The sequence below is a fragment of the Micromonospora sp. NPDC047548 genome (assembly GCF_040642975.1).
Taxonomy (GTDB): domain Bacteria; phylum Actinomycetota; class Actinomycetes; order Mycobacteriales; family Micromonosporaceae; genus Micromonospora.
Genome location: NZ_JBEYTI010000005.1, coordinates 113,674 through 224,777, shown reverse-complemented (window position 1 = coordinate 224,777; position 111,104 = coordinate 113,674). Strand labels below are relative to the sequence as shown.

Below are 111,104 nucleotides of genomic sequence, written 5' to 3'. Positions count from 1 at the left end.
GGAGCCCTTGTCCAGCCCGTACGCCAGGGCGGCCGCGGTCGGCTCGTTGACGATCCGCAGCACGTTGAAGCCGGCGATCTCACCGGCCTCCTTGGTGGCCTGGCGCTGGCTGTCGTTGAAGTAGGCGGGGACGGTGATCACCGCGTCGGTGATCTGCTCGCCCAGGTACGCCTCGGCGTCCCGCTTGAGCTTCATCAGCGTGCGCGCCGAGATCTCCTGCGGGGTGTACTTCTTGCCGTCGATGTCGACGGACCAGTTGGTGCCGATCTCCCGCTTGACCGACCGGATGGTCCGATCGGGATTGGTCACCGCCTGACGCTTGGCGACCTCACCGACGAGCACCTCGCCGTTGCGGGCGAACGCGACGATCGACGGGGTCGTCCGCGAGCCCTCAGCGTTGGCGATGACGGTGGGCTCACCGCCCTCGAGAACGCTGACGCAGGAGTTCGTCGTGCCGAGGTCGATACCGACCGCACGTGCCATCTTCGCTTCCTCGCTTCGTAACGTTGAGCAGGTCACGGGCCTGCCAGGCGGGTCGCCCGCAGCGACCGCACCATAAGTTGAGTGAACTTGACTCAATAGTGCCATGCCCCAGGGAAATCGCAAGTCGAGGTTGAGCCGACCCGACGCAACCTGACCGTCAGTACTGTCCGGTTGTCTTCCCTTGCACTGGTTGTCTTCCCTTGCATGGGTCGGGCACGCTTTAGCGGTGACGACGAACGGCGATCCCGCCACCCGGTCCGGCGCGCCCACCGTCGCCGCCCGCACCGGGTCGCCGGACGTCGCCGAGACGCCGCCCGGCACCACCGCCGACGGCCTCCCGGCCGCGCTGACCGGGCTGCGGGCCGCGATCGGCGCCGCCCGTTTCCCGCTGGCCCTGCCCTCGGCCGAGCCGGCCCGGCGTACCGCCTCGGCGCTGGCCGACCAGCTCGACGACTACCTGCTGCCCCGGCTGGCCCGGCTCGACGCGCCACTGCTGGTGGTGGTCGGCGGCTCCACCGGCGCCGGCAAGTCGACCCTGGTCAACAGCCTGGTGCAGGCCCGGGTGAGCGCCGCTGGGGTGCTCCGCCCGACCACCCGTTCCCCGGTGCTCGTCTGCAACCCGGCCGACTCCACCTGGTTCCGCCAGGGGGAGCTGCTGCCCGGCCTGACCCGCACCACCGAGCCGACCGAGGACCCGCGCACCCTGCACCTGGTCACCGCGCCCGCGCTCCCGGCCGGGCTGGCCTTCCTCGACGCGCCCGACATCGACTCGGTGGTCGACGCCAACCGGGCCCTCGCCGGCCAACTGCTGGCCGCCGCCGACCTCTGGCTCTTCGTCACCACCGCCGCCCGGTACGCCGACGCGGTCCCCTGGGAGCTGCTGCGCAGCGCCCGGGCCCGGGGCGCGGCGATCGCCATGGTGCTCGACCGGGTGCCGCCGGAGGCCGCCGACGAGGTCGCCGCCCACCTGTCGGAGATGCTCGCCGCGCAGGATCTCGGCGCCGCCCCGCTCTTCGTCCTGCCCGAGACCTGGGTCGACGGCCAGGGGCTGCTACCGGACAAGGTCACCGCGCCGCTGAGCGCCTGGTTCGCCCGGCTGGCCGCCGACGCCGAGGCCCGGGCCGCAGTGGTCCGGCAGACGCTGGACGGCGCGCTCGCCTCGCTGCACCCGACCGTCGAGGCGCTGGCCGAGGCCGCCGACGAGCAGGTCGCCGCCGCCGACGCGCTCGACGAGCGGGTACGCGCCGCGTACCGGGGGGCGCAGCGGACCGTGGAGGACGGGCTCGTCGACGGCCGGCTGCTCCGCGGCGAGGTGCTGGCCCGGTGGCAGGAGTTCGTCGGCACCGGCGAGTTCTTCCGCACCCTGGAGGCCCGGGTCGGCCGGCTGCGCGACCGGGTGGTCGCCGCGATGACCGGGCGTCCCGCCACCTCCGCCGCCGAGCTGCGCAACGCCATCGAGTCCCAGCTGGTCACCCTGCTGCGGGGGGTCTCGTCCGAGGCGGCCGAGCACGCGTACACCGCCTGGAAGGCACACCCGGCCGGGGCGGCGCTGCTCGAACCCGGGCTGGCCCACCCCTCCGACGACCTGCCCGAGCGGGCCGAACGACTCGTCCGGGACTGGCAACGCGGCGTGCTCGACCTGGTCCGGGCCGAGGGCGGGGACCGGCGTTTCGTGGCCCGCACGGCCGCCTACGCGGTCAACGCCACCGGCCTCGCCGTCATGATCGCCGTCTTCGCCTCGACCGCGTTCATCCCCACCGGCCTGGAGGTGGCGACCGGGGCCGGCACCACCGTCGCCGCGCAGGCCGTGCTCCAGGCGATCTTCGGCGACCAGGCCGTGCGTACCCTCGCCAACAAGGCCCGGACCGACCTGCTGGAGCGGGTCCGGGCGCTGCTGGACGAGGAGGCGGCGCGCTACCTCACCCGCACCGACGAGGCCCGGCCCGGCGCGGACGCCGGAGCCGAGCTGCGCCGGGCGGCCGGCCGGGTCGAGGTGGCCCGGCACCGCAGCGGCCTGGCCGACGGTGACGGCCCGGGCCTGCCCGCCCCGACCGGCGGCCGCCGGTGACAGGCATCGTCGGCCGAATGCGCGCGGCGTTCCGGGGAGACCAGCGGGTGGACGCCGACGACCTGGTGGCCCGCCTCGACGCGGTACGCCGGTTCCTCCACGCGGTGGACGGCCAGGTGCCGGACTCCCGCCTGGTCACCGCGCACACCCTGGTCGAGCGGGCCGGTACCCGGCTGGCGCTGTCCCGGGACCACACCGTGGTGGCGCTCGCCGGCGCCACCGGCAGCGGCAAGTCCAGCCTGTTCAACGCGCTGGCCCAGCTGGACCTCTCCCCGGTCGGGGTGCGCCGCCCCACCACCGGCGTGGCGCACGGCTGCGTCTGGGGGCCGCTCGACGGCGCCACCCGGCTGCTCGACTGGGTCGGCGTGCTGCCCCGGCACCGGTTCGTCCGCGAGAGCGCGCTGGACGCCGACGACGAGACCGTCCTGCACGGGTTGGTCCTGCTCGACCTGCCCGACTTCGACTCGGTGCAGCGGTCCCACCGGCTGGAGGTGGATCGACTCCTCGGCCTGGTGGACCTGGTGGTCTGGGTGGTCGACCCGCAGAAGTACGCCGACCGGGTGATCCACGCGAGTTACCTGCGCGAGTTCCAGCGGCACCGGGACGTGACCCTGGTCGTGCTCAACCAGGCCGACCGGTTGTCCCCGGCCGAGCTGCCCCGGGTCCTCGACGACCTGCGCCGGCTGCTCGACGCCGACGGGCTGGACGGCGTACCGCTGCTCGCCACCACCGCAGTCGACCAGGCCGGCATGACCGGGCTGCGGGAGGCGCTGGAGCGGGCGGTCGCCGAGCGTCAGGCGGCGCTGCGCCGGCTCTCCGGTGACGTGGACACCGTCGTGGCGGGGCTCGGCGAACTGGTCGACACCGACGTCCCCCGGAACGCGCCGGACGAGGACACCGTCGGGTCACTCGACCGGGCCCTGGCCGGCGCGGCCGGGGTGCCGGCGGTGGCCGGCGCGGTCGAGGGGGCGTACCGGCACCGGGCCGGCGCAACGACCGGCTGGCCGGTCGTGCGGGGCTGGCGCCGGCTGCGGCCGGATCCGCTGCGCCGGCTGCACCTGCCCGGCCCGGCCGTCGAGGCCGACCAGCCGGCGGAGAGCCTGGTCGCCGCGACCTCGGTGCCCGACCCGACCACCGCCCAGCGTTCCGCCCTCGGGCTGGCCATCCGCGCGGTCGCCGACCGCGCCGGCGCCGACCTCCCCGCGCCCTGGCCGGACGCGGTCACCACGGCCGCCCGGTCCCGTCTGGACGACCTGCCGGACGCGCTGGACCACGCGATCGCCGGCACCGACCTGGGCATGAACCGCCGGCCGCTCTGGTGGCGGCTCGTCGGTGGCGTCCAGTGGCTGGTCACCCTGGCCGCGCTGGCCGGGCTCGGCTGGCTGCTGCTCGGCTACGGGCTGCGCGTGCTCGGGCTGCCCGCGCCGGAGTACCCGCGCGTGGGCGAGGTGCCACTGCCGACCCTGCTGCTGCTCGGCGGCCTGCTCGCCGGGCTGTTGGTGGCCGCGGTGACCCGGCCGGTCATCCGCTGGGCCGCCCGCCGGGCCCGGCAGCGGGCCGAGAAACACCTCACCGCCGCGGTCGCCGAGGTCGGCGACCGGTACGTCCGCACCCCGGTGCGGGCCGTCCTCGACCGGTACGGGCAGGCCCGGGACGCGCTGCGCGACGCCGCCCGGTGAGGGCGACCCCCGCGACGGGTGTCCGGGCCGCCTCGGCGGCGTAGGGTCGGACCATGGCCACGCCACAGACCCCCTACGACGCGGTGCTGCACGCCGCACGCGACGTGACGAGGCTGGACACCGCCCTCGATGCCGAGATGCTCGGCGCCGCACTGCTGGGCAGCGTCTACGCGATCGCCGAGACCGACCGGGAGCGGGCCGTCCGGGAGTTCGTCTCCGGCTTCCTCGCCGCCACAGCCCGCCGCCGGACCGCCGCCGCGACCACCATCCGCTCGGTCTTCGCCGCGCTGGTGCCCGACGCCGAGGGCGCGGCGAAGGTCCGTCCCGGCGCGCAGGCCCCGGCCTGGTCCGGCCAGCTCGGCCGGGTCCACCTCACCGGCGCCTGGTCGTACGGCGACGTGTACGGCGACCAGACCTCCTACCTGGCCACCTTCGCCTACGACGACGTGGCCGGCGGCCCCGAGCACGCCCTGGTGGCGCTCGTCGACCACAACATCGGGATCACCAAGGACGTCTTCGTCGGCGGCCCTGCCGAGCGCATCCTCGAACAGGTCCGGCAGATGTGCGCCGCCGACGACCTGACCTGGTTCCGCGAGGAGGACCCGGCCCGGATGCACGGCGAGGTGAGCCGGCACCTGACGATCACCGACGACCTGGGCGACCTGCCCGGCGAGGGTTCGCTCGCCACCGACCGGGCGCTGGTCGGCGCCCGGCTGGCGGTGCTGCCCGGTACGCCGGCCGACACCCTCACCTGGGACGCCGAGCCGCTCACCGCCGAGGAGCGCAGCGAGTTGGTGCGCTCCTTCCTGGCGTCTCCGGAGGCGGCCCGGTTCGGCCTGGACGCCCTGGACGGCGATGCGGAGCTGGCCTCGCTGCACTTCTGCCTCGGCCTGCTCTTCGACCACGCGGCGAGCTTCCCGGACGCCGACCCGCTGCGCTGGAGCCCGGCGGTGGCCGGGCTGTTCCTGCTGGACTGGGTGCACCGCCGGGCCGTGCTGGACATGGACGACGCCGCGATGCTGCCCCGGGTGCTGCGCGCCTGGGCGGCGTACGCGGGGCGGCGGCGCGGGCTGCCGGAGCAGGCCACCACCCGGACCGACGAGGCGATCGAGCAACTGGTTCCCGAGTTCGCCCGGCTCTACAGCACCGGCGAGCGGCGCAGCCCGGCCACCGCGGCGGTGGCGCAGCTGATGGCGGACGGGGTGGACCCGGACGACCCGGCCGCGCTGGACGCCTGGATCGAGGCCAACCGCCAGCGCCTCGGCGACGACACCCCCTGATCGGCTACGCCGCGCTCAGACGAGCGCGGCGTAGACCAGGCCGGCGATCAGACCGCCGACCACGCCCCCGGCGATCACCTGCCCGACGGTGTGGTCCCGCAGCCGGACCCGGGACCAGCCGGCCAGGGCCGGCAGCGGCGCGGCGGCCAGCATCCGGGGGCCGAAGGTCAACGCCAGCACCACCACCGCGCCGGCCGCCACCGCGGTATGGATCGACATCTTCCACCAGTGGCTGACGGTCACCGCCACCACCAGGCCGACCACCCCGGCCGCGATCAGGGCGAGCACCGGCCGGGGGGCGCCGAGCGCCGCGAGCAGCGCCAGGCCGGCGGTGGCGGAGGCCAGGCCGAAGAGAAGGGGTACGCGTCGCTGCTCGCGGACGCCCACGTGGTGGTCGGTGAGGCGTCCGCGCCGCACCCCGCCGAGGATGTACGCGAACGGGATGCCGGTGGCGAAGACCGTGGCGAGCAGCGCCCAGCCCAGCCCGTGCGCGCCGCCGGCGCCGTGCCAGCCGAGCACCACGGTCAGCGGGGTGACCAGCACGGCGGGGGCGGTCACCTCGGTGACCAGCCGAGCCAGCCGGGTCAGGGGTCCGGGTGGTACGACGACCGGGCGGAGCCCACCGTCGTCACCGCCCCCGTCGATCCCGCTCAGCGCCCCGTCCCCGATCCGTCCCGTCCGGCCCCGCCCCGGGCCGGGGTGCGCCGGCGGCGGGCGTTCGGCCCGGTCAGCTGGCGTCGCCCGTCACCGTACCGCCCGGGTCGGGGGCGTCGTGGCTGGTCGGCCCGGGCGTCGGGGCCACGGTCACGGTCGGCCCGGGCGTCGGCTCGGGTGAACCGGTGGGCTCGGCGGTGGCCGTGGGTTCCGCGCTGACGGTGGGCGTCGGGCCCGGCGGCGTGGAGTAGGTGCTGCTCGGCTCGGCGGTCGGGGTGGGTCGCGGGGTCGGCGAGCAGGTCGGCGTGGGACGGGGTGTGGTGGTCGGCGCGGCCGTCCGGCCCGGCACGGGCGGGGTGGTGCGGGCGGGTGGGGGCGGCGGCAGCGGACGCCGGGCCGAGCCGGGACCGGACGCGACCGGTGGCGTCGGCGCGGCCACGGGCAGCGGGGACAGCGGCGGGCCGAGCGAGATCAGGCTGACCGCGCCGGGACCCGGCGCGGGGGTGGTGGCCAGCGGCAGCGCCGGCTGGCCGGTGGCGGGCGGCGGGACCACCACCGGGCCGTCGGAGGGGGTGGGCAGGAACGGGGTGCTGCCGTCGGGGAGCGCGCCGCTGCCGACGGTGGCCGAGCCGGCGCTGAACGCGGCGAGGATCGGCATGGACGCCGTCCCGGCGAGCAGGGCGACGGTGAACAGGTAGCCACGGCCGGGGCCGACCGACCCGAGGGCCCGGTGCGCGCCGATCATCCGGCGGTAGCCGCCACCGCCCCGGTGTTGGCCGAGCATGGGAGCGGGGGGACCGTCACCTGACTCGGACACGCACACTCCCTCGTCGTCGACCGCGGGCTCACCACGCCGGCGGGCTTCCCGAACGGACATGCGGCCCTGAACTCCCAGCCGGCAGCCAGGCCAGCTTGACCCAGTGACGCTCAGTTCACCAACGACCACAGCGTGTCGACACACACGTTTTCCGTCGGCGTGAATCTTCCAAGCGACAAATACGCTGATTCGTCGTGAAGGAGACGGAACGGCACCGGCGCGGAGGCCGTGCTGTGGGGGTGCTCACCTCCTCTGCCATCATTCAGGCACGACGGCAACGCAGCCGGCCTCCGCGCACCCCGCGGCAGGCGCGGTTCGGCGCCGGCGCTCCCGAACCGGGTTCCTCCCCGAATCCGGCTCACCGCCGCGCGGCAACCCTCACCTGGGCTAGGCGCGGCCGCCAGGAACCAGCCCGGCACCGGCCGGGCCGGCGCACGAGTTGCGCGGACGGGCCACCCCCGGCGCCGACGCAGACACGACAGGGAGAGACGGATGGCAAAGGGCGACCCCGGGGTCACCAGCCGCGGCCGGCGGGCCGCACCCCGGTCCAAGCGCACCGCTGCGGCGGGCGAGCCGGAACTCGTACAGCTGCTCACCCCGACCGGTGAGCGGATCGACAGCGCGACCGGCCCGGACGGGACGGAGTACCGCGTCGACTTCACCGACGAGGAATACCGCGGGCTCTACCGCGACCTCGTGCTGGTCCGCAAGCTCGACGCCGAGGCCACCGCGTTGCAGCGCCAGGGCGAGCTGGGCCTCTGGGCCAGCCTGCTCGGCCAGGAGGCCGCACAGGTCGGCTCCGGGCGCGCGCTGCGTACCCAGGACATGGCCTTCCCGACCTACCGGGAGCACGGCGTCCTCTACTGCCGGGGCATCGACCCGATCATGCCGCTCGGCCTGTTCCGCGGCGTCGACCAGGGCGGCTGGGACCCGAACGAGTTCAAGTTCAACATGTACACGATCGTGATCGGGGCGCAGACCCTGCACGCGACCGGGTACGCCATGGGCGTCGCCATGGACGGCAAGACCGGCACCGAGGACGGCGAGGCGGTGATCGCCTACTTCGGCGACGGCGCCACCAGCCAGGGCGACGTCAACGAGGCGTTCGTCTGGGCCAGCGTCTTCACCGCGCCGCTGGTCTTCTTCTGCCAGAACAACCAGTACGCCATCTCCGAGCCGCTGGAGCGGCAGACCCGCGTCCCGCTCTACCAGCGCGCGGGCGGCTTCGGCTTCCCCGGGGTCCGGGTGGACGGCAACGACGTGCTCGCGTCGTACGCGGTGACCCGGCACGCGCTGGACAACGCCCGGCTCGGCCAGGGCCCCAGCCTGATCGAGGCGTACACCTATCGGATGGGGGCGCACACCACCTCCGACGACCCGACCCGGTACCGGGTCGCCAGCGAGGTCGAGGCCTGGCAGGCCAAGGACCCGATCGCCCGGATGAAGGCGTTCCTGACCAACCAGCAGATCGCCGACGCGGACTTCTTCGCCTCGGTCGACGAGCAGGCCCGCACCGAGTCGGTGCACCTGCGCGAGCGGGTGCTCGCCATGCCCAACCCGGAGCCGGTGTCGATGTTCGACCACGTCTACCCCACCGGGTCCCCCGAGCTCGACGAGCAGCGGGCGCAGTTCAGCAAGTACATGGAGTCGTTCGAGGGGAGCGCCCACTGATGGCCACGGAGACGCTCACCCTCGGCAAGGCCCTCAACACCGGTCTGCGCAGGGCCCTGGAGAACGACCCGAAGGTCGTCATCATGGGCGAGGACGTCGGCAAGCTCGGCGGCGTCTTCCGGATCACCGACGGGCTCCAGAAGGACTTCGGCGACCAGCGGGTGATCGACACCCCGCTGGCCGAGTCCGGCATCATCGGCACCGCGGTCGGCCTGGCCATCCGCGGCTTCCGCCCGGTCTGCGAGATCCAGTTCGACGGCTTCGTCTACCCCGCGTACGACCAGATCGTGTCGCAGGTGGCGAAGATGCACTACCGCTCGCAGGGCAAGGTCCGGATTCCGATGGTCATCCGGATCCCCTACGGCGGCGGCATCGGCGCGGTCGAGCACCACTCCGAGTCGCCGGAGGCGTACTTCGCCCACACCGCCGGCCTGAAGGTGGTGACCTGCGCCAACCCGCAGGACGCGTACTCGATGATCCAGCAGGCGATCGCCTCGGACGACCCGATCGTCTTCCTGGAGCCCAAGCGGCGCTACTGGGAGAAGGGCCCGGTCGAGCTGGACGTCCCGCTCGCGGACGCGTACCCGCTGCACTCCGCCCGGGTTGCCCGGGCCGGCACCGACGCCACCGTGCTGGCGTACGGCCCGATGGTGCGGACCTGCCTGGACGCGGCCACCGCCGCCGCCGAGGACGGCCGGGAGCTGGAGGTCATCGACCTGCGCTCGCTCTCCCCGCTGGACCTGACCGCCGCGTACGAGTCGGTGCGACGCACCGGCCGCTGCGTGGTCGTCCACGAGGCCCCGGGCAACCTGGGCCTGGGCTCGGAGATCGCCGCCCGGATCACCGAGGAGTGCTTCTACTCCCTGGAGTCCCCGGTGCTGCGCGTCACCGGCTTCGACACCCCCTACCCGGCCAGCCGGGTGGAGGAGGAGTACCTGCCCGACCTCGACCGGGTGCTCGACGCCGTCGACCGCACCTTCGGCTGGTGAGCGGCATGTCACGGATCAAGGAGTTCAACCTCCCCGACCTGGGCGAGGGCCTGACCGAGGGCGAGATCCTCGCCTGGCTGGTCAAGGTGGGCGACGTGATCGAGCTGAACCAGCCGATCGTCGAGGTGGAGACGGCCAAGGCGGCCGTCGAGATCCCGGCGAAGTGGGCTGGCCAGGTGCAGGCGATCTTCCACCCGGAGGGGAGCACGGTCGAGGTCGGCACGCCGATCATCGCGATCGACACCGACCCGGGCGCGGGGCCGATCGAGCAGTCGACCACGGGTGCGCCGGCGTCGGCGCTGCCCGCCCCGTCGGCGGCCTCGCTGGCCGCGGTCGAGGTGGCCCCGGCCGAGGGCGCGGTCGAACCCGGCCTGATCGGCGGCCCCGCCCCGGGTGGGCGTACCGCGGTGCTGGTCGGCTACGGCCCGCGCACCACGGCGGCGAAGCGGCGGCCGCGCAAGGGCGCCGTCTCCGCGCCGGCCCAGGCCACGCCGGCCCAGGCCACCCCAGCCCAGACCCCGGCCCCGGCCCCGGTTGTGCCCGCGCCGGTGTCGCCGGCCCTGACGGGGAACGGCAACGGGCGGGCCGGCGGGCTGGTGCTGGCCAAGCCGCCGGTGCGCAAGCTCGCCAGGGACCTCGGCGTCGACCTGTCCACGCTGACCGGCTCGGGCCCGCTGGGCTCGATCACCCGTGAGGACGTACAGCGGGCGGCGAGCGCGGCCCCGGCGGCGGCCGAGCCGCTGACGGTGGCGACCCAGGCCACGGCGGCCGCGAGCTTCGGCGCGGACCGCGAGCAGCGCATTCCGGTCAAGGGGGTACGCAAGCTCACCGCCGAGAACATGTCCCGGTCGGCGTTCACCGCCCCGCACGTGACGGAGTTCCTCACCGTCGACGTGACCCGGGCGATGAAGGCGCTGGACCGGCTCCGCGGCCGGCGGGAGTGGCGCGACGTGCGGGTCTCGCCGCTGCTGCTGGTCGCCAAGGCGGTGCTGCTGGCGGTCAAGCGCCACCCGATGGTCAACTCGACCTGGGCCGGCGACGAGATCGTGGTCAAGGACTACGTCAACCTCGGCATCGCGGCGGCCACCGAGCGTGGCCTGATCGTGCCGAACATCAAGGACGCCGGCCGGCTGTCGCTGCGCGAGCTGGCGGACGCGATGACCGGCCTGGTGCAGACGGCGAAGGCCGGCCGCACCTCCCCGGCGGACATGTCCGGCGGCACGTTGACGATCACCAACGTCGGGGTGTTCGGGGTGGACACCGGTACGCCGATCCTGCCCCCGGGCGAGTCGGCGATCCTGGCCTTCGGCGCGGTCCGCGAGATGCCCTGGGTGCACAAGGGCAAGGTGAAGCCGCGGCAGGTCACCACGCTGGGCCTGTCGTTCGACCACCGGATCATCGACGGTGAGCTCGGCTCGAAGTTCCTCCGCGACATCGGGGACTTCCTGGCGGACCCGGAGGCGGCGTTGCTCGCCTGGACCTGACCGTCCACGACACCAGCCACGGCCGGTGTGCCCAGGGTGAACGCCCGGCACACCGGCCGTTGCCATTGCACGAATAAAAACTCAGTTCCAGCCGTGGTTGACCTACGAATCTTAGGCGGGTGTCTCAGCTCACCTAATAATCGATGGAAGTTGGCGGCGTCGTGCGCTTAAATAGAGACACCAGGGGCTGACAACCGAATAGCCGGAGGAGAGACACCATGAGCATGATCGAGCGCATCCGCACCCGCCGCGACGCCAACCGCCGCGCCCGCGCGATCGAGCACGCGCTTCGTTCCGCCAACTCGCCCGCGGTGCGCGAGGAGATCCTCGCGATCGCCCAGCGTCACATCAGCTGACGCGGCACAGACTTTCCTCACCTCCTCCAGATCGATGACCCGCCCGGGCACCCGGGCGGGTCATCGGCGTTACCGGGCCGCTGAGACCGGGATTCCACCTCGACCGGACGCCCGGTACGGTGGGGCACGGTCGCCACGCGCCGACCCGGGACGAGATCGAGCGAAATGAAAGCCGATCGCCACCGTCCGGCGACGCGGAGTGACGGCCGGTGCTCCCCGGATGCCCCGCGCGGTCACCGGATACGGTGCGGGGGAGCCCGCACGGCCGATCCGCCGGCGACACCGGCGAAGCCCGCCGCCCGGACCCGGACGGCATCGGCGGCCGACATGTGATGGAGGAGGCGCAGCCAATGACGTCCGAGGGCCAGCACCGCCCCGGCCAGGAGCCGGACCAGGTGCCGCCGGGCGCCGGTGGACCGGCGCCGTACGGCGACCGACAGATGCAGCAGGACGCCGGGTACGGCGAGCCCGCCGCCCCGGACCTGGGCTGGGCGCCACCACCACCCGCCGGCCGACCGGACCAGTCCGCCCCGGCCTGGGCCGCGCCGCAGGACCAGCCCCCGGCGTGGGGCGCCGCGCAACTGCCGCAGCAGGGCGAGCCGGCGCAGACCGGCCAGTGGGCCCCGCCGGCCACCCCGCCGCAGCCCGCCTGGGCCGCCCAGTCCGAGCAGCCCGCCGCCTGGGCCGCCGCCGCCGTTCCCGGCCAGCCCGCCGGGCCGGGCGAGCCGGCGCAGCCCGCCTGGGCGCAGCCCGAGCAGGCCGCCCCGGCGTGGTCGCCGCCCGAGTCCGGAGCCCGCGGCACCGCCTGGGTGCCGCAGCCGGCCGGGCAGCCGCAGGATGCCTGGTCCACCCCGGCCGACCCGGCCAGCTCGGGTGGGTGGAACGCCGGCGCCGGGCAGCAGGACCAGGCCGCCAACGGCTGGGCCGCCGCGCCGCAGCACGACGAGCCCGCCCACTCCGGCGGGTGGACCACCGCCGCCCAGGACGACCCGGCCCAGTCGGGCGGGTGGAACGCCGGCGGGCAGCAGGAGCAGGCCAACGGCTGGGGTGCCGAGGCGGCGTCGCAACAGGACGATCCCGCCCGCTCCGGCGGCTGGACCGCGGCGTCCCACCAGGACGACGCCCCCCGCTCCGCCGGACGCGCCTCCGTGCCCGTTCCGCAGCAGCCGGAACCGGCCGCGCCCGCCTGGGGCCAGCCCGAGAACGGTGCGCGCGCTGCCGTCCGGGTGCCGCAGGCCGGCACTCCAGCGCCCGACGCGTGGTCCACTGAGGACGACGCCGCGCGCTCCGGCGGCTGGAACGCCCAGCCGGCCCAGGACGACCCCGCCCGCTCCGGCGGGTGGCGCACCGCGCCGCAGGAGGACGACCGGTCGCCGCAGCCCTGGGACGCCGCCGCCGCGCAGACGCCGGCCCGCTGGGACGCCCGCGAGGAGCAGCAGTCCGGCGACGGCTGGGGCGGGGCCGCCCCGGCCCGGGACGACCAGCGGTCGGGCCGGGACTGGCCCGCCGCCGAGGAGCCGGCGCGTACCGGCTCCTGGGGCGGGGCCGCCGTGCCCGGGCAGGACGACCGGCCCGAGGTGGGCGGCTGGACGCCGCCCGAGCAGCCGGCCCGGGCGACCGCATCGGTCGCGGTCCCGGACGGCCCGCCGGCCTGGGGAGCAAACGCCGAGAACCCCCCGCAGTGGGCCGGCGCCGACCGTCCGGCCGTGCCGGACGCCGAGCCGTGGGCGGCCGAGGAGGCCTGGGGCCGTGCTGAGGCCGAGCCCGCGCAGCGGTCGACCGGGGACGCCTGGGAGCCGAAGCGCGCCGACGAAACCCCGATCTACCAGCCGGGGCCGGCCCCCGGCATCTCGCCGGCCAACGCGGTGCCCCTGCCGCCGCAGGAGCAGCGGGTGCCGGGCGCCAGCCTGGCCGCCACGCCGCCGGCCGACTACATCCCGCCGGCCCAGTTCGGCGGGGCCGCCGACCAGTCGGCCTTCGAGCCAGCCGGCCGGGAGGGCGGGCCGCGGGCGTACGAGCCGGAACGGTCGGGCTGGGGTCCGGCCGAGGAGTCGCAGTCTCCGGCCGGACCGGTGGTGCCCGGGCCGCGTACCTCGCCGGAGGCCGACGGGGCTGGGCGCGCCGCCGTGCCGGTGGCCGGCGGCGCGGAGGCCGGTGCCGCCGGTCGGGCGTCGGCGAGCGCGTCGGTGCCGCTGGCCAGCCGGGTGATGCCCCCGACCGACCAGGCTGTGCCGCCGGGAGGCACGGGTGCATCGCAGCCCCGGGTGTACGGCCGGCCGGCCCGCCCGGAGCAGGTGGACGAGCCGGTCGAGGAGTACGACGGCCAGCAGGCCGAGCACGACTCGCCGCCGCGCTTCGACGACCAGCAGCGCTTTGACGACCAGCAGCGCTTCGACGACCAGGACCGGCGGCGCTTCGACGAGCCGGACCGGCCGTCCGGCTTCGGTGCCGAGGCCCCCCCGTCCGCCCCGCCCACCTCGCCCGCCGAGCCGCCGGCGTTCCCGGGCGCCATCCCGGCCTTCGCCGAGCCGGCCAGCAACAACCGGCCGATGAACGGGACCCGCCCGCACGGCCCGGCCGACCGCCCGGCGGAGCCGTTCGGCGGGCCGGCCGCCGGCGGTCCGCCCGCCGGGGCGGTCCCCGGGTACGGCCACCCGGCCCACGATCCGGCCCACGGCGGCACCCCGTCGCCGTTCCCGCCGGCCGGGCAGCCATTCCCGCCAGCCGGGCAGCCATTCCCACCCGCGGGGCAGCCGTTCCCGCCAGCCGGGCAGCCGTTCCCACCCGCGGGGCAGCCGTTCCCGCCAGCCGGGCAGCCTGACCCGGGAGCCTGGCACCAGGAGCCGGAGCAGGAGCAGGGACGCTTCGACGCGTACAAGCCGGACGCGGAGCCGAAGGCCGAGCAGCCGGTGCCGAAGATCCGCAACGGCCGGGTGCTGGCCATGGTGCTGATCGCGGCGGTGCTGATCCTCGCCATTCCGCTCGGCCTGCTCAGCCTGCTCGGCAAGGTCGGCGCCGACGACGAGCCGGCCCCGTTCAACCCGGCCGTCGGCTCCTGCGTCAAGCAGTCGGGCAACGGCGCGAGCGCGGCGGACTGCGGCGAGCAGGGCGCGTTCACGGTGGTCGCCAAGGTCGACGCGAAGGACAAGTGCACCGACCCGACCCAGCCGCACGTCGTGCTGCCGGGCAGCGGCGCCGACCGGGTGCTCTGCCTCAAGCGGGCCGCCAAGTAGCACCTTCCGACGGCGGGGCCACGGTGATCCGTGGCCCCGCCGTCGTACCCGCCCGGTGTGATCGACCGCGCTCGGGGGCACGGCCGGCCGGCGGCCCGGCGTCCGGCAGACTGGGGTGATGAGCGCACGCGTACGGGCCCCTGAGCTGCGCGGTCGGGGCTGGCTGAACACCGGTGGGCGGGAGCTGAAGCTCGCCGACCTCCGAGGCCGCATCACCGTGTTGGATTTCTGGACCTTCTGCTGCATCAACTGCCTGCACGTGCTCGACGAGTTGCGCCCGTTGGAGGAGAAGTACGCCGACGTGCTCGTCGTGATCGGCGTGCACTCGCCCAAGTTCGAGCACGAGAAGGACCCGGACGCGCTGGCCGCCGCCGTCGAGCGGTACGGGGTGCACCACCCGGTGCTGGACGACCCCGAGCTGGACATGTGGGGGCAGTACGCGGCGAAGGCCTGGCCGACCCTGGCCGTGGTCGACCCGGAGGGGTACGTGGTGGCCACCATGGCCGGCGAGGGCCACGCCGAGGGGCTGGCCCGACTCGTCGACGACCTGGTCGCCACGCACACGGCGAAGGGCACCCTGCACCGGGGCGACGGCCCGTACGTCCCGCCGGCGGAGCCGGAGACCACGTTGCGCTTCCCCGGCAAGGCGGTGGTGCTCGACGGTGGCAACCTGCTGGTCTCCGACTCGGCGCGGCACTCCCTGGCGGAACTGGCCCCCGACGGCGAGAAGCTGGTCCGCCGGATCGGCTCCGGCGAGCGGGGCCGGGCCGACGGGCCGGCGGGCACGGCCAGCTTCGCCGAGCCGCAGGGGCTGTGCCTGCTCCCCGCGCACGCCGCCGAGGTGGCCGGCTACGACCTGGTCGTCGCGGACACCGTCAACCACCTGCTGCGCGGCGTACGGCTGGCGACCGGCGACGTGGTGACGGTCGCCGGCACGGGCCGGCAGTGGCGTTCCTCGGTCGACGACCACGCACACGACGCGCGCTCGGTCGACCTCTCCTCCCCCTGGGACCTGGCCTGGTACGACGACCGGGTCGTCATCGCGATGGCCGGCATCCACCAGCTCTGGTGGTTCGACCCGGTCAAGCGGACCACCGGCATGTACGCCGGCACCACGGTGGAGGCGCTGCGCGACGGCCCGCTGGCCGAGGCGTGGATGGCGCAGCCCTCGGGGCTCTCCGTCTCGACTGACGGCAGCCGGCTCTGGGTCGCCGACAGTGAGACCAGCGCGATCCGGTACGTCGAGAACGGCGTCATGGGCACGGCCGTCGGGCAGGGGCTCTTCGACTTCGGCCACGTGGACGGCCCGGCCGACCGGGCGCTGCTCCAGCATCCGCTCGGGGTGTGCGCGCTGCCGGACGGCTCGGTGCTGATCGCCGACACCTACAACGGCGCGGTCCGTCGCTTCGACCCGGAGACCGACCGGGTCTCCACGGTGGCCGACGGCCTCGCCGAGCCGAGCGACCTGGCGCTCACCGCCGAGGGCGACGTGCTGGTGGTCGAGTCCGCGGCGCATCGGCTGACCCGGCTGGCGCCGGGCGCGCTCTCCGCCGCCGGCGCGAGCACGGTGGACGGGCCCCGGCACCGCACCGAGCGGAAGCCGACGGACCTCGCGGCCGGCGAGGTGACCCTGGACGTGATCTTCACACCGGCGCCGGGCCAGAAGCTGGACGAGACGTACGGCCCGTCGACCCGCCTGGTGGTCTCGGCGTCGCCGCCGGAGCTGCTGAGGGAGGGGGCCGGCACCACCACCGAGCTGTCCCGCCGGCTGGTGGTGGACGGTGCGGTGGGCCAGGGTGTGCTCCAGGTGACGGCCCAGGCCGCGACCTGCGACGCGGACGCCGAGCACGCCGCCTGCCACCTGACCCGGCAGGACTGGGGCGTACCGGTGCGGGTGGTCGACGGCGGCGCGGCGCGGCTGCCGCTGGTGTTACGCGGCCTGGACGCCTGACCGGGCGGGGCGGCCCGGCGGCCCGCTCCGGCGCTCATCGGAGCGTGCCGGACCCGACCGGGGTGTTTCGTACCCGGGACGCGATGTCAGACGAAGGGTTTCGGGGTGACGCCCGCGTCAAGCAGCGCGGCCCGCACCAGCGCCGCCGACGCGACCGCGCCCGGGGTGTCGCCGTGCAGGCAGATCGAGCCGACCGGGCACGGGATGACGCTGCCGTCGATCGCGACGACCGTCTGCTCGGTGGCCATCCGCACCGCCCGGGCGGCCACCTCCTCCGGGTCGGTGACCAGCGCGCCGAGTGCGGTGCGCGGCACCAGGGAGCCGTTGGGCAGGTAACCCCGATCGGCGAAGCCCTCGGCGACCACCCGCAGGCCGGCGCCGACCGCGAGCTGGGCGAGCTTCGAACCGGGCGCGCAGAGGACCGGCAGCTGGTCGTCGTACCCGCTGACGGCGGAGACCAGGGCGGCGGCCTGCGACTCCTCGACGGCCGCCGCGTGGTAGAGCGCGCCGTGCGGCTTGAGGTAGCGGACCTGGGTGCGGAACAGCTGGCAGAACGCGTCCAGGGCGCCGAGCTGGTAGGTGACCTCGTCGCGCAGCTCCGTGAAGGAGTATTCGATGCGCCGGCGGCCGAAGCCGGCGAGGTCGCGATAGCCGACCTGGGCGCCGACGGCCACGCCGCGCTCGGCCGCCGCGCCGCAGACCCGCCGCATGGTCGACGGGTCACCGCCGTGGAAGCCGCAGGCGACGTTGGCCGAGGTGATCAGGTCCAGCAGCGCGTCGTCGTCGCCGAGCCGCCAGATGCCGAATCCCTCGCCGAGGTCAGCGTTGAGGTCCATGGAACCTCACCGTAGTCCCTGGCCGGGCTTGCGCGAGCGCGGTCACGTCGTCCACCACCCCGATGACGGGGTACCCGCCGGTGGTGGGGTGGTCGGCCAGGAAGACCAACGGCTGGCCGCCCGCCGGCACCTGCACCGCGCCGAGCACGACGCCCTCGCTGGGCAGTTCCCCGGCCACCGCACGGGGCAGCGGCGCGCCGGCCAGTCGCGCGCCGACCCGGTCGCCCACCGGACTGATCGTGTAGGGGGAGTTGAGAAGCCGGTCGAGCGCGGCCGGGGTGAACCAGTCGGCGCGCGGCCCGGGCCGCAGCGTCAGCCGCAGCTCGCCGGCCGGCGGCCGGCCCACGGTGACGTCCACCGGCGCCGGCGGTCCGGGCCACGGGCCGAGCGGGAGCCGGTCGCCGCCGCGTACCGGGGGTGGGCCGAGGCCGGAGAGGGTGTCGGTGGCGCGGCTGCCGAGCACCGGCTCGACCGCGATCCCGCCGCTGACCGCGAGCCAGTTGCGCAACCCGTCCCGGGGCGATCCGATCCGCAGCACCGCGCCGGCCGGTACCGAGAGCGGCCGGCCCACGTCGCCGGGGCGCGGGCCGACCCGGACGTCCGCGTCGGCCCCGGTGACAGCGACCGTGACTGCCGTGGTCAGCCGCAGCTCGCAGCCGGTCAGGGTGATCTCCAGGCCGGCGGCGGAGGGCGGGTTGCCCACCAGGCGGTTGGCCAGGGCCAGCGCCGCCGGGTCGAGCGCCCCCGACCGGGGTACGCCGAGATGCGCGTACCCGGGTCGGCCGAGGTCCTGGACGGTGGTGAGGGGGCCGGCGCGGCGTACCTCGATCATGCCGCCACCAGCCGGACCCGGGTGCCCGGGGTGAGCCGGGCCGGTGGGTCGGCGTGCACGTCGAACAGGGTCAGGTCGGTGCGCCCGACCAGCAGCCACCCGCCCGGCGAGGCGGTCGGGTAGATCCCCGCGTACGGCCCGGCGAGCGCCACCGACCCGGCCGGCACCCGGGTACGCGGGCTGGGCAGCCGGGGCACGGCCCACTCCGGCGGCAGCCCGGCCAGGTACGCGAACCCGGGCGCGAACCCGCAGAACGCGACCCGGAACCCGGTGTTCCGCAGCCGCCGCACCACCTCGGGCACGCCCACGCCCCAGTGGCGGGCGACGACGGGCAGGTCCTTCCCGTCGTACACGGTGGGGACCTCGACCTGGGCGGCGGCGGCCGTCGGAGCGGCCGCTCGGGGCGTCCAACCGGCGATCCGGGCCGCGGCGGCCGCCGCGTCCGGTACGCCGTCGAGCAGGACTGTCGCCGCGGCCGGGACGATCTCGACGGCGCTCAGCTCGCCGGTGTCGCGGCGGCGCCACAGCTCGGCCCGCCACGCCTCCACCTGGCCGGGGTCGTCACAGTCCAGCAGGAGGGCGTGCCGGCCGACGGGTCGGATCCGCATCCCGCCATACTCCCCGATCGATCCGTAGGCCAGGGCCGGTGGGACTGACAAGACAGTGACCGGCGGCACTACCTGCAAGTAACCTACGGTGCCGTAACCTGTATGCCGTGACCACCTCCGCACCGCTCCGGCTCAAGCCGGTCGACATCGGGAAGCCCCGGATGCGCGGCTGGCTGCACACCTACGCGTTCTTCGTCGCGCTCGTCTGCGGCATCGTCCTCTGCGCCGTCGCGGCCACCCGCCCGGGCTGGGCGCCCCTGGTGAGCTGCCTGATCTACAGCCTGACCGTCTGCGGGCTCTTCGGCACCAGCGCCCTCTACCACCGTCGGGTGTGGTCGGAGCGGGGCTACCAGGTCATGCGCCGGCTGGACCATTCGATGATCTTCGTGTTCATCGCCGGCACCTACACGCCGCTCTGCGCGCTGCTGCTCGACCAACGGATGGCCACCATCATGCTCAGCCTGGTGTGGGGCGGGGCGCTGGCCGGCGTGGCACTGAAGCTGGTCTGGCCGCACGCGCCCCGCTGGGTCTCCGCGCCGCTCTACCTGGCGCTCGGCTGGGTCTCGGTGGTGATGCTGCCGCAGATCCTGCACGAGGGCGGGTTGACCGCGCTGGTCCTGCTCGCGGTCGGCGGCGCGATCTACAGCGTCGGAGCGGTCTTCTACGCGCTGCGCCGGCCGAACCCGTGGCCCACCGTCTTCGGCCACCACGAGTTCTTCCACGCCTGCACCCTGCTCGCGGCGATCTGCCACCACATCGCCATCTACTTCGCGCTCTTCGCCTGAGCCCGGTGAGCCCGCCGGTCCGGTTCCCCGTCTGCCCCGGCCGGACATGATGCGGGGCCCCGCGCCGTTGCGGGGCCCCGACGTCCGCGCATACTGATCAGGCCGGGTAACCGGGGCGGCGCACCTCGCGGTACTCCTCCCGCACCACCCGGTCGTCCTGCACCGGCACGACCCGGTCGGCCACCACCCGGTCCTCGCGTACCGGCGTGGCCACCACCGTACGGCGGCGGCTGTTCCAGAAGTAGAGGGTGGTGAGCAGCCCGGCGAGGCCGGCGACTTACCCAGGCGCTCCGATCGTCAATCAGGCAAGCTGTGCGCATGACCGACGGCAGAGCCGAGGAACGGACACTGGTGCTGCTCCGGCACGCCAAGGCCGAACAACCCGCCGGGGACGCCCCGGACGTCGAACGCCGGTTGACCGCGCGCGGGCACGCCGACGCGGCCGCCGCCGGAGCCTGGCTGGCCCGGCACGGCCTGCTGCCCGAGGTGGTGCTCTGCTCGGCGTCCCGGCGTACCCGCCAGACCTGGCACGACGTGGCGATGGGCATGACGGGCTCCCCGCCGGAAGGAGGGCCGACGGGGTCGTCACCCGTGGTGCGCTACGAGGCGACCGCGTACGAGGCACACCCGCAGGAACTGCTCGCCCTGGTCCGGGCGGCCGAGCCGGCGGCCCGTACGGTGCTGCTGATCGCCCACAATCCCGGCATCTCGCTGCTGGCGGCGCTGCTCGACCCGGAACGGGCTGATCCCGAGGGGCTGCGCACCACCGAGGCGGTGGTGCACCGGACCGCGACGCCCTGGGCGGAGCTGGCACCGGGCGGCGCGGGGATCGTGGACCGGCACACCGCCCGGGGCTGACCCCACCCCTGGGCGATGAGCCGGGCCTGCCGCCCCGTGCTCCCCCGCGCCCCGGGCCGCGCGGCGGCTTCCTGGCGCGGGAGGGACGGATCAGGACGGCGGTGCGGTGGGCGGCGGCGGGTCGGGCGGCGGCGGCATCATCGCGGTCGGATGGGACAGCCGGTTCTCCTCCACGATCAGCGTGCGAGCCCGCTTGCGCCGGTCCTGCCAGAACCAGAGCGTGGTGAGCAGGACGGCCAGTCCGGCCAGGATGAACACCCAGCCGACCGCGCGCAGGTCGATCCACCAGACGTTGGCCCGGATGGCGAAGGTCATGATCGCGCCCAGCGCGATGAGAAAGATTCCACTACCAATGCCCATGTGCGCTGCACTCCCCCGTGCGGTGGCCTCTGGGCGTGCCCTGACGTGGTCCGCGACGGTTACCCGTCAACCGGGCCCCCTACCGATCCGTGCCCCGCGAATCCCGCCCCGGCCCGACCCGTTGCTGCCCCCCGCCCCCGGTTGCGGCGGGTCGCGGTATCCGGCGCCGCGGACACCGCGACATGCCGCAAACCGTGCACGGCAAGCTGGGCGGACACCGCGACACGCCGCAAACCGCGCACGGCAAGGACCGCGGAGACCGCGACACGCCGCGAGCCGGGTTGGGCAAGCGGATCGGGGGAGGACGGCGGCGGCCGGCGAGCATGTACTCGCCGGCCGCCGTCAGGGTCGAACCGGGCTGATCACCCCGGAGGGGATCAGAACGCCTCCTCCGGGAGGTCCATGATCTCCAGGTCGGCGCCCTCGATGATCCGCCGGTCGGCGCCGATACGAGGCAGCACCTCGCGGGCGAAGAACCGGGCGGCGGCCACCTTGCCGGTGTAGAACGCCCGGTCAGCGGCGGAGACCTCGCCGGCCAGGGCGCGCAGGGCCACATCCGCCTGCTTCTGGAGCAGCCAGCCGACGACCAGGTCGCCGATGGCCAGCAGGAAGCGACGGCTGCTCAGGCCGACCTTGTACAGGCTCCGGGCGTCGCCGCCCTGCGCCTCGCCGAGCCAGCCGGTCATCACGCCGAGGATGCTCTGGATCTCGGCGAGCGCCTTGCCCAGCGCCTGCCGCTCCTCCTTGAGCTGGCCGTTGCCGGCCTCGGAGGTGATGAACTCCTGGATCTCGCCGGCGACCGCCAGCAGAGCCTTGCCGTTGTCCCGGACGATCTTCCGGAAGATCAGGTCGAGGCTCTGGATCGCGGTGGTGCCCTCGTACAGGGTGTCGATCTTGGCGTCCCGGACGTACTGCTCCAGGGGGTAGTCCTGGAGGAAGCCGGAGCCGCCGAAGGTCTGCAGCGCCTCGTGGCCCAGCAGCTCGTACGCCCGTTCCGAGCCGACGCCCTTGACCAGCGGGAGGAGCAGGTCGTTGACCCGCTTGGCCAGCTTGGTGGCCTTCTCGTCACCGGCCGCCTCGGCGATGGCGACCTTGTCCTGCCAGCTGGCGGTGTAGCAGACCAGCGCGCGCAGGCCCTCGGCGTACGACTTCTGCAGCAGCAGCGAGCGACGCACGTCCGGGTGGTGGGTGATGGTCACCCGCGGAGCGGTCTTGTCGGCCTGCTGGATGAGGTCGGCGCCCTGCACCCGGTTCTTGGCGTACTCCAGGGCGTTCAGGTAGCCGGTGGAGAGGGTGGCGATCGCCTTGGTGCCGACCATCATCCGGGCGTACTCGATGATCATGAACATCTGCCGGATGCCGTCGTGCTTGTCGCCCAGCAGCCAGCCCTTGGCCGGCACGCCGTGCTCGCCAAAGGTCACCTCGCAGGTGTTGGAGACCTTCAGGCCCATCTTGTGCTCGACGTTGGTGGCGAAGGCGCCGTTGCGCTCGCCCAGCTCGCCGGTGTTCTCGTCGAAGTGGTACTTCGGCACCACGAAGAGCGACAGGCCCTTGGTGCCCGGGCCGCCGACGCCCTCGACGCCGACCGGACGGGCCAGCACGTAGTGGACGATGTTGTCGCTCAGGTCGTGCTCACCGGAGGTGATGAAGCGCTTGACGCCCTCGATGTGCCAGGAGCCGTCCGGCTGCGGGATCGCGCGGGCCCGACCGGCGCCCACGTCCGAGCCGGCGTCCGGCTCGGTGAGCACCATGGTGGAGCCCCACTGCCTGTCGATGAAGATGCGCGCCCACTTCTTCTGCTGCTCGGTGCCCTCGACGTGCAGCACGTGGGCGAACGACGGGCCGGAGGAGTACATCCAGATCGGGGCGTTGGCGCCGAGCACCATCTCGGCGAGCGACCACCAGAGGGCGCGCGGGGCGTTGGTGCCGCCCAGGGCCTCGGGGAGGTCCAGCCGCCAGAACTCGGAGTCCATGAACGCCTGGTAGGACTTCTTGAACGACTCCGGCAGCGGCGCGGTGTGCGTGGCCGGGTCGAAGACCGGCGGGTTGCGGTCGCTGTCCGTGTAGCTGGCCGCGAGGTCCTCGCGGGCCAGGCGGTCGACCTCGGAGAGGAAGCTGCGGGCGGTGTCGACGTCCAGGTCCGTGTACGGCTCCTGGCCGAACGTCCGGTCCGCCCCGAAGACCTCGAACAGGTTGAACTCGAGGTCCCGAAGATTGCTCTTGTAGTGGGTCATGCTCGCTGGCCCCGCTTCCGGACAGGTATTACCGATCAGTAACCACGACTGTATTACTCACCAGTAGCCAGCGACAAGCCGATCTCGGAAGTGACGGCGATTACACACCTGTGGTTCAGCTCTCGTTCGGGCCGCGGGAGGGCGCGCCGGGCGGGCTGATCAGGCCTCGGCCGCACCGACCTCCCAGCTCGGCACGGGCACGGTCGCGCCGCTGCTCGGGCCCGTGTACTCCATCAGGACCAGGGCGATGTCGTCGTCCAGCCGACTGTGCACCCACTCCACCAGCGCGGTCTCCAGCGAGGCGAGCCCGTCGCCGACCGTGCCGTGCCCGAGCAGCCGCCAGGCCCGGTCCGCGGTCGGGAAGAACTCCCCGTCCCGGCGCGCCTCACCCAGCCCGTCGGTGAAGAGCAGCAGCCGGTCGCCGGGCTCCAGCCGTTCCACCCGGGGCCGGACCACCGGCATGAAGCCCAGCGGCGGGGCGGGCGCGGGCGGCTCCAGCGGGATCACCGCGCCCCGGCGCAGCAGCAGCGGCGCCGGGTGGCCGCAGTTGACGATGGTCAGCGTGCCGCCGCGCTCCTCCACCACCGCCGCCGTGACGAAGTCCTCGTCACCCACGTTGCGGGCCACCGCCCGGTCCAGGTCGGCCACCACGGCGCGCAGATCGGCCCGCTCGTACGCGACGTGCCGGTACGACCCCAGCACGATGCTCGCCAGCCGGACCGCGTCCAGCCCCTTGCCCCGGACGTCCCCGATGATCATCCGCACGCCGTACGGGGTGTCGATCGCCTCGTAGAGGTCGCCGCCGATCTCGGCGGTGGCCGTCGAGGAAATGTATCGGGCGGCCACTGCGAGGGTGCCCACCTGCGGGCCGAGCGGCCGCAGCACCGCCTGCTGGGCGACCGACGCCAGTTTGGACAGCTCGGCGATCTGCTCGGCCTGGCGCTGCCGCAGCGCGGCCACCGCCGCCGCGACCCCGCTGGCGAAGGCGATCCCGGCGAGGTTGACCGCGGTGACCAGCGACGCGGTGGGCTCGGCCAGCGCGAAGCTGGCCCCGAGCACCACGGCGACCAGCCCGATCCCGAGCACCACCTGCCAGGAGGCGAACGCCGCGGCAAGAAGGGGGGCGGCCATCATCAGCGCGACGTAGTGCGCCTCCCGGCCGTCGGCCAACTCCACCGCCGAGATGATCGCGAGCAGGCCGAGGGCCGCGCCGACGCCGGCGCGGGATCCGGGACTCAGCGGGCCGCGGCCCGACTGGAAGGCATGCGTTCGTACGAGGGACAGCATGCCTGATGGAGGTGAACCGGTGAATGAACCTGACCCCTCGATTGAGGGTGTTCCGGCCGGCCGGGCGGTCACGACGGGCCGATCGCCGTCAGCCGAGCCCCGTCAGCCGAGGACCTCGTACCTCACCGTCAGCTCACCCAGGCTCACCGAGGCGATGGTCGCGAACGCGGCGCGGGACAGGTCGAGGCAGCGCCCCGCGATGAACGGGCCACGGTCGTTGATGCGGACGGTCACCGACTTGCCGTTGTCCGGGTTGGTGACCCGGACCCGGGTGTTGAACGGCAGGGTCTTGTGCGCGGCGGTCAGCTCGTCCGGGTTGAAGGTCTCGCCGTTGGCGGTCAGCTGGCCCTCGTCATAGAAGGACGCGCCGCAGGAGCCGCTGTCCACCACGGCGCTCTTCGGGGCGGCCTTGCTGGTCGTTGCGCTCGGCTTCGGGGCAGCGGTGCGGGTCTTGGCCCGGGAGGCCGCCTGGGCGGACCGGGTCGCCTTCGGGCTGGCCGTGACGGTCGGCGACGGGCTGGCCGTCGGGGGCGCGCTGGCGCTCGGGCTCGGCGAGGTGGTCGCGCTGGGGCTGACCGCGCCGGGCACGGTGTCGGCGACGACGGGGGTCGCCGCCTCACCCGAGGTGAGCTGCACGGCGCCGACGGTGCCACCGACGGCGAGCACGACGCCCACGGCCGCGGTGGCGGCGATGCCGGCCGGCGAGGAGAACATGCGGGTACGGGAGTGCCTACCAGCCACCTGACCGGTCCTTTCGTCAGCTGAACAAACCAGGTCGGACCGTAACGAGAGAAGCACTTCCGAAGTCAACGTGATCATGGTGGTATGGCCGGAATTGCAGTGATACGTGTAGCCGATCATCCGAGGCCACGGGGGCTGGACGGGCCAGCATCCTCCGGTGGCAGCGGGTGGGCGAGGATGGGCGGATGGCCGATGAGCTGCGCCGGCGGTTGACCGAACTGTTCCGCTGGGTCGACCCGGGTCCGGGCAGCAGCCATCTGGTCAGCGACACCTCCGGCTGGTGGCGCGACCCACAGGTGCTGGCCGCGCTCGGGCCGGCCCTGGTCGCGCCGTTCCGGGACGCCCGGCCGACCGTGGTGGTGGCCCCGGCCGCCACCGGGCTGATGCTCGGCCCGCTCGCCGCCACCGCCCTCGGGGTGGGGTTCGTGCCGGCGCACAAGCCGGGGGACGGGCGGCTGCCGGCCGGGCCGCTGACCTGGGCCCGGAGCGAGCCCGACTTCCGCGGCCGCCAGGTCGACCTGGCCGTGGTGGACCGGCGGCTCGGACCGGACGACCGGGTGCTGGTGGTGGACGACTGGGTCGCCACCGGGGCGCAACTGCGGGCGATCCGGGAGATCTGCGCCACCCGGGGCGCGACCTGGCTCGGGGCCGCCGCCGTGGTACGGGACTGCCCGCCCGAGGTGACCCGGGAACTCCACCTGCACGGGCTGCTCGACGCCGCCCGGCTGCCCGCTTGACCTGAAGCTCGCTTCAAGTCCGACGATCGGCGGATGGACAACGGCATCCTGGACGAGGCGTACCGACGGCTGCACCGCACCGGCCCCGAGTTCGAGGGCTGGCTCTCCAACCACGGACCGATGGCGGTCGAGGCCCTGGTCCGGCACGGCCACGACCGGAGCGTGCACCGGTGGCTGGACGACTACCTGCGCGGGCTCGACGAACTGCCGCGCGGCCAGCGGCGGATCGAGGACTGGCGGGAGGCACTCGGCGACCCGAAACGCGCCGGTGACTGGCTCGCCCACTTCGACCGGGAACTGCGCGAACACCCCTGGCGCGAGGTGCTGGGCACCTGGTGGCCACGGCTGCTGCCCGGCATCGCGGCCGGCGCGACCCACGGCGTCATCCGGGTCGGTCACGCCGTCCGGGCGCTGCGGGAGGACGGATCCAGCCCGGACCGGGTGACCGAGCTGGGCCAGGCTCTCGGCTACTGGGCGGCCCGCTGGCAGCCCGTGCCGGGCGCGGACGCGCCGTCCCGCCCCGACGGCCCGGACGTCGCCACCGCGCTGGCCGGGCTGCCCCGGATCGCGGATCGCACCGGCGGCATCCGGGAACGGCTGGCGCGGCTGAAGGACGTACCCGAATGGGCGCAGGCGGTGGCGGCGCCGCGCCCGGCGCGGACGCCCGCCGACGCGGAACGGGGGCTGATCGCACTGGTCCACCAGGCCACGCTGGACTACCTGCGGTACGGGCACGCGAACGCGGTGATGCTGGTGCACGCGGTGACCGCACCCACCGCGGTGCTGCGCACCCTGCCGGCGCTCGACCCGGCGCTCTGGGCGCCGAGCCTCACCGCGGCCTGGTCGGCCACGGCGGCGGTGACCGCGGTGTACGCCCCACCGCACGGCACGCCGATGCCGGTGGTCACCCCCGGCACCCCGGCGGAGGTCTTCGCCCGGGCCGCCCGGCACGGCGACGCGCACGTGGTCAAGCTGGCCGACGCCGTCCTCGACGCGCACGCCGCGACCGGCGACGAGCGGGTTCTCGCCGCCGCCGGCTACGCCGGTCAGCTGATCTGAACGAACTCCTCCACCGCGGTGCAGACCCGGCCGAGCACCTCGGCCGAGCGGGCCAGCGGACCGGGCACCAGCATCCCGTGGTGGGCGTCCGGGACCTCCAGCACGTGCGGGGTGAGCCGGCGCGCCACGTCGCCGTCCCAGGAGGGGTCGGCGGTGCCGCCGACCAACAGGAACGGCGCGGTGGCCCGACCCAGCGCGTCGACCACCTCGGGCCGGTGCAGCAGCGGGGTCAGCCAGACCGCGGGGAGCCCCCGGTCGGCGGCGAGCGGGGCGGCCAGCGAACCGAGCGACTTGCCGACCAGCAGGTCGGACCGCTCTGCCAGCGCCGGCTCCACCTGCCCGACCACCCACTGGACGGCGGCGGCCGGGCCGTCCCGGTCGGGGGCGAAGCGCTCCGGCGCCTGCCAGATGATCCGGTGCACGTCGAAACCGGCCCGGTCCAACGCCTCACCCACGTACGCGAAGAGCGGGTATCGCGTGTCGTAGCCCCGGCCGGGGATGAGCACCGCGCGCCGGTCCGCCATGGTCGATCTCCTCTCGCCAGCCCTCACCGTAGCGGCCGGCGCCGATTCCCCACGACGGGAAATCGGCGCTGGGTATCCTCGGCAGGATGTGGCCTCGGATCGGTGGACTGCGCACGCTCGCCCTCGGCACGCCAGGACGGGTGCGGACCAACCTCAACACGCTGGTGCTGGCCGGGGTGAAGACGGCGACCGCCACCCTGCTCACCGAGTACGCCGAGGAGGGTGAGGAGCTGGAGCACGTCGGCGAACGGCTGGTCCTGGTGGACGACGCCGACGCGCTCGCCGGGATCGTCGAGGTCACCGGCGTCGAGCTGGTCCGCTTCGCCCACGTCCCGTGGGAGTTCGCCCGCGCCGAGGGGGAGGGCGACCGCTCGATCGAGGAGTGGCGGGAGGGGCACGCCGCCTACTGGGCGCGCGTCGGCACCCCGGTCACCGACGACACCGAGATCGCCTGCATGCGGTTCCGGCTGGTCTCCGCAGGCGACGGCGGCGTCGCCACCGGCGACCTGGGGGTGTGACGGGCCCGGTCAGGCCCCGCGCAGCTCGGGCAGCAGGCGGGTGGCGACGTCCACCAGGACCGCCTCGTCGCCGGCGTACCAGCTGTTGGCCCGGGGCCAGTGCGTGACCACGTCGGTGAAGCCGAGCGCCGCCGCCCGGGCCACCTGCTCGGCGAAGAAGTCGGCGCTGCTCAGCGAGAAGATCGGCGCCGAGTCCAGCGACAGGTAGCGGTCCAGGGTGGCCGGGTCCCGGCCGGTGGCGGCCAGCGTCTGGTCGAGCCGGGCGCAGAGCTGCCCCACCCCGTCCCACCAGCTCGTCAGGTCATCGCCACCGGTGCCGGTGGTGACCCAGCCCTGACCGAAGCGGGCCACCAGCCGCATCGACCGGGGACCGTTCGCGGCCACCACGAACGGCACCCGGGGCTGCTGCACGCAGCCCGGGTTGTTCCGGGCGTCCACCGCGGCGAACCAGTCGCCCCGCCAGGTGGCGCCGTCCTCCCGCAGCACCAGGTCGAGCAGTTCGGTGAACTCGGCGAAGCGGTCCACCCGCTGCCGGGGTGGCAGGGTCTCGCCGCCCAGCACCGCGGAGTCGAAACCGATGCCGCCTGCCCCGAGGCCGAGCAGCACCCGGCCGGCCGAGACGTCGTCGAGGGTGGTCACCTGCCGGGCGAAGGCCGCCGGGTGCCGGAAGTTCGGCGAGGCGACCAGCGTGCCGAGCCGGATCCGGGAGGTCACCGTGGCGGCGGCGGTCAGGGTGGCCATGGAGTCGAACCAGGGGCCGTCGACGAGGTCGCGCCAGCCCAGGTGGTCGTACGTCCAGGCGTGGTCGAAGCCCCACTCGTCCGCCTGGCGCCAGCGGCGCTGCGACTCCGACCAGCGCTGGTCGGGAAGGATCACGATGCCAATCCGCATGATCGCCAGGGTACGGCCCGACGCGGCCCGAGCCACCCGGCGCGGTCTGGTCATACATCGATCATCTGTATATGATCCCTCTCATGGCGGCGATGCGTGAACCGACGTTCCTGATCCTCACCGCGCTCGCCGGCGGTCCCCGGCACGGCTACGGCATCGTCCAGGACGTCGCCGTCCTCTCCGAGCAGCGGGTGACCCTGCTCCCCGGCACCCTCTACACCGCGCTGGACCGACTCACCGCCGAGGGCCTGGTGGAGCCCGACCGGGAGGAGACCGTGGACGGCCGGCGACGCCGCTACTTCCGCCTCACCTCTGACGGGCACGCCGCCCTCGGGGTCGAGGCCACCCGGCTGCGCCAGCTCGCCACCGCCGCCGAGGCCCGGCTGCGCGCGTTCCGCCCCGGCACCGCCTGACCTGCCCACCCGCCCACCCGCCCGGCCAGTTCCGGCCGGGCGGCGGAGGCACACCTCGCACCGCCTGACCCGAAACCGAGCCCCGGAAGGAAGGCCATGGCACCGACCGACGACCCGCTCGCACGCCGCTACCGCCGCCTGCTGCGCTGCTACCCACGCGCCTACCGCCGGGAGCGCGGCGACGAGCTGCTGGCCCTGCTGCTCGACACCGCGCCGCCCGGACAGAGCAGGCCACGGCTCCGGGAGGCCGTCGACCTGATCCGCAACGGGATGCGCTGCCGGCTCGGCCGACCGGCCAGCAGCACCGTCGTCGCCTGGGCGGCGCTGGCCGCGGTCGTCTGCGGGCTCTTCAGCGCGGCACTATCGGCCCGGGTCGCCTGGGAGACCGCCCGACCGCTGCCGGGCCCCGCCGAGACCGGCGAGATCTTCCGGACCGTGCTGCCCGACCATGGACCCGACCATGTCGACATCCCGTCGTCGTTCTTCGGGTACTACACCCAGCCGCTGGGCCTGGACGACCTGGACAACCTGCTCCTCGGCGACGGCGGGGAGTACCAGCAGACCGCCACCGACGCGTGGGCTGCCGGTCCGCCACCCGTCCCGTCCGATCAGACGGTGGCGGTGGCCCAGCGCCGGCTCCGGGAAACGGGCTGGCACCTGGACGGGGTGACGGTGGAGAGCGCCAACGGCTGCGTCGACAAGCTCTGCGCCTCCTCCATGCTGATCACCTACACCACGGTCAACGCCAGGCAGGGCGACACCCTCCTCGCCGTCACGGTCAACTCGAACCCCGAGCCCGAGTCGCCGTACGCGTCGATCGCCCTGCGCCGCACCACGCCGCCACTGGTCCTACCGGCCGCCGTCGGTGGCGGGCTGCTCGGCGCGCTGGCCGGCTGGCTGCTCTTCGGCTGGGCGAGCCGGCGCACCGAGGCACCGCACCCCGCCCGGACGGTGGTGAAGGTCCTCCTCGGCGTGACGCTCCTCCTGTGGTGGCTGCCGGTCCTGGTGTCCGTGCCGGCGCTGGCGAGCCACCACCGGGGCGAACCGCACGCCCAGTGGCATCCGCTCTGGGAGTGGCTCGGCCAGCCGACCCTCTCGCTGTTCTTCCTGGTCGGATCGGTGAGCGCGCTGCTCGGGATCGCCCTGGCCACGCTGCCCCGGCGGGACGCCGACCGGGTGTCGACGCTCGCGAGCGGCTGACCCCTCCGGTCAGCTCGGGGCGAGCTTGGTCATCATCCGGGGCAGGTGCGGGTCGAGGGTGCGGGGGTCCGCCGCCGCCACCTCGGCTGGCGTCCACCACCGGACGGCCCGGAACTCCCCCGGGTCGGGCGTGAGCGGCTGCTCCCGACGGCCCTCCAGCACGTACCAGAGGCTCACGTCGACGTGCCGCTCGTCGGGTGGGCCGACCGTCGGCGTGACGGTGAGGAAGAGCGGGCGTTCCCCCTGGTCCGCCGGGAAGACCGCCGGCACGCCCAACTCCTCGACCACCTCCCGGCGTACGGTCTGCACCGGGTGTTCCCCGGGCTCGACGTGACCGCCGGTGGGCAGCCACCGCCCGGCGTTGCGGTGGTCGACCAGGAGGACGCCGCCGTCGGTGATGTCGCGCAGCAGGAAGTACGCGACCAGGTGCGGCGACGGGGTGCGGGGCTTGGCCCGGCGAAAGACGTCGTCGGTCGCGGCGAGCCAGTCGAGGCACTCCACGCGGTGCGTCGCCTCCAGGTCGTCCAGCGGCGCGATCGACTCGACCAGCGTCCGGATCTCGTCCAGCACCCGCATTCCGCGCATCCTGCCAGTCACCGGTGGTTACGGGATGAGCAGCCCCCAGTAGGTCGCCCAGGGTACGAACAGCAGGCCGGCGACAACGAGCAGGCTGAGTCGGACCTGGTCACCGCGGCTGAGGTCGTGACGGTGACGTCGCCACGACAGTGCGGTGGCGACGGTGGCCACGACGGTGCCGACGGCGAGGGCCTGCAGGCCGAGCCAGGGTGCAGGGCGGCCGATCACCACGGGTCCGACGACGTTTGCGGCGGTGGCCATCACGAAAAAGAGGTACATGAGCGCACCCATCGTGGTCGCCAGGCCGATGGCGGCCAGCCAGCGCGCCGAACGCCGCACCGGCGGGGCGCCACGTCGGCCGCGGATGCGCCGTACGGCGGCGGTCAGCGGGTAGCCGGTGAAGGCCACCAGGAACACGATCAGGATGACGAGTTGGATCCAGGGGGACTCGTACCAGGCGAGCGGTGTGAGCGTGGGGGCGGGTACGTCCTGAGCCGGAGCCTCGGCGTTCGGGCTGGGCAGGGCGTGGGGCAGGTTCTCGATCCAGGAGGTCTCGTAATCGCCGTACGTGGGCGGGAGGCTGTCGAGCCGGTCGAAGCCGCCGTTGGCCGTCAGGTGCAGGTTGTGCCGTACGCCGGGGACGAACCGGATCGTGTAGTGGTTGTTGCCGCCGTTGTCCAGTGCCTGCCGGATGATCTGGCTGCTCTCCCGTGGGAGGGCTTCGCGGTCAAGTTCGCCCCATTGCGCGAGTACTGGCTGATGCACCGCCGGCCAGGCCGGTGTCGGGTCGAAGTTGGCCGCCGGGAACAGGCCCGCGCCGATCGTCATCCGCACCGCGTTGACCTGCATCGTGTGCAGGAACGACCCGGACACGCCGGCGTGCCGGAGGAACTCGCCGTATCCCCATGCCGTCTGGGCGCCGGGGGTGATACCGACCGCGCCGACAGTGATCAGGAATTTCACATCGGTGGAGCGGTGCGCGGCGAGCGGCGCGACATAGGCACCCTCCGACAGTGCCCACAGACCAAGCCGGGCCGGGTCGACATCAGCGCGGGACCGGAGCAGTTGCAGGCCGGCGAGCGCGTCGTCGGCCAGCACCGAGTAGTCACGATGTAGCAGTGAGTAGCCTACGGTCCGCTTGTCGTAGATGAGTGTCACGACGCCGCGCCGTGCGAATGCCTCGGCGTCCGCGTACAGTGCCTGCCGGCCTCGATTGCCCGCTCCCTCAATCAGCACCATCGCTGGCCGGCGCTGTGTCGTCGGCGCCGGTGCCAGGACCGTGCCGTGCAGGACCACGCCGCCGTTGCCGGAGAAGGACACCTCCGTGCTGGTCACGCCGTCCGGGGCAGCGTGTGCGGGAGCGGTCGGAAGGACAAGCACGGCAGCAGCGAGGGCTGCCAGTGCTGCCACGATCCGCGGCAACCACCGGAAACCGCCCGGTCTGCTGGCACCGGATTCGCCGGTTCGACGCGTTGCCCTGATCTGGGCCACCGCATGCTGCATGGGTCCGTCCCTTCAGATCGTCTGGCGCACCCGGCGGGGCGCCATCCACGAAGATCAGGTTCGCCTACTCGCGGGACACGGCCCAGTGCCGTCGCACCTCATGTCGTAGGGGTGCAGGCACCTGGACGGATCGGGGTCCCTGGCTCGTCGACGCCCAGCGGCACGAAACCTAGGGTTGATCTTGTTCGGGGACGCTTGATCTGCCGTGCACGGCACGGCTGGAAGGATCGTGACCATGCGACGGAGGATCGCGCACGGGGCACGGGAGCTCGGGCAACTGCTGGCCGGTGCGGCCATCGGGTTGCCCGCACCGGTCCTACTGTTCCTGATGGCGGTCTCGGTGCCGGCGAGTCTTGCGGCGGGTCTGGGCGTCCTGCTCTTCGTCACCGCCGTATGGCTGACTCGCCGCCTGGCCGATCTGCAGCGCCACCGGGTCGCGGCGGTGCTGGGCGAGCCGGTCACCTCCCCTTACCTGCCGTTGCCCGCGGGCGTACCGGCCCGAGCCCGCACCTTGATCGGCGACCTGGCCACCTGGCGCGACCTGACCTGGCTGGTGTGCCAGTTCGTGCTGAGCGTGATCAGTGTGACGCTGGGACTGGGACTGTGGTTGGCGGCCGCGGAGTTCCTGTCCGCGCCGTTGCTTCGGGCTCTGCTGCCTTCCCAGACCGTCTTCGACCCCGCAGTGCTGGAGATCACCGGCAGGTCCGGTCCGCTCGCGTGGGCGCTGGTGCCGGTCGGCGCCGGGCTGGCTGTGCTGGCCTATCGCACGCCGCGGCATCTCATCGCTGGTCAGGCACGGCTCGCGGCCGTACTGCTCGGGCCCACGTCCGCCGCCAGGTTGTCCGCGCGGGTGGACCAGCTGACCACCACCAGGGCCGCCGCCGTTGATGCCTCCGCCGCCGAACTCCGCCGGGTCGAACGGGATCTGCATGACGGGGCGCAGGTACGCCTCATCGCCGTGACCATGAATCTCGGCATGGCCGAGGACGTCATCGACGCAAATCCGGCCGGTGCCAAGGCGCTGTTGGCCGAGGCGAAGGCCAGCGCGAGCGCGGCCCTGACGGAACTGCGCGACCTGGTGCGCGGCATTCATCCGCCGGTGCTGGCCGACCGGGGGCTGGCGGGGGCGGTGCGAGCTCTGACGCTGACCAGCAACCTCCCGGTCGAGCTGGATCTTCGGCTTGACCGGCGCCTGAGCGCGCCGGTGGAGTCCGCGGCATATTTCGTCATAGCCGAGTCGTTGGCCAACGCGATCCGGCACAGCGGCGCCGGTGGTGTCCAGATCGCCATCGCCGACAGTGGTCCGGCACTGTGCATCAGCGTGCGCGACGACGGACACGGCGGAGCCGATCCGTCCCGCGGCAGCGGACTGCGGGGCATCCAACGTCGGCTGTCCGCCTTCGACGGAACCCTCCGCATCGCCAGCCCGCCGGGCGGGCCTACCGTGCTGGACATGGAGCTGTCGTGCGCGTCCTGATCGCCGAGGATCAACTACTGCTGCGCGACGGGTTGACCCGGATGCTGACCGCGTACGGCTTCGAGGTCGTGGCCGTCGTCGACGACGCCGTGCAACTCGCCGACGCGCTCGTCTCAACCCGGCCCGACGTCGCCGTGCTCGACGTGCGCCTACCACCCACCTTCACCGACGAAGGACTGCGCGCCGCCATCGCCGCCCGCCGCGAGGTGCCCGGCCTGCCCGTCCTGATCCTCTCCCAGTACGTCGAACGGCTGTACGCCCGTGAACTGCTCTCCGACCGCTCCGGGGCGGTCGGATACCTCCTCAAGGACCGGGTCGGTGACGTAAGGCAGTTCATCGACGCGATCCGCCAGGTCGCCACCGGCGGCACGGTGATGGACCCAGAGGTCGTCGCGCAACTGCTGGGCACAATCGCCGGCGGTGATGTCTCGGCCAAAGACCTAGGTCATCCGTCAGACATGTGCTGAGACGGGCCCTGACTCGCCGCAAGCGGCCATAATCTACCAACACGCCACCCCAGAGGCGGATCAGGCCATCGCCCAGGCGATGAGCGACGAAGTGAAGGCGGAGCGCAAGAAGGCCAAGAAGGCGGCGGCCGGCACCTCGGACAAGCCGAAGGCCAAGGGCAAGAAGGCGTGCCTAGTGGCCCGTGGATGGCCCGCCGGGCGCTCGTGGCCGGAGAAGCGTCGAAGGCCCTGGCTGGGACTCGCGTCCTGGCCAGGGCCTCGATCGTGGAGCGGGTGACGGGAATCGAACCCGCACTGTCAGCTTGGGAACCGTACAAGATCCGCTGACAACTGGCGCTGCTGCCAATTCGGCAACCCTTCGGGTGGCCTGGAGTGACCTAGACCGGCCAGGCGTAATGGCCCGCTAATGGCCCGCCAGCCCCAAAGGCAGGGGGGCACCTCCCTAGGCGCCGCCCCCTACACCGCCGCCTCCGGAGGGACGCACCTCTCCCGGCCGCATCCTGTCGTTGAGCTGGGCGAACGCCAGCCAGGCAGGGGAGAGCGGTCAACTTCGGCATGCATTCGGCAGAGAGGGCTTCCCGCACGGCTGGCGCGCTTTCCTGCGGCGACCATGATCCGGTAGGTAGTCTCCGCTCATGATCGCGCCGCCCCTCGCCTCGCGTTAATGGCGACTCCGCGCCGCAGCGGCTGTCGTCGCCGTTCTCGCGGGCTGCCTCGTGGTCCCTGTTGGGTGGGCCGCCGTCAAGCCGGTCGACGCGGACCGGGGTGAGGCGACCCCCGTTGCTGCCGCGAACGCCTACCTTCTGACGGTGTTCAGCGGCTCCGATGGCGAGCCGGGCATCCGCCGCTGCCTGTACCGCGACCGCGAATCGGAACTCTTGGCGGAAGTACGCGCGTGGCGCGCCAAGGTTGCTGCAATGGATTCCGAAATCAGGGTGGAGTCTGGATATTCCATTCGAGAGAGGATTGAGTGATGAAAGTTAGTTCGAAGGTTTTAGGGTTGATTATGGGCGCATTCTTCATTCCATTATCCTTGATTGGATGCGCAGAGAGCGAGGAGTCAAGTGGGGAAACAAAGATTTTCGAAATTGCTAATACCGAAGAAGTTGTCGGCAAGAAGGGCGAAGAAGTGTTGACACTCAGGAAGCATTATATGGTTCTGAATCCACCAAGGGACTTGATAGATTTGAAGGATTTAGTTGAAGGATACGTCAAGGATAATCCAGTCGAAAGTGAGAACGGATTCCTTCATCTGTCTTTCTACAGGGAAAGTGACGACTTGCCAAGGAACTGGCAGCCTGATGAGGGTTACATGAATACGGATCGGCTGGAACATCATAAAAGCGATCTCATTGCATCGATCACTTGGTCAGATATCCAACCCGAAAAAGAATACGATGTTTATGACAAAAGTGAGGAAGGGAAAATCCTGAAGCGGATGCGTTTCATTGAGGATCGGCTTGTTGAGTGAGTGCGCCAGACCGCGGCGCGACGCTGCTGCCAGGTCGGCAGCCCTCTGGGTGGCCTGGAATGACCTAGATCGGCCAGGCGTAATGGCCCGCCAATGAGCCATTCCGGGCAAGGCCATGGTGACGTTACGTAGTGTTGGATCTGTGGCGTGAGGAACTGGCGCGGACCGGCAACCGTCTGGCAGTGGCTGGCGTCGAAGGCACGTGAACACAGTTCTGGACGTGCTGATGTTTCTCGCGGTGGCGCTGCTCGCGTATCTCACGGGGCAACGCTTCCCGCATCTGGGTGGGTGGGTCAGCCGGTGGGGCAGTCGTTATCGCGCGGCCGTGGTTCGACCGTCAGGACCGTGGCGTTGGTGGTCACGGCTGCTGTTCGTGGTAGGTGCGCTCGCCGCCACGGCGCTGGTGTGGCCGATCATCCAGCCGGGAGATCCCGTCGCCGACGAGATGTTGGAGCCGGCTGAGGTCGCCGTGATCGTCCCTGTGGTCCTTGTGTTCCCGGTCGCGTGGGCCCTATTGGGCCGGTCCAGGCCGTATGCCTGGCGCGTCGCTATCGTGCTCGCCGCGTGTGTCGCCGGGTGGTCGCTGTGGACCGTCACGTTCGGCAGTTACGGCACCCCGCCCAACATCGATGACGGACTGCGCTGGTACTTGGTGGGGACAGGCGTCATCGTCGCGTCCGCGACCGCGGTCGAGTCGTGGAAGCGGCGGCAGCGGGACCTGTTGACCATGCGTTGGGCGGCCGGCGCGTTCGTGTGGATGATCGGCGTGGCTGCTGCCTTGGCAATACCGGTCGTCGGCGACCAGCAGGTGCCGCCGCACGACGCGATCCTACCGCTGCCTCCGGCGATGACCGTGGTCCACGAGGAGGCGCGGTGCGCCATGCCCGAGAACTTCGGTTTCGGTCCCCGCTCCTGCAAGCGCCGGTTCACGGTCGCCGCCACCGACGGGTCGAACGTGGGAGAGTTGGCCCGGCGGCTCGGCGACCATCTGCAACGAACCAAGGGCTGGCCGGCCACATGGTACGACTCGTCTACCGCCCATTTCCCATGCCGACGGATTGGCTGGCTCAACCCCTACGAACTCTGCCTCGAACTGCGGCGCGACGAATCGACGTCGACCGTGAAGCTCCAGCTCGCGTACTACAACGGACGAGAACGTGTCGTCTACTGAGCCGTTTTGCGCAGGGTGTTGATCGCTGAGTGTTGTCATGTGGTGCGGGCGTGGTCGAAGTGAAGGAGCACGAGGGCTGCGGCGACGATCTTCCCGATCTGCCAGAGATCCAGGCTGACGTTGCGCAGCGCCTTGAACGTCATCTTCAGCAGGGCGTTGCCTCGCTCGCCGACAGAAACAGCACATGGTCAACTACGTCGGCGAGGCATCCGAGGCGTTCGTGTTCACCGGCGAGAGCGGCCGGAACCTCTGGCGCGGCGACTTCAACAAGCTGGTCAAGTGGTCCGAGGCGGTGGCCGCCGTGGGCGTGCCCGGCCTGCACTTCCACGACCTGCGGCATACCGGCAACACGCTCGCGGCACGGGCACCGGGTGCGAGCCTGCGGGACATCATGGCCCGGATGGGCCACGACAGCCCGCGCGCGGCCTTGTCTACCAGCACGCCAACCGGGAGGCCGACCAAGGGATCGCCGATGCGATCGACAAGGCGGTGAAGGCGGCCCGGCGCAAGCCGAGCAAGCGCAAGCCGAGGTGGGCCGCCGCGGATGGCGGGCCGGCCGTCGAGGCGAGCTAATGGCCCACGGCCTGTTTCATCTCCCCTGACAACGCGGAAGCCCTGGTTGGGACTCTCGTCCTGACCAGGGCTTTCGTGCGTTGGAGCGGGTGACGGGAATCGAACCCGCACTGTCAGCTTGGGAATCGGATTGATCACGGTGGCGCGTGGTCGTGCCACCTGCTGTCGAGCATGGGAGGGACCGGTCGATGTCATGCGACAGGCCGTTGTTGACCCCTGCTGACCGCTCCATCGGGCACAGGTCGGGCACGGCGGCGCGTGGACTTGAACCCCTAAACCGCCAGCCGGTTGGCAGATCCACCGAAAGTGGACCGGTCAGCCCTCTGGCCTGGCTCGACGCTCCTCGGTGTCTCTCGATCTTTCGCATACGTTTTCGGTATCGACTGTGCCGAATCTGTGCCCGATGATCTTTGGACGCCCTCTTACCTCGGACGGGGGATCGTTGGCTTGCGGGCAGCTCTGGGCGCATCGCACGTATGAGTCTGGGTGCTGCCGGAAGAGGCGACGGCAGCTTCGATCGCGTCGCCGGCCGCGCAGATGCGCCGGTCCAAGCGTCGGATCTCGGCGACGACGTCGGCCGCGATCAGTGATTCGGGCATCTTCGGTGTGGCCGGGCTGCCACACTTTGTCCTGTGGTAAGTGAGGACGACGGGGCGTCCGATGACAGGTCAGCGCGGGCACCGCGCGGCGTTCGACCGCTACGCGAGGGGCTCGGCGTAACCAGCGTGGAGCTCTTCTTCGATCTGGTGTTCGTCCTCGCGTTCATCCAGGTCGTTGCGTTGATGGACGACGACTTCACCAGTCACGGCGTGCTGAACGGGATGCTTGTGCTGGCCCTGTTGTGGTCGACGTGGTCCATCTATGCCTGGTTGGGCAACAGCCTCCAAGCTCGGGTCGGGCTGATCCGGATCGCACTGCTGTTTGTGACGGTGGTCACCCTTGTGATGGCGGTAGCGGTCCGACAGGCATTCACCGATTTCCGGGGCGCGGCTATCTCCGGCCCGGTGGTGTTCGTCGCGTGCTTCGTGGTCGTTCGGCTGGTGCATCTGGCGTTGCGTTGGTACGCCATTCCAGGCACGAGGCCGCGCATCGTCCTGCTGATCGCCGCGCCACTGTTTGTCGCCTCCGTCCTTCTGTTCTCCGCCGCCGTCGTGCCGCAGCGACTGTTCCACGACCCGTGGCTGGTCAAGGCAAGCCAGACCGGGCTCTGGATGGTTGCTATCATCATCGACTATGGCCGCGCCCTGGTGATGCGGTCGTGGGGGTGGCAGATCATCTCGGCCCGGCACTGGGCGGAGCGGCATGGCCTCATCGTGCTCGTCGCCCTTGGCGAGTCGCTCATAGCGGTTGGCCTGACCAGCAGCGGCGTGCCGATGACCGGATCGCTCATCGCGGCCCTCGTCTTCGCCATCGTCATCGCCGCCGCATTGGGCTGGACCTATTTCGACGTCGTCGCGATCGCCGCCGAGCGGACGCTGATCCAGAACCCCGTCCAGCGCCGGGTTGCCTACGCCCGCGACGCCTACAGCTATGTGCACCTGCCGATGATCGCCGGCATCATGCTGCTCGCCCTCGGACTGCACAAAGTGGTGACAATCATCAAAGACAATGAGCTGCACCATTCGGCCGTGCAACTGGAGAGCCTGGGCCTCCACGCCCTCTATGGTGGAGCAGCCCTGTTCCTGTTCTCCCACCTCGGCTTCCAACTGCGGATCACGCGCCTGCTCAGACGGGTCATCTGGCCGCGAGTGATTACCGCAGCGCTGCTGGTGGCGCTCATCCCGGCCGCCGGCCAGCTTTCGGCGGTGGTAGCGCTCGGCCTGCTGGCGGCTGTCTGTGTCAGCCTGGTCATCACGGAGGTCCTCGTCGCCGGCGGGCGGCGTAAAGAACTGCGCGAGACCGCTCTAGCCGGGGGCTTTCGGCAAGAGGGCACCTAGACCGGGCCGGCGGGCACGCCCACAAACTGCGCGCTGTTGCCATCCCGTCTGCCGCCGACCCGCCCGTTTGGGGAGCGGGCCGCCGCCCGGTCCGCCACGTCAAGCGGACCTTGACGCATGTACGGACGCTGGCGGGCCGGGCGGTGGTCTGCTCGGCTCGCCCGGGTCGTCGGCTGGCGGGATGGCCCTGCGCAACCACCCACGAACCGCAACGCGCGGACGGAGCCCCCGGCCATCCTGGAGTCGTTGCGCCCCCGCCGGAGGCGCAGTGACCGCGACCCGGCGACCGGCGCGGCCCGCCGCGCGGACCCGGCGTGCTCCTCCCTGCGCCGCGTCGTTCGGGCGCGGCGCGGCCGGCTGCCGGCCCGCGAACCGAAACCACTTTCGGCGCTGCCGTTGCGGCGGCCCCGGGCTTCCCGCTCTCCGCGCCAGCCGCCGGGCGTGTTGCGTGGCCGGCGTGGAGCGACAGCGGAGCGTCGGACGCGCGCCCAGGCGGCGGCGCGTGCGGCCCTTCAGGGCCGCACTTGAAGACGTATAGAAAGTTCTCACCGTTCAGCCGGCAGGCGGCCGACTGCCTGTTGAGCTTGGTAGCGGTCGCGGACGGCAGGCCACTCCGCTTCGATGACGCTGTAGTAGATCGAGTCCCGCACGTAGCCGTCACTGAGGATGCGGTGGTTGCGGAAGACGCCTTCCTGCTTGGCACCTATGCCGAGGATCGAATTCTGGGACCGGACGTTGCGGCTGTCGGTCTTAAAGGCAACGCGGATGGTCCCCATGGTCTCGAAGGCGTGACGCATGAGCAGGAAGACGGATTCACGGGATGCGCCGGTCCGCCAGCTTCCCGGCGTCAGCCAAGCCCACCCAACCTCGACGGCTCGGTCACGCTGGCGAATGTCGATCAGGCTGATGCTTCCGATGACCTCGCCGGTGCTCTGGTCGATCGTGGCGAAGGGAAGTCGGGCACCCTGCGCCTGCTCGTTCTCGGCGTCCCGGATCAGTGCTTCGGCATCCTCGATCCGCTGCGGCGTGGGCTCGTCAAGATACGACCAGATCTCGTCGTGCGAGGCCGCCTTAAGTAGGTCGGCTGCGTGGTGGAGCCCAAGCGGCTCCAGCCGGATGATCGATCCAGTCAGGGTTACAGGCGTGAGATCCATCAGGCTTCCACCTCGTAAAGCAGGACGTGTCGGTCACCCGGCAGAATCACTTGGTAGACCTCGATTGGTAGATCATTCTGGTCGAGCGTCGTGCGGAGTAGCCGACCGACCGGCGTCGCGGGTCCCAGGTGGAGCGCCGTGGCCTCCTCGGCGGTGGGCATGCGCCAAGTGATCTCGTCCTGGTAGCGCGTGGGCGTGTGACCTCGGTCTTCCAGCACCTGATCCGTCCCCTCGACCACGTCGGCAGGATCCATGATCTTGCTGTCCTGCACGATCGCCAAGGGGTAGTAGCTGTCGCCGAGCTGCAACGGCTCGTCGTCGGCGTATTGCACCCGCCGCCTGACGGCTACCAGGTCGCCGGCCTGCAACCCGAGGTGAGCGGCGATCTCGGCATTCGCGGGCACCGTTTCGACGCTGCTGACCTGCTTCGGCCTTTTGCCCTGCGCTTCGATCTGCTGGCCGAACGTGTCGCGCTTCCGCTCGGCCTCCAAGCGCCGCTGGCGAGATCCCGTCAGCGAGGCGTAGTAGCGCATCGGTGGTTCCGCCCTCACAAAGCTTCCCCGCCCTCACGTACATGACCCGGGAAACCTGGCGTAACCCGGACCTGGGCCGCATCGCCCTCGGTGACTACCTCACCGAGTGGATCGGCCACCGCCCGAACCTGCGCCCCCGGACGGTCGACCTTTATCGCTGGCTACACCGGAAGTACATCGCGCCGCGACTCGGCGACTACTTCCTCACCGACCTGACTCCCGGTGCCATCCGGGCCTGGCGTGCTGACCTTCTCACTGATGGTGTCAGCGCCACGATGACGGCCAAGGCGTACCGCCTTCTTCGCGCCGTACTGAACACCGCCGTTGACGACGAACTCATCCGGCGCAATCCCTGCCGCATTCAAGGCGCGGGCATCGAACGGCCGACTGAGCGACCGACCGCCACCGTCGCCCAGGTCTTCCAGCTCGCCGACATCGTGCCCCGACGCCTCCGCGTCCTCATCTTGCTGGCCGCCTTCACGAGCCTCCGCTACGGAGAGCTGGCAGCCCTATGCCGCCGCGACTTCGACCCACGCTGTCGGACCCTGACGGTCCGCGCGACCCTCGTCGAGCGCCAGGACGGCACCCTGACTTTCGGCCCGCCCAAGACTGACACCAGCCTGCGGACCGTCGCCATTCCTGCGGCGATCCGCAGCGACGTATGCGCACACCTGGACGATTTCGTTGACGACGACCAGGACGCGCTCGTCTTCACTGGCGCGACCGGCGCTGCCCTACGCCGCTCCAACTTCCAGCGCACCAGCAACTGGCGGGTATCCGTGTCGGCGGTCGGTTTGCCCGGCTTCCACTTTCACGACCTGCGGCACACCGGGAACACCCTCGCCTCACGGACCGGGGCCAGCCTCGCCGACCTGATGGCCCGGATGGGACACGCCTCGACTCGGGCCGCGATGATCTACCAGCACACGGCCCGGGAGCGCGACGAGCACATCGCCGATGGCCTCAGCGAGCAGATCAAAAAGGGCCGAGATCGGGCACGCAACGGGCACGGCAAGCGCAAGAAGTGATCGGCATGCATGAGGCCCAGGTCGGGAAACGTGTCCTGACCTGGGCCTCGTATGTGGAGCGGGTGACGGGAATCGAACCCGCACTGTCAGCTTGGGAACCGTACAAGATCCGCTGGCAACCGACGCTGCTGCCAGGTCGGCAGCCCTTCGGGTGGCCTGGAGTGACCTTGATCGGCCAGGCGTAATGGCCCGCTAATGGCCCGACCCAGCCGGCGGGCGAGCGCAGGGGGACCTCCCCACGTACGGCAGCCGCCCGATGCGTGTGCCGGGCAACGGGGGGCGGTAGCGCTGGCATGGGCGGCGCACCATGGTTCGATCCGCCCAGGTCGAAGGCAGGATGAGACGAAGCCCGGTCTTCCCGGCGATTTGGCGCAACCTTTTCTGGCCCGCGTGTCGTATGAGGTAGGTCGACCAAGCGTGAGGAAGGAGCCCGATGGCGGAACGGGACAGCTTCGATGAATTCGTCCGTGGATGCTCGTATCGGCTATTTCAAGTGGGTTGTCTGTTGAGCGGGGGCGACACACACCGGGCCGAAGACCTGGTCGCCGAAGCCTTAGCGAGGGTTTATCTTGCCTGGCCCCGAGTGCGGTCCGGTGACACGGATGCATTCGGCTATGCCCGACGGACCCTTGTGAACCTCCATACTGACTGGTGGCGGAGGCTCCGCCGGCGGGAGTTACTGACAGACCGTCTTCCCGAGCGTCAGGATCGCACCGACGCTAGTGCCGATATTGCTCAGCGAGACACAGTAATGCGTTCACTGCGCCGGCTCACTCATCGCGAACGCGCCGTGGTTGTCTTCCGGTATTTCCTTGACCTCACGGAACAGGAAACTGCCGCAGAACTGGGCATCTCCGTTGGCACGGTCAAGAGCACCAATGCCCGAGCTTTGGCCAAATTGAGAGCCTCTCCCGATCTCAAGCAACCAAATCACACGGTCGTCTTACGACCTGAAGTTGCTATCCCAGTCTCAACTAGGAGCCGTGATGTCTGACCTCGACGATTTCCGCAAGGCCATGCGAGCCGAAACCGCCAACTTGTCTCTACACATTACGCCGGATGGGATCCGCCGACGGGCGCGTGGTATTCGCGCGACGCGTCTTGGAACTGCGACTGCGGCAGTGGCCCTCGCGGCTTCTGCTTTGGCGGTGCCTGGTTACATGCTGGTCGGCAACGAGCAGGGTGGTCAACTCCAGGCTGGCAGCCTACCAACCCTCAGCTCGCCGGCCTGCCCAACGCCGTCGCTCGGAGAGGGTGCAAGCCTTCCCAGTTCTACAGTCGAGACTGGAATCAACATTGAAGGGCCGGACCGGAAGCAGTTCACTGTCGTTCTTGCGCTGACCGGCAATCCGGACGACGTTCTATTCACCATTGCGTTTCGCGACAAGCAGACCGGTTATACCGTCCCGTGGGACATGGTCGGAATCTCACGTGGTCCCGGTGAGAGCTTTTCCGCCAAGGGAAAGACTTGGCATTTTCAAACCGGGCAGCTTCCCTTGGAAGCGGGTCGCGTGGTTGACGTCGGCATCTACAGCGGAGTGGCAAGCCGGATAACCGTCGCTTCCGAGGGCCGCAGTTCAGACGCCCACCTTACTCAGGCCGCCGTCAATGACTGGACGTTCTTTTGGGCTGTGCGTAGCGCCAAGCCGCTTCCACCTGAGGCCAACAACGGCCCCAAGGAATACGTAGGCCCTGAACGACTTACAATCACGGCATATGACTCTACTGGCCGAATCAAGCACACTGTGACCGGCGGGTTCCACACCGGTAATCGTGTACAAAACCCGAGAGATAACTCGGGTGAACCCCATGCGACGCCTACCCCCGGAGTTCTTTGCTCCTAGGCGAGACGCGAGATCGAAGCACAAGGATCCTACGCGCCCCCTGATCAGCATTCGCGCTGGTCAGGGGGCGTTTTGGCTGTTCAGGGAGCGGAGAGTGTGGGATTCGAACCACGAGGACGTTGCCGCCCTACCGGTTTTCAAGACCATCCCCGGTATGCCCCTGAGCAGGGCATACGGCCCGCTGCTGTCTTTTTGCGCCGCTCATTTGCCGCCTAGGCCGGGCGCCGGCAGGATTCGAACCTGCGCCCCCGCCTCCGGAGGGATGCGCCTCTCCCGGCCGCATTCTGCCGTTGAGCTGGGCGAACGTCGGCCGAGGTAGGCGAGAGCGGTCAACTTCGGGCACGCATTCGGCACAGAGACTTCCCGCACGGATGGCCGCATCAGTCTCGAAGCGGGGGCCGTGGCCGTGGCAGTTCGTGGAGGTAGCCGCTTCTGTCGCGTAGCCAGTACCGACCTGCGGCGTCGCGGAACTCAAGGCTGACGTCAAGACCGCCCTGCCGCTGGCGTGCAGCGTTGGTCAGCGGTTTCTCAAACCCCTTCAAGGTCAGTCGGACCAAAAGACCTCGACCCGGGAAGCTTCGTTGCGGTCGATCATGCAGCGGAACTCGGTCGCGCCAGCACCCACGCGACCAGCTTCCACCGAGTTAAGCGCGTCCCGCACGGTTGCCTCGTACGCGGCGCCGTCGGTGGGCTGGACCCGCAGCTTGACCTCGTACACGCTGTTCTCGTTGATCGAGTTGTGCGTGTCGGTGACAGTGAGCACGGTGGCGGTGCACGGTCGGCCGTCGCGGATCTCCTCGTCGCTTAGGTGGTCGACGCCGATCAGGCTGCTGATCAGCCAGATACTGCTGCAAATTGCCACCACCAGCACCACCTTAATCAACCAACTGAGATCGCGGCCCTGGTGCCATCGCCACATTGAGTCCCTGCCTTCGCCACACCTTCACGGTCGGCTGACAGCCTAACAGCCATGATCAAGGTGTCCTTCAAGTAACTGAACGCAAGGCGGCCTTACCCGCCAGTTGGCCACGGCCTCAGGATCTACGTCCGGACCGCCAGCGGCGCACAGCCACGCTGGTTCCACCAACGCAACCGCCTGAGCCGCGAATACGCCCTGGTCAACTAACCAATGGCGGCTGCCGTACTAGTACGCAGCCCGGGTTCGTAATAGGCGGTGTGGTGGGAATGCGGCACGCTGAAAGAGCGCCCCCGATCCTCTGTGCGCTAGGTCAACAACGCGGACGGGAGCAAACCCCTGCCTCTCGTAGTAGTGGTGCAGTGCTTCATTCGTTCGCCAGGCGTCGAGTCTGAGCCATCGGCGGCCCTTTGATGCAGCGACCCCGGCCGCCCAATCCAGAAGCGCGCCGCCAATGTTTCTGCCAGACTTAGCGCGGTCTACGGCCATTCGATGGACATATAGCGCCGTGTCGGGCCGATCTTCCGGCTGCCAGAATTCCGGATCGGCGTAGTCGTCGACCGTCACCGTCCCTACTAGCCTGCCGCCATCTTCTGCGATATAGCACTCGCCCTGTTCGATAGAGCGCATGAATCTAGGGCGCATCTTGTCTCGGGTGTTGTTCGCCCACTGATCACTACCCTGATCCATGAGCCATCGCTGTGTAGCCTCGTATAGGTCCAACAACCCGTGCACGTCGCTCGCGGTGGCATGCCGAATTCGTAGCTCATTCATGGTCTTTCGCCGGCATTCCATCCCGCTCGTAAACGATGACGTGCCGGTCGCCCGGCAAGATGTTCACCACGACGCGGACGGGGGTGCCGTCGGGGCAGAGGCCGGTGCAAACATGGCAGGCAACCGGGGTGCCGGGAGCAAGTTCAAGCCGTTGCACTTCATCGGGACTTGGCATCCGAACGTAGATCTCATCCAGCGCCCGCACTTGCGGGTAGCCATGTTCGGCTAGAACTTGATTCGCGCCCCTGGGAATGTCGACGGGACGCATGATCTCCGTATCCTGAACGAAGCGCAGTGGAAAGTAACTGTCATTGGTATTGAATGGCTCACCGTCAAGGTGGCGCACCCGACGGCGAACCACCGCCAATTCTCCCTCTTGAAGCTTCAAGCGCTGCATGACATCCGGTGGCGGGGCCACAATTGCAACGTCAATCGACTGCCAAGGCTCTCGACCATCGGCGGAATGATCCGCCATGAAGCGGTCCATTTCCGGGGTCTTGGGCTGCGGCCGGAACTCTGTCTGCGGGCGATAAAAGAGCGGCTTACGGTGCCTGACAAAGTATCCGCGCGGCGCGCGAGGGACGATCAAGCCTTCGTTTACAAGGGCTGCTAGCGCCTGCCGAACCGTCGCACGAGCCACCCCATACTGGGCCGTCAGGTCGGCCTCTGTGGGTAGCTGAGCATCGACGGCCAAGGTGCCGTCCGCGATCTTGGACCTTAGATCCTGGGCGATCTGAGCCCACACAGACACCCTGCCCTGCCTTGCTGCGGCCATGCCGCCTCCTCTGCGCTCGCGTCTGTCTAGACAGTTTAGGCAGAGCGCTTGACACCTGCATCCGGCGTCTGCCAACCTCCGTGTCAGCACCATTGTCTAGTCAGTACAGACGGACTCGACAAAGCCGGTGGTTGCCGGGGAAGGCAGCGCTCTGCGCTGCGCGCCTACGGACCTCCGCGCGGTCGTTCATTGAGAACTCCACAGCAGAAGCGCCGCGTAGATCCGTCTGCGGCATCCCCGCCTTGAGCCACACGGTGGTCGACCCCGGTAAATCCCGGGCGAGCGGGGCGAGCGGGCTGGGTCTTGGCACGCGGTTTGGGCTTCTGCCTCTTCTTCCTGTTCGTCCCGGGGTGCGGCCTGTCTGGTCGCATCCCGGACCGTCCCCCACTTCATCGACTCCCCCCGGAGGTTTCCCGTGAGGAAGCACCTCGCCCCCGTGACCGCCGAGCCGACCGACGTCGACCTGGCCGCGATCGACACGGAGTGGCCGCTGATCGCGGCCGAGCTGGACCTGTTGGACGCCGAGATCACGATGCTCTACGCCGAGGACCACGGCGGCCCGTCGCCGCTGGACTGGCGGCGACTGCGGCGGGCCGAGGCCCGCGTCACCCGCGCCGCCGCCGACCTCCCCACGCACCCCCGCACCAACCCGCACCGCGCGGCCTGATGTCTCGCATCCGCGCCGCCTACTGGGACCCGGACGGGACGCGGTACGGCATCCCCACCTACTGGTGGCGAGGTGCCCCGCCCGGCTACGCCACCCGCCGCCAACTACGCGCCGCCGGCCTACGCCCCGGCGGTCAACCAATCGCCGCACAGATCCTCTGGCGCGGCGTCGGCGGCACCCGCGCCGCCTACCTCTACCGGGTCGACCTGGCCCGACCCAAGCGCACCGCCACCCCCGCGCAGCTGCGCGCCATCCGGGCCGCGCTGGCCGCCCGCCGGACCTGCCCCACCTGCCGCGTGGTCCGGCCCTACTACATCCCGCGCTCGCTCGGCGAGTGCCTGACCTGTGCCTACCCGCAGGAGGTGGCCGCATGACGCGCCGCTACCCGATCCCCCCGCCCACCGATGACCCCCGCTTCACCTTCGGCCTCGCGCTCGACGTGGCCCGCGTGCTCGCCGAGCACGGCTACCCGCCGATCGCCGAGTCGTACGACGGGTGCGGCGCTGACCTCCTGGCGCTGCAAGAAGCCCTCTTCGGCCTGATCTACGCCCCCACCGACACCCCGGAGGAGCCGTCATGACCGCCCCCACCATCAACGGCACCCGCTACCCGCAGCCCATCGAGGCCCTGTTGCCCACCGCCCGGAACCTGAACCTGCCGGACGGCGAGGCGTTCCCGTCCCGCAACCGGCTGATGCGGGAGTTCCGCATCGGCGCGCCGAAGGCCGGCGAACTGCTCGCCCTGCTCAAGACCGAGCCCGCCGCGCCGCCGGCCGACACCGCCGACCCGGCCGCCACGGACCCGACCCCGGTGCCGGCCGCACCCGAGCCCGCGCCGCCGGCCGAGCCGGACCCGACGCCAGCGCCGGAGATCACGCCGGCCGAGCCGCCCGCCGAGGTCAGCACGGTCGGTCACCCGGACACGCCCACCCCGCCCGCCCCGGCCCGCCCGGCGGTGGTGTGGCCGGTGGTGCTGCTGGCCCTGCCCGCGTTCGTCGCGATCTGGTCCGGGTGGGTCGGCCTCGGCGGACTCACCGGATTCGGCATCGTGCACCCGCTGCCCGGCATCGCGGACGGGTTCAGCATCAACAGCGCGATCACCCTGCCGATCGGCGTGGAGACGTACGGCGCGTACGCCCTCTACGTGTGGCTGTCCGGCCGGGTGCCCGAGCCGGCACGCCGGTTCGCCAAGTGGTCCGCGCTCGGCTCCCTCGTGGTCGGCGCACTCGGCCAGGTCGCCTACCACCTGCTAGAGGCGGCCGGCATCGAGTCCGCCCCGTGGTGGATCACCACCGCCGTCGCCTGCCTGCCCGTCGCGGTGCTCGGCATGGGCGCCGCCCTCGCCCACCTCGTCCGCACCCACGACTAGCGCCGCCCGGCGGCACGGCCCCTGGCCTGCAAACCGATGCCGTGCCGCCGGCCCTCCCATCCGGCACTCACACCCTCAGGAGAGACCTCTGATGTTGTCACCCCTGCGAGCGCTGCTGAAAGCAGCGACCCGCCTGCGGCCCCGCCGCCCCATCTGGCTCGGCACCCCACTGCGAGCCACGATCGCCCCCGCCGCGTGCGGCGGCTACATCCTGCTCATCCGCTACACGCAGGGCACCGAGTGGGTTAGCAGCCTGCCGACCCGCATGGAGGAATACGACCGGCCCGACGAGCGGGAGTTCACCGCCGTCGCCGCCGCCCTCGCCGAGCGCGGTCTGATGCGCACCACGCCATGGCAGATCGACCAGTACGCCCGCCTGTGCGCCCCCATCGCTGTCATTCGCCCCGGGAAGGAGTCCCGATGACCGCCCCGAACAACGAACCCGGCGACCGCTTCGACTGGCAGGCCGCCGAGAACGACCTGACCGATCCCACCACCGGCCCGGATGCCGAGGTGGTGGACCTGGACGACGCCCGCGCCCGCCGGGTGCCGCAGCCCCGCCCGCCGGCCGAGGCCGACGACGACAGCGGCGAGGACGCCGAGAGCATCGACGACGCCCCGGACCGCGAGGGCGGGCCGGTCGACGCCGCCGAGGACATCCCGCCGGACGTGCTGGCCCGGCAGCGTAGCCGCCGGCCGATCCTGGCCGACTGGGCGCGTTCGTGGCGCGGTTTCCGTGCCGCCGTGCGGCACCAGAGCAAGGATGCCGGCTACGTCACCGCCTACCACGGGGTCCGGTTGCCGAAGTACGCGGCGAAAACGGCCGTGTGGGCACCGGTCGGGCTGTTCCGGGGCGTCGGCCGGGCGCTGCACTGGGCCAGCGCCGAGGAAGGTAACTGGCACCTGCGGCAGGCCGCCGCGTCCCGCAACGACGCGGACACGTGGATGAAGCTCGACGCCCGCCGGCAGCGCCAGACGGTCTGGCGGTGGTGGGTGCTCGCCGCGTCGGCCGGCGCGATGGTGGCCGGTGTGATCCTGCTGGCGCTCGGCCCGTCCTGGTGGCGGTGGGTTGCCCTGCTGGCGGTGCTGCCACTGCTCGCGACGCTCGGCCGACCGGCGGACAAGCCGCTCACCGACCGGGTGACCGAGGGCACCCGCTACCGCAAGCTCACCGCCGACCTGGTCCGCCGGTCGCTGACCTCGCTGCAACTGCCAGCCATCAACTCGGCCGTTGCCAAGGACGCGAAGGCGATCAGCTTCCCGGTGGACATCCACCGCGACGGACCCGGCCACCTCGCCGTGGTCGACCTGCCGTACGGGGTGGAGGCATCCGAGGTGGTGGCCCGCCGGGGCAAGCTCGCCTCGGCGATGCGGCTGCCGCTGGATCAGGTGTGGCCCGAGACGGCACCCGGGCACACCGGCCGCCTGGCGCTGTGGGTCGGCTACGAGCCGGCGTCGCAGATGGCCCCGCCGCCCTGGCCGCTGCTGTCGGCCGGGGCGAAGGTGGACCTGTTCAAGGCGTTCCCGTTCGCCACCACCCCGCGACTGGACGCGATCGACGCCGAGATGATGTTCCGGAACTGGCTGTTCGGCGGTCAGCCCGGTAGCGGGAAGACGTTCGCGCTGCGGCTGCTGCTGCTGGCCGCGTCCCTCGATCCGCGCGCCGAGATCCGGGGCTACGAACTCAAGGGCGTTGGTGACTTCGCCGTCCTGGAACCGGTCATGAGCGAGTACGGCAACGGCTTCGACGACGAAACCCTCGCCCGGTGCGCCGGGTTCATCGACTGGCTGTACGAGGAGTGCCGCCGCCGCTCCAAGCGCATCGAGCACTACGCCCGGTTGGGCAAGGCCCCGGAGAACAAGGTCACCCCGGAACTGGCGTCGCTCAAGGGGTCGGGGCTTCACCCCCTCGTCGCCTGGTTCGATGAGCTGCAAGAGCTGATGACCAGCAAGTACGGCAAGGACGCCGGAGAGAAGCTGGAGAAGGTCATCAAGCTCGGCCGCGCGTTGGGCGTGATCATCGCGATCGGTACGCAGATTCCCGACAAGGACAGCCTGCCCACCGGCATCAGCCGCAACGTCAACTCCCGGTACTGCCTGTCCGTGGCCGACCAGACCGCCAACGACATGATCCTCGGCACCTCGGCCTACAAGCAGGGCTTGCGCGCCACGGTGTTCGTGCCGGTCGATGAGGCCGGGTGGGGCATCCTGCGGGGCTTCGGTCCCAAGGCGTCGGCGGTGAAGTCGTACTACGTCAACACCGCCACCGCCGCCCAGGTCGTTACCCGCGCCGTCGCGCTGCGCACGGCCGCCGGCACGCTGCCCGAGCCTGACGAGCAGACCCGCCAGGTCGCGCCGGTCGCGGATGTGCTCGGCGACCTGGCGCGGGTGTGGCCGGGCGACGACAAGGCCGTGTGGAACGAGACGCTGTGCGGTCTGCTGGCCGAGCTGCGGCCCGACGTGTACGGCGGGTGGGAAGCCGCGCAGCTCTCCACCGCGCTCAAGCCCCACCCGCTGGTGAAGGTCGGCGACGTGGGCCGGCGCATCGACGGCAAGCCGACCACCCGGCGCGGCATCAAGCACGCCGACCTCCTCAAGGCGATTGCGGAGCGTGATCGAAAGCGGTCCGCCGGCTGACAACCCGCGAGGGTGCTAGCGCTAGCGGCCCGACCTGCTAGCGCTAGCACCCCCGCTAGCACCCCATCCGAATCATGAGCTGCGGCCTAGCGGATAGCAGCTCACGGCCGTTCACGCCCGAAAACCGGCCCGGGAGGCACTTGTGAACCCCCTGCTCACCCTCGCTATCGCTGTCGTCACGATCGCCGCCCCGGTCACACTCGGTTACGCCGGGCTGTGCTGGGTCAAGCCCTTCACCACCTGCAAGCGGTGCGCCGGCACCGGGCGCACCACCACCCGCGTCCTGCGCCACCCGCGTGCCTGCCGCCGCTGCGACCGGGGCATGCGGCTGCGCACCGGCCGGCGCGTCTTCAACACCTTCCACCGCCTGCGCACCGAGGCGAACCGATGAACCGCCGCGCGGCCGGACACACCGAGTGGTGCGGGCGCGACCACCGCTGCAACCTCGGCGAGCACCGCTCCGAGGAAATCGTGGTCGACCTGCCCGGCCACGGCCGCGCCGTGCTGGTGCGCGTGCGCACCGCCGCCGGCCGCGAGCACGCCGAGGTACGCGTACGCGTCGCACTGGCCGCCGCCGAGCTGCCCGCCCGCCGCCAGTTGGTGGGACTGCTCGGCGACCTGCGCCAGGCCGTCACCGCCGCCGCCATCGCCGCGCGGCCCCGGCCGAGGCGGGCCGCCCGGTGACCGCCGGGCGGTGCGGCCACTGGATCGGCACCGCCGGCCGCTACTGCCACACCACTGGAGGGCTGCGGCCCTACCTGCAAGGGCTGCGCTGCCCGGCGCACACCCCGGCCGCCGTGGCCGGGAAGCCCGAGCCCCCATCGACACCACTGCACGCCCCGACCCTCACCGGAAGGGAGGCACGCTGTGCCTACCGCTGACATGCTCGCCGCCGCCCTCGCGCACGCCGCACGGGGATGGCACGTCTTCCCGCTGCGCCCCGACGACAAGCGGCCCGCGTTTCCCGACCACCCGGCGGACGACTGCACCGGCCGCGACCCGCGCTGCCGCGCCGCCGGCCACCACCTCGGGTGGGAGCCCCGCGCCACCACCGACCCCGACCGCATCCGCCGGGCGTGGTCGACCCGCCCTTACGGCATCGGCCTGGCGTGCGGGCCGTCCCGGCTCGTAGTGGTCGACCTCGACCGGCCCAAGGGCGACGCCGGGCCGGGTGAGCGTGACGGCCTGGCCGTGCTCGCCGACCTAGCCGCCCAGCACGGGGCCGGCATCGACGCCACCTACACCGTCACCACCGGCCGAGGCGGCACCCACCTCTACTACCGGCACCCCGACGACGGGCCAGCACTGCGCAACACCGCTGGCACCCTTGGCCCGATGGTCGACACCCGCGCCCACGGCGGCTACGTGGTCGCCGTCGGCAGCACTGTCGCCGGCCGCCGCTACACCGTCGACCTGAACACCGACCCGGCCCCGCTGCCGGCGTGGCTGGCGGCGCTGCTGGCCCCGGCGCCGCTGCCGCCGCAACGGCCGGTGGTGGTGGAGCTGCCCACCGACCGCGCCGGGGCGTACGTGCGGGCCGCTGTCGGCCGCGAGGTGGAGCGGGTGACCACCGCCGCGCCGGGTGAGCGAAACCGGGCGCTCTACATCGCCGCCGTGGCACTCGGCCAACTCGCGGCCGGTGGCGCGCTCACCGCCGACGATGCCCAAAGCGTGCTGGAACAGGCGGGCGTGACGGCCGGGCTGCGCACCGCCGAGGCGTACCGCACCGTCCGATCCGGGCTGACCGCTGGCGCCCACCGTCCCCGAAAGGTGGCCGCATGAGCGCCGCCCGTCTCCACCTCGTCAGCGACCCCGCCGACACCACCGCAGAGGCGACCGCGGGCGGCCCGCTGTGGGATGTTCCAGTGCCCCTGACCGGCCCCAACGCCGCGCCGCCGCCGTTCCCGGTGGAGGTGTTCCCGCGCTGGCTGGGCGACATGGTGACCGGCGTCGCCCGGTTCACCCAGACCGACCCGGCCATGGCCGGCACCCTCGCCGTCGCCGTGCTCTCGGCGTGCGCGGGTGGCCGGCTGGAAGTCGAGCCGGTAGCCGGATGGCGGGAGCCGGTGAACGTGTTCGCCGCCGTCATCGCTGGCCCCGGCGAGCGCAAGTCACCCGTTCACCGGGCGATGACGCTGCCGCTGTTCACCGCACAGACGACGCTCGGCGAGGCGATGCGGCCGAGGATCGCCGAGGCCGCCGCGCTGCGCGACATCGCCGACCGGCACGCCGAACAAGCCAAAGCACAAGCCGCCAAGGCCACCGACCCCGGCAAGCGCGACGACGCATCCGCCGAGGCCGTGGCCGCCGCCATCGCCGCCGAGGCCATCACCGTTCCCGGCCTGCCCCGGCTGATCGTGGACGACGCCACCCCGGAAGCCCTCATCGGCCTCATGGCCGCCAACGGCGGACGGATGGCGATCATCAGCGATGAAGGCGGCATCTTCGACACCCTCGCCGGCCGATACTCCGGCGCACCCAACCTCGACCCCTACCTCAAAGGGCACGCCGGGCAGCCGATGAGCAACGAACGGCAGACCCGCGAAGGTGCCTCAGTCGACAAGCCCGCGCTGACCGTGTGCGTCATGGCGCAACCCTCCGTGCTGCGCAAGTTCGGCGGCAACGCCGACCTCGCCGGCCGAGGGCTACCTGCCCGGTTCCTGTTCGCCCTGCCCCGATCCCTCGCGGGCTACCGGCTCGTGGACACCGAACCGGTGCCCGAACAGGTCACCACCGGCTACGGCCACCGGGTGCACGACCTGGCCGCCACCCTCGCCGAGTGGGAAGACCCGGCCGTAATCGCCCTCACTCCCGAGGCGGGGCGGGTGCGCCTGGCCGCCGCGCAAGAGGTGGAGGCGCAATTACGCCCCGGCGGCACCCTGCACGACATGCGCGAGTGGGGCAACAAGCTCTCCGGCGCAACCCTCCGGCTGGCCGGACTGCTGCACGTCGCCCACCACCCCGCCGACGCCTGGCGCCGCCCCATCGACGGCGACCGCATGGCCGACGCCGTGAGGCTGGCCGAGTTCTTCGCCGCGCACTACCGGGCCGCGCTCACCACCATCGGCAGCGACGCCGCCATCGAGAACGCCCGGTACGTGCTCGGCGTGCTCACGAACAAGGGCATGGCCACCTTCACCCGCCGCGAGGTGCACCGCCGGGTAGCCCGCAAGCTGCCCAAGTCCGAAGAGGTCACCGCCGTGCTCAACGAGCTGACCGCCCTCGGGTGGGTCCGCCACGGCCCGGACGGCCGCTACGAACTGCACCCCCGCGCGGTGGCGGAGGACCCCGGGAGCGCTGACACGCTGACAATCGCCCCGACCGGCGACGTTTCCGCAGCTCAGGACACCCGCGAAGGTGTCAGCGCCCCGCGTTGACAGGCGCTGACAGGCGCTGACAGCACCCGCCGACAACCCGCCCGGTGTCAGCGCTTTCAGCGCCTGTCAACGCCCCCCGCTGACAGCACCGCACCCCAGCCCACCTGTGGAAACGTCGCTAGAAGTGCGCTGCTGTCAGCGTGTCAGCGCTTCCCACCCCCTCGCCGACGCCCATCGGTACCGGCACGGCCGCCGGCACCCCGGAAACAGCCCGCTGAGAGCCACGCAGACGGTTCGGCCCTACGCCTTACCCCAACCCTCCCCGGATCTTGCGTCTCCGTGGCTCTCAGCGGGCCGTCCTAAGCCGTTCTGCGGCGATGCCTCCCCGTTCGTCCACAAGTGACCCGCGCCGACCGAAAGGCCCTCACCGTGCGAATCAGACTGCACGGCACACCCGCTGAAACAGCCGCAGCGCTCGCCGCCATCGCCCAAATGCTGCACATCCGCGCCATCTCCCAGCCCTACCCCGACCGCCGATCCCCGATGTTCCAGCGCATCTACCTCGACGCCACCCCGAAGGAGGGCATCAATGGCTGAGCGAGTCACCGGCAAGCCCGCGCCAGAGCCTGCACTGCCCACGGAGCTTCTGACCATCGAAGAGGCCGCCGAGCGGATCAAGATGAGCGTGCGCTACCTCCGTCGAGCGGTTGCCGAGCGGCGAATCGCATTCCACCGCCTCGGCCGCTCCATCCGATTCGACCCTGCTGACCTCGCCTCATTCGTGCAGGCGAGCCGAGTCGAACCCATGACTGCCGAGACCGTATGGCGTGGACTGAGGAGCGTTGCCTGATCATGGCGAACAAAGACGGACACCGCAGATTCGGGAGCATCCGCAAGCGGGAATCGGGCCGTTACCAGGCTCGCTACCCCGGCCCGGACGGCAAGATCCGTTCCGCGCCGGAAACGTTCGCCCGCAAGGCCGAGGCCGAACGCTACCTGTCCTTGATCGAGGCGCAAATGGCCCGAGGCGAGTGGATCGACCCCGACCGGGGAAAGATCCGGTTGCAGGACTATGCGGAACGATGGATCACCGAGCGGCCAAACTTGCGGCCCCGCACCGTGCATCTGTACCGGTGGACCCTCGGCAAGCACATCACGCCGTACGTCGGCGGCGTGCCGCTCAACCGGCTCGACACGCCCATGGTCCGCGAGTGGCGGGCGCGCCTGCTTGCCGAGGGTGTGTCGCTGACCATGGCGGCAAAGGCATACCGGCTGCTGCGCGCGATCCTGATGACCGCCGTGAAGGAGGACGAGCTGATCAGGGTGAACCCGTGCCGCGTTGTGGGCGCGGACCAGGAAAAGCCCGCAGAGCGACCGGTCCTCGCCGTCCCGCAGATCTTCGCGTTGGCCGAGCGAATGCCGGAGCGTTTCCGGGCATTGATCCTGGTCACGACGTTCGGGTGTCTGCGGTGGGGCGAGGTGGTGGCCCTGCAACGATGCGACATCGACATGACGGCCGGCACGGTACGGGTACGTCAGGCGTTCGTGGAGCACCGGGGCACCGGTCTGATCCTCGGCCCGCCGAAGTCGCGGGCGGGCGTGCGGACCGTCGCACTGCCGAAGTCCGCCCTACCCGTACTGAAACAGCACATGGCCAACTACGTCGGCGAGGCATCCGAGGCGTTCGTGTTCACCGGCGAGAGCGGCCGAAACCTCTGGCGCGGCAACTTCAACAAGCTGGTCAAGTGGTCCGAGGCCGTGGCCGCCGTGGCCGCGTCCGGCCTGCACTTTCACGACCTGCGACACACCGGCAACACGCTCGCGTCGCGGGCACCGGGTGCGAGCCTGCGGGACATCATGGCCCGGATGGGCCACGACAGCCCACGCGCCGCGCTGATCTACCAGCACGCCAACCGGGAGGCCGATCAAGGTATCGCCGACGCGATCGACAAGGCGGTGAAGGCGGCGCGGCGCAAGCCGAGCAAGCGCAAGCCGAGGCAGGCTCCCGGGGATGGCGAGCCGGCCGCCGAGGCGAGCTAATGGCCCGCTAATGGCCCACGGCCTGTTTCAGCTCCCCTGGCAACGCGAAAGCCCTGGTTGGGACTCTCGTCCTGACCAGGGCTTTCGTGCGTTGGAGCGGGTGACGGGAATCGAACCCGCACTGTCAGCTTGGGAAGCTGATGTTCTGCCATTGAACTACACCCGCAGGCGGCACCACTGTACCTGAGGCCACCGCCGCCGCGCACCCAGGTACCCCCCGGCGCGCCGGGCGTACCCTCCGCCGCAATCGATCTTGAACGCAACGCAACGTATCCACGGGCGGAAAAATTTTCACATCGGCAACACATCACCGTTTTCAAATCTGTCGATCGGTTGTAACGTCACCCCCACGTTTTCGACCACGGTGCGACATACCCCCGTCGCATCGCCAGAAAGAGGTGGGCCCATGGGACTCCGTCCCAACCTGCTGACCCGGCGTGCCGCCGGTGTCGCGTCGACGACCCTCGCGCTGCTGCTCAGCACCGCCGCAGTCGGCGTCGTCCCCGCTGCTTCCGCGTTCTCCGCAGCGCCGACCGAGGCCTGCGCCGAGCCGGCCGACGTCCACTCGGACGCCCGGATCAAGGCCGGTGGGATCGCCAAGCACGAACCCAACGAGCTGACCGCCAAGCAGGTCCGTGAGCGCGAGGCCGACCTCGCCGCGGCGCTGCGCGAGCGGGCGAGCTTCCGCGCCGGCGCCCAGGCCGCCGCCCCGCTGGCCACCGTCAGCATCCCGGTCGTCGTGCACGTCATCCAGCGGGACAGCACCCGGGCCGGCGGCAACATCCCGGACTCGCTGATCAATTCACAGATCAGCGTCCTCAACCAGGCCTACAGCGGCGCCACCGGTGGCGCGGCGACCGCCTTCAGTTTCCAGCTCCAGAAGATCAACCGGGTGACCAACCCGTCCTGGTACCCGATCGTGCAGGGCTCCTCGGCGGAGCGGTCGATGAAGACGTCGCTGCGCGAGGGCGGCAAGAACACCCTGAACATGTACCTGGGCGAGCTGAGCAGCGGCCTGCTCGGCTGGGCGACCTTCCCGCAGAAGAAGCTGAACAGCATGGACGGCGTGGTCGTGCTGAGCGAGTCGCTGCCGGGTGGCACCGCCACCAACTACAACCAGGGCGACACGGGCACCCACGAGATCGGCCACTGGCTGAACCTCTACCACACCTTCCAGGGCGGTTGCGCCGGCTCGGGTGACAGCGTCGACGACACCCCGGCCGAGGCCTCGCCGGCGTTCCAGTGCCCGACCGGGCGGGACACCTGCACCGCAGCGGGCCTGGACCCGATCACCAACTTCATGGACTACACCTACGACTCGTGCATGTACCAGTTCACCGTTGGTCAGGCGAGCCGCATGCTGACCGCGTGGAACGCCTACCGCGCGGCGTAACACCACAGCAGACGCCGGTGCCGGCTCCGTCGCACGACGGGGCCGGCACCGGCGTTTCCGCGTCAGGCGGCGGGGCGGCGGGTGTCGAAACCGTGGCGGCCGTGGCGGGCCGGCCGCCGATCGGGTACGCCCGCGGCGTCCCCGCCACAATGGGCCGCGCCCGGGTCGAGCCAGACCTGGACGCCGGGCCGCCCCTGACCCTCGCCGGACGGCCCGAGCCCACCCTGGTCGTGGCGGGTCAGCATCGCCACGTCGACGCTGAACTCGAAGAGCCGCCAGTCGACCTGCGGCGCCGCCCGCCCGATGCGGGCCACCCGGGCGACCCGGGCCGGGTCGGTGACCAGTTGCGCCCGGCCGGCGACGTACGCCTCGTCGTCGCTCTCCTCCGGCGGGAACGAGTGCAGGGCGTACCGCCCGTCGCGTTCGAGGTCGCGCCGCTTGGGCGAGTCGACGACGAAGCAGAACAGGCCCTCGTCGGTGATCACGGGGCAGACCGGGTGCACCCGGGGCCCACCGTCGGCGCGGACGGTGGCCAGGTAGCCGAAGCCCGGCCCGTACTGCTGCAGGAGAAGGCGGATCCCGTCGGCGAGTCGGGGCTCGTCAGCGGCGAATTCGGACCAGGAAGCCATACGGACATCCTATCGAACACGTGTACGAAAGTGCAGTCCGACACGCAGGTCGCCCGGTCCGCTTCGATATGGTGTGCCGATGCTGCTCTCCGACCGCGACCTGGTCTCCGAGATCAAGACCGGCACGCTCGCGCTGGAGCCCTTCGAGCCCACGCTGGTGCAGCCATCCAGCATCGACGTCCGCCTCGACAAGCTCTTCCGGGTCTTCAACAACCACCTGTACACGCACATCGACCCGGCGATCCAGCAGGACGAGCTCACCTCGATGGTCGAGGTCCCCGAGGGCGAGCCGTTCGTGCTGCATCCCGGCGAGTTCGTGCTCGCCTCCACGCTGGAGGTGATCTCCCTCGGCGACCAGCTCGCCGGCCGCCTCGAGGGAAAGTCGAGCCTGGGCCGGCTCGGCCTGCTCACCCACTCGACCGCCGGCTTCATCGACCCGGGCTTCTCCGGGCACGTGACGCTGGAGCTGTCGAACGTGGCGAACCTGCCGATCACGCTCTGGCCCGGCATGAAGATCGGCCAGCTCTGCATCTTCCGGCTTTCGTCCCCGGCCGAGCACCCGTACGGCTCCGCCGTCTACGGGTCGCGCTACCAGGGCCAGCGCGGGCCGACCCCGAGCCGCTCCTGGCAGCACTGGCGTACCTGGCCCACCCGCTGACCGCCGCGCCGGGCCCCTGGAACCCCGGGGGCCCGGCGCGCGCTCAGCCCGGCCGGCCGTAGCTGTTGACCGGCCCGTCGTCGACCCGCTTCATCTTGATCGGCACTCCCGCCTGGGAGGCGTGGACCACCCAGCCGTCGCCGACGTACATGCCGACGTGGTGCAGGTCGGCGTAGTAGAAGACCAGGTCGCCGGGGCGCAGGTCGGCCCGGCTGACCCGGGCGGTCACCTGGCGCTGCTGGCGGGCGTTGTGCGGCAGCGAGACACCGGCCTTCGCCCACGCCGCGAGCATCAGCCCGGAGCAGTCGTACGAGTTCGGGCCCTCGGCGCCCCAGACGTAGGGCTTGCCGATCTGCGCGCAGGCGAACTTGACCGCGGTCCCGGCCGGGCCGCCGGGGTAGCCGGCCGGGCACGGGGCCGGGCGCAGCGGGCCGCCGCCACCGTTGCCGTACACCTTCAGCCGCAGCTTCTGCAGCCGGTCGATCTCGGCGTTGATCTGCTTCTTCTTCGCGGCCAGCTGGGCCTCGGTGCGGGCGAGCTGGGCGACCATCTCGTCCAGCGGCGCCTTTTTCGCGGCGAGCTGGTCGCGCAGATCCTTGACGGCCTGCACGTCGCGCTGCTGCCGCTCGGCGAACCGGTCGAGCAGTTCGAGCTGGTTGACCAGTTCGCTGGGCGAGCGGCTGCCGAGCAGGGCGTTGACGGCGGAGACGCCCTGCCCCTTGTACGCCTCGGCGGCGAGGCTGCCGAGCTGGTTCATCGCGAGGTCGACCTGGAGTTGCAGCGGTTCGATCCGCTTGGCCAGCGCGGCGGCCTGCCGGCGCTTGGCGGCGAGGTCCTGCCGGGTGGCGTTGTGCTGCTCGATGATCGGTTCGAGGGTGTTCCAGTCCTGGTCGATCTGCCGCTCGATCTCGGTGACCGAGGGTTCGGCATGGGCCGCCGTGGCGCCACCGGTCAGGACGACGGCGGCACCGGCGAGGGCGGCGAGGGCGGTGGTGAAGCGGGACCAGCGTGGGCGCGGCGCAGCCGTCCGCCGGGCGACCTGGGTCGACCGGTGCGACGGTGACCGCGGGGCATGGTGTGCCACCGGGCTCCGTACTCCTTCTTCCGCGACCGCCTACCGGGTTAGCTGACGGGTTCGGGCGGGAAGGGAGCGCCCTACCGCAGTGGCTGCGGATTCACCCCGGCGTACCTGGGTCCCCGGCTCGCCCGGAGGCGACTCGGCGGTGCCGGCCGCTGCCGCCCGGGTTGGACGGATCGTCGGCGGCCGACAAATGACCAGAGTAGAGACGACCGTTATCGATCCGCAACCCGACGTGCCGTGCCGGGTCCGGATACGCGGAACCCCCGGTCGAGGTGACCGGGGGTTCGCGGTGAGGTCGGACGGGTCAGCTCGGTCGTCGGAACCCGGCGACCGGCATGTAGTCGATGCTGGAAACCTGGACCGGCTTGCCGGTCCGGGGCGCGTGGACCATCAGACCGTTGCCGAGGTAGAGACCGACGTGGTGCAGGTCGCTGTAGAAGAACACCAGGTCACCCGGGCGTGCCTCGGAACGCGGGATGGACCTGCCCTCGTTCCACTGGGCGCCGGTGTGGTGGGTCAGATAGATCCCGGCGGCCTTGTAGGCGTACTGGGTGAGGCCGGAGCAGTCGAACGAGCTCGGCCCGTCGGCGCCCCAGACGTACGGTTTACCGGTCTGCTGGCAGGCCACCCGGATGGCGGTCTGCGCGGCGGAGCTCACCACGCCGTTGATGGTCGGGCAGCCAGCTGTCTTGACTGTGGTCTTCGGCATCGCCGCCTGGAGCCGCTTGATCTCGGCGTTGATCTGCGATTTCTTGGCGGCCAGCTCCTTCTCCTGCTTGACCTCCGCGGCGATCAGCGCGTCGAGCTTCTGCTTCTCGCCGTCGTACTTCTGCCGGGTGTCGGTGACGACCTGGAGCTCCTTGCGCTCCCGCGCGGCGAGGCGGTCCAGGATGGTCAGCTGCTCGGTCAGGGTGCCCGGTTTGGCGCTGATCAGCAGCGCGGCGAGGTCCTGCGAGGGGCCCGTCATGTAGTAGCGGGAGGCGAGGTCGCCGACCCGGTTCATGGCCAGCTCGGTCTGCAGGGCCAGCGGCTGGATCTTCTTCTCCAGCTCGGCGGACTTCTTGCGGTTGACCTTCAACTGGGCGCGGACCTTGTTGTACTGCTCGATGGTCGGTTCGAGCTGTTCCCACTGCTTGTCGATCGCCGCCTCGATCTCCTCCGGGGTGGGCGCGGCGTGCGCCGGCACGGCGAGCATCCCGGCGCCGACGGCCACGGCGGCGAACAGTGTGAGCAGGCGGCGGGCGACCCGCCGCAGGCCGACCGGGCGAGCTGGCGGACGACCCTGGGCGTGACGATGGGGGGGCATGGTTGCCACCAGCACCGACTCCTTAGCGACCGACCGCCAGGCGCCTCGCTGAGGGGAAGGCGGAGGCAGACGACCCACAGCGGTCGGTGCCCCACATTAGGGAAGCGGCGGGTCGAATTCAAGGTGGGTCATTGCACCATCACATCTGCGCAACCGCCCGCACACAAAGGGTGCTTGCTCATTTCCCAACTACAGCAGTCAATACGTCGTCCAATGTCACCACGCCGAGGGGCCGGCGACCGTCACTCACCAGCACCATGTGCCGCCGCTCGCGCCGCATCGCCAGCAGCAGATCGGCCAGCGTACGGTCCGGCGGCACCACCGCCAGCGGGCGGTAGACGTCGGCGGGCACCGGGGCCCGGCGGGCCGTCCCGGCGTACCCGAGCACGTCCTTGACATGCACGAAGCCGAGCACCCGCCGGGTCGACCGCTGCACCACCGGGAACCGGGAACGGCCGGTCCGGGTGGCCAGCACCTCCAGCGAAGCCGGTGAGACGTCCTCGGCCACGGTGGTCACCGTCGACCACGATTGCAGGGCGTCGGCCGCGGTACGCCGGTGCAGAGCCAGCGCCCCGGTGATGCGGGCGTGCTCCCCCGCGTCCAGCAACCCCTCGGTGCGCGCCTGCGACACCAGCCCGGCCAACTCCTCGGCGGTGAAGACGGTCTTCACCGCATCGGTCGCCTCGACCCGCCACAGCCACAGCACCTGACGGGCCGCCCACTTCATCGCCACCAGCAGCGGCTTGGTCGCCACGCAGAAGGCCAGCATGGCCGGCCCGAGCCAGAGCGCGGACGGCTCCGGCCCGGCCAGGGTGATGTTCTTCGGCACCATCTCGCCGACCACGGTGTGCAGGAAGACCACCACACCGAGAGCGATCAGGAACGAGACCGGGTGGATCGCCCCGGCCGGCAACCCCAGCGCGTGGAACGCCGGTTCCATCAGGTGAGCCAGGGCCGGCTCGGCGATCGCCCCGAGCCCCAGCGAACAGACGGTGATGCCGAGCTGCGCCCCGGCGATCATCAGCGGGATCTGGTTCATCGCCGACAGCGCCCAGCGGGCCCGCCGGGAGGTCGCCGCGAGCGGTTCGACCACGGTACGGCGGGACGCGATCAGCGCGAACTCGCTGCCCACGAAGAACGTGTTGCCGAGCAGCAACGCCACGGCGACCAGCAGCTCAGTCATCGCCGTCCGGCTCCTCCGGGCGCAGCACCCGGACCTGCTCGATCCGGTGCCGCTCCACCTCGACCACGGTGAACTCGTACCCGGACTCCTCGACCGTCTCGCCGGGCACCGGGATGTGGCCCAGCCGGGCCATCAGGAACCCGGCCAGCGTCTCGTACGGGCCCTCGGGCAGCCGGAAGCCGGTCTGCTCGGCCAGCTCGTCCTCGCGGAGCACGCCGTCGAGCAGGACGGTCCGTTCGCCCCCCGGCACGGTCAGCTCGGCCGTGCCGGCGTCGTCCACGGCGTCGGGGTCGAACTCGTCGGCGATCTCGCCGACCAGCTCCTCGACCAGGTCCTCGACGGTCACCACGCCGTCGGTGCCGCCGTACTCGTCGACCACGATGGCCAGGTCGGCGCCGGCGTCCTTCAGCGCGGCCAGCACGCCGTCGAGGTCCAGGCTCTCCGGCACGTACACCGGTTCGCGGGCCACCGCCGCGACGGTGGTCGAGGCGCGCAGGGCCAGCGGCACCCCGAGCGCGTCCGGCACGCCGGCAACCCCGGTGACCAGGTCGAGGGTCTCCTCGTACACCGGGAAGCGGGTCCGTCCGGTCTGCCGGGACGCCTCCAGCAGCTCGGCCACCGTGGCGGTGGCCCGCAGCGCGACCACGTCGACCCGCGGGGTCATCGCCTCGGCGGCCCGCTTGTCGCCGAAGCGGATGGTGCGGCGCAGCAGCATGGCGGTGTCCGGCGGCAGCGCGCCGGCCCGGGCCGAGATGGCCGCCAACAGCCCCAGTTCCTCCGGGGAGCGGGCGCTGGCCAGCTCCTCCTGCGGCTCGACGCCGAACTGCCGGACCAGCCGGTTCGCCGAGCCGTTCAGCGCCCTGATCAGCCAGCCGAAGGCGCGGGAGAAGCCGTGCATCGGGCCGGCGGTGGCCAGGGCGGCGGGCATCGGCCGGGCCAGCGCGAGGTTCTTCGGCACCAGCTCGCCGAAGAGCATGGAGAGCAGGGTGGCCAGGGCCAGGGCGAGCAGCGGGCTGAACCGTTCCGCCCCGCCCAGCGGCCGCAGCAGCGGGGCGAAGAGCCGGGCCAGCGCCGGCTCGGCGAGGTAGCCGGTGAGCAGCGCGGTGAGCGTGATGCCCAACTGCGCCCCGGAGAGCTGGAAGGACAGCTCGCGCAGCGCCCGGCGTACCGTGGTCGCGGCGGCGTCCCCGGCGTCGGCGCGCCGGTCGATCTCCGCCCGGTCGACGGTGACCAGGGCGAATTCGGCCGCGACGAAGAACGCGTTGCCGGCGGTCAGCAGGACGAGGCCGACCAGGGGCAACAGCGTGCCGAGCAACAGGCCGTCGATGAGCGCGATTGTTCCACGGCCGCGCCCGGCACACGAGTTCGCGCCCAGACGGTCCTGGCGGTCGGCGGTTGGCGTGGACGGCATGGCGACCACTACCGCGGCCACCACGGCCGCCATCGTGACCACCACCGCCTCCTGACCACGACGACGGCGGTGGCACCCGTGGGTGCCACCGCCGTCGTGCGTCCGGCGATCCGGGGGTACGCCTCAGCCGGCGACCGGCTCGGTCTGCTTGTCGCCCTGGGTGGTCTCCGGCTTGACCGAGCGGAGCAGCACGCTGGCCACGTCGATGACCTCGACCTGCTCGCCGGCGCCCTTGCCGTTGACCCCGTCGTTGAGCATCGTCGAGCAAAACGGGCAGCCGACGGCGACCGTCTTCGCCCCGGTGGCCATGGCCTCCTCGACCCGGTCCACGTTGATCCGCTTGCCGATCTTCTCCTCCATCCACATCCGGGCGCCGCCGGCGCCGCAGCAGAAGGAGCGCTCGCTGTTGCGCGGCATCTCGATGAGGGCGCTGTCGCGCCCCGCGCCGGACGGGATGGCCGCGCCACCCTGGCCAGCTCCGGCTTCGCCTGCGATGGCACTGCCCAGCACCTCACGCGGCGCGGCGAAGACCCGGTTGTGCCGGCCCAGGTAGCAGGGGTCGTGGTAGGTGACGCCGCCGTCCACCGGCTGCACCGGGGTCAGCTTGCCGGTCGAGACCAGATGGGCCAGGAGCTGGGTGTGGTGCACGACCTCGAACTCGCCGCCGAGCTGGCCGTACTCGTTGCCCAGCGTGTTGAAGCAGTGCGGGCAGGTGGCGACGATCTTGCGCTTGGCCTTCTCCCGGCCCTCGAACGCCTCGTTGAGGGTCTCGACGTTCTGCTGGGCGAGCATCTGGAAGACGAACTCGTTACCGATCCGGCGGGCCGGGTCGCCCGAGCAGGTCTCGCCCTCACCGAGGATCGCGAACTTCACGCCGGCCTCGTTGAGCAGCGTGGCGACCGCCCGGGTGGTCTTCTTGGCCCGGTCCTCGAACGCGCCGGCACAGCCGACCCAGAACAGGTACTCGAAGTCGTCGACCTCGCCGACCCGCGGCACCTCGAAGTCGAGGCCCTTGGTCCAGTCCTCGCGGGTGTTCTGCGGGGCGCCCCACGGGTTGCCCTTGTTCTCCAGGTTGCGGAGCATGACGCCGGCCTCGGACGGGAAGCTCGACTCGATCAGCACCTGGTAGCGGCGCATGTCGACGATGTGGTCGACGTGCTCGATGTCCACCGGGCACTGCTCGACGCAGGCGCCGCAGGTGGTGCAGGACCAGAGGACGTCCGGGTCGATGACCCCACCGGACTCGGCGGTGCCGATCAGCGGCTTCTCGGCCTCAGCGAGGGCCAGCACGTCGACGTGGGCGAGCTGCGCGGCGGTGGCCTTCTCCTCGCCGGTGAGGTCCTTGCCGCCGCCGGCCAGCAGGTACGGCGCCTTGGCGTACGCGTGGTCGCGGAGGCTGAGCACGAGCAGCTTCGGCGACAGCGGCTTGCCGGTGTTCCAGGCCGGGCACTGCGACTGGCAGCGCCCGCACTCGGTGCAGGTGCTGAAGTCCAGCAGGCCCTTCCAGGTGAACTGCTCGACCTGGGCGACGCCGAACTGGTCGGACTCCGGGTCGGCCTCCTCGAAGTCGAGCGGCTTGCCCCCGCTCATCATCGGCCGCAGGGCGCCGAGGCCGGAGCCGGCGGGCTTGGCCGGCTCGCGCTTGAAGAAGATGTTGAAGAACGCCAGGAAGCGGTGCCACGCGACGCCCATCGTCACGTTCAGCGCGATGACGATCAGCCAGGTCATCGAGATGGCGATCTTGATGAAGGCGGCGATGCTGACGCCGGCGTCCCAGTCGGGCAGCAGCGCGCCGACGGCGTGGCTGACCGGGGTGGCCCAGACGGGGTACTCGAAATGGTCGGTCGCGACCTTGAAGCCCCGGATGACGAAGCCCATGATCAGCACGGAGAGGACCACGGCCTCGACGAAGTAGCCCTGCCACATCGTGGAGCCGGTGAACCGGGAGCGCCCCCCGGGCCGGTTCGGCCGGTTGCGGAGCCGGATCGCGATCAGCACCAGGATGCCGACCGTGCCGAGGATCGCGATCAGCTCGGTGACCAGCCCGTAGACGGTCAGGCCGCCGATCAGCGGCAGGCCACCGGTCGGGGAGACGACCTCGAAGTACGCCTCCAGCACCAGCAGCGACAGCACGATGAAGCCGACCATCACGAACCAGTGCGCCGCACCCACCACGCTCCACTTGAGCATCCGGGTGTGGCCGGCGGTCTCCACCAGCATGGTCTTCGTGCGGGTGCCCTTGTCGGCGAACCGCTCCGGTGCCGGTTGACCCAGCCGGATCACCGCCACCATCTTCATGACCGCGCGCACCGCAAGCCACACCGCCACGGCGGTGATGGCGGCCGCGAGGATCGTGGTGACGATCTGGACGCTGCCCATCGAGTTGGCCTCCCGGTCTGCTGCCTGTCGAGCGGCTCGGCGACCCGGGGACCGGTGTCAGGGCGCGGCCGGCGTCACGCCGCTGCCGCACTCTCGACCGGGCCGGTCGATGACCTCGCTCCACTCGGTCATGCAGTGCAGCCTACGCGCAAGGTTACCCAGCAGTAACGTGAATCTTCTCGCACCCGGCCACGCCGCCCTGCGCACACCATAGGGTGCCCGGCGCCGGGGCGCCGGGCAGGGTTCTGCGAAGGTGATATCGATCTGTTCCCAGCGGCGCCGCCCGGCGCCGCTGGGTTCAGCGCCAGCGGGACAGCAGGATCAGCGAGGCGACCATCGCGCCGAAGCCGACCGCGAGGTTCCAGTAGCCCCACGTGGCGACCGGGTACTCCTGCTCGGAAAGGTAGTAGACCACCAGCCAGCCGATACCACCCACGATCAGCGCGACCGCGGTGGCCGGCAGCCACACGGGGCTAGGCTTGCGCGTCGCCGCCGTCGCCGTCGGACGCACGTCCGTCGGCGGGGTGTACACCTTCTTCTTGCGGACCTGAGACTTGGGCACGACGCTCTCCAGAGGGGTGACGACCTCGTCCGGCCTGACAACCGGGCGCGGGGGCGACGGTCCATGGCCAATAATGTTCGACAGCTAGCGTAGTCCGGACGAGCCGTCCAAGCCACGAATGGGGTCAGGCCGGAGCGCGGAGTGACCGAAAAGAGGGGAACGGCCCCGGGACGCCCGCGCCCGCAGGCGTCGTGGCGGGTATCAACCAGACAAGGCGGAAGGAACGCTCGGTGGAGTACACATCCGGCGCGACGTCCTGGCAAAAGGCCATGCGGCGCGCGGTCGCGGCGCTCCTGCCACGGCGCCGGCGGCAGCGGCGTCCCGGCTGGTCGGTCGGGGTGCCGCTGATCGCCGCCGCGGCCGGGCTGCTCTTCACCACCACCGCCACCACCGCCGGCGGCACCGCGCTGCGGGAGGACCGGCGGCCCCAGCTGACCCAGCTCATCGAGGATCGCCGTGGGCAGGTGGCGGCCAGCGAGCTGCGGGCCGCCCAGCTGCGCGCCGAGGTCGAGAGCCAGACCGCCGCGCTGGCCGACACGGACGCCCCCGTCAAGGCGCAGCGCGACCGGGCCGAGCGCAGCCGGGAGGCCGCCGGGTTCACCGCGCTCTCCGGACCGGGCGTGACCGTCGAGCTCAACGACGCGCCGCGCCGCGCCGACCAGACCCTGCCCAAGGGCGCGACCAACGACGACCTGGTCGTCCACCAGGGCGACGTGCAGGCGGTGGTGAACGCGCTCTGGGCCGGTGGCGCGGAGGCCATGTCAATCATGAATGTCCGGGTGCTGTCCACCAGCGCGGTACGCTGCGTGGGTAACACCCTGCTGCTGCACGGCCGGGTGTACTCCCCACCGTTCAAGATCGTAGCAATCGGCGATCCCGCTGCCCTCCAGCAGGCCCTCGCCGGCTCTGAGGGAGTCGGGTTGTTCAAGCAGGCGGTCGAGCACTACCAGCTGGGCTACAAGGAGACCGTCGCCTCCGTGACCGTGCCGGCCTTCGAGGACTCCACCGCCCTGCGATCGGCGACGGTGCCGCGATGAGTTCCGACGGCCAGGACCCGCGCCACCGCGACCGGAGCGACGACCCGACCGCGGTCATCCCCAAGGTCGACGACTCCGCCCCGCCGGCCCGTCGCAACACCTGGCCCGACCCGGTGCAGCCGCCGCGCTCGTCCGCGAACCGGCCCCCCGCCGACCCCGGCCAACCTCCGGGTCCGGCCCCCCGACCCACGGCCGTGGACCCGGCGCCCGACCGCGCGAACGCCGACCCGACGCGCGGCCGCCCGGCGACCGCCGCCGACCACCAGCCCCGATCCGGGGTACGGCCGCAGCCCGCCACCGAAGCCCCCACCGCCTTTCTTCCCACGGTCGCTGCCCGCCCCACGGACCGCCCGGCCACCGCCCCCGACGCTCGACGGGCCGGCCAGCCCTCCGCCGACGATCGCGCCACCGGCCCCGCCGGCGGCGGGCTGCCCGGTAGTGGGCTGCCCGGTGCCCGCTCGGCTGGCGACGGGCCGGACCGGTCGGCGGACCCGGCGGCCACCATGATCATCCCGGCGGTGGCCGGGCGGCCCGCGCCCCCCCGGCCGGCGCTGGACTCGACGGCGCTGATGGGCGCGGTGCCGCCGGTGCCCGAGCCGGACGGCAGAGCCGACGACGCGCCCGCCGAGCCGCCGCAGCCCCGGCGCGGCGAACGGGTGGTCCAGCTCCGCCCGCACCAGACCGGTGAGGGCTACAAGAGCGTCTACTCCGAGCTGACCCGCCCGTCCCTGGCGTCCCGGCTGCGCACCGGCATCCGGGTCAGCGGCGAGGTGCTGATCACCTTCGGCCTGGTGGTGCTCCTCTTCGCCGGGTACGAGATCTGGGGCAAGTCGGCCATCGTCGACGCCCACCAGGGCGACCTCAGCAGCCAGCTGGCGCAGGAGTGGGGGCCCAGCGGCGACCCCACCGTCGCGCCGTCCGCCGGGCCGACGGCCAAGCCCAAGCCCCCGGTGGATGGCAAGCCGATCGCGGGGCTCTACATCCCCAGGCTCGACAAGAACTGGGTCGTGGTGGAGGGCGTCACCCAGAAGGACATCCGGTACGCCCCGGGCCACTACCCGAAGAGCGCCATGCCGGGGAAGGTGGGCAACTTCTCCGTCGCCGGGCACCGCAACCGGGCCACCTTCTGGCGGCTGGACGAGCTCGACGACGGCGACGCGATCGTCGTCGAGACCAAGACCGACTGGTACGTCTACAAGGTCATCAAGAGCCGGATCGTCCGGCCCGATCAGGTCGAGGTCGTCGCGCCGGCGCCGATCAAGCTGGTGCCGGGAGAGAAGCCGAAGAAGCTGCTCACCCTGACCACCTGCAACCCGAAGTTCGACAACTACCAGCGACTGATCATCCACGCCGAGCTGGACGACAAGGCCAGCATCCCCAAGTCCGAGGGCCGCCCGGCGGCACTGGGAGGCTGACGACCATGTACGCCTGGATCTGGCGCAAGCTGCCGTTCGGCCTGGCCGGCAAGCTCACCGGCTCGCTGCTGCTCCTCGCCGCGACCGTCGCCCTGCTCTGGTACGTGGTCTTCCCCTGGGCCGAACCCCTGGTGACCCCCTTCGACGACGTGCAGGTCACCCAGGACTCGGGAACCCCCGGCGGCGACTCCGGCGTCGAGCAGGACGCCCCGGCCGGCGACGAGCACGAGCTGCCGTACGACACCGAGCAGAACAACACCCCGCCCCCCTCCTCGGACGAGTGAGCCCCATGCGTGTCCTGGTCATCGACAACTACGACTCGTTCGTCTTCAACCTGGTGCAGTACCTCGGCCAGCTCGGCGTCGACTGCGAGGTCCGCCGCAACGACGAGATCGACGTCGCCGAGGTCGGCCGGTTCGGCGCGGCGGGCGTGTTGCTCTCGCCCGGCCCGGGCAGCCCGGACCGCGCCGGCATCTGCCTCGACGTGATCAAGGAGTACGCCGGCAAGCTGCCGATCTTCGGCGTGTGCCTGGGTCATCAGGCGATCGGTGAGGCGTTCGGCGCCACCGTGACCCGCGCCCCGGAGCTGCTGCACGGCAAGACCTCCGAGGTCCGGCACCAGTCCGTCGGGGTGCTCGCCGGCCTGCCGGACCCGTTCACCGCGACCCGCTACCACTCGCTCGCGGTGCTGCCCGAGACGCTCCCCGACGAGCTGGAGGTCACCGGCTGGACCGGTTCCGGGGTGGTGATGGCGATGCGCCACCGGACGCTGCCGATCGAGGGCGTCCAGTTCCACCCGGAGTCGGTGCTCACCGAGGGCGGTCACCTCATGCTGGCCAACTGGCTCGCCACCTGCGGTCACCCCGAGGCGCTGGAGCGGGCTCCGGCGCTCGCCACCGAGGTCGACGCCCGCCGCCGCGCCGCCTTCGCCACCGCCTGAAGCCGCGGTGGTGTCCACACCGGATGGCGCGGCGGACATGGTCACCGACTGACCGCCGGGCTGGAACCACCCGTAGGACGGTCAGCCCGTCAGCGCGTCCGCAACGCCGGGGTCCACGGACGATCTGACGGCGGGCGGCCTGCGTCGGATCGCGTCCCATGCGGCCTTGCCACTGGCGAAGTAGTCCCGAGCCGCTTTCCGCACGAGCAGGGCGGGTCCACAGCCCGAGCAGCGGGCGGTCACTCCGTCGGCATCGATGCCGAGGTGTCGACACAGCGTCACCGCCCGTGACAGGTGGTAGGACTGGGTGACGATCAAGGCCCGCTCGACCCCGTACACCTCGCGCGCCCGGACGCAGCTGTCGTACGTGTCCAGGCCGTACGGGTCGGCCACGACGCGCCGCGGATCGACGCCGAGCCGCTCGGTCAGGTAGGACGTCATCACCGTCGGCTCGTCCCCGGACGTCCCGCCCCCGTCGCCCGACACGAGCACCACCCGGGCCCGCCCGCTGTGCACCAGCTCCGCGGCGGTCTCCAGGCGGCCGGCGAGCCGGGCCCCCGGTTGCCGTCCGTCCGCCGCCACGGCGGTGCCCAGAACGATCACCACGTCGGCGGCCGGCGCTTCCGCTTCGTCGTACGCATGGCCGCGAGCGGCGATCGTCGTCCACAGCCAGGGAAGGCTGGCGAGCAGCAGCACGGCCAGGCCCGCAGCGGCCGCGCGGGGCAGGCGTCGCCGCCACCGGTTCGCCCGGGACGCGGGGCCGGTCACCGTGCCCACGAGCCGCCTCCGGCGAGTGCCCCGACATCCATCCCGTTGGTCCCTCCTGCCAGCCAGCGACCGCCGCCCAGACTAGTGGTGGCGGTCGGGCCGTCTCGCGCGACATTCGGCAGCATTAGGACGCGGATGGACGCTGCCGATCGAGGGCGTCCAGTTCCACCCGGAGGCGCTGGACCGCGCCCCGGAGCTGGCAGCCGAGGTGGACGCGCGGCCGCGGGCGGCCTTCGCCAACGCCTGACTCTCCCCGTCACAAGACGGAAGGCCCGGTCCGCAGACCGGGCCTTCGTCAGTGCTGCGTCCAGCTCATTGGGCGGGGTAACCGTTCGGGGGTGGGGGTAACGGCACGCCGCCACCGGTGCCGGTGCTCGGGGGCGGGCTGGTCGGAGTCCCGGTGGGCGAGGTCGGCTCCTGGGTGGGCTCTGGGATGGACACCTCGATGGTGACCGTCCTGCCCTTGGCCAGGTTGCTGCCCGGGTCCGGGCTCTGCGCGGTGACCCGGCCGGCCTCCGCCGCCGGCATCTCGTCGCCGTCGCGCACCTGCACCCTGTAGCCGGCGCGCTCCAGCTCCTTCCGGGCCTGGTCCTCGGTGAGGCCGATGACCCGCGGCACCTCACGGATGTTGCCCAACGAGACGGTAACCGTGATCTCGGCGCCCTCAGCCACCTTCTCGCCGGAGGGCGGGTTCACCTCGATGACGGTGTCCTTCTCCCGCGGGCTGTCCGCCGTCTTCTTCTTAACGATGAAGCCCTTGCCCTCGAGCGTGGCCTTGACGCTCTCGTAGGTACCACCCACCAGTCCGGTCGGGACCGGCTTGGTGGCCGGACCGCCGCAGATGTTGACCGTCACCTGGCTGTTCTGCTCCAGGCTGCGGCCGGCGGGTGGGTTCTGGTCGGCGACCGTGCCCTTCTTGCAGGTGGGGTTGAAGACCTGGTCGCCCAGCACCGGATTCAGGCCGGCATTCTGGACTTCGGTGAACGCGGTGGCCTGTTCCTTGCCCGCCAGGTCGGGCACCTGGGCCTTCTCCGGGCCGCGGTTCTGCATCAGCAGCGCCGCCACCAGGGCGATCACCGCCAGCACACCGACCGCCGAGAACGCGGCGATCACCCAGGCCGAACTCTTGCGCCGGCCCGGATCGCCGACCCGCGCCGGGACCTGCTGCCGGGTCTGCCCGCCGCCGACCTGCGTCGGGTACCCGCCACCGGCGGCCGGCGCCAGGTGCGCCGTCTCGTCCTGCGGCATGACCGGGGTGGCCAGCACCGGACGGCCGGCAGCGGCCCGGAGCAGGTCGGCCCGCATCTCGCCGGCGCTCTGGTAGCGGTTGAGCGGGTTCTTCGACAGCGCCTTGAGCACGATCGCGTCGACCGCCGGGTTGACGTCCGGGTTGATGTCGCTCGGCGTCGGCGGGGCCTCCCGTACGTGCTGGTAGGCCACGCTCACCGGGCTGTCCCCGACGAACGGCGGGTGCCCGCAGAGCAGCTCGAACAGCACGCAACCGGCGGCGTACACGTCGGAGCGGGCGTCCACGGCCTCACCGCGCGCCTGCTCCGGCGAAAGGTACTGCGCGGTGCCGATGACCGCGCTGGTCTGGGTCATGGTGGTGACGCCGCTGGCCAGCGCCCGGGCGATGCCGAAGTCCATCACCTTGACCTGGCCGGTCTGGGTGAGCATCACGTTGCCCGGCTTGATGTCCCGGTGGATGATCCCGTGCCGGTGGCTGAACTCCAGCGCCGCGCACATGTCGGCGCAGATCTCCAGCGCCCGGCGCGGCTGGAGCCGGCCCTCGACCCCGAGGAGCTCCTTCAGCGTCCGGCCGTTGACGAACTCCATCACGATGAACGGCAGCGTCTCACCGGTCGGCGCGGTCTCCTCGCCGGTGTCGTAGACGGCGACGATCGCCGGGTGGTTCAGCGAGGCGGCGTTCTGCGCCTCCCTGCGGAACCGCATCTGGAAGGTGGCGTCCCGGGCCAGGTCGGTGCGGAGCATCTTGATCGCGACGTCCCGGCCCAGCCGGAGGTCACGACCACGGTGGACCTCCGCCATGCCGCCGTAGCCGAGCAGCTCGCCGACCTGGTACCTGCCACCGAGCAGGCGGGCCTGCGCTGTCATCGCGTTCGTCGTCCTTCGCTCGTCGTCTCGCCGCCACCCGGCCGAAGCCGTTCCACCCGACGGTACGGCGTCTGGGCCAGATCGTCGCGTCCGTACACGCTCACCGCGCCGGACGCCACGCTCAGCGGGCCGGACCCGCCGGGGTCACCGGCGTGCGCGCCCGGCCGCGCCCTGTAGGAAATCACGCCGGAGCAGACCAGGACCAGTACGGCCAGCAGGATGGCCACCGTCACCATCCCTGACCTGGAACGACGCGGAACGGTAGCCGGGACCGGCTGCCGGGCGTACCCGACGGGGCGGTCGGATCGGGTGGGGGCCGGCGGCACGACCGCGGCCCCGCGGGGCGGCACGGGCTGCGCGACCGGCGGCCGGGCCTGCGGCACGGCCGGGGCCGGCGGGCGCTGCGTCGCCACTGGCGGCTGCGGCTGCGGCTGCCGCGCCGTGACCGGCGGGCGGGCCTGGCCGGCGGCCGGCGGCCGGGGTTGCTGGGCCAGCGCGGGCGGGCGGTGCTGCTGACGGGCGGTCGGCACCTGGGCGCGGGCCACCGGGGCGGCCGGCGAGGCCGGCGCCGCCGAGACCGGGCTGGCGTGCCCACCGGCCCGCGCCTGCTGGGACAGCGCGAGCTTCGCCTGCCGGGCCACCGAGGCCAGCGTGGCGGCGCTCGGCCAGCGGGCGGACGGATCCTTGGCCAGGGCCCGCTCCACGATCGCCTTCACCGGCGGCGGGATGTCGCCGGGCAGCGACCGGGGCGTCTCCTGGACGTGCTTCATGGCGATCTCGAGCGGATTGTCCCCCTCGAACGGGCGCCGGCCGGCGAGGCACTGGTACGCCACGACGCCGAGCGCGTACACGTCGGAGGCGGGGGTGGCGACCGCGCCGGTGGCCTGCTCCGGGGAGATGTACGAGGCGGTGCCGAGCACCGAGCCGGCAGCCGTGAGCTGGCCGACCAGGTCGGAGCGGGCGATGCCGAAGTCGGTCAGCACCAGCGTCCCGTTCGGCCGGACCAGCAGGTTGCCCGGCTTCACGTCCCGGTGCACGATGCCCTTCTCGTGGGCGGCGTGCAGCGCGTCGGCCGCCTGCGCGACCAGCGCCATCGTCCGGGCCGGCGTGAGCCGGCCGACCCGGTTCAGCGTCGCCGACAACGCGTCGCCCTCGACGTACTCCATCACCAGGAAGGCGATCTGCTGGTCGCTGCCGAAGTCGTAGACGTCCACCACGCCGGGGTGGTTGATGGTGGCCATGGTCCGCGCCTCGCCCCGGAACCGCTCGGCGAAGCCAGGCTCGTCCAGCAGCGCCGGAAGCAGGCTCTTCACCGCAACCGTACGGCCCAGCACCTGGTCGGTGCCGCGCCAGACGTCGCCCATGCCACCGCTGGCGATCCGCTCGTCGAGGCGGTAGCGGTTGCCGAGCTGGACGCCGGGGTGAAGCATGTCAGCGGCCCCCGGAGTCGGCGATGGCGGCCTGCATGATCTTGCCGGCGATCCGGGCCGCCTCGGCGCTGCCGCCGCTGCCCGCCTCCTCCAGCATTACGCACACCGCGGAGACCGGGGTGCCATTCTTGTCGAGGGCGAAGCCGATGAACCAGCCGTGGTCAGGCGTGTTCGGGCCGGACTGCGCGGTGCCGGTCTTGCCGCCGACGGTGTAGCCGCGGATCTGCGCCTTCTGGCCGCTGCCGTTCTCCACGACGCTGACCATCATCTGCCGCAGGTCGGCGGCGACCGTGCCGTTGACCGGCTGGCGCAGCTCGCGGGGCTTGGCCGTGTAGTAGCTGGTGGTGCGGTCCGGCGCGAGCAGCTGCTTGACCAGGTACGGCCGCATCTGGCTGCCACCGTTGGCGACCGTGCCGGCGATCAGCGCGCCCTCCAGCGGGGTCATCCGTACGTTGTTCTGCCCGATGGAGGACTGGGCCAGCGCGGCGGGGTCCGTGCTGCCGTCCGGGTTCTGCATGTCGCCGGTGCGGCTGGCCGCCACCGGCAGCCCGCCCTCGCCGAGCTGGCCGACGGTGAGGTCGTCCTGCTCGAAGCCGAACTGGCGGGCCTTCTCCTTGAGGGTGTCCGCGCCGAGCTTCACGCCGAGCTGGGCGAAGCCGGTGTTGCACGAATGGGTGACCGCATCCATCAGGGTGACCTGCGACTGGGGGCAGATCGACGGCGCGGCGTTGCGGATCGGTGTGCCCGAGGTCGGCGGGGTCCAGCTCGGCCCGGCCGGGATCTGGGTGTTCTTGCCGACCCCGTTCTCCAAGGCTGCGGCGGCCACCACGATCTTGAAGGTGGAGCCGGGCGGCAGCGTCTCGGAGAGCGCACGGTTCTTCAGCGGGCCGTCCGGGTCCTGCTCCAGCCGGTTGTACGCGGCGGAGGCCTTGTTCGTGTCGTGGTCGGCCAGCGGGCTCGGGTCGAAGCTCGGCATCGAGACGAGCGCCTGCACCGCCCCGGTACGCGGGTCGATGGCGATCGCCGCGCCCTTCTTGACCCCGTTGTTGTTGTTGCGCAGCTGCTCGTACGCGGTGTCCTGGGCACGCTTGGAGATGGTGAGCAGCACGTTGCCACCACCGGTCTTGTCGCCGGTGAACATGTCCTTGATCCGGTTGGCGATCAGCGCGTCGCTGGTGCCGGCAAGGAAATCGTTCTCCACCCGCTCGATGCCGGTGTCCCCGAGGTTGACCGGCTTGTAGCCGAGCACGTGCGCGTACTTCGCCCCGCCCGGATAGGTGCGCAGGTACTTCAGCTTGCCGCTGGTCGCCTTGCTGGTGGCGAGGGCGATGCCGCCAGCCTCGATGTTGCCGCGCGGGCGCTCGTACTCGGCCACCTGGACCCGGCCGTTGTAGTCGCTGGTGCGGTATTCGTCGGCCTTGTAGGCCTGGATCCAGTTGAGGTTCGCGAAGAGCAGACCGAACAGGATCATGACGACGACGCCGACGCGGCGCAGGGGCGCGTTCACGGGCGGATCACCTCCGTGGGGGCACCGTGCAACTGCTCCGGCGGGCCGCCGGCGGGCCGGGCCGCCGGACCGCCGCCCTGGGTCACCGGGCGACGGGCCGCGTCGGAGACCCGCAGCAGCACGGCGATCAGCAGCCAGTTGGCCATCAGCGACGAGCCACCGGCGGAGAGGAACGGCGTGGTCTGGCCGGTCAGCGGGATGAGCTTGCTGATCCCGCCGACGATCACGAAGACCTGGAGCCCGAGGGTGAAGGCGAGACCGCCGGCGAGCAGCTTGCCGAACGAGTCCCGGACGGCGAGCCCGGCCCGCAGGCCCCGCTCGACGATCAGCAGGTAGGTCACCAGCAGCGCGGTGAGCCCGAACAGGCCGATCTCCTCGCCGATGCCGGCGAAGATGAAGTCGTTCTGCACCTCGGGGATCTCCAGCGGCTCGCCGGCGCCCGGCCCGGCGCCGAAGAGCCCGCCGCTGCCCAGCGCCAGCAGGCCCTGGACCAACTGGTAGCCCTTCTCGTATGGGTCGGAGAACGGGTCGAGCCAGATCTCGGCGCGCAGGTGGAAGTTGGCGAACGGCCCGCCGATCGTGCCGCCCAGCACGTACGCCAGGTAGGCGCCGCCGAAGAACAGCAGCAGACCGATGAGCAGCCAGCTCACCCGTTCCGTGGCGATGTAGAGCGTCACCACGAACATGCCGAAGTAGAGCAGCGAGGTGCCCAGGTCCTTCTCGAAGACCAGCACCAGCACGCTCAGCACCCAGACCGCGACCACCGGGCCGAGGTCCCGGCCGCGCGGAAAGTCGATGCCGAGGATGCGCCGGCTCGCCAGCGAGAGCACCTCACGCTTGCGGACCAGGTAGTAGGCGAAGAAGACCAGCAGGGCCAGCTTGGCGAACTCACCCGGCTGGATGCTGAAGCCGCCGACCCGGATCCACAGCTTGGCACCGTAGATCTCCGAGTACCGGGCGGGCAGCACGGCCGGGATCATCACCAGGACGATGCCGGCCAGGCCCAGGGTGTACGCGTACCGGGAGACCGACCGATGGTCCTTCACGATGAAGAGCAGGACCGCGGCGAGGATCACCGAGGCGAGCGTCCAGGCCAGCTGGCGCCCGCCGTTGCCGGCGAAGATGGCCAGCGTCTCCCGCTCAGCCGGCGCCGCCTTGCCCAGGTCGAGCCGGCGCAGGAAGCCGACCCCGATCCCGTTGAGCAGGGCGACCGCCGGCAGCAGGGCCGGATCGGCGAAGGGCGCCAGCCACCGGATGACCAGGTGCATGCCGAGGAAGACCGCGCCCAGCACCGCCGCCGGCATCCAGAAGTCCGGGGTGACCGTGTCGAGCATGTTCGCCTCGACGATCGCCCCGTACGCCGCCACCAGCACCATCGCCAGCAGCAACAGGGAGAGCTCCGCGTTGCGCCGGGACCGGGCCAGGCGTACGCCGGGCTGCTCGCCCGTTGTGGCGGGCGAGGTTGCCGGTGTGGCCGCTGCGGTCACGGATCGATCCTCGGGCTCTCAGCCGACGTTCACTCGGGCGACCGGCAGCTCGCCGGGTCCACGGTCGGCGTGACCGGGTCGGAGGCCGAGGCGTCGGGCGTGGTGGTCGGCGCGGGGGTGACGGTGCCGGCCGGACCGCCGCTGGCGGTCGGGGTGGGCGCGGTCGGGGTGGGCGCGGCCCGGGTGGCCGTCGGCGCGACCGCGGAGGCGCTCACCGCCGCGGTCGGGCTCGGCGGGCAGACCGGCTTGAGGTTGGGGTTGGCCGGGTCGTCGCTGGTCAGCTCGGCCAGCCGGCGGACCGCGTCCGGCTCGCTCTTGGCCTGGATGCCCTGCTTGACCTGCTCCTGCGCCGCGAGGGTGAGGTCGTCCAGCTTGGCCTGGCTCCTCGAGTGCACGCTGGACAGGTTGAGCCCGGCGACCTGGCCGGGCACCCCGCGGAAGACCGCGAGCTGCCCCTGCTCGGTCGCCCCGACGTAGTACTGCCGCTGGGTGTAGCTCCAGCCGGCGAAGAGACCGCCGCCGAGGATGACCAGCAGCGCCACCAGCATCGCGGCGGTACGCAGCGGCCGGCGGCGGGGCCGCTCCGGCTCGTCGTCCCGGTTGGCGGCCGGGTCCTCCGGCACCGGGGGACGCGGCGCGGAGAGCGCCGAGGCGCGGGCCGCCGGGGTGGAGACGTCGGCGGAGGTGGCCATGCCCCGGTCGCGGGAGGCGGCACCGCCGACGATCGGGCTCGCCTCGACGATGTCCTGGTCGGTGGCGTCCGCGATGATCACGGTGATGTTGTCCGGGCCGCCGCCGCGCAGTGCGAGCTGGACCAGCCGCTCGACGCACTGCTGCGGGTCGGTGTACTCCCGCATGCTGTCGGCGATGGTGTCCGCGCTGACCACGCCGGAGAGGCCGTCACTGCAGATCAGGTAGCGGTCACCGGGCAGCACCTGGCGGACGCTGTACTCCGGGTCGATGTCGCGGCCGTCGAGCGCCCGGGTGAGCAGCGAGCGCTGGGGGTGGCTGCTCGCCTCCTCCGCGCTGATCCGCCCCTCGTCCACGAGCATCTGGACGTAGGTGTCGTCCTTGGTGATCTGCGCGAACTCACCGTTGCGCAGGAGATAGGCCCGCGAGTCACCGATGTGGACCATGCCGAGCTTGCTGCCGGAGAAGAGGGTCGCGGTGAGCGTGGTGCCCATCCCCTCCAGCTGCGGATTGGCGTCCACGGTGTCGCGGAGCTGCTGGTTGGCGGTGCCCACGGCCGAGCGCAGCGCGTCGACGAGGGCGTCTCCTGGGACGTCCTCGTCGAGCGGTGCCATGGCACCGATGACAATGTTGCTGGCGACGTCACCGGCGGCCATGCCGCCCATGCCGTCGGCGACGGCGAGGAGCCGCGGCCCGGCGTAGACGGAGTCCTGGTTTCCGTCTCGGATCAGACCGCGGTCGCTGTGGGCCGCATAGCGCAGGGTCAGAGTCATGGCCGTAATTCGAGAGAGGTGCGGCCGATCCGGATCGGCACGCCGAGGGGGACGGGGGTTGGTCCGGTGACCTTAGCGCGATCCAGGTAGGTGCCGTTAGTCGAGCCGAGGTCCTCGACGAACCACTGCCCGTCGCGCGGTACGAGCCGGGCGTGGCGCGCGGAGGCGTAGTCGTCGGTGATGACGAGGGTGGAGTCCTCGGCCCGCCCGATGGTGATCTGCGCCTCGCCGAGGGTGATCCGGGTGCCGGCGAGCTGGCCGGCGGTGACCACCAGCTGGTGCGCGGCCCTGCCCCGCTTCACCTTGGCCGGTTTCGCCCCCTGCCCGGTGGACGCGCCCACCGCGCGTGGCGCGGCCACCAGCCGGCCCGACCGGGCTCCTGCGAAGAGGTCGCGGCGGATGACGCCGACCACCGTGAACACGAAGATCCACAGCAGGATGAGGAACCCGAACCGGGCGACGGTGATGACGAGCTCCGGCAAGGCGGGTCAGCCGTCCACGCGGAAGGTCAGGGTGGTCGTGCCGAGCTGGACCATGTCGCCGGGGTTGAGGGCGACCGCGGAGACGCGCTGGCCGTTGACCATCGTGCCGTTGGTCGACCCGAGGTCGGTCAGCACCACCTGGCCGCCGTCGAAGTCCAGCCGGGCGTGTCGCCGGGAGATGCCGACGTCCGGCAGGCGCAGGTTGGCCTGGTCGCCGCGACCGATCACCGTCGAACCCATCTGGAGAGGGTAGGTACGGCCGTCGCCGGAGACCAGCCGGACATTGCGGGCGCCACCACCGTGGCCCGGCGGCGGGCCGTAGCCGCCACCCTGGTCGTATGACGGGTACGCCGGGGGGCCGGCGTCGTAGCCACCGGGCGCGGAGACCGGGGCGACCTCGCCACCGGTGTAGACCTCGGCGGTGACCCGGAACATGCCGGTGTCCAGCCCCTCGCCGCGCTCGATCTCGACGATCACGTCGCCGTAGACCGTCCACGCCTGCTCGCCGATGAACTCCGCCTGCGACTGGGCCAGCTCCTGGGCCAGCGCGGCGGCGTACGGCGCCAGCCGACTGTGGTCGTACGGCGAGAGATCGATCACGTAGCGGTTGGGCACCAACGTGCGCCCACCAGCCAGGATGGCCTTGTGCGCCTCGGCCTCCCGCTGCATGGCGTTGAGGATCTCCACGGGGTGGACCACCCCTTTGAAGACCTTGGCGAAGGCCCCTTCGACCAGGCCTTCCAGACGCTTCTCGAAGCGTTGCAGCACGCTCACCGGCTCCTCCTCGGGTTCCGAGGACATGATGGTATCCGTCCGGCGCGCATGCAGCTCGCGCGCCGCTCGGCGGCCTCGTGGCGGCCCGTTCGGAAGGGACCCTTCTGACGTGCTAGTCTTTCGTCCGCCACGAACGGTGACCGCTCCACGGAGCGTAACCGGTCGGGGACATGACGGAGGGCACGTAAGATGTCCGGGGCCTGCTGGAGACAGCCGGGCCGGCACGGATTACAGTGTTCGAGGTCAGGCCACGGGGATGTGGCGGAATGGCAGACGCGCACGGTTCAGGTCCGTGTGCCCGAAAGGGCGTGGGGGTTCAACTCCCCCCATCCCCACCGCAGACGAGGGCTCCGCAGCTTGCGGGGCCCTTGCCTCGTTCGGAGGGCGTGCCGGGCGTCACGCTATGCTCCGATGGTTTCCCTGCCTCCTACTGACCAGGAGTGGCGTGTGAGTGTCGCGTTGGTGACCGGGTCGGGCGGTCTGATCGGGTCCGAGGCGGTCCGGCACTTCGCCGGTCTCGGCCTGGACGTGATCGGCATCGACAACGACATGCGGCAGGAGTTCTTCGGCGCCGAGGCGTCGACCGCGTGGAACGTCCGGCGACTCGCCGACGAGCTGGGGTCCGCGTACTCGCACCACAGCATCGACATCCGCGACCGGGACTCGATGGCGAAGCTCTTCGCGCGGTACGGCGCCGACATCGCCGTGGTGATCCACACCGCTGCGCAGCCCTCGCACGACTGGGCGGTCCGCGACCCGTGCACCGACTTCGACGTCAACGCCGGCGGCACCCTCAACGTGCTGCAGAATGTGCGCGAGCACTGCATCGAGGCGCCGGTGATCCACTGCTCGACCAACAAGGTCTACGGCGACCGGCCGAACAGTCTCCCGCTGGTGGAGCTGGAGACCCGGTGGGAGATCGAGCCGGGCCACCCGTACGAGCAGGGCATCCGCGAGGACATGTCGATCGACGCCTGCCTGCACTCGGTCTTCGGCGCCTCGAAGGTCGCCGCCGACGTGATGGTGCAGGAGTACGGCCGCTACTTCGGCATGAAGACCGCCTGCTTCCGGGGTGGCACGCTGACCGGTCCCGCGCACTCCGCGACCGAGCTGCACGGCTTCCTGGGGTACGTGATGCGGGCGAACATGGAGCGCCGCACGTACAAGATCTTCGGCTACCAGGGCAAGCAGGTCCGGGACGCGATCCACAGCTCGGACGTGGTCTCCGCGTTCGAGGCGTTCTTCCGCAACCCCCGCTCGGCAGCCGTCTACAACCTGGGCGGCGGCCGGCACTCCAACACCTCCATGCGGGAGGCGTTCGCGCTGGCCGAGCAGATCACCGGCCGGGAGATGATCACCGAGTACGTCGAGGCGAACCGGATCGGCGACCACAAGTGGTGGATCGGCTCGAACGAGGCGTTCCAGGCCGACTACCCGGGATGGAAGCAGGTCTACGACGTACCGATGATCATGCGGGAGATCTACGAGGCCAACGTCGACAAGTGGGTGCCGCAGGCATGACCGGTGAGGGCAAACGAAACGTCCTCGGCGTCCTGGTCGACGCGACCGACTACGCCTCGGCGAGCGAGCAGGTGGTGGCGGCCGCGCACGAGCGCCGCCCGCTGGCGCTGACCGCGCTGGCCGTGCACGGCGTGATGACCGGGGTGCTCGACCCGGCGCACAACGCCCGGCTCAACTCCTTCGACGTGGTCACCCCGGACGGCCAGCCGGTCCGCTGGGCGCTCAACCTGCTGCACCACGCCGGCCTGTCCGACCGGGTCTACGGCCCTACGCTGACCCTGCACGTGCTGCGCCGCTTCGCCGAGGAGGGGCTGCCGGTCTACCTCTACGGATCCACGGAGGAGACCCTGGCCCGGCTGATCCCGGCGCTGGAGCGGATGTTCCCCGCGCTCAAGATCGCCGGGGTGGAGCCGTCGAAGTTCCGCGACGTCCAGCCGGGCGAGGACGTGGAGATCGCCGACCGGATCCGGGCCAGCGGGGCCCGGCTCGTCCTGGTCGGCCTGGGCTGCCCGCGCCAGGAGGTCTTCGCGTACGCCATGCGACCGCTGCTGGACATGCCGCTGATGGCAGTCGGCGCGGCCTTCGACTACCACGCCGGCCTGCTCCGCAAGCCCCCGCCGTGGATGCAGCGGGCCGGGCTGGAGTGGTTCTGGCGGCTCGGCCTGGAGCCGAAGCGGCTCTGGCGCCGGTACGTCATCCTCAACCCGGCCTACCTGGCCCGCCTCGCCGGCCAGAAGACCGGCCTGTGGAAGGCGCGGCCCCCGGCGCCGGCCACCGAGCGCCCGCCCACCTTCGCCGTCTGACCGCTGGCACGGCTCCACCGTCCACCGTCCGCTGTGTCCGGAACGGATGGTGACCCGACCCCTACGGGGTGGGTGGGGGGTGGAACCGGGGGCGGGCCCGGATTCCCGGCGGGCCGATCTGGGCAAGGCTGAACGCATGGATGACCATCTCATCGTTCTGCTGCCAATCGCCGCGGTCTGGCTGGCCGCCGGCGTCGTGGCGGACCGACTGCCCCGGCTGGACCGGGCCCGCGCACTCCGGCGGCGTACCGGATGGTTGCTCGCCCTGACCCTGACCGGCCTCGGCCTGACGGCGGCGGTGCTGGCGGCCGGCCTGACCAGCGCCGGCGCGACGCCGGTCGACCGGGCCGCCGCCGGCCTCGGCCTGGTCGTCGGCCCGGCGCTCGCCGTCGCGGTCTGCACGGTACGGCGGCTCCGCCGGCTCCGGGCCGGTGCCGGCGCGTTCGCCACCGCGCCGGAGACGCCAGCGCCGCACGGCCTGCGGGCCACCGGGGCGCATCCGCTGATCGGCCTGCCGGTGCAGGTCACCGCCCTGGCCACGCTGCCGCCCGTGCTGTCGGCCGCGGGGCTGGACCTGGCCGCCGATCCCCGCCTGACCGGCCCGGCCGTCACCCTGGGCGGTCTCGCGGTCATCGCGATCGGGGTACGGCTGGCGCTGCGGCACAGCCGGCTCGCCGAGCGGGCGTTACCGGAGGCGACGCCGGCCTCAGCGCGTGCGGCTCGGCCCCTGCACGTATAGCAGCTCCAGGATCGCCCGGGTCGCCTCGAACCAGCGGTCCAGCCACCCGGGCGGCGGCACGCTGCCCTTCGGCGGCAGCTCCATCAGCAGGCCGCGCAGCAGCGGGTGGTCGACCAGCGACTCGCTCGGCTCCAGCGGCCACCCGGCGGGCGGGAACGAGGGCTCGGTCAGCGGGTTCGGGTCGAGCGACGGCAGCGACAGCGGCGGCCCGGCCTGCTCCGGCGCGGCCGACCCGGCGTCCCGCCCGCCGACCTCGGTGTCGGTGGACACGACCTCGGTGAGCACGGTGTCCCGGCGCGCGCCGCGGTACTTGCCGCCGAACCGCTCGGCCTTGCCCGGGCCGTTGGTGAGATTGTCTGAACCGATCGTCGTCATCCGTCTCGCCTGCCTCGCTCGGTTACCGATCCGTGCGGCGGGTTGTCGACCAGCGCCGTATCGAGGGGTTCAACGAGACGGGACGGAAGTGGCGACGGGCCGACCGGGAGATCCCGGCCGGCCCGCTGTCAACGCCACACTGCGTCGATCAGTGCTGGTCGAACCCACCGCTCCGTGCGCCAGCGACGAAGGCGTGCCAGTCTCCTGGAGCAAAGACCAGGGCCGGGCCCGCCTTGTCCTTTGAATCCCGAACGCCGACCGCCCCGGTCACGTACGCCACCTCGACGCAGTTGTCACAGTTCGGCCCGCTCTTCGAGCTCTTGAACCACGACGCCTGCGTCAGGTCCACAGGGAACTCCTTGGTCGCCATTTCCATAGCGGCTCCTCTGCCAGTTTTGCGATGTGAGCTATGGATTCCTCCGGGCGAATGGCCGCTGCCCGGATGTGATCGAAGATGAAGCTGTACCTCTGCAGTTCGTCGCTCTTCTCCAGGAAGAGCCCACCCGTGGCGTTCTCCGCGTACACGACATCGGGATCACTCGGTTCGGGAAAGCTGAGGATGGTGAAGGTGCCATCCATGCCGGCGTGCGCGCCCACCTCGAAGGGCAGGACCTGAAGCGTCACGTTCGGCAGTTCCGCCACTTCCACCAGCCGCTTGAGCTGACCACGCATCACCGCGTCGCCGCCCACCGGCCGGCTCAGCACCGCCTCATCGAGCACCACCCACAAATCGACCGGATCGTCCTGGATCAACAACGACTGACGGCCCAGACGGACACGCACCCGTTGCTGCACCTGGTCGACGGTGAAATCCGGACGGGCCGCCCGGATCATGGCCCCGGCGTACTCCTCGGTCTCCAGCAGGCCCGGGACCACCTGCTGCTCGTACGCGCGGATCGAGCTCGCCGCCGCCTCCAGCCCGACGTAGGCCCCGACCAGCACCGTGCTGTACGGGTGCCACCAGCCCTTCTGCCGGGCCTCCCGGGCGATCTGCACCAGCTCGTCGCTCTCGACGCCCACCACGCCGTAGATCCCCAGCATGTCGCGGACGTCCCGCGGGGTCACCGAGGTGTGGCCGGTCTCGATCCGGGAGATCTTCGAGGCGGAGCACTCCAGCTGCTCGGCGACCGTGTCGATGGTGATCCCGGCCGCCTCGCGCTTGCGGCGGAGTTCCGCGCCCAGCCGCCGACGCCGGATGGTGGGGCTGCGCCGCTCGCTCACCGCGCCACCTCACGCCTCGCCGGGCGGGTCGGCCCGTTCCTCGCGCTCACCCGGTTACCTCCCGGTGACTCACGCCTGCGTCGACACCCGCCGAGGGCGCGACCGACGAACGGCGGGCAATCGTTCGCGGCAGGGGGTGGTGCCGGTCGTCGACCGGCCGCGTCGGGCGAAACCGGCGTCCAGTGTGCCGGTCCGGGGCCGGAGTCATCAAGCGCCTTGTTCACATGTCGTGCCCGGGTATCGGCAAAATTCGACGTGCAACTTGCATGTCGCACGTCACTGATGCACTCTGTCCGTATGGCTCGGGTCACTCACCGTCTACCCACGCTTCCCCGGTCCGTCGACCACACCGGCGACGGGACGACGGTCGGGAACCCCGTTCCAGCTACGACGACGAGACCTGTCCCGGGGTGATGACCCTGCCGCTGCACGCCCGACGGCTGCGGCGGCGGGAGCGGTATCCGGGAGCAGCACCGGTGATGGTCGGGTGGCGGTCCGCCACCAGCGGGTACGGCCCGACCACCACCACCGGTCCACCGGTCCACCGGTCCACGAGGCACTACCCCGGCACAGCCAGAAACCTTCCCCCGATCACCTCCGGTCCGGCGCACCGCCCGGCCATACCCTCCCCAGGAGGCCATGTGCTTCCCCGCTCTGGTGACGTAATGCACGTGACTCGCGCGGCGAGTGTCCAGTTCCTCAGGCCCATCACGTTCCGGGTCATCCGGGTGCTCGACTGGCCCACCTACGACGGTTGGCTCTGGCTCGACGGTTACGAGTTGAACGCGGCGGGGGACGCGGTCAACCGGCGGTCGATCTTCGTGCAGGAGGCCGGTCTCCGGCAGGTCCAGGTGGCGCCCGTGCCGCGCCAGCACAGCGTACGGACCCGGCGGACGGTCAACCGCGCTCCGGTCGCGGTGGGCTGAGCTCCACCATTACGCGGTGGGCTGAGCTCCACCATTACCCGGTCGGCGGGCATGCCGTCGCCATAGACTCGGTACGCCCACCCCGGCGAAGTCACCACCCCGCGCGTCCCGGACCCTGAACCTGGGATGGCCATGGTCAATATGCCCGCCGCGCGGCGGCACCACAGGTCCCGTATCGGTTACGCCTTCGGGCTGCTGGCGCTGGTCGGCGCCGCCACCACTCTCGTGGTGGTGGTGTGCTACCCGGCCGAATCGGCGACCCGGCTGGCCGAGCCGGTTCCCGCCCCCGAGATCACCGTGGTCGAGCAGGGCTCACCGCCTCCCGGCGCCGGTGACCCCGGCTATCCGGCGGAGCTCGCCACACCCGACGACCACTGGTACGGCGATACCGCACCCGGCGCGGGTGGCCCCGACGATCCCCACAGCGGGGCCGGATCCCTGCCCGGAGCCGGCGGTGGCGAGGCCGCCCTGGCCGGCTCGTCCACGGCCGACGCCCGGCAGGCCCTCAGCCAGTCGCTCTTCTACTCCGGGGTGCTCGGCCTGACCATCTCGCTGGCCGGACTGGGCCTGGTCGGGACCCGACGCCGGATGTGGTGAGCCCGCTCAGCCGGTGGCGGTGACCTCGGGTGTCGGCTCGACCGACCCGGTCGACGGGGGTGTCGGCGACGGCGCGACGGCCACCACCAGCGTCACCTCGTCGCCGGCACTGACCAGCTCACCCGACCCCGGGTCGGTCTCGACCACCGTGCCGGGCGGCTGCTCCGCCGACTCCCGCGTCCGGACCCGGTACGACAGGTCGAGCCGGTCCAGGATCCGCCCGGCCGACGCCCGGGGCAGCCCCACCAGGGGCGGCACCGGAATCCGGGCCGCGGCCGTGGTGGCCGGTGTGCTGGGCGCCCCGGTGGTCGGGGCGGCGGTCGTCGGCGCGGCCGTGGTCACCGGCGCGCTCGTCGGCACCGGTGGCGGGGAGGGCTCCTTGGCCCGCTCGTCGGCCGCCCGCAGCGCCAACCAGATCCCCGCGCCGAGCACACCGAGCAGCAGCAGCGCCAGGATGCCCAGCAGGATCGGCATCCACCAGCGGCGTCCGCCCTGCTCCTCGCCATACCACTCGACCGGCTCGCGGTAGTCGGCCGGGCGCGGCGGCGGCACCCCGGCCCGCCCCGACCAGACGGCCGGTGCGGCCGGGGCCGTCGGGGCGGTCGGGGCGGTCGGCTCCGGCCCGGTGGCGTCCGGCGGGGGGAACGGTCGGGTGGGATCCAGCGGCTCGTGACCGGCGGTCGCGTCCAGCGGCTCGTGACCGGCGGTCGCGTCCAGCGGCGGGCGCGGGACGGGACGGGCCGGTGACTGGCCGGCGGCGTCGGCGCGGGGCAGCGGGCGGGTCCGGTCGTCGGCGGGCGGCTCCTGGCGGTCGTTGCTCATCGCACGTCCTCTCCCACCGGGGGCAGGCGTCGTGGCCCTCGCCGGTCCACGGTAACCGTCAGGGTCACCAGCCGCCGGGATCGGCGCGGCGACCCGCCCGGACCCGGCCGCGCGTCCGGCCGCGCCTAGGTCTCCGCCGCGCCTATTCCTCCGTCGCGCCGCAGGAGATGGCGACCTCGTCGTTCCAGTGCTGGGTCGTGTCGGGCTCCGGGTCCTGCGAGTGGACCTTGCCGACCCGGCCGGTGCGGTACCGCGGGTAGAAGCCCCGCTCGACGATCGTCGCCGCCGCGTCGGCGCAGTCGTAGTCGTCCAGGTCGGGCACCTCGGCCTCCGGCGCCGGGCCGGCGACGTACACCTTGACGGTGGTGCCGTGGCTCACCCGGGTGCCGGGGGCCGGGTCGAGTCGCTCGACCTTCTCCCCCAGCCCGGTGCCGAAGACCAGCCGCCACCCCAACTTCCGGTCACGCAGATCGCTGCGGGCCCCCTCGAAGCCGTCGCCGACCAGGTCCGGCACGGTCACGTAGCTGGTGGAGTCGGTGCTCGGCCCCGGCGGCGTGGTCGTCCGGGGAGTGGTCGGCGCGACGGTGGCGGGTTGCTCCGCCGGCGGCAGTGCAGCGGCCGAGGTCGGGAACCCGGCGGAAGTGGCGGCGGTCGACGCAGAGGCGGCCGGCGGATCGGTGGGGGACGACTCGTCCGGGCCGGCCAACACCCAGCCGACCGTCGCGCCCACGGTGGCCAGCAGAACGAACGCCAACCCGCCGCCGATCAGCAGCGCGGCCCGGTTCGGCCGCCCCGGCTCCGGAGTGTCCAGAAGGGTGTGTCCGTCGCTCATCGCACTCTCCGCCTCGTCACCAGCGACCGTACCGGGCGACGCAAAGCGGGTCACCGCACGTCGTCCCGGTGGTCGCCCGGCTCGCCGCGCCGACCAGGGGACGCTACGCTCCCCGGCATGGCCAGACTGGGCTGGGGAGGATCGGTCACCACCGCGGTCGGCGTTGCTGCCGGCGTGGGTGCGGCACAACTGGGCTTCGCCTACGGGCTGGGCGTCATCGACTGGGCACCGGTCGAGCCCGCCGCCACCGGGACCGCCTGGTACGCCAGCCTGGCCTGGGCGACCTGGATCGCGGCCGTCTCCACCATCGCCGGCGCCGTCTGCGCGCAGCGGCTGGGGGAGCGGGGACGCGACGGCGACACCGCGACCGGGGGCCCGCTGCGCCGGGTGACCCTGGCCGTGGCGGGCGCGGTGGGCGCACTGATCACGGTGCTGCTGGTGGCCGTACCGGCCCGGGTGGCGACCGTGCCCGACACCTTCACACCACAGAGCCTGGCCGCCGGGTACGCCGCGGTCGGCGTGCTGGTCGGGTTGCTGACCGCGATCTGGGCGCTGCACTCGCGGGCCGCCGCCACCAACGTGATCGCCACCGTCGGCTGGATCTGGCTGCTCGTCATGGTCTCGGTGACGGACGGGGTGGTCGCCGGGCGCGGATTGACCACGGCCCAACTCGGCATCTGGCAGATCAGCACCGACAGCGCCGGGTTCTGGGTCCGGGACTACGTCTACTGGCCGGGAGTGCTGCTGACAGCCGGCTCGGCGCTGTTGATCGGCGTGCTGGCCGCGCGGCGTACCGCCCGGGTGGCGGAGTGGCGGCTCGGTGCGGCCGTCTCCGGCGCGGCGGGTCCGCTGCTCGTCGCGGTCGCGTACTTCGTCGCCGTACCCCGGCTGGCCGCCGTCACTCCCGCGCAGGTCTCGGCGCACTTCGTCGCGCCGTACGCGGTCGTCGTCGGCGCGGCCGGTTCGGTGCTGGTGGCGGCGCTCGCCGAGCGGGCCGAACGGCGCGCGGCCGCCCGGCAGGCGGTGGTGCCCCGGCAGCGCACCGGCGACTGGGACGACGGGGCGTTCGACGAGGACCTCGCGTCGGCCGGTGAACCGATCGACGTGGCCGGCGCGGCGGGCACGGCGACCACGACGGCCACCCGCCCGGACGGGGCGGGACCGGTCGATGCGCGTGCCGGGGCTGACCCGGCGGCGGTCGGCTCGCAGCCGGACGCGACCGGCTCGTCGACCGCGGGCACCGGGCGGGCGCGATCGCCCCGTCGGAGCCGGGCCACCACCCCCGCGCGAAATGCCAAGCCGGAGCCCACCACGCCGACCGCCGAGCCCCCGCTCGCCCCGCCGACGACCCTCCCGGCCGACCCCCCGAACGCGATACCCCCCGCCACCCCCAAGTCCCGCCCCACCCGCTGACCCCCGCATCACCCGTATCAGTCGACGGGCCAGGTGTGGACGGGTTCGTTGCTGCGCTGGAGTTCGGAGTAGCGACGGGCCATGTGGTGCAGCGCCGCCTCGCGGTCCATGCCCCGGTACCGCTCGGCCGCCCAGACTGTCTCGGTCTGCCAGACCGCGCCGTTGCGACCGGTACGGCAGCGCTGCTCGATGATGCCGAGCAGCCGGTCCCGCTCGGCCGGGTCGACACCGAACCGGTCCAGCCCGGTGGCCGCCTTCGGCAGCAGCGTGTCGAGGACCAGCTTGGCCACCGGCACGTCCCCGAGGCGGGGCCAGTGCAGGACCGCGTCCATGCCGCGTCGGGCGGCGGCGTGGAAGTTCTCCTCGGCGGAGCTGAAGGTGAGCTGGCTCCAGATCGGCCGGTCCGACTCGGCCAGCCCGCGGGCCAGCCCGAAGTAGAAGGCCGCGTTGGCCAGCATGTCCACCACGGTCGGGCCGGCCGGCAGCACCCGGTTCTCCACCCGCAGGTGCGGGCGGCCGTCCATGATGTCGTAGACCGGCCGGTTCCAGCGGTAGACCGTGCCGTTGTGCAGCCGCAGCTCCGCCAGGTGGGGCACCCCGCCGGCGTGCAGCACCTCGACCGGGTCCTCGTCCACGCAGATGGGCAGCAGCGGCGGAAAGTACCGGACGTTCTCCTCGAACAGGTCGAAGATCGACGTGATCCAGCGCTCGCCGAACCAGACGCGGGGGCGTACGCCCTGGGCCTTGAGCTCGTCGGGGCGGGTGTCGGTGGCCTGCTCGAAGAGGGCGATCCGGGTCTCCGCCCAGAGCTGCCGTCCGTACAGGAAGGGGGAGTTCGCGCCGACCGCGACCTGGACCCCGGCGATCGCCTGGGACGCGTTCCAGTAGTCGGCGAAGCTGTCCGGCGCCACCTGAAGGTGGAACTGGAGGCTGGTGCAGGCCGACTCGGGGGCGATCGAGTCGGTGTGCGTCCGGAGCCGTTCGACGCCCCGGATGTCCAGCTCGATGTCCTCGCCCCGGGCGCCGACGATCTGGTCGTTGAGCACCCGGTAGCGCTCGTTGGTGGAGAGGTTGTCCACCACCAGGTGCCGCTCGGTGAGCGTGGGCAGGATGCCGACCAGGACGATCCGGGCGTCGGACTTCGCCGCCCGCTCGTCGGCCCGGGTCAGGCTGCTGCGCAGGTCACGCTCGTAATCGGCGAACCCGCTGCCCTCGATCAGCCGGGGCGCGGCGTTCAGTTCGAGGTTGAACTGGCCGAGTTCGGTCTGGAACAGCGGGTCGGCGATGGCGGCCAGGATCTCCTCGTTGCGCATCGCCGGCTCACCCGCCGGGTCCATCAGGTTGAGCTCGATCTCCAGGCCGGTCCTCGGGCGGTCCGCGTCGAAGCCGAAGTCGTCCAGCATCAACGCGAAGACGTCCAGACAGCGCCGTACCTTCTGCCGGTAGCGGACCCGGTCTTCCCGGGAGAAGGCGTCCTGCTCGACGTCTCTACCCATGTGCCCTCCCGGCGCGAGGCGCGCGGGACGGTGTGGCCGTCCCGCCGCGCGTTGTGAACAACCACGGTAAGAGCGCTCACCTTGCCGGGGCCAGTGGCACCACCGGTTCGCGCTGCGGCCATCTCTACCCAGCCGCCACCGCCGGCACCCGGACGGGGCGACGAATAGTCCGTGACAATTCGCACCTGGAGACGAGGCGAGGCCCCTGCTCAGGGAGCAGGGGCCTCGCCCGGAGGGGTCCGCCGGATCAGGCCTGGCGGACGGCCTCGCCCTCGATCTCGATCTTGATCTTCTTGCCGACCACCACGCCGCCGGTCTCCAGCGCCACGTTCCAGGTCAGACCGAAGTCCTCCCGGTCGATCTCGGTGCTCGCGGAGAAGCCGAAGATGTCCTGGCCGTACGGGCTGCGGCCGACACCCTCGAACTCGACCTCCAGCTCCACCGGCCGGGTCACGCCCTTGATGGTGAGATCGCCGAGGAGCACGAACTCGTTGCCGTCCCGGGACTTCACGCCGGTGCTGCGGTACTCCAGCGTCGGGAAGGTCTCGACGTCGAGGAACTCCGGGCTGCGCAGGTGGGCGTCCCGGTCGGCCTGAGCGGTGCTGATGCTCGCGGCCTGGATGGTGGCGGTGACCGAGGACTGCATGGGGTCCTCGGCGATGGTGACGGTGGCCGATGCGTCGACGAACTCACCGCGCACCTTGCTGACCATCATGTGCCGGGCGACGAACCCGACCCGCTTGTGAGCCGCGTCCAGCAGGTAGGTGCCGGCGGTCGGGATGGTGAGGCCCTCCCAGTCGCGGGTAACCGACTCGGTGCTGGTCATGGTGTGTCCTCCAGGAAGAGATTGTTTAGTAGCCCAACGACTGACTGAACAACTATAGCCACAACAACATTCCCCGCGTCAAGCACTGTTAGGATGGCCAGGTGGACCAGAACGTGTTCGACGACCCCCGGATCACCGCTGTCGGCCTCCTCGTCGAGGCGCACGCCGGGCTGTCGGCCCGGTTCGCCGACCAGTACGACGAGCACGGCCTCTCCGCGGTCGAGTTCGAAGTGCTGATGCGGCTCGCCCGGTCCCCCGGCAACCAACTGCGGATGACCGACCTGGCCGCGCAGACCTCACTCTCCACCAGCGGCGTCACCCGCGTGGTGGACCGGATGGAACGCAACGGCCTGCTGTGCCGGCGGGCCTGCCCGTCCGACCGGCGCAGCTCGTACGCGGTGGTCACCCCGTCGGGGCTCAAACGCCTCGACGAAACACTTCCCGGCCACCTGCGGATCGTCGAGCAGTGGTTCACCGGCCAGCTCGAACCCGCGGCGCTGGCGGCCATGCTCGACGGCCTGCGCCAGGTGCGGGACGCCGTCCATCCGGGGGCGACCGCCGGCAGCACCGAATCGGCCCCGGCCGACCATCCGGCGACCTGACGCCGCAGCACCGGGCTCGCCGCACCGGCAGAACCACCGGCAGAACTGGTCGGGCCGGCGGAACAACCCCGCTAAACCGCGCAAAAGCGGACTTCGGGCGTGGCTAGCCTTCGTCGAGCGCGGGGGGAGCACCTGGGGGGTGCAGGCGCGAGCGATGAGCGAGGGGTGTCACCAGGGGGCTTCTTCGCTCGCGCCTCCCCCGCCCTCGCTGGCGGTTCCGCAAGGATCCGGGCACCCACCGCCCGGGTCTCAGTCGCCCGGGTCTCAGTCGGCCGGGTTTCAGTCGGACGAGTCTCAGTCGCCCGGGTCTCAGTCGGCCGGCCGGAGCCCCCGGAGCAGGTTCTCCTCGTACGGCAGCAGTCGGATGCCGCTCTCCCGGCAGGCCCGGTCGAGACGGTCCAGCACGGCCGGGTCACCAGTGCTCGCCGCCAACCCGACCAGCGCCTCGACCACGTCCCGCCGGTCCTGGCCGTCGATGCCAGCCTCTGCTGCCACCCCGAACCACTCCGCGGCCAACTCCCGGTCGCCCCGATGCAGCGCCACCATCGCCTCGATCAGGGCGATGATCCCCGCCTCCGGCCGCGACGCCGACACCGTCGCGCCGGGCCGCCCGAACCCCGACCCGCCCGGCCGCCCGAGCCAGCCGGCCCTGGGCTGCGCGGGCAGCACGCCACCCGGGGGCACGGACCCGGCCGGCGCCAGGTGGTCGACCGGAATCGCCGTCCCCGACGCCAGCGGCTGCGGACGGGCCTCCGCCCGCAGCTCGGCCAGCACGTCGGCGGCCTCGTCCGCCCGGCCTTCCCGGGCCAGCGCCAAACCGACCGTGCCCAGCACCCGGCGGCGGTGTCCCGGATCGCCCAGGTCGGCCAGCGCTGCGGCGACCCGGCGACCCTGCTCCACCGCCTCGGCGTACCGGCCCTGGAGGCGGGCCACCTCGGCCAGGTTGGCCCGGGCCAGCAGGCGCAACCGCCGCTCGTCGCACTCGGCGGCCAGCCGGTCGACCGTGGCCAGCCGCCGTCGGGCGCCGGCCAGATCGCCGAGGCGGATCTCGTGCCAGGTGAGGTTGTTCTGGGCGACCGCCATGTCGCGTACCCGGCCGTGCCGGGTGGCCAGCGCCAGCACCGCCTGCGCCTGCTCGCGCGCCTCGTCGTACCCGCCGGTGGCGACGAGCAGTGCGCAGAGCACCGTCCGTGCCTCCAACTCGCCGGTGACCTCGGCGTGCGCGGCGAAGACGTCGAGCGCCGCGCGGGCGGCAGGCAGCTCCGGCGCCCCCGCGCCGTGCTCGGCGGCGAGCCGGGCCACCCCGAGCAGCGCCCAGGCCCGCAGCACCGGGTCGGCGTCGGCGGTACGGGGGTCCGCCAACAGCCGGCGCAGCCACTGCCGCCCGGAGACGTCCCGGCCCCGCAGCCGCCACCAACGGGGCAGCGCCGCCGCCAGCCGCAGCGCGGTGAGCGGGTCGTCGGTGGCGGCGTGCGCCAGGGCTGCGCTGATGTCGCTGGTCGCCTCGTCCAGCTGGCGCACTGCGGCGGGCAGCTTCGCCCCGACCAGGTCCGGCGCGGTCCGAATCACCAGCCGGGCCACGACAACGGCGTGCCGGCGGCGGATCGCGGTCAGCTCGCCCAGGCCGGCGGCCCGCTCGACGGCGAAGTCCCGGACCGCGTCGAGCAGCCGGAACCGGAACGGGCCGGCTCCCCGGACGCTGAGCAGGCCCAGCTCCACCAGCCGGTCCAGCAGTGGGACCGGGTCGACGACGACCGTGCCGTCCCGGTCGGCCTCGCCGGCGAGCAGCTCCTCGGCCAGTTCCACCGACCAGCGGTTGGCGAACGCGGAGAGCCGACGCACGGCCGCGCGCTCGGAGTCGGCGAGCAGGCGGTAGCTGGTGGCCACCGCCTCCCGCAGGGTCACCGCCACCGCGGCCCGCGCGCTGCCGGACCCGGCCGGCTCGGCGGCCTCCCAGCCGCGCCGGCCCGGGTCGGCGGCGGCCAGGTCGAGGACCCGGTCGCCGTACCGGTCGAGCAGTTCGCCGAGGTCGAGGATCCGACCCCGGGCCGCCATCAGCTCGATCGCGAGCGGCAGGCCGCCGAGCCGGCGGACCAGCGCGGCCAGGGCGGGCAGCTCCCTCGGGTCGGGCGGCTCCGGGCGTACCCGGGCGAGTCGCGCCGCGAAGAGCGCCGCCGCCGGGTAACGGGCCAGGTCGGCGGCGTCCACCACGTCGGCTGCGGGCACGTCCAGCGGCGCCACCGGGCGGACCAGCTCCCCGGGTACGCCCACCGGGTGCCGCCCTGTCACCAGCACCCGCAGGCTCGGCACCGCGTCATTGAGCTGCCGCAACGCCTCGGCCACCGGGTCCGGGGCGCGCTCCGCCGCGTCCACCAGCAGCAACGCCGGCCGGTTGCGCAGCCGTACGGCCAGGTCGGGCAGGCGGGCCGCGCCGAGCACGGCGCTCACCGCGGCCAGCACGTCGGCGGCATCCGAGCCCTCGCCGACCAGCACCCCGGCCACCCCGCCCGGACAGGCGGCGACGACCTCGTGCGCCACGGCCAGGGCCAGCGCCGTCTTGCCCACGCCAGCCAGCCCGACCAGGGTCACCACCGGTGGCCAACGGTCCTCGGTGAGCAGCGCCGCGAGGTCGGCCAGGTCCCGCTCCCGCCCGATCAGCTCGACCGGGGGCGGGAGCGCGATCGGCGTACCCGAGGGCTCGGGGTCGCGGGGCGCGAACCCGGCGGCCGGCGCGCGGCGCGGGCCCTCGGCGGCGGCCCGCCCACGGGCGGTGGCGAGGAAGGCGGCGCGGGGCCCGCCGGGCAGGCCGAGCGCGCCGGCGAGCAGTTCGACGGTGCTGCGCTGCGGCCGGCTGGACCGGCCGCGCTCCAGGTCACGGACGGTCCGCACGCCGACCCCGGCCCGCTGGGCCAGCTCGACCTGGGTGAGGCCGGCGGCGAGCCGGTGCCCCCGCAACAGCCCCGCGAGCGAGGTACGACCACCCGGCGCCGACGGATGATCATCTGCCGGTGTCATGGGCAGGAAGGGTACGGACGGGATACGACGGCCGGCACCGGTACGTCGTCCAGCCGACGCGCCGGAATCCGACAGGCCCCTGCCGTGCGGTGGCGCGGCAGGGGCCGGTGGACCGGGTCAGACGCCCAGGTCGCGAGCGATGATCATGCGCTGCACCTCGGAGGTACCCTCGCCGATCTCCAGGATCTTGGAGTCCCGCCAGAACCGGGCCACCGGGTACTCGTTCATGAAGCCGTAGCCGCCGTGGATCTGGGTGGCCTCGCGGGCGTTGTCCACCGCGATCGTGCTCGCGTGCAGCTTGGCGATCGCCGCCTGCCGCTTGAACGGCTCGCCGGCCAGCATCCGCACGGCGGCGTCGTAGTACGCCAGCCGGGCGGTGTGCGCCTTCAGCTCCATGTCGGCGATCTTGAACTGGATCGCCTGGTAGTTGCCGATCGGCTGGCCGAAGGCGTGCCGCTCCTTGGCGTATTTGATCGACTCGTCGACGCAGCCCTGGGCGAGGCCGACGGCGAGCGCGGCGATGGCGATCCGGCCCTCGTCGAGGATGCGCAGGAACTGGGCGAAGCCCCGACCCCGCTCGCCGAGCAGGTTCGCCGCCGGCACCCGGCAGTCGTCGAAGAGCAGCTCGTGGGTGTCCGACGCGGTCCAGCCGACCTTGGAGTAGGCCGGCGCGACGGTGAAGCCCGGCGTACCGGTGGGCACGATGATGGTCGACAGCTCCTTCGAGCCGTCCGGGTTCGTGCCGGTGACCGCGGTGACGGTGACCAGCGCCGTGATGTCCGTCCCCGAGTTGGTGATGAACGCCTTCGAGCCGTTGATCACCCACTCGTCGCCGTCCAGGACGGCCCGGGTCTGGGTGCCGGCGGCGTCCGAACCGGTGCCCGGCTCGGTCAGCCCGAACGCGGCCAGCGCCTCGCCGCTGAGCAGTTTCGGCAGCCAGGTCGCCTGCTGCTCCGGAGTACCAAATCTGTAGATCGGCATCGCGCCGAGGGAGACCGCCGCCTCCAGGGTGATCGCCACGCTGGAGTCGACCCGGGCCAGCTCCTCCAGGGCGAGGCAGAGGGCGAAGTAGTCGCCGCCCATGCCGCCGTGCTCCTCGCCGAAGGGCAGGCCGAACAGCCCCATCTTGCCCATCTGCCGGACGACCTCGTACGGGAAGGTGTGCTTCTCGTAGTGCTCGGCGATGACCGGAGCGACCACCTCGCGCGCGAAGTCCCGCACGCTGGACCGCAGCGCCTCTTGTTCCTCGGTGAGCCGGAAGTCCATCTGATCCTCCTGTGTGGGCCGCCGGGCGCTCGTGACGCCGGGACGGGTCGCTCGGGACGGTGCTGCGGGTGACGCGCAGGCCTCGGTCAGACCGGGGTGACGCCGTGCCGGCGCCGGGAGAAGTGCCGGTCCTTGGTGCGGGCGGCGGCGAACCGGCGGATCAGTTCGACGCGCAGCTCGTGCGGCTCGACGATCGCGTCGACCACCAGCTCGCTGGCGAGCCGGACGACGTCGATGTCCCGCTCGTACTCCTCGCGCTTCGCGGCGACGAAGGCGGCCCGCTCGGACTCGTCGGCGATCGCGGCGATCTTGTTGGCGTAGACCGCGTTCACCGCGGCCTCCGCGCCCATCACCGCGATCTTCGCGGTGGGCAGCGCGATCGTCGCGTCCGGCTCGAAGCCCGGGCCGGCCATCGCGTAGAGGCCGGCGCCGTACGCCTTGCGGACCACCACGCAGATCTTCGGTACGGTCGCCTCGGAGATCGCGGTGATCATCTTGGCGCCGTGCCGGATGATGCCCTGCTTCTCCACCGCGCTGCCGACCATGAAGCCGGGCACGTCGCTCAGGAAGAGCAGCGGCACGTTGAACGCGTCGCAGAGCTGCACGAACCGGGTCGCCTTGTCGGCCGAGTCGACGAAGAGCACCCCGCCCTTGAACATCGAGTTGTTGCCGACCACGCCGACCACCTCACCGTTGAGCCGGCCGAACCCGACGGTCAGCTCCTTGGCCCAGAGCGCCTGGATCTCGAAGAATGAGCCGTCGTCGAGCAGGCCCTTGACGTAGCGGCGCATGTCGAAGGCCTGCCGCTCGCTCGCGGGGACCAGGGCGGCCAGATCGGCCTTCTCCGGCGCGGCAGTCGCCTCGGCGACCGGCGGCGCTTGCGTCCAGTTCGCCGGCAGGTACGACAGGTAGCGCCTCACGACGTCCAGCGCGTCGGCCTCGGTCTTGCAGAGGAAGTGGCCGACCCCGGACTCGGCGCAGTGCACCTTGGCGCCGCCCATCGCTTCGAGGGTCGTCTTCTCGCCGGTGACCATCTCGACCATCCGGTCCGAGCCGAGGTACATGCTGGCGTTGCCGTCCACCATGGCCACCACGTCGCAGAACGCCGGGATGTACGCCCCACCGGCCGCGCTCGGCCCGAACAGGGCGCAGACCTGCGGGATGGAACCCGAGGCGCGGACCTGGTTCCAGAAGATCCTGCCGGCGCCCCGGCGGCCGGGAAAGAGGTCGACCTGGTCGGTGATCCGGGCGCCGGCCGAGTCGACCAGGTAGACCATCGGCACGCCGGTCGAGTAGGCCCGCTCGATGATCCGGATGATCTTCTCGACCGTCCGGGCGCCCCAACTGCCGGCCTTGACGGTGGAGTCGTTGGCCATCAGGCAGACCTGACGGCCGTCGATGGTGGCGGTGCCGGTGACCACGCCGTCGGCGGGCAGCCCGTCGGCCATGGTGTTGGCGTAGAGGCCGTCCTCGACGAAGGAGCCCTCGTCGACCAGGAGCGCGACCCGCTCGCGGGCGAAGAGCTTGCCCTTGGCGGCGTTCGCCGCGTGGTATTTGTCCGCACCGCCGGCCCGGGCGCGCTTACGCAGCTGCTCCAGTGCCTCACCGTCGAGCGTCACGCCGACTCCCTCGCCACCTGAGCCGGCCACCTCGTAGGGGACCGACTGACCTGAACGATCGTTAGGCTAGCGCATCGGGTGACCCTCCGGCGACCCACCACCGCGCCCGTGTGCCCGCGCCCGCCGGTCGGGTGACCATGAGGCTTGCGTCAGGATTCCGCCTGGAACTGACGCAAGCCTCATGATCACCGCGAGGTGGGCCGGCCGGGTGGGGCCGGGCGGGTGGGGCCGGGCGGGTGGGGCCGGGCGGGTGGGGCCGGGCGGGTGGGGCCGGGCGGGTGGGGCCGGGCGGGTGGGGCCGGGCGGGTGGGGGTTGGGCGGGTGGGGCCGGGCGGGTGGGGGTTGGGTCAGGGGCGGGGGGTGAGGCGGGTGCGGGGGCCGGCGCGCAGGACGCCCGAGGGGAGCTTCTTGCCAACCAGTTCCTCGGCCAGCTCGGCCGCCTCGATCAGCGCGTCCAGGTCGATGCCGGTGTCGATGCCCATGTCGTGCAGCATGTGCACCGCCTCCTCGGTGGCCAGGTTGCCGCTGGCCCCCGGGGCGTACGGGCAGCCGCCGAGGCCGCCGACGCTGGCGTCGAACTCCGTGACCCCCAGCTCCAACGCGGTCAGCAGGTTCGCCAGGGCGGTGCCCCGGGTGTTGTGGAAGTGCAGCAGCACCGGCACGTGCGCGTTACGGTCCCGTACGGCGGTGACCAGCTCGCGGACCCGCCGGGGCGTACCCATGCCGGTGGTGTCGCCGAACGCGACCCGGTCGGCGCCGTCGCGGACGACGCGGTCGACGATGCCGGCGACCCGCTGCGGGTCGACGTCCCCCTCGTAGGGGCAGCCGAAGCTGGTCGCCACGATCACCTCGGCCCGGGCGCCCGCGCCGTGCAGCAGGTCGATCAGCTCGGCGATGTCGTCCAGCGACTCCTCGGTGGAGCGGTTCACGTTGCGCCGGTTGTGCGTGTCGCTGGCCGAGACCACCACCTCGATCTCGGTGAACCCGGCCGCGAGGGCCCGCTGCGCGCCCCGGGTGTTCGGCACCAGGGCCGAGTAGCGCACCCCGTCGACCCGGGTGGCCCGCTGCCACACCTCGTCGGCGTCGGCCATCTGCGGGATCGCCTTCGGATGCACGAACGACACCGCCTCGATCCGCTTGACGCCGGTGCCGGAGAGCGCGTCGAGCAGCCGAACCTTGGCGTCGGTCGGGATCGGGTCCTCGTTCTGCAGCCCGTCGCGCGGCCCGACCTCCCGGATCGACACCGAACCTGGCAGTTCTGTCATGGTCACCTCACTGTGACGTGATGCTGGTCCCTGACCAGCCTCCCACTCACCCGCCACCGTCCGCGAGGTGGATCACCCTGCGCGGATGGCCGCCCCGACCGCCGGTCTACCGTCGCCGGCTGGAGGCCGTCGAAAAAACCTCGTCGGCCCGTGCAACCGGTCGGCCTCCCGCTGAGCACCTATCGGTGAAGGGAGCGGGATGCGACGCGATGAGGACGAGGGGCGACGCCAGTTCAGCGAGTACTTCGCGGCGCGGCGTGAGCCGGTGCGGCGTACCGCCTACCTGATGTGCGGGGACTGGCACTGGGCCGACGATCTGGCGCAGACCGCCTTCATCCGGCTCGCCGAGAACTGGCACCGGATCCGCGATCCGCAGGCGGTGGACGCCTACCTGCGCACCTGCCTGATCCGGGCGTACCTCTCGGAGACCCGGCGGGTGTGGCGGCGCCGGGAACGGATCGTCGCCGAGACTCCCGAGGTGGCCGTTCCCGACGACGACGCCGAGGTGACCGCCCGCCGGGTGGCCTTCACCCAGGCGTTGCGTCAGGTCCCGCCCCGCCAGCGGCTGACCCTGATCTGCCGGTTCTACCAGGGACTCGACGTGGCCGAGACGGCCGCCGCGCTGAAGTGTTCCGAAGGCACGGTCAAGAGCCAGACGGCACGCGGTCTCGCGACGCTGCGCCAGGTCCTCGGCGACGCCGTTCCGAGTCTCGCCGGCGTTACGGAGGGAAGGCCATGACCGGGCTTCGCGAACTCTTCGAGGATGCGGCGGACTCGTCGCCGCGGCCGAGCCGGCTGATGGCGGAGGAGGTGTACGACGCCGGCCGACGCCGGCACCGCCGGCGGCGCACGGCAACGACCGTCGCCGGGGCCAGCGCCCTCGCCACGGTGGCCGTCGTCGCCGTCAACCTGCTGGCGCCGGCGCCTCCGCCGGTCGACGGGCCGCCGATCGCCAGCAGGACCACCGCGGCCGGGGATCCCGATCCGGCGTCCGGCAGGCGGATCCAGTGGGCTGGTGCCGCTGATCGGGAACACCTCTACCTCTCCCTGTCGAGTTGCACCGGCGGACCATGCCAGAAGCAGACCGTCGCCCTGGTGGGTTCCACGGACGGCGGCCGGACCTGGAGCGACCGAGGTATGCCGATCACCGTCAGCGCACTGGCCGTCCTCGGTCCCGACGCGCTGATCGCGGCCGTGCCCAGCAGCCGGCCGGGCACCGACGGGACCCTGCTGGCGAGCCTCGACGGCGGTCACACCTGGGCCGCCGCCCAGTCCGCCGGGACGGCCGGGGCGGTGCCGGTCGGTGGTACGGCCATCTGCTGGTCACCGCGGGCCGGGACGCCGTGCACCCTGCACGCCGTGGACCCGGCAACCCGCAGGGTGACACCACTGGCCGCGCAGCCGCCGCTGACCATGCGGACGGACGAGCTGCGGATTGAGGAGTCCACCGGTCGCCTGCGGGTCGCGGGTACCGACCCGGCGACGGGCCGACCCGCCGTCTCAACGAGCACGGACGCCGGCCGCAGCTGGTCCACCCACGTCTTCGCCGACGCGCCGGCCTGCCCGAAGGAGGGGTGCGAGGCGCCGTTGCTGGCGGTGACGGGGACGGCGACGACGTACGCCGTGGCCACCGCCGGCGGTGTCCGGGCCGCCTACCGCGCCGAAGACCCGGGCGGACGGTGGCAGCGGCTGACCGACGCCGGCCTGCCGGACGGGCAGGCCACCACCGGCGCGTTCGTCACCGCCGACGGCACCCACGTGCTCTTCCAGCTCGTGAACGGCCGGGGCGCCGACGCCCACCGCTACTGGGCGGCCCGGGACGGCGGCGCGTACCAGGTGGTCGAACTCGACGGCCTGCCGACGACCGCCGGGCCGGTCCGCCGGACGCCGGACGGCTGGTTCTACGCACCCAACACCGACGGCACCCTGTACGGCTCCACCGACGGCTGGCGCTGGTCGCCGGTGACCCACCGCTAGCACTCACACCCCCGAGGCGACCGCCGATCCGTGCGCCCTCTCCATCCCCGAAAAGATAGGAAAAACAGTGATCCGTTCCGGGACACCTCACCGCCGACGGTCGTGGTTCGTCGGCCTCGGGGCCACCGCCTTGGTCGTCGCGCTCGCCGCCTGCGGCGCGGAGGACCAACCACCGGCGGTCGCCACCGCGGGCAGCCCGGGTGCCCAGCCGTCGACGTCGGCGGCCGTCACCGGAGTCGTCGCCGAGTACGTGGAGGCGCAGCGCCAGTGGGTCGCCTGCCTGCGCGAGCGGGGCTTCCAGGTGCCGGACCCGGACCCCCGGGGCGGGGTCGACCTGCGGGCGCCCGGTGTCCCGAAGAAGGGTGACCCGAAGTGGATGGAGGCCCAGAAGGCCTGCGCGAAGTACAACGTGCCGGTTCCGGACGAGCTGGAGGAGAAGCCGCCGGCGCTGACCGCGCAGGAGGTCGGGTACCGGCGGGCGTACGCCAGGTGCATGCGCGAGAACGGAGTCGCGGACTTCCCCGACCCGGGCCCCGACGGCCACTGGCCGCAGGACAACGACAACGGCGGCCGCCCCCCGGTCAGCGAGCAGCAGGCGACTGCCCAGTACCGCGCCGGCCAGATCTGCGAACCGGTGAATCGTGGCGAACCGTCGACCACCCCCGACCCCAACGCCACCGGCCGCGGATGAGCGACCCGATGGACCCGACAACGGCGGCCCGTCGCCGACCACGGCGGCGGCTACGGGTCGCCGCCGGTGCCGGCCTGGCGCTGGTGACCCTCACGCTGGCCGGCGCGGCGACCCTCGGCCTGGGTGGCCGCGGCGGTACGCAGACACCGGCCCGCACCGCACCCGCCGCGACCGCCCCGGTCACCCGGCAGACCCTGGTCCGGGCCGTGGCGCTGGCCGGCGAACTCGGGTACGGCGCCTCAACACCGCTCGCCTCGGTCGCCACCGGCACGGTGACCTGGCTGCCCGAAGTGGGGGCCACCGTCCGGCGTGGCGAGGCTCTGCTGCGCGCCGACGAGCAACCGGTGGTGCTGATGTACGGCGCCCTGCCGATGTACCGGCCGTTGACCGCCGACGTGCGGGGCTCGGACGTACGGCAGTTCGAGAGCAACCTCGCGGCCCTCGGCTACCGCGGCTTCACCGTCGACGACACCTTCTCCGCGAGCACCACCGCTGCGGTGAAAAGCTGGCAGAAGGACCTGGGGATACCGGAGACCGGCACGGTGGAACGGGAGCGGGTGATCTACGCGGCCGGCGCGGTCCGCATCTCGCAGCAGCTGGTGCCCGTCGGCGCGAGCGCGACCGCCACCGTGTTGGCGTACACCGGCAGCACCCGGGTCGTGACGGTGTCCGCGGGCACCGGCGAGGCGGCCTGGGCGAAGAAGGGCACCAAGGTCACCGTGACCCTGCCGACCCGCGTCTCGGTCAGCGGGAAGGTCAAGACGGTGGCCCCGCCTGCAGCGCCAGCCGGCGGGCAGGGGCCGGTTGATCCGGAGCGGCCCGGCACCGGCGCGGCCACCGTCCAGGTCACCATCGCCGTCGCCGACCAGCGGGCGCTGGGCGGGCTGACCGACACGCCGGTCGACGTACGGTACGTCGCGCAGCAGCGCGAGAAGGTGCTCACCGTGCCCGTCGACGCGCTGCTCGCCCTGGCCGAGGGCGGCTACGGCGTGGAGGTCACCGGGCCCGGTGGCACCCGGATCCTGCCAGTGCGGGCGGGACTCTTCGCCGACGGACGGGTCGAGGTGCAGGGCGACGGCCTGGCCGAAGGGCTCCTGGTGGGGGTGCCGGGATGAGCGGGCACGTGATCGAGCTGGTGGGTGTGTCCCGGACCTATCCGGGCGGGGTGACCGCGCTGCACGAGGTCGACCTGCGCATCGGGTACGGCGAGCTGGTCGCCGTCCTCGGTCCGTCAGGCTCCGGCAAGTCGACCATGCTGCACCTGATCGGCACGCTGGACCAGCCGTCGTCCGGCTCGGTACGGATCGACCGGCACGACGTCTCGACCCTCACCGACCGGGAGCTGTCCGCCCTGCGCGGCCGCCGGATCGGTTTCGTGTTCCAGCAGTTCCACCTGGCCGCCGGCATGCCGGTGCTGGACAACGTGGCCGACGGGTTGCTGTACGCGGGCGTACCGCTGAGACAGCGACGGCGGCGCGCCGAGGCCGCGCTGCGCCGGGTCGGTCTCGGCCACCGGCTCGACCACCGGCCGCACGAGCTGTCCGGGGGTGAGCGGCAGCGGGTGGCCATTGCCCGGGCGGTGGTCGGCGAACCGGCGGTGCTGCTCGCCGACGAACCCACCGGCAACCTCGACTCCGCCTCGGGCGCGTCCGTGCTGGCGCTGCTGCGCGGCCTGCACGAGCAGGGCACCACCGTCGTGGTCATCACCCATGACCAGCAGGTCGCGGCCGGCCTGCCGCGCCGGATCGTGCTGCGGGACGGTCGCGTCGTACACGACTCGGGCCGATCACCGGCGGTGCGGGCGTGACCGGCCGCGCCGGCGCCGAGGCGCGCGGAACCAGCCGGCCGACGGCCGGTGCGGGCGGGGCCGGGAAGCTGCGTCCGGGTCGCCTCACCCCGGCCGACGTCGCGCGGGTGGGATCGGCCGGGCTACGGACGCACCCGCTGCGGGTCGTGCTCACCGCCCTGGGCATCGCCATCGGCATCGCGGCGATGCTGGCCGTGGTGGGCATCTCCACCTCCAGCCGGGCGGAGCTGGACCGGACCCTGGACCGGCTCGGCACCAATCTGCTCACCGTGACGCCGGGAAAGACCCGGGCCGGGGAGAAGGCCGTCCTGCCCGAGCAGTCCGTGAGCATGATCGCTCGGATCGGGCCGGTCGAGTCGGTCAGCGCGACCGGCTCCGTCGACCGGGCCGTCTACCGCAACGACCGGGTGCCGCCCGGCCAGACGGGCAGCATCGCGGTGCTCGCCGCGCAGCCGGAGCTGCTCGGCACGGTCGGCGCGAACGTCAGCTCCGGTTCCTGGTTCACCGCCGCGACCGCGGAGTACCCGACGGTCGTTCTCGGTGCCACCGCGGCGCGGCGGCTCGACGTACCGAGGGTCGGGTTCCGGGTGTGGCTGGGCGGCGAGTGGTTCACCGTGGTCGGCGTCCTCGCGCCCGTGCCGCTGGCTGAGGAACTGGACTCGGCCGCCCTGGTCGGCTGGCCGGCGGCCAGGTCGTACCTCCAGTTCGATGGCCGCCCGACCCGGGTCTACGTCCGCACCAGCGAGAGCCAGGTCGCGGCGGTGCGCGCGGTGCTGGGGCGGACCGCCAACCCGTCGGCACCGGAGGAGGTGGCCGTGTCCCGCCCCTCGGACGCGCTGGCCGCCCGGCAGGCCACCGACACCGCGCTCAACGGACTGCTGCTCGGTCTCGGCGCCGTCGCGCTCCTGGTCGGTGGCATCGGCATCGCCAACACGATGGTGATCTCCGTCCTGCAACGCCGGGCGGAGGTGGGCCTACGGCGGGCACTGGGTGCCACCCGGGGGCAGATCCGGGTCCAGTTCCTCGCCGAGGCGCTGCTGCTCTCCGCCCTCGGCGGGACCGGCGGCACCCTGCTGGGGGTGGGGATCACCGGGCTGTACGCATACAGCCGGCAGTGGCCCACGGTGGTGCCGGCCTGGGCGATGGCCGGCGGCCTGGGCGCGACGGTGCTGGTCGGTACGGCCGCCGGACTCTACCCGGCGATCCGCGCCAGTCGACTCCCACCCACCACGGCCCTGGCCGGTCCCTGATCGTGCGCCCACTCGTGTTGATCATGGGGTGACGGTGACGAGTCAGGTGAAGCGCTCCGTCAATCTCATGGTCAACGCGAGCGGGAGCCGAGGTCAGCGCATGCGGGAGACGATGCCGGTGTCGTAGTCGCCGGAGAGGAACTCCTCGTTCTCGAGGAGTTCGGCGAAGAAGGGGAGGTTGCACTTGGGGCCGGTCAGGTCGAAGGCGGCGACAGCCGCCTTCGCGCGCTCGACGGCCTCGGCGCGGGTGGCGCCACCGACGATGAGCTTGGCCATCAGGCTGTCGTAGAACGGGGTGACCGTGTTGCCGGCGGCGTATCCGGAGTCGACCCGGACGCCCTCACCGGTGGGCTCCACCCAGGTCTTGATGGCGCCGGGTCCGGGCAGGAAGCGCTTCGGGTCCTCCGCGTTGATCCGCAGCTCGATGGCGTGCCCGCGCGGGGCGAGCGCGTCCGGGTCGAAGGTCGGCGCCAGGCCGGCCGCCACCCGCAGCTGCTCCTCGACCAGGTCCACGCCGTAGACCAGCTCCGTCACCGGGTGCTCGACCTGGAGGCGGGTGTTCATCTCCAGGAAGAAAAATTCCTCGGAGCCGGGCCCGTCACCTGCGACATCCCGCTGGCGCGGGACCAACAGGCACTCCACCGTGCCGGCGTTGCGGTAGCCGACCGCCTCGCCGGCCCGCACCGCCGCCGCCAGGAAGCGCTCGCGCAGCTCCGGCGAGACCGCCGGGGAAGGCGACTCCTCGACCAGCTTCTGGTTGCGCCGCTGCACCGAGCACTCCCGCTCGCCCAGCGCCACCACCCGGCCGTCGGCGAGGCCGAGAATCTGCACCTCGACGTGGCGCACCCGGGGGAAGTACCGCTCGATCAGCACCGAGCCGTCACCGAACATCCGCTCGGCGAAAGAGCGCACCTTGTCGTACTCGGTGCGCAGCGCGGTCTCGTCGGTGGCCACCCCCATGCCCATGCCGCCGCCACCGGCCGCGGCCTTGACCATCACCGGGTAGCCGATCTCCCCGGCAGCCGTGACCGCCGCGGCCAGGTCGGCCGCCGGGTCGGTGGTGCCGGGCGCGACCGGGACACCGGCCGCCGCCATCAGGTTCCGGGCGTTGATCTTGTCGCCCATCGCGGTGATCGCGTCCGGGCCGGGCCCGACCCAGATCAGGCCGCTCGCCTCGACGGTACGGGCGAAGTCGGCGTTCTCCGAAAGGAAGCCGTAGCCGGGGTGGATTGCCTGCGCGCCGGTCGACCTGGCGGCGGCGAGGATCGCCTCGACGTTCCGGTAGCTCTGCGCCGGGTTGGCCGGGCCGACGCAGACCGCCTCGTCGGCCTCGGTGACGAACGGCAGGCCGGCGTCGGCCTCCGAGTGCACCGCGATCGCACGGATGCCGAGCCGCTTGGCGGTACGGATGATCCGGCGGGCGATCTCGCCCCGGTTGGCGACCAGCAGCGACTCGATCATGTTTCCTCCCGACGTCCAGGGGTGGGGACGGGTGCCAGGTAACCACGAGCCGGCAGTTACTCACGAGTCGCCCGGCACCGCCGGCGCGATGATCAAGAGGTGCGCGTCTACCTGGCCCCCGATTCCTGACGCAAACTTCTTGATCGCCTGGAGGGACGCGCCCGCCGGGCCAGGGAGGGGTGGCCGGGGTCAGGCGGGGTCGGTGGGGGCCAGGAGGGCGGCGAGGGTCGCGCCACGGAGCAGTTCGGCACGGCGGCGGCGGTCCACCTCACCGCCGAGGAACGGCGTGGAGTTCATCAGGCCGAAGGCGGCGTGGGCCAGCACCCGCGCCTCACCGTCGGGCAGCCCCGGGTGCAGCGCGGTCAGCACGGTCACCCACTCCTCGACGTAGAGCCGCTGGAGCCGGCGGATCTTGCGACGCGGCTCGTCGGGGAGCCGGTCCAGCTCGTGCAGGTGCAGCGCGATCACCGCCGGGTTGGCCAGGGCGAAGTCGACGTGGAAGTCGATCAGCGACTCCAGTGCGGCGCGCGGGTCGTCCGGGTGGCCGGCGGCCCGGTCCCGGCCACCGGCGAGCAGCCCCTCGCTGACCGGGATCAGCGCGGCGACCAGCATCGCCTCCTTGCCGGCGAAGTGGTGGTAGAGCGCGGGCCCGGTCACGCCTGCGGCGGCGCCGATGTCGTCCATCGACACGCCGTGGTAGCCGCGCGCGGCGAAGAGGCCGACCGCGATCTCCAGGATCTCGTCCCGGCGGGACCGGCGTCGACCCGCGCCCGCCGCGCCGTTCGCCCCGCCCCGCGCCTGCTGCTCCACCGCCACCGGGCAAGCCTAGACCGCCCGCCCGCCGTGGTGGAGGCTCGGTTACCCGCCGGTCGCCCCGCCGCCGGCCCACGGCGCGCTTCCCGCCCGGCCCGCCACGGGCCGGGGAACGGTCGATCGGGACGAGCCAACCGGCCTCGACAGCGCCTGGCGGGACCACGGCCCCCGTCAGTCCTCCTCGATCCCGTGGTCGGCGCGCAGCCTGGCCGCCTCCGCCGACCGGCCCAGCTCGTCCAAGGCCCGGGCCAGCAGCCAGGCCGCCTGGCTCGCCGGCCGGGAGTCGGGCGGCAGCCCGCCCAGCACCTCGCGGAGCAGACGCTCCGCCTCGGCCGGCCGGTCACCGCGCAGCAGCAGGTCACCGGTGAGGAGTTCGACCTGTGCCGCCTCGCCGAACGCCTCGATCGACCGCAGCCGGCCGGCCAACCCGTCCAGCCGGTCCAGCGCCGCGACCTCACGACCCTCGGCGGTCAGCACCCGGGCCACCGCCTCGGCGGCCTGGGCCCGCTCGTACGTCACCACCGGCGGCTCCTCCGGCAGCCCGGTGAGCACCGCCACGGCCTCGTCCACCACGTCGACCAGCGCCGAGGCGGCCGGCAGGTCGCCGGCCCAGAAGAACGCCAGCAGCTGCCGCCGCCGGGCGCGCAGCTCGTCCACCGGAAGCTCGGCCAGCCGGTACGCCGACGACGCCGCGGCGAACCGCTGCGCGGCCACGGCGTCCCGGTCGGCGTCGTAGAGGATTCCGCCGGCCTCCTCCAGCACCTGCGCCCGGTGCGGGAGGTTGTCCGGGCCGTCCAGGTTCTCCGCGAGCTGCTCCAGCAGCGCGAGCGCGGGGTCGATCTCGCCGAGGCCCTCGTAGACGCCGGCCAGCAGATGCCGGCACCGGTCCGCCTCGGCCTGGGCGCCGAGCCGGTCCAGCCCGAGCACCGCCTCCTCCGCCACCTCGGCCGCCTCACTGAGACGCCCGGCCACCCGGTAGGCGTTGGCCAGCTCCCACCGCAGGAAGGCGTCGCCCTGGGCGCCCTGCTCCACGCAGAGGGTCACCGCCTCGGCCAGGTCGTCCACCGCGTCGGCGGGCCGGTCGGCGGCGAGCAGCGCCCGCCCGCGGGCCACCCGGACCGCCAGCCGGGCGTCCACGGGGGCCACCCGCAGCGCCTCGTCGCAGGCGACGACGGCCTCGGCCGGGTCGTCCGCCCAGCGGGCGTACGCCAGGCAGGCGGCGACCAGCATGCCGGCCGCGCCCACCTCGCGGCTGAGCCGGCGGGCCTGGTCGGCCGCCTCGCCCACCTCCCCGCCGCGTTCCAGCTCCTCCAGGATGTGGGCGCGGTGCAGCGCCACCCGGGCCGCCAGCCACGGGTCCACGTCCGCCTCGGTGGCGGCCCGCTCGACCTCGGCGAGCGCGTCGGCCCAGCGCTGCCGGTGCACGTACGCCAGGGCCAGCCGGTCGTGGGCGGCGGCCCGCTCCTGCTGATCGCCGTACCGGTCGAGATGGTCCGCCGACTCGCGGGCCAGGGCCAGCCCCTCCTCGGCCCCCTCATCGGTCATGCAGAGCAGCGCGCCGAGGCGCCCTGCCACCACCTGCGCGCGCAGCGGGTCGGGCACCTCCCGCCAGGCGGCCAGCGCGACCCGGTTGGCCTCGATCAGGGCCGACGGGTCACCGTCGTTCAGCTCGCCCGCGCGCAGCTCCAACCGGTGCGCCACGGTGGCCACCGGCAGCGGCGCGGCACCGAAGCGTTCGTCAAAGGTCTTCAGGACCGTGGCGCAGTCGTCGACGCGGTGGGTGCGCCAGCACTCCTCGGCGAGGGCGAGCAGCTCCTCGGCGTTCGCTCCGGCCGGCACCTGCACCGGCTGCGCCCCGACCTCGCCGGACGGGGCCGGCTCCGGGGTGCGGGCCGGGCGGCGGCGCAGGCTGGCCGAGAGCGGCAGGTGCTCCCCCGCGGGCTGCGCGGCGAGCCGCCGCGCGACCACCTCCGACTGGTACGCCGTGCCGTTGCGCGCGTCGAACCGGGCGGCCAGCGCGGTCGCCGTGTCGGTCAGCTCGGCGGCGAGCGGGCCCACCGGCACCTCCCCGGCCGGCCGGTCGCCGAACGCCCGGCGGTGCACGGTCAGCTCGCCCGGCACCTGCCCGAGCGCCGCCGCGGCGGCGGCCGCGAAGTGCATGGCGGCGGCCGGGGTGGGCGCCCGGTCCAGCCAGTCCAGGTGCCGCTCGACCAGTTCCAGGGCGCGGGCGTCGTTCCCGGTCATCGTGCAGAACTCGACGTGGTCGGCGATCTCCCACAGGTCGGAGAGGTTCGACCGCAGCCGCCGGTACGCCTCCCGGTGCGCGGCCCGCGCGGCCTCCCCCCGGCCGGTGCCCAGGTACGCCGGCAGCAGCGCGGTGAGGATCGCCTGCGGCTGCTCGGTGCAGCTGAGCCGGCCGGCGAGCACCGGCTCGGCCAGGGCCACCGCCTCGTCGTGCCGGCCCACCTCGCACAGGTGGTGCACCTGCGTGGTCGGGTCGCAGCCGGCGCAGTCGGAGAGGGCATCCCGGGGCGTGGTCATCCAGCGGCGGTACCACTCGGCCGCCTCGTCGTGCCCCCCGAGGTGCGACGCCACCAGGTAGCGGTGCTTGTGCACGGCCTGGAGCGAGTGCCCGGTGTCCCGGTAGCGCCGCTCCATGTCGTCCAGCACGGCGTACGTGCGGTCCAGCGGCAGCTCGGGGAACTTCAGCATCGCGCTGATCATGTACTTGAAGTGCCAGCGCAGCTGGTGGGCGAAGCGCTGGTGGTGGGGCTGCGGATCGCGATCGAACTCGGCGAGGCACCAGGAGAAGGTCACGAAGGACTTCGCCGGCTCGCCGCCGTAGACGTACGAGGTGGTGGCCTGCATCCGGGCGGCGAAGGCGAGGTGCCGGTCGTCGCCGGCGTCGGCCCGCCGGATCAGCTGCTCCAGCGCGGCGGTCTGCCCCGCCCCGTACGGCATGTTGTGTGCC

Annotated in this window: 107 protein-coding genes, 2 tRNA genes, 2 pseudogenes and 1 riboswitch (2 of these 112 only partly in view); of the genes and pseudogenes, 61 read left to right on the top strand and 50 right to left on the bottom strand. The window is 72.2% G+C overall.

All coding sequences use genetic code 11. The annotated features are described in order from the left end of the window. Window positions 1-483: the 5' end (the start) of a molecular chaperone DnaK gene (gene dnaK, locus ABZ807_RS07855; protein ID WP_357154082.1), read on the bottom strand. 1,371 nt of this gene lie to the left of the window's left edge; the window shows 483 of its 1,854 coding nt (coding positions 1-483); it begins with the start codon at window positions 481-483; the stop codon falls past the left edge of the window. A gap of 226 nt (window positions 484-709) precedes the next feature. Here dnaK and ABZ807_RS07850 point away from each other — a divergent pair, with 226 nt between their 5' ends. From ABZ807_RS07850 to ABZ807_RS07840, 3 genes are read left to right on the top strand one after another with little or no spacing between them, the layout of a single operon-like run. Beyond that, window positions 710-2,551, top strand: coding sequence for an ABC transporter (locus ABZ807_RS07850; RefSeq protein ID WP_357154080.1), 1,842 nt, complete (start codon window positions 710-712; stop codon window positions 2,549-2,551). A 17-nt stretch (window positions 2,552-2,568) separates the two neighbouring features. Next, a complete protein-coding gene (locus ABZ807_RS07845; RefSeq protein WP_357154078.1) occupies window positions 2,569-4,230 on the top strand; it encodes a GTPase in 1,662 nt (553 codons plus the stop codon). Window positions 4,231-4,283: 53 nt separating this feature from the next. Next, window positions 4,284-5,510: a hypothetical protein gene (locus ABZ807_RS07840; protein ID WP_357154076.1), complete on the top strand. Its 1,227-nt coding sequence runs from the start codon at window positions 4,284-4,286 to the stop codon at window positions 5,508-5,510. 15 nt (window positions 5,511-5,525) lie between these two features. Here ABZ807_RS07840 and ABZ807_RS07835 read toward each other — a convergent pair whose 3' ends face one another. Together ABZ807_RS07835 and ABZ807_RS07830 are read right to left on the bottom strand one after the other, a co-directional pair. Beyond that, window positions 5,526-6,068: a phosphatase PAP2 family protein gene (locus tag ABZ807_RS07835; protein ID WP_357154075.1), complete on the bottom strand. Its 543-nt coding sequence runs from the start codon at window positions 6,066-6,068 to the stop codon at window positions 5,526-5,528. Between the two features lie 169 nt (window positions 6,069-6,237). Continuing rightward, entirely contained in the window at window positions 6,238-6,981 is a 744-nt protein-coding gene (locus ABZ807_RS07830) for a hypothetical protein (RefSeq protein WP_357154074.1), read from the bottom strand. 492 nt (window positions 6,982-7,473) lie between these two features. Here ABZ807_RS07830 and pdhA point away from each other — a divergent pair, with 492 nt between their 5' ends. From pdhA to ABZ807_RS07800, 6 genes are all read left to right on the top strand, one after another. Further along, complete coding sequence (pdhA, locus tag ABZ807_RS07825) at window positions 7,474-8,652, top strand: pyruvate dehydrogenase (acetyl-transferring) E1 component subunit alpha (RefSeq protein ID WP_357154072.1); 1,179 nt, start codon at window positions 7,474-7,476, stop codon at window positions 8,650-8,652. Continuing rightward, complete coding sequence (locus ABZ807_RS07820) at window positions 8,652-9,641, top strand: alpha-ketoacid dehydrogenase subunit beta (protein WP_357154070.1); 990 nt, start codon at window positions 8,652-8,654, stop codon at window positions 9,639-9,641. The genes pdhA and ABZ807_RS07820 overlap by 1 nt, the downstream gene beginning before the upstream one ends. Before the next feature lie 5 nt (window positions 9,642-9,646). Next, entirely contained in the window at window positions 9,647-11,125 is a 1,479-nt protein-coding gene (locus ABZ807_RS07815; protein ID WP_357154210.1) for a dihydrolipoamide acetyltransferase family protein, read from the top strand. 218 nt (window positions 11,126-11,343) lie between these two features. Further along, complete coding sequence (locus ABZ807_RS07810) at window positions 11,344-11,481, top strand: hypothetical protein (protein ID WP_357154068.1); 138 nt, start codon at window positions 11,344-11,346, stop codon at window positions 11,479-11,481. Window positions 11,482-11,831: 350 nt separating this feature from the next. Then, on the top strand, window positions 11,832-14,714 hold the full coding sequence (locus tag ABZ807_RS07805; protein ID WP_357154066.1) for a hypothetical protein: 2,883 nt from the start codon (window positions 11,832-11,834) through the stop codon (window positions 14,712-14,714). Between the two features lie 118 nt (window positions 14,715-14,832). Continuing rightward, window positions 14,833-16,665, top strand: a complete 1,833-nt coding sequence (locus tag ABZ807_RS07800) for an NHL domain-containing thioredoxin family protein (RefSeq protein ID WP_357154064.1) — start codon at window positions 14,833-14,835, stop codon at window positions 16,663-16,665. 86 nt (window positions 16,666-16,751) lie between these two features. Here the strand turns inward: ABZ807_RS07800 and ABZ807_RS07795 are convergent, their stop codons facing one another. Genes ABZ807_RS07795 through ABZ807_RS07785 form a run of 3 tightly spaced genes read right to left on the bottom strand, consistent with a single transcriptional unit; the run spans window position 16,752 to window position 18,941 of the window. Continuing rightward, window positions 16,752-17,501, bottom strand: a complete 750-nt coding sequence (locus ABZ807_RS07795) for a 5-oxoprolinase subunit PxpA (RefSeq protein ID WP_357154062.1) — start codon at window positions 17,499-17,501, stop codon at window positions 16,752-16,754. Beyond that, entirely contained in the window at window positions 17,485-18,333 is an 849-nt protein-coding gene (locus ABZ807_RS07790; RefSeq protein ID WP_357154060.1) for a biotin-dependent carboxyltransferase family protein, read from the bottom strand. The genes ABZ807_RS07795 and ABZ807_RS07790 overlap by 17 nt, the downstream gene beginning before the upstream one ends. After that, window positions 18,330-18,941, bottom strand: coding sequence for an allophanate hydrolase subunit 1 (locus ABZ807_RS07785; protein ID WP_357154058.1), 612 nt, complete (start codon window positions 18,939-18,941; stop codon window positions 18,330-18,332). The genes ABZ807_RS07790 and ABZ807_RS07785 overlap by 4 nt, the downstream gene beginning before the upstream one ends. Before the next feature lie 107 nt (window positions 18,942-19,048). Between ABZ807_RS07785 and ABZ807_RS07780 the strand changes: the two genes are divergently transcribed. Both ABZ807_RS07780 and ABZ807_RS07775 read left to right on the top strand, forming a co-directional pair. Continuing rightward, the gene (locus tag ABZ807_RS07780) at window positions 19,049-19,726 is read left to right on the top strand and encodes a hemolysin III family protein (RefSeq protein ID WP_357154056.1); all 678 of its coding nucleotides are present in this window, start codon (window positions 19,049-19,051) and stop codon (window positions 19,724-19,726) included. A 318-nt stretch (window positions 19,727-20,044) separates the two neighbouring features. Next, window positions 20,045-20,584, top strand: coding sequence for a histidine phosphatase family protein (locus ABZ807_RS07775; RefSeq protein WP_357154054.1), 540 nt, complete (start codon window positions 20,045-20,047; stop codon window positions 20,582-20,584). Between the two features lie 90 nt (window positions 20,585-20,674). Here ABZ807_RS07775 and ABZ807_RS07770 read toward each other — a convergent pair whose 3' ends face one another. The 4 genes from ABZ807_RS07770 to ABZ807_RS07755 all read right to left on the bottom strand — a co-directional run bounded on the left by ABZ807_RS07770 (window position 20,675) and on the right by ABZ807_RS07755 (window position 25,206). Next, window positions 20,675-20,944 carry a DUF6458 family protein gene (locus ABZ807_RS07770; RefSeq protein ID WP_067300694.1) on the bottom strand — a complete coding sequence of 90 codons (270 nt, stop codon included), beginning with the start codon at window positions 20,942-20,944 and terminating at the stop codon, window positions 20,675-20,677. 377 nt (window positions 20,945-21,321) lie between these two features. Further along, a complete protein-coding gene (locus tag ABZ807_RS07765; protein ID WP_357154052.1) occupies window positions 21,322-23,178 on the bottom strand; it encodes an acyl-CoA dehydrogenase in 1,857 nt (618 codons plus the stop codon). Between the two features lie 159 nt (window positions 23,179-23,337). Continuing rightward, window positions 23,338-24,465: a PP2C family protein-serine/threonine phosphatase gene (locus ABZ807_RS07760; RefSeq protein WP_357154050.1), complete on the bottom strand. Its 1,128-nt coding sequence runs from the start codon at window positions 24,463-24,465 to the stop codon at window positions 23,338-23,340. 102 nt (window positions 24,466-24,567) lie between these two features. Continuing rightward, window positions 24,568-25,206 carry a septal ring lytic transglycosylase RlpA family protein gene (locus ABZ807_RS07755; RefSeq protein WP_357154048.1) on the bottom strand — a complete coding sequence of 213 codons (639 nt, stop codon included), beginning with the start codon at window positions 25,204-25,206 and terminating at the stop codon, window positions 24,568-24,570. A 185-nt stretch (window positions 25,207-25,391) separates the two neighbouring features. On the opposite strand from ABZ807_RS07755, the gene ABZ807_RS07750 reads away from it, so the two are divergent. Both ABZ807_RS07750 and ABZ807_RS07745 read left to right on the top strand, forming a co-directional pair. After that, window positions 25,392-25,943 carry a phosphoribosyltransferase gene (locus ABZ807_RS07750; RefSeq protein ID WP_357154046.1) on the top strand — a complete coding sequence of 184 codons (552 nt, stop codon included), beginning with the start codon at window positions 25,392-25,394 and terminating at the stop codon, window positions 25,941-25,943. A gap of 33 nt (window positions 25,944-25,976) precedes the next feature. Then, complete coding sequence (locus tag ABZ807_RS07745) at window positions 25,977-27,002, top strand: questin oxidase family protein (RefSeq protein ID WP_357154044.1); 1,026 nt, start codon at window positions 25,977-25,979, stop codon at window positions 27,000-27,002. Here ABZ807_RS07745 and ABZ807_RS07740 read toward each other — a convergent pair. Further along, window positions 26,990-27,526, bottom strand: a complete 537-nt coding sequence (locus tag ABZ807_RS07740) for an alpha/beta hydrolase (protein ID WP_357154043.1) — start codon at window positions 27,524-27,526, stop codon at window positions 26,990-26,992. The two genes, ABZ807_RS07745 and ABZ807_RS07740, sit on opposite strands and share 13 nt — an antisense overlap. Window positions 27,527-27,612: 86 nt before the next feature. On the opposite strand from ABZ807_RS07740, the gene ABZ807_RS07735 reads away from it, so the two are divergent. Then, complete coding sequence (locus tag ABZ807_RS07735; protein ID WP_357154041.1) at window positions 27,613-28,044, top strand: ASCH domain-containing protein; 432 nt, start codon at window positions 27,613-27,615, stop codon at window positions 28,042-28,044. Window positions 28,045-28,053: 9 nt separating this feature from the next. Here ABZ807_RS07735 and ABZ807_RS07730 read toward each other — a convergent pair whose 3' ends face one another. Further along, window positions 28,054-28,989 (bottom strand): LLM class flavin-dependent oxidoreductase, encoded by a 936-nt coding sequence (locus ABZ807_RS07730; protein ID WP_357154038.1) that lies wholly within the window; start codon window positions 28,987-28,989, stop codon window positions 28,054-28,056. A gap of 17 nt (window positions 28,990-29,006) precedes the next feature. On the opposite strand from ABZ807_RS07730, the gene ABZ807_RS07725 reads away from it, so the two are divergent. Continuing rightward, the gene (locus tag ABZ807_RS07725) at window positions 29,007-29,348 is read left to right on the top strand and encodes a helix-turn-helix transcriptional regulator (protein WP_357154036.1); all 342 of its coding nucleotides are present in this window, start codon (window positions 29,007-29,009) and stop codon (window positions 29,346-29,348) included. A 96-nt stretch (window positions 29,349-29,444) separates the two neighbouring features. Further along, window positions 29,445-30,548: a hypothetical protein gene (locus tag ABZ807_RS07720; RefSeq protein WP_357154034.1), complete on the top strand. Its 1,104-nt coding sequence runs from the start codon at window positions 29,445-29,447 to the stop codon at window positions 30,546-30,548. A gap of 9 nt (window positions 30,549-30,557) precedes the next feature. Here the strand turns inward: ABZ807_RS07720 and ABZ807_RS07715 are convergent, their stop codons facing one another. Then, window positions 30,558-31,124, bottom strand: coding sequence for an NUDIX hydrolase (locus ABZ807_RS07715; RefSeq protein ID WP_357154033.1), 567 nt, complete (start codon window positions 31,122-31,124; stop codon window positions 30,558-30,560). 27 nt (window positions 31,125-31,151) lie between these two features. Next, the gene (locus ABZ807_RS07710) at window positions 31,152-32,459 is read right to left on the bottom strand and encodes a hypothetical protein (RefSeq protein WP_357154032.1); all 1,308 of its coding nucleotides are present in this window, start codon (window positions 32,457-32,459) and stop codon (window positions 31,152-31,154) included. Window positions 32,460-32,862: 403 nt separating this feature from the next. On the opposite strand from ABZ807_RS07710, the gene ABZ807_RS07705 reads away from it, so the two are divergent. The 6 genes and pseudogenes from ABZ807_RS07705 to ABZ807_RS07680 all read left to right on the top strand — a co-directional run bounded on the left by ABZ807_RS07705 (window position 32,863) and on the right by ABZ807_RS07680 (window position 37,213). Further along, entirely contained in the window at window positions 32,863-34,104 is a 1,242-nt protein-coding gene (locus ABZ807_RS07705; RefSeq protein ID WP_357154030.1) for a sensor domain-containing protein, read from the top strand. Beyond that, window positions 34,092-34,508 (top strand): annotated as a pseudogene (locus ABZ807_RS07700) (response regulator transcription factor); the annotation flags it as partial. The gene ABZ807_RS07705 and the pseudogene ABZ807_RS07700, both read left to right, overlap by 13 nt. Window positions 34,509-34,650: 142 nt before the next feature. Further along, entirely contained in the window at window positions 34,651-34,848 is a 198-nt protein-coding gene (locus tag ABZ807_RS07695) for a hypothetical protein (RefSeq protein ID WP_357154029.1), read from the top strand. A gap of 532 nt (window positions 34,849-35,380) precedes the next feature. Then, window positions 35,381-35,545 carry a hypothetical protein gene (locus ABZ807_RS07690; protein ID WP_357154028.1) on the top strand — a complete coding sequence of 55 codons (165 nt, stop codon included), beginning with the start codon at window positions 35,381-35,383 and terminating at the stop codon, window positions 35,543-35,545. After that, window positions 35,545-36,042 carry a hypothetical protein gene (locus ABZ807_RS07685; protein WP_357154026.1) on the top strand — a complete coding sequence of 166 codons (498 nt, stop codon included), beginning with the start codon at window positions 35,545-35,547 and terminating at the stop codon, window positions 36,040-36,042. The genes ABZ807_RS07690 and ABZ807_RS07685 overlap by 1 nt, the downstream gene beginning before the upstream one ends. Window positions 36,043-36,262: 220 nt before the next feature. After that, on the top strand, window positions 36,263-37,213 hold the full coding sequence (locus ABZ807_RS07680) for a hypothetical protein (RefSeq protein WP_357154024.1): 951 nt from the start codon (window positions 36,263-36,265) through the stop codon (window positions 37,211-37,213). A gap of 35 nt (window positions 37,214-37,248) precedes the next feature. Here the strand turns inward: ABZ807_RS07680 and ABZ807_RS07675 are convergent. Further along, window positions 37,249-37,380 (bottom strand): annotated as a pseudogene (locus ABZ807_RS07675) (IS5/IS1182 family transposase); the annotation flags it as partial. A gap of 17 nt (window positions 37,381-37,397) precedes the next feature. On the opposite strand from ABZ807_RS07675, the gene ABZ807_RS07670 reads away from it, so the two are divergent. The 3 genes from ABZ807_RS07670 to ABZ807_RS07660 all read left to right on the top strand — a co-directional run bounded on the left by ABZ807_RS07670 (window position 37,398) and on the right by ABZ807_RS07660 (window position 39,723). Continuing rightward, the gene (locus ABZ807_RS07670; RefSeq protein ID WP_357154022.1) at window positions 37,398-37,706 is read left to right on the top strand and encodes a hypothetical protein; all 309 of its coding nucleotides are present in this window, start codon (window positions 37,398-37,400) and stop codon (window positions 37,704-37,706) included. Between the two features lie 566 nt (window positions 37,707-38,272). Beyond that, on the top strand, window positions 38,273-38,425 hold the full coding sequence (locus ABZ807_RS07665) for a hypothetical protein (protein ID WP_357154021.1): 153 nt from the start codon (window positions 38,273-38,275) through the stop codon (window positions 38,423-38,425). A gap of 86 nt (window positions 38,426-38,511) precedes the next feature. Further along, entirely contained in the window at window positions 38,512-39,723 is a 1,212-nt protein-coding gene (locus ABZ807_RS07660; protein ID WP_357154019.1) for a low temperature requirement protein A, read from the top strand. Window positions 39,724-40,268: 545 nt separating this feature from the next. Here the strand turns inward: ABZ807_RS07660 and ABZ807_RS07655 are convergent. Next, complete coding sequence (locus ABZ807_RS07655; RefSeq protein ID WP_357154017.1) at window positions 40,269-40,877, bottom strand: GNAT family protein; 609 nt, start codon at window positions 40,875-40,877, stop codon at window positions 40,269-40,271. Then, complete coding sequence (locus tag ABZ807_RS07650) at window positions 40,877-41,410, bottom strand: UTRA domain-containing protein (protein WP_357154015.1); 534 nt, start codon at window positions 41,408-41,410, stop codon at window positions 40,877-40,879. The genes ABZ807_RS07655 and ABZ807_RS07650 overlap by 1 nt, the downstream gene beginning before the upstream one ends. Window positions 41,411-41,451: 41 nt before the next feature. Between ABZ807_RS07650 and ABZ807_RS07645 the strand changes: the two genes are divergently transcribed. The 3 genes from ABZ807_RS07645 (at window position 41,452) to ABZ807_RS07635 (ending at window position 44,282) form a co-directional block, all read left to right on the top strand. Continuing rightward, the gene (locus ABZ807_RS07645) at window positions 41,452-42,438 is read left to right on the top strand and encodes a tyrosine-type recombinase/integrase (RefSeq protein WP_357154014.1); all 987 of its coding nucleotides are present in this window, start codon (window positions 41,452-41,454) and stop codon (window positions 42,436-42,438) included. Window positions 42,439-42,871: 433 nt separating this feature from the next. After that, window positions 42,872-43,432: a SigE family RNA polymerase sigma factor gene (locus ABZ807_RS07640; protein WP_357154013.1), complete on the top strand. Its 561-nt coding sequence runs from the start codon at window positions 42,872-42,874 to the stop codon at window positions 43,430-43,432. Beyond that, complete coding sequence (locus ABZ807_RS07635; RefSeq protein WP_357154012.1) at window positions 43,425-44,282, top strand: hypothetical protein; 858 nt, start codon at window positions 43,425-43,427, stop codon at window positions 44,280-44,282. Before ABZ807_RS07640 ends, ABZ807_RS07635 begins: the two co-directional genes overlap by 8 nt. Before the next feature lie 544 nt (window positions 44,283-44,826). Here the strand turns inward: ABZ807_RS07635 and ABZ807_RS07630 are convergent. The 3 genes from ABZ807_RS07630 to ABZ807_RS07620 form a co-directional block, all read right to left on the bottom strand. Then, entirely contained in the window at window positions 44,827-45,156 is a 330-nt protein-coding gene (locus tag ABZ807_RS07630) for a hypothetical protein (RefSeq protein WP_357154010.1), read from the bottom strand. Window positions 45,157-45,426: 270 nt separating this feature from the next. Next, window positions 45,427-45,972, bottom strand: coding sequence for a GNAT family N-acetyltransferase (locus ABZ807_RS07625; RefSeq protein ID WP_357154009.1), 546 nt, complete (start codon window positions 45,970-45,972; stop codon window positions 45,427-45,429). Beyond that, entirely contained in the window at window positions 45,965-46,747 is a 783-nt protein-coding gene (locus ABZ807_RS07620) for a GntR family transcriptional regulator (RefSeq protein WP_357154007.1), read from the bottom strand. Before ABZ807_RS07620 ends, ABZ807_RS07625 begins: the two co-directional genes overlap by 8 nt. 415 nt (window positions 46,748-47,162) lie before the next feature. On the opposite strand from ABZ807_RS07620, the gene ABZ807_RS07615 reads away from it, so the two are divergent. The 13 genes from ABZ807_RS07615 (at window position 47,163) to ABZ807_RS07555 (ending at window position 56,776) form a co-directional block, all read left to right on the top strand. Further along, a complete protein-coding gene (locus ABZ807_RS07615) occupies window positions 47,163-47,414 on the top strand; it encodes a DUF6284 family protein (RefSeq protein WP_357154005.1) in 252 nt (83 codons plus the stop codon). Beyond that, complete coding sequence (locus ABZ807_RS07610) at window positions 47,414-47,788, top strand: RRQRL motif-containing zinc-binding protein (RefSeq protein WP_357154004.1); 375 nt, start codon at window positions 47,414-47,416, stop codon at window positions 47,786-47,788. Before ABZ807_RS07615 ends, ABZ807_RS07610 begins: the two co-directional genes overlap by 1 nt. Further along, window positions 47,785-47,994, top strand: coding sequence for a hypothetical protein (locus ABZ807_RS07605; RefSeq protein WP_357154003.1), 210 nt, complete (start codon window positions 47,785-47,787; stop codon window positions 47,992-47,994). The genes ABZ807_RS07610 and ABZ807_RS07605 overlap by 4 nt, the downstream gene beginning before the upstream one ends. Continuing rightward, window positions 47,991-48,782, top strand: coding sequence for an ABC transporter permease (locus tag ABZ807_RS07600; RefSeq protein WP_357154001.1), 792 nt, complete (start codon window positions 47,991-47,993; stop codon window positions 48,780-48,782). Before ABZ807_RS07605 ends, ABZ807_RS07600 begins: the two co-directional genes overlap by 4 nt. A gap of 91 nt (window positions 48,783-48,873) precedes the next feature. Continuing rightward, window positions 48,874-49,206: a hypothetical protein gene (locus ABZ807_RS07595; RefSeq protein WP_357154000.1), complete on the top strand. Its 333-nt coding sequence runs from the start codon at window positions 48,874-48,876 to the stop codon at window positions 49,204-49,206. Further along, window positions 49,203-51,419: a cell division protein FtsK gene (locus ABZ807_RS07590; RefSeq protein ID WP_357153999.1), complete on the top strand. Its 2,217-nt coding sequence runs from the start codon at window positions 49,203-49,205 to the stop codon at window positions 51,417-51,419. Before ABZ807_RS07595 ends, ABZ807_RS07590 begins: the two co-directional genes overlap by 4 nt. A 142-nt stretch (window positions 51,420-51,561) precedes the next feature. Continuing rightward, a complete protein-coding gene (locus ABZ807_RS07585) occupies window positions 51,562-51,810 on the top strand; it encodes a hypothetical protein (protein ID WP_357153998.1) in 249 nt (82 codons plus the stop codon). After that, complete coding sequence (locus ABZ807_RS07580) at window positions 51,807-52,103, top strand: hypothetical protein (protein WP_357153997.1); 297 nt, start codon at window positions 51,807-51,809, stop codon at window positions 52,101-52,103. Before ABZ807_RS07585 ends, ABZ807_RS07580 begins: the two co-directional genes overlap by 4 nt. 198 nt (window positions 52,104-52,301) lie before the next feature. Beyond that, window positions 52,302-53,201, top strand: a complete 900-nt coding sequence (locus ABZ807_RS07575; protein WP_357154208.1) for a bifunctional DNA primase/polymerase — start codon at window positions 52,302-52,304, stop codon at window positions 53,199-53,201. Beyond that, complete coding sequence (locus ABZ807_RS07570; RefSeq protein ID WP_357153996.1) at window positions 53,198-54,796, top strand: YfjI family protein; 1,599 nt, start codon at window positions 53,198-53,200, stop codon at window positions 54,794-54,796. The genes ABZ807_RS07575 and ABZ807_RS07570 overlap by 4 nt, the downstream gene beginning before the upstream one ends. 339 nt (window positions 54,797-55,135) lie before the next feature. Further along, the gene (locus ABZ807_RS07565) at window positions 55,136-55,333 is read left to right on the top strand and encodes a hypothetical protein (RefSeq protein WP_357154216.1); all 198 of its coding nucleotides are present in this window, start codon (window positions 55,136-55,138) and stop codon (window positions 55,331-55,333) included. Next, window positions 55,326-55,586, top strand: a complete 261-nt coding sequence (locus ABZ807_RS07560) for a helix-turn-helix domain-containing protein (protein ID WP_357153995.1) — start codon at window positions 55,326-55,328, stop codon at window positions 55,584-55,586. The genes ABZ807_RS07565 and ABZ807_RS07560 overlap by 8 nt, the downstream gene beginning before the upstream one ends. 2 nt (window positions 55,587-55,588) lie before the next feature. Continuing rightward, window positions 55,589-56,776 (top strand): tyrosine-type recombinase/integrase, encoded by a 1,188-nt coding sequence (locus ABZ807_RS07555; protein ID WP_357153993.1) that lies wholly within the window; start codon window positions 55,589-55,591, stop codon window positions 56,774-56,776. A 92-nt stretch (window positions 56,777-56,868) separates the two neighbouring features. On the opposite strand, the gene ABZ807_RS07550 is transcribed toward ABZ807_RS07555, so the two are convergent. Next, window positions 56,869-56,942, bottom strand: a tRNA-Gly gene (locus tag ABZ807_RS07550). 240 nt (window positions 56,943-57,182) lie between these two features. Between ABZ807_RS07550 and ABZ807_RS07545 the strand changes: the two genes are divergently transcribed. After that, window positions 57,183-58,169, top strand: coding sequence for a zinc metalloprotease (locus ABZ807_RS07545; RefSeq protein WP_357153991.1), 987 nt, complete (start codon window positions 57,183-57,185; stop codon window positions 58,167-58,169). A gap of 62 nt (window positions 58,170-58,231) precedes the next feature. Here the strand turns inward: ABZ807_RS07545 and ABZ807_RS07540 are convergent, their stop codons facing one another. After that, complete coding sequence (locus tag ABZ807_RS07540) at window positions 58,232-58,798, bottom strand: pyridoxamine 5'-phosphate oxidase family protein (protein ID WP_357153990.1); 567 nt, start codon at window positions 58,796-58,798, stop codon at window positions 58,232-58,234. 79 nt (window positions 58,799-58,877) lie between these two features. Here ABZ807_RS07540 and dcd point away from each other — a divergent pair, with 79 nt between their 5' ends. Next, window positions 58,878-59,456: a dCTP deaminase gene (gene dcd / locus ABZ807_RS07535; protein ID WP_357153988.1), complete on the top strand. Its 579-nt coding sequence runs from the start codon at window positions 58,878-58,880 to the stop codon at window positions 59,454-59,456. A gap of 43 nt (window positions 59,457-59,499) precedes the next feature. On the opposite strand, the gene ABZ807_RS07530 is transcribed toward dcd, so the two are convergent. The 6 genes from ABZ807_RS07530 to ABZ807_RS07505 form a co-directional block, all read right to left on the bottom strand. Next, complete coding sequence (locus tag ABZ807_RS07530) at window positions 59,500-60,540, bottom strand: NlpC/P60 family protein (RefSeq protein ID WP_357153985.1); 1,041 nt, start codon at window positions 60,538-60,540, stop codon at window positions 59,500-59,502. Window positions 60,541-60,552: 12 nt separating this feature from the next. Continuing rightward, window positions 60,553-60,689: riboswitch (cyclic di-AMP (ydaO/yuaA leader) on the bottom strand. A gap of 152 nt (window positions 60,690-60,841) precedes the next feature. Next, a complete protein-coding gene (locus tag ABZ807_RS07525) occupies window positions 60,842-61,858 on the bottom strand; it encodes an NlpC/P60 family protein (protein ID WP_357153983.1) in 1,017 nt (338 codons plus the stop codon). 163 nt (window positions 61,859-62,021) lie between these two features. Continuing rightward, window positions 62,022-63,026, bottom strand: a complete 1,005-nt coding sequence (locus ABZ807_RS07520; RefSeq protein WP_357153982.1) for a hemolysin family protein — start codon at window positions 63,024-63,026, stop codon at window positions 62,022-62,024. Next, the gene (locus tag ABZ807_RS07515) at window positions 63,019-64,326 is read right to left on the bottom strand and encodes a hemolysin family protein (RefSeq protein WP_357154206.1); all 1,308 of its coding nucleotides are present in this window, start codon (window positions 64,324-64,326) and stop codon (window positions 63,019-63,021) included. Before ABZ807_RS07515 ends, ABZ807_RS07520 begins: the two co-directional genes overlap by 8 nt. 234 nt (window positions 64,327-64,560) lie before the next feature. After that, window positions 64,561-66,816, bottom strand: a complete 2,256-nt coding sequence (locus ABZ807_RS07510) for a (Fe-S)-binding protein (protein ID WP_357153980.1) — start codon at window positions 66,814-66,816, stop codon at window positions 64,561-64,563. 298 nt (window positions 66,817-67,114) lie between these two features. After that, entirely contained in the window at window positions 67,115-67,378 is a 264-nt protein-coding gene (locus ABZ807_RS07505; RefSeq protein ID WP_357153978.1) for a cell division protein CrgA, read from the bottom strand. Window positions 67,379-67,608: 230 nt separating this feature from the next. On the opposite strand from ABZ807_RS07505, the gene ABZ807_RS07500 reads away from it, so the two are divergent. Genes ABZ807_RS07500 through ABZ807_RS07485 form a run of 4 tightly spaced genes read left to right on the top strand, consistent with a single transcriptional unit; the run spans window position 67,609 to window position 70,770 of the window. Next, a complete protein-coding gene (locus ABZ807_RS07500; RefSeq protein ID WP_357153976.1) occupies window positions 67,609-68,415 on the top strand; it encodes a DUF881 domain-containing protein in 807 nt (268 codons plus the stop codon). Then, window positions 68,412-69,830 (top strand): class E sortase, encoded by a 1,419-nt coding sequence (locus tag ABZ807_RS07495; protein WP_357153974.1) that lies wholly within the window; start codon window positions 68,412-68,414, stop codon window positions 69,828-69,830. Before ABZ807_RS07500 ends, ABZ807_RS07495 begins: the two co-directional genes overlap by 4 nt. A gap of 5 nt (window positions 69,831-69,835) precedes the next feature. Beyond that, on the top strand, window positions 69,836-70,114 hold the full coding sequence (locus tag ABZ807_RS07490) for a hypothetical protein (RefSeq protein ID WP_357153972.1): 279 nt from the start codon (window positions 69,836-69,838) through the stop codon (window positions 70,112-70,114). Between the two features lie 5 nt (window positions 70,115-70,119). Then, window positions 70,120-70,770 (top strand): aminodeoxychorismate/anthranilate synthase component II, encoded by a 651-nt coding sequence (locus tag ABZ807_RS07485; RefSeq protein WP_357153970.1) that lies wholly within the window; start codon window positions 70,120-70,122, stop codon window positions 70,768-70,770. An 81-nt stretch (window positions 70,771-70,851) separates the two neighbouring features. Here ABZ807_RS07485 and ABZ807_RS07480 read toward each other — a convergent pair whose 3' ends face one another. From ABZ807_RS07480 to ABZ807_RS07445, 8 genes are all read right to left on the bottom strand, one after another. Further along, window positions 70,852-71,547 (bottom strand): ElyC/SanA/YdcF family protein, encoded by a 696-nt coding sequence (locus ABZ807_RS07480; protein ID WP_357153969.1) that lies wholly within the window; start codon window positions 71,545-71,547, stop codon window positions 70,852-70,854. A 303-nt stretch (window positions 71,548-71,850) separates the two neighbouring features. Then, window positions 71,851-73,653: a Stk1 family PASTA domain-containing Ser/Thr kinase gene (gene pknB / locus ABZ807_RS07475; protein ID WP_357153968.1), complete on the bottom strand. Its 1,803-nt coding sequence runs from the start codon at window positions 73,651-73,653 to the stop codon at window positions 71,851-71,853. Then, window positions 73,650-75,083 (bottom strand): protein kinase, encoded by a 1,434-nt coding sequence (locus ABZ807_RS07470; protein WP_357153967.1) that lies wholly within the window; start codon window positions 75,081-75,083, stop codon window positions 73,650-73,652. The genes pknB and ABZ807_RS07470 overlap by 4 nt, the downstream gene beginning before the upstream one ends. A gap of 1 nt (window position 75,084) precedes the next feature. Continuing rightward, window positions 75,085-76,590 carry a penicillin-binding protein 2 gene (locus ABZ807_RS07465; protein WP_357153966.1) on the bottom strand — a complete coding sequence of 502 codons (1,506 nt, stop codon included), beginning with the start codon at window positions 76,588-76,590 and terminating at the stop codon, window positions 75,085-75,087. Further along, window positions 76,587-78,077: an FtsW/RodA/SpoVE family cell cycle protein gene (locus tag ABZ807_RS07460; RefSeq protein WP_357153964.1), complete on the bottom strand. Its 1,491-nt coding sequence runs from the start codon at window positions 78,075-78,077 to the stop codon at window positions 76,587-76,589. The genes ABZ807_RS07465 and ABZ807_RS07460 overlap by 4 nt, the downstream gene beginning before the upstream one ends. A 29-nt stretch (window positions 78,078-78,106) precedes the next feature. Beyond that, a complete protein-coding gene (locus ABZ807_RS07455; RefSeq protein WP_357153962.1) occupies window positions 78,107-79,540 on the bottom strand; it encodes a PP2C family serine/threonine-protein phosphatase in 1,434 nt (477 codons plus the stop codon). Continuing rightward, on the bottom strand, window positions 79,537-80,022 hold the full coding sequence (locus tag ABZ807_RS07450; protein ID WP_357153961.1) for an FHA domain-containing protein: 486 nt from the start codon (window positions 80,020-80,022) through the stop codon (window positions 79,537-79,539). Before ABZ807_RS07450 ends, ABZ807_RS07455 begins: the two co-directional genes overlap by 4 nt. 6 nt (window positions 80,023-80,028) lie before the next feature. Next, window positions 80,029-80,823, bottom strand: coding sequence for a DUF3662 and FHA domain-containing protein (locus ABZ807_RS07445; RefSeq protein ID WP_357153960.1), 795 nt, complete (start codon window positions 80,821-80,823; stop codon window positions 80,029-80,031). A gap of 225 nt (window positions 80,824-81,048) precedes the next feature. On the opposite strand from ABZ807_RS07445, the gene ABZ807_RS07440 reads away from it, so the two are divergent. From ABZ807_RS07440 to ABZ807_RS07425, 4 genes are all read left to right on the top strand, one after another. Further along, a tRNA-Leu gene (locus ABZ807_RS07440) sits at window positions 81,049-81,131 on the top strand. A 112-nt stretch (window positions 81,132-81,243) separates the two neighbouring features. Then, on the top strand, window positions 81,244-82,317 hold the full coding sequence (locus ABZ807_RS07435) for an NAD-dependent epimerase/dehydratase family protein (protein ID WP_357153958.1): 1,074 nt from the start codon (window positions 81,244-81,246) through the stop codon (window positions 82,315-82,317). Beyond that, window positions 82,314-83,120 (top strand): WecB/TagA/CpsF family glycosyltransferase, encoded by an 807-nt coding sequence (locus ABZ807_RS07430; RefSeq protein WP_357153956.1) that lies wholly within the window; start codon window positions 82,314-82,316, stop codon window positions 83,118-83,120. Before ABZ807_RS07435 ends, ABZ807_RS07430 begins: the two co-directional genes overlap by 4 nt. Before the next feature lie 136 nt (window positions 83,121-83,256). Beyond that, window positions 83,257-83,859, top strand: a complete 603-nt coding sequence (locus ABZ807_RS07425) for a hypothetical protein (RefSeq protein ID WP_357153954.1) — start codon at window positions 83,257-83,259, stop codon at window positions 83,857-83,859. Here the strand turns inward: ABZ807_RS07425 and ABZ807_RS07420 are convergent. From ABZ807_RS07420 to ABZ807_RS07410, 3 genes are all read right to left on the bottom strand, one after another. Then, window positions 83,827-84,234, bottom strand: coding sequence for a hypothetical protein (locus ABZ807_RS07420; protein WP_357153952.1), 408 nt, complete (start codon window positions 84,232-84,234; stop codon window positions 83,827-83,829). The genes ABZ807_RS07425 and ABZ807_RS07420 overlap by 33 nt on opposite strands. Before the next feature lie 148 nt (window positions 84,235-84,382). After that, window positions 84,383-84,604, bottom strand: a complete 222-nt coding sequence (locus ABZ807_RS07415) for a DUF397 domain-containing protein (RefSeq protein WP_357154204.1) — start codon at window positions 84,602-84,604, stop codon at window positions 84,383-84,385. After that, window positions 84,574-85,455 carry a helix-turn-helix transcriptional regulator gene (locus ABZ807_RS07410; protein WP_357153950.1) on the bottom strand — a complete coding sequence of 294 codons (882 nt, stop codon included), beginning with the start codon at window positions 85,453-85,455 and terminating at the stop codon, window positions 84,574-84,576. Before ABZ807_RS07410 ends, ABZ807_RS07415 begins: the two co-directional genes overlap by 31 nt. A 641-nt stretch (window positions 85,456-86,096) precedes the next feature. Here ABZ807_RS07410 and ABZ807_RS07405 point away from each other — a divergent pair. Together ABZ807_RS07405 and ABZ807_RS07400 are read left to right on the top strand one after the other, a co-directional pair. Then, window positions 86,097-86,381, top strand: coding sequence for a hypothetical protein (locus ABZ807_RS07405; protein ID WP_357153949.1), 285 nt, complete (start codon window positions 86,097-86,099; stop codon window positions 86,379-86,381). A 126-nt stretch (window positions 86,382-86,507) separates the two neighbouring features. Then, entirely contained in the window at window positions 86,508-86,978 is a 471-nt protein-coding gene (locus ABZ807_RS07400) for a hypothetical protein (protein ID WP_357153947.1), read from the top strand. Window positions 86,979-86,984: 6 nt separating this feature from the next. Here ABZ807_RS07400 and ABZ807_RS07395 read toward each other — a convergent pair whose 3' ends face one another. Together ABZ807_RS07395 and ABZ807_RS07390 are read right to left on the bottom strand one after the other, a co-directional pair. Beyond that, on the bottom strand, window positions 86,985-87,800 hold the full coding sequence (locus tag ABZ807_RS07395; RefSeq protein WP_357153946.1) for a PASTA domain-containing protein: 816 nt from the start codon (window positions 87,798-87,800) through the stop codon (window positions 86,985-86,987). A gap of 142 nt (window positions 87,801-87,942) precedes the next feature. Then, a complete protein-coding gene (locus ABZ807_RS07390) occupies window positions 87,943-88,632 on the bottom strand; it encodes a PASTA domain-containing protein (RefSeq protein WP_357153944.1) in 690 nt (229 codons plus the stop codon). Window positions 88,633-88,749: 117 nt separating this feature from the next. Between ABZ807_RS07390 and ABZ807_RS07385 the strand changes: the two genes are divergently transcribed. Beyond that, entirely contained in the window at window positions 88,750-90,045 is a 1,296-nt protein-coding gene (locus ABZ807_RS07385; RefSeq protein ID WP_357153942.1) for a hypothetical protein, read from the top strand. A gap of 17 nt (window positions 90,046-90,062) precedes the next feature. Here the strand turns inward: ABZ807_RS07385 and ABZ807_RS07380 are convergent, their stop codons facing one another. Both ABZ807_RS07380 and ABZ807_RS07375 read right to left on the bottom strand, forming a co-directional pair. After that, on the bottom strand, window positions 90,063-91,541 hold the full coding sequence (locus ABZ807_RS07380; RefSeq protein ID WP_357153941.1) for a glutamate--cysteine ligase: 1,479 nt from the start codon (window positions 91,539-91,541) through the stop codon (window positions 90,063-90,065). A 247-nt stretch (window positions 91,542-91,788) separates the two neighbouring features. After that, window positions 91,789-92,367 (bottom strand): YceI family protein, encoded by a 579-nt coding sequence (locus ABZ807_RS07375; protein ID WP_357153939.1) that lies wholly within the window; start codon window positions 92,365-92,367, stop codon window positions 91,789-91,791. Between the two features lie 101 nt (window positions 92,368-92,468). On the opposite strand from ABZ807_RS07375, the gene ABZ807_RS07370 reads away from it, so the two are divergent. Then, on the top strand, window positions 92,469-92,969 hold the full coding sequence (locus tag ABZ807_RS07370; protein WP_357153937.1) for a MarR family transcriptional regulator: 501 nt from the start codon (window positions 92,469-92,471) through the stop codon (window positions 92,967-92,969). A gap of 309 nt (window positions 92,970-93,278) precedes the next feature. On the opposite strand, the gene ABZ807_RS07365 is transcribed toward ABZ807_RS07370, so the two are convergent. The 4 genes from ABZ807_RS07365 to ABZ807_RS07350 all read right to left on the bottom strand — a co-directional run bounded on the left by ABZ807_RS07365 (window position 93,279) and on the right by ABZ807_RS07350 (window position 100,134). Continuing rightward, entirely contained in the window at window positions 93,279-95,984 is a 2,706-nt protein-coding gene (locus tag ABZ807_RS07365) for a helix-turn-helix domain-containing protein (RefSeq protein WP_357153936.1), read from the bottom strand. 117 nt (window positions 95,985-96,101) lie between these two features. Beyond that, window positions 96,102-97,250, bottom strand: a complete 1,149-nt coding sequence (locus ABZ807_RS07360; protein WP_357153934.1) for an acyl-CoA dehydrogenase family protein — start codon at window positions 97,248-97,250, stop codon at window positions 96,102-96,104. An 86-nt stretch (window positions 97,251-97,336) separates the two neighbouring features. Beyond that, window positions 97,337-98,869, bottom strand: a complete 1,533-nt coding sequence (locus ABZ807_RS07355; protein WP_357153932.1) for an acyl-CoA carboxylase subunit beta — start codon at window positions 98,867-98,869, stop codon at window positions 97,337-97,339. 347 nt (window positions 98,870-99,216) lie between these two features. Then, window positions 99,217-100,134 (bottom strand): hydroxymethylglutaryl-CoA lyase, encoded by a 918-nt coding sequence (locus ABZ807_RS07350; RefSeq protein ID WP_357153930.1) that lies wholly within the window; start codon window positions 100,132-100,134, stop codon window positions 99,217-99,219. Window positions 100,135-100,333: 199 nt separating this feature from the next. Between ABZ807_RS07350 and ABZ807_RS07345 the strand changes: the two genes are divergently transcribed. From ABZ807_RS07345 to ABZ807_RS07320, 6 genes are all read left to right on the top strand, one after another. Beyond that, complete coding sequence (locus ABZ807_RS07345; RefSeq protein WP_357153929.1) at window positions 100,334-100,873, top strand: SigE family RNA polymerase sigma factor; 540 nt, start codon at window positions 100,334-100,336, stop codon at window positions 100,871-100,873. Next, the gene (locus tag ABZ807_RS07340; protein ID WP_357153927.1) at window positions 100,870-102,111 is read left to right on the top strand and encodes a hypothetical protein; all 1,242 of its coding nucleotides are present in this window, start codon (window positions 100,870-100,872) and stop codon (window positions 102,109-102,111) included. Before ABZ807_RS07345 ends, ABZ807_RS07340 begins: the two co-directional genes overlap by 4 nt. A gap of 67 nt (window positions 102,112-102,178) precedes the next feature. Beyond that, window positions 102,179-102,802: a hypothetical protein gene (locus ABZ807_RS07335; protein ID WP_357153925.1), complete on the top strand. Its 624-nt coding sequence runs from the start codon at window positions 102,179-102,181 to the stop codon at window positions 102,800-102,802. Then, complete coding sequence (locus tag ABZ807_RS07330) at window positions 102,799-103,917, top strand: peptidoglycan-binding domain-containing protein (RefSeq protein ID WP_357153923.1); 1,119 nt, start codon at window positions 102,799-102,801, stop codon at window positions 103,915-103,917. Before ABZ807_RS07335 ends, ABZ807_RS07330 begins: the two co-directional genes overlap by 4 nt. Then, the gene (locus tag ABZ807_RS07325; protein WP_357153921.1) at window positions 103,914-104,609 is read left to right on the top strand and encodes an ABC transporter ATP-binding protein; all 696 of its coding nucleotides are present in this window, start codon (window positions 103,914-103,916) and stop codon (window positions 104,607-104,609) included. The genes ABZ807_RS07330 and ABZ807_RS07325 overlap by 4 nt, the downstream gene beginning before the upstream one ends. A gap of 68 nt (window positions 104,610-104,677) precedes the next feature. Then, complete coding sequence (locus tag ABZ807_RS07320) at window positions 104,678-105,859, top strand: ABC transporter permease (RefSeq protein ID WP_357154202.1); 1,182 nt, start codon at window positions 104,678-104,680, stop codon at window positions 105,857-105,859. A gap of 93 nt (window positions 105,860-105,952) precedes the next feature. Here ABZ807_RS07320 and ABZ807_RS07315 read toward each other — a convergent pair whose 3' ends face one another. The 3 genes from ABZ807_RS07315 to ABZ807_RS07305 form a co-directional block, all read right to left on the bottom strand. Beyond that, window positions 105,953-107,320, bottom strand: a complete 1,368-nt coding sequence (locus ABZ807_RS07315; protein WP_357153919.1) for a biotin carboxylase N-terminal domain-containing protein — start codon at window positions 107,318-107,320, stop codon at window positions 105,953-105,955. Between the two features lie 189 nt (window positions 107,321-107,509). Beyond that, on the bottom strand, window positions 107,510-108,136 hold the full coding sequence (locus ABZ807_RS07310) for a TetR/AcrR family transcriptional regulator (RefSeq protein WP_357153917.1): 627 nt from the start codon (window positions 108,134-108,136) through the stop codon (window positions 107,510-107,512). Window positions 108,137-108,304: 168 nt separating this feature from the next. After that, on the bottom strand, window positions 108,305-111,104 hold the 3' portion of the coding sequence (locus ABZ807_RS07305; RefSeq protein WP_357153915.1) for a hypothetical protein. Its footprint extends 35 nt past the window's final position; only the last 2,800 of its 2,835 coding nucleotides appear in the window; its start codon lies beyond the right edge, outside the window; it ends in the stop codon at window positions 108,305-108,307.

What these genes read in the sequence shown, in the direction of transcription:
- ABZ807_RS07345 (WP_357153929.1), top strand. Translation starts at nt 100,334, where the DNA reads ATGCGACGCGATGAGGACGAGGGGCGACGCCAGTTCAGCGAGTACTTC.
- ABZ807_RS07560 (WP_357153995.1), top strand. Translation starts at nt 55,326, where the DNA reads ATGGCTGAGCGAGTCACCGGCAAGCCCGCGCCAGAGCCTGCACTGCCC.
- ABZ807_RS07845 (WP_357154078.1), top strand. Translation starts at nt 2,569, where the DNA reads ATGCGCGCGGCGTTCCGGGGAGACCAGCGGGTGGACGCCGACGACCTG.
- ABZ807_RS07485 (WP_357153970.1), top strand. Translation starts at nt 70,120, where the DNA reads ATGCGTGTCCTGGTCATCGACAACTACGACTCGTTCGTCTTCAACCTG.
- ABZ807_RS07380 (WP_357153941.1), bottom strand. Translation starts at nt 91,541, where the DNA reads ATGGGTAGAGACGTCGAGCAGGACGCCTTCTCCCGGGAAGACCGGGTC.
- ABZ807_RS07715 (WP_357154033.1), bottom strand. Translation starts at nt 31,124, where the DNA reads ATGCGGGTGCTGGACGAGATCCGGACGCTGGTCGAGTCGATCGCGCCG.
- ABZ807_RS07390 (WP_357153944.1), bottom strand. Translation starts at nt 88,632, where the DNA reads ATGAGCGACGGACACACCCTTCTGGACACTCCGGAGCCGGGGCGGCCG.
- ABZ807_RS07670 (WP_357154022.1), top strand. Translation starts at nt 37,398, where the DNA reads ATGGTCAACTACGTCGGCGAGGCATCCGAGGCGTTCGTGTTCACCGGC.
- ABZ807_RS07430 (WP_357153956.1), top strand. Translation starts at nt 82,314, where the DNA reads ATGACCGGTGAGGGCAAACGAAACGTCCTCGGCGTCCTGGTCGACGCG.
- ABZ807_RS07720 (WP_357154034.1), top strand. Translation starts at nt 29,445, where the DNA reads ATGGCACCGACCGACGACCCGCTCGCACGCCGCTACCGCCGCCTGCTG.
- ABZ807_RS07395 (WP_357153946.1), bottom strand. Translation starts at nt 87,800, where the DNA reads ATGAGCAACGACCGCCAGGAGCCGCCCGCCGACGACCGGACCCGCCCG.
- ABZ807_RS07800 (WP_357154064.1), top strand. Translation starts at nt 14,833, where the DNA reads ATGAGCGCACGCGTACGGGCCCCTGAGCTGCGCGGTCGGGGCTGGCTG.
- ABZ807_RS07785 (WP_357154058.1), bottom strand. Translation starts at nt 18,941, where the DNA reads ATGCGGATCCGACCCGTCGGCCGGCACGCCCTCCTGCTGGACTGTGAC.
- ABZ807_RS07805 (WP_357154066.1), top strand. Translation starts at nt 11,832, where the DNA reads ATGACGTCCGAGGGCCAGCACCGCCCCGGCCAGGAGCCGGACCAGGTG.
- ABZ807_RS07635 (WP_357154012.1), top strand. Translation starts at nt 43,425, where the DNA reads ATGTCTGACCTCGACGATTTCCGCAAGGCCATGCGAGCCGAAACCGCC.
- ABZ807_RS07655 (WP_357154017.1), bottom strand. Translation starts at nt 40,877, where the DNA reads ATGGATCTCACGCCTGTAACCCTGACTGGATCGATCATCCGGCTGGAG.
- ABZ807_RS07325 (WP_357153921.1), top strand. Translation starts at nt 103,914, where the DNA reads ATGAGCGGGCACGTGATCGAGCTGGTGGGTGTGTCCCGGACCTATCCG.
- ABZ807_RS07400 (WP_357153947.1), top strand. Translation starts at nt 86,508, where the DNA reads ATGGCCATGGTCAATATGCCCGCCGCGCGGCGGCACCACAGGTCCCGT.
- ABZ807_RS07750 (WP_357154046.1), top strand. Translation starts at nt 25,392, where the DNA reads ATGGCCGATGAGCTGCGCCGGCGGTTGACCGAACTGTTCCGCTGGGTC.
- ABZ807_RS07540 (WP_357153990.1), bottom strand. Translation starts at nt 58,798, where the DNA reads ATGGCTTCCTGGTCCGAATTCGCCGCTGACGAGCCCCGACTCGCCGAC.
- ABZ807_RS07470 (WP_357153967.1), bottom strand. Translation starts at nt 75,083, where the DNA reads ATGCTTCACCCCGGCGTCCAGCTCGGCAACCGCTACCGCCTCGACGAG.
- ABZ807_RS07610 (WP_357154004.1), top strand. Translation starts at nt 47,414, where the DNA reads ATGTCTCGCATCCGCGCCGCCTACTGGGACCCGGACGGGACGCGGTAC.
- ABZ807_RS07415 (WP_357154204.1), bottom strand. Translation starts at nt 84,604, where the DNA reads ATGGCGACCAAGGAGTTCCCTGTGGACCTGACGCAGGCGTCGTGGTTC.
- ABZ807_RS07645 (WP_357154014.1), top strand. Translation starts at nt 41,452, where the DNA reads ATGACCCGGGAAACCTGGCGTAACCCGGACCTGGGCCGCATCGCCCTC.
- ABZ807_RS07350 (WP_357153930.1), bottom strand. Translation starts at nt 100,134, where the DNA reads ATGACAGAACTGCCAGGTTCGGTGTCGATCCGGGAGGTCGGGCCGCGC.
- ABZ807_RS07495 (WP_357153974.1), top strand. Translation starts at nt 68,412, where the DNA reads ATGAGTTCCGACGGCCAGGACCCGCGCCACCGCGACCGGAGCGACGAC.
- ABZ807_RS07555 (WP_357153993.1), top strand. Translation starts at nt 55,589, where the DNA reads ATGGCGAACAAAGACGGACACCGCAGATTCGGGAGCATCCGCAAGCGG.
- ABZ807_RS07365 (WP_357153936.1), bottom strand. Translation starts at nt 95,984, where the DNA reads ATGACACCGGCAGATGATCATCCGTCGGCGCCGGGTGGTCGTACCTCG.
- ABZ807_RS07330 (WP_357153923.1), top strand. Translation starts at nt 102,799, where the DNA reads ATGAGCGACCCGATGGACCCGACAACGGCGGCCCGTCGCCGACCACGG.
- ABZ807_RS07580 (WP_357153997.1), top strand. Translation starts at nt 51,807, where the DNA reads ATGAACCGCCGCGCGGCCGGACACACCGAGTGGTGCGGGCGCGACCAC.
- ABZ807_RS07490 (WP_357153972.1), top strand. Translation starts at nt 69,836, where the DNA reads ATGTACGCCTGGATCTGGCGCAAGCTGCCGTTCGGCCTGGCCGGCAAG.
- ABZ807_RS07695 (WP_357154029.1), top strand. Translation starts at nt 34,651, where the DNA reads ATGAGCGACGAAGTGAAGGCGGAGCGCAAGAAGGCCAAGAAGGCGGCG.
- ABZ807_RS07375 (WP_357153939.1), bottom strand. Translation starts at nt 92,367, where the DNA reads ATGACCAGCACCGAGTCGGTTACCCGCGACTGGGAGGGCCTCACCATC.
- ABZ807_RS07725 (WP_357154036.1), top strand. Translation starts at nt 29,007, where the DNA reads ATGATCCCTCTCATGGCGGCGATGCGTGAACCGACGTTCCTGATCCTC.
- ABZ807_RS07420 (WP_357153952.1), bottom strand. Translation starts at nt 84,234, where the DNA reads ATGACGACGATCGGTTCAGACAATCTCACCAACGGCCCGGGCAAGGCC.
- ABZ807_RS07745 (WP_357154044.1), top strand. Translation starts at nt 25,977, where the DNA reads ATGGACAACGGCATCCTGGACGAGGCGTACCGACGGCTGCACCGCACC.
- ABZ807_RS07570 (WP_357153996.1), top strand. Translation starts at nt 53,198, where the DNA reads ATGAGCGCCGCCCGTCTCCACCTCGTCAGCGACCCCGCCGACACCACC.
- ABZ807_RS07340 (WP_357153927.1), top strand. Translation starts at nt 100,870, where the DNA reads ATGACCGGGCTTCGCGAACTCTTCGAGGATGCGGCGGACTCGTCGCCG.
- ABZ807_RS07600 (WP_357154001.1), top strand. Translation starts at nt 47,991, where the DNA reads ATGACCGCCCCCACCATCAACGGCACCCGCTACCCGCAGCCCATCGAG.
- ABZ807_RS07735 (WP_357154041.1), top strand. Translation starts at nt 27,613, where the DNA reads ATGTGGCCTCGGATCGGTGGACTGCGCACGCTCGCCCTCGGCACGCCA.
- ABZ807_RS07625 (WP_357154009.1), bottom strand. Translation starts at nt 45,972, where the DNA reads ATGAATGAGCTACGAATTCGGCATGCCACCGCGAGCGACGTGCACGGG.
- ABZ807_RS07445 (WP_357153960.1), bottom strand. Translation starts at nt 80,823, where the DNA reads ATGTCCTCGGAACCCGAGGAGGAGCCGGTGAGCGTGCTGCAACGCTTC.
- ABZ807_RS07730 (WP_357154038.1), bottom strand. Translation starts at nt 28,989, where the DNA reads ATGACCAGACCGCGCCGGGTGGCTCGGGCCGCGTCGGGCCGTACCCTG.
- ABZ807_RS07385 (WP_357153942.1), top strand. Translation starts at nt 88,750, where the DNA reads ATGGCCAGACTGGGCTGGGGAGGATCGGTCACCACCGCGGTCGGCGTT.
- ABZ807_RS07455 (WP_357153962.1), bottom strand. Translation starts at nt 79,540, where the DNA reads ATGACTCTGACCCTGCGCTATGCGGCCCACAGCGACCGCGGTCTGATC.
- ABZ807_RS07820 (WP_357154070.1), top strand. Translation starts at nt 8,652, where the DNA reads ATGGCCACGGAGACGCTCACCCTCGGCAAGGCCCTCAACACCGGTCTG.
- ABZ807_RS07595 (WP_357154000.1), top strand. Translation starts at nt 48,874, where the DNA reads ATGTTGTCACCCCTGCGAGCGCTGCTGAAAGCAGCGACCCGCCTGCGG.
- ABZ807_RS07790 (WP_357154060.1), bottom strand. Translation starts at nt 18,333, where the DNA reads ATGATCGAGGTACGCCGCGCCGGCCCCCTCACCACCGTCCAGGACCTC.
- ABZ807_RS07775 (WP_357154054.1), top strand. Translation starts at nt 20,045, where the DNA reads ATGACCGACGGCAGAGCCGAGGAACGGACACTGGTGCTGCTCCGGCAC.
- ABZ807_RS07605 (WP_357154003.1), top strand. Translation starts at nt 47,785, where the DNA reads ATGACGCGCCGCTACCCGATCCCCCCGCCCACCGATGACCCCCGCTTC.
- ABZ807_RS07810 (WP_357154068.1), top strand. Translation starts at nt 11,344, where the DNA reads ATGAGCATGATCGAGCGCATCCGCACCCGCCGCGACGCCAACCGCCGC.
- ABZ807_RS07640 (WP_357154013.1), top strand. Translation starts at nt 42,872, where the DNA reads ATGGCGGAACGGGACAGCTTCGATGAATTCGTCCGTGGATGCTCGTAT.
- ABZ807_RS07575 (WP_357154208.1), top strand. Translation starts at nt 52,302, where the DNA reads ATGCTCGCCGCCGCCCTCGCGCACGCCGCACGGGGATGGCACGTCTTC.
- ABZ807_RS07650 (WP_357154015.1), bottom strand. Translation starts at nt 41,410, where the DNA reads ATGCGCTACTACGCCTCGCTGACGGGATCTCGCCAGCGGCGCTTGGAG.
- ABZ807_RS07840 (WP_357154076.1), top strand. Translation starts at nt 4,284, where the DNA reads ATGGCCACGCCACAGACCCCCTACGACGCGGTGCTGCACGCCGCACGC.
- ABZ807_RS07425 (WP_357153954.1), top strand. Translation starts at nt 83,257, where the DNA reads ATGGATGACCATCTCATCGTTCTGCTGCCAATCGCCGCGGTCTGGCTG.
- ABZ807_RS07765 (WP_357154052.1), bottom strand. Translation starts at nt 23,178, where the DNA reads ATGACCCACTACAAGAGCAATCTTCGGGACCTCGAGTTCAACCTGTTC.
- ABZ807_RS07520 (WP_357153982.1), bottom strand. Translation starts at nt 63,026, where the DNA reads ATGACTGAGCTGCTGGTCGCCGTGGCGTTGCTGCTCGGCAACACGTTC.
- ABZ807_RS07360 (WP_357153934.1), bottom strand. Translation starts at nt 97,250, where the DNA reads ATGGACTTCCGGCTCACCGAGGAACAAGAGGCGCTGCGGTCCAGCGTG.
- pknB (WP_357153968.1), bottom strand. Translation starts at nt 73,653, where the DNA reads ATGACAGCGCAGGCCCGCCTGCTCGGTGGCAGGTACCAGGTCGGCGAG.
- ABZ807_RS07315 (WP_357153919.1), bottom strand. Translation starts at nt 107,320, where the DNA reads ATGATCGAGTCGCTGCTGGTCGCCAACCGGGGCGAGATCGCCCGCCGG.
- pdhA (WP_357154072.1), top strand. Translation starts at nt 7,474, where the DNA reads ATGGCAAAGGGCGACCCCGGGGTCACCAGCCGCGGCCGGCGGGCCGCA.
- ABZ807_RS07740 (WP_357154043.1), bottom strand. Translation starts at nt 27,526, where the DNA reads ATGGCGGACCGGCGCGCGGTGCTCATCCCCGGCCGGGGCTACGACACG.
- ABZ807_RS07705 (WP_357154030.1), top strand. Translation starts at nt 32,863, where the DNA reads ATGCGACGGAGGATCGCGCACGGGGCACGGGAGCTCGGGCAACTGCTG.
- ABZ807_RS07815 (WP_357154210.1), top strand. Translation starts at nt 9,647, where the DNA reads ATGTCACGGATCAAGGAGTTCAACCTCCCCGACCTGGGCGAGGGCCTG.
- dcd (WP_357153988.1), top strand. Translation starts at nt 58,878, where the DNA reads ATGCTGCTCTCCGACCGCGACCTGGTCTCCGAGATCAAGACCGGCACG.
- ABZ807_RS07685 (WP_357154026.1), top strand. Translation starts at nt 35,545, where the DNA reads ATGAAAGTTAGTTCGAAGGTTTTAGGGTTGATTATGGGCGCATTCTTC.
- ABZ807_RS07545 (WP_357153991.1), top strand. Translation starts at nt 57,183, where the DNA reads ATGGGACTCCGTCCCAACCTGCTGACCCGGCGTGCCGCCGGTGTCGCG.
- ABZ807_RS07760 (WP_357154050.1), bottom strand. Translation starts at nt 24,465, where the DNA reads ATGCTGTCCCTCGTACGAACGCATGCCTTCCAGTCGGGCCGCGGCCCG.
- ABZ807_RS07770 (WP_067300694.1), bottom strand. Translation starts at nt 20,944, where the DNA reads ATGGGCATTGGTAGTGGAATCTTTCTCATCGCGCTGGGCGCGATCATG.
- ABZ807_RS07795 (WP_357154062.1), bottom strand. Translation starts at nt 17,501, where the DNA reads ATGGACCTCAACGCTGACCTCGGCGAGGGATTCGGCATCTGGCGGCTC.
- ABZ807_RS07590 (WP_357153999.1), top strand. Translation starts at nt 49,203, where the DNA reads ATGACCGCCCCGAACAACGAACCCGGCGACCGCTTCGACTGGCAGGCC.
- ABZ807_RS07510 (WP_357153980.1), bottom strand. Translation starts at nt 66,816, where the DNA reads ATGGGCAGCGTCCAGATCGTCACCACGATCCTCGCGGCCGCCATCACC.
- ABZ807_RS07620 (WP_357154007.1), bottom strand. Translation starts at nt 46,747, where the DNA reads ATGGCCGCAGCAAGGCAGGGCAGGGTGTCTGTGTGGGCTCAGATCGCC.